The sequence below is a fragment of the Kaistia sp. MMO-174 genome, assembly GCF_037147815.1.
Classification (GTDB): domain Bacteria; phylum Pseudomonadota; class Alphaproteobacteria; order Rhizobiales; family Kaistiaceae; genus Kaistia; species Kaistia nematophila.
This window is the reverse complement of the sequence record NZ_JBBCUO010000001.1, coordinates 1082742-1194638: the sequence shown is the minus strand read 5'-3', so window position 1 is coordinate 1194638 and position 111897 is coordinate 1082742. Positions and strand designations below refer to the sequence as shown.

Annotated in this window: 107 protein-coding genes (2 of these 107 running past the window's edge); 38 read left to right on the top strand and 69 right to left on the bottom strand. The window is 67.6% G+C overall.

Annotation, left to right across the window (positions count from 1 at the left end):
- Both WFK98_RS05390 and WFK98_RS05385 read right to left on the bottom strand, forming a co-directional pair.
- Positions 1-1330, bottom strand: the 5' portion of a protein-coding gene (locus WFK98_RS05390; protein WP_336799510.1) for an alkaline phosphatase. Its footprint begins 425 nt before the window's first position; 1330 of the gene's 1755 nt are visible here — the first part of the coding sequence; it begins with the start codon at positions 1328-1330; its stop codon lies off the left edge, out of view.
- 118 nt (positions 1331-1448) lie between these two features.
- The gene (locus WFK98_RS05385; protein ID WP_336799509.1) at positions 1449-2357 is read right to left on the bottom strand and encodes a LysR family transcriptional regulator; all 909 of its coding nucleotides are present in this window, start codon (positions 2355-2357) and stop codon (positions 1449-1451) included.
- A gap of 93 nt (positions 2358-2450) precedes the next feature.
- Between WFK98_RS05385 and WFK98_RS05380 the strand changes: the two genes are divergently transcribed.
- The 7 genes from WFK98_RS05380 (at position 2451) to WFK98_RS05350 (ending at position 9507) form a co-directional block, all read left to right on the top strand.
- Complete coding sequence (locus tag WFK98_RS05380) at positions 2451-3326, top strand: aldo/keto reductase family oxidoreductase (RefSeq protein ID WP_336799508.1); 876 nt, start codon at positions 2451-2453, stop codon at positions 3324-3326.
- 459 nt (positions 3327-3785) lie between these two features.
- Positions 3786-4247 (top strand): 30S ribosomal protein S6, encoded by a 462-nt coding sequence (gene rpsF, locus WFK98_RS05375; protein ID WP_266339683.1) that lies wholly within the window; start codon positions 3786-3788, stop codon positions 4245-4247.
- Positions 4247-4510 carry a 30S ribosomal protein S18 gene (rpsR, locus tag WFK98_RS05370; protein ID WP_201403427.1) on the top strand — a complete coding sequence of 88 codons (264 nt, stop codon included), beginning with the start codon at positions 4247-4249 and terminating at the stop codon, positions 4508-4510. Before rpsF ends, rpsR begins: the two co-directional genes overlap by 1 nt.
- Before the next feature lie 192 nt (positions 4511-4702).
- Positions 4703-5653, top strand: coding sequence for a hypothetical protein (locus tag WFK98_RS05365; protein ID WP_336799507.1), 951 nt, complete (start codon positions 4703-4705; stop codon positions 5651-5653).
- A 36-nt stretch (positions 5654-5689) separates the two neighbouring features.
- Entirely contained in the window at positions 5690-6250 is a 561-nt protein-coding gene (rplI, locus tag WFK98_RS05360; protein ID WP_266339474.1) for a 50S ribosomal protein L9, read from the top strand.
- A 225-nt stretch (positions 6251-6475) separates the two neighbouring features.
- A complete protein-coding gene (locus WFK98_RS05355; protein ID WP_266339473.1) occupies positions 6476-7738 on the top strand; it encodes an SAM-dependent methyltransferase in 1263 nt (420 codons plus the stop codon).
- 281 nt (positions 7739-8019) lie between these two features.
- Positions 8020-9507, top strand: a complete 1488-nt coding sequence (locus WFK98_RS05350; RefSeq protein WP_266339472.1) for a replicative DNA helicase — start codon at positions 8020-8022, stop codon at positions 9505-9507.
- Between the two features lie 9 nt (positions 9508-9516).
- Here WFK98_RS05350 and WFK98_RS05345 read toward each other — a convergent pair whose 3' ends face one another.
- Positions 9517-9927: a VOC family protein gene (locus WFK98_RS05345; protein ID WP_336799506.1), complete on the bottom strand. Its 411-nt coding sequence runs from the start codon at positions 9925-9927 to the stop codon at positions 9517-9519.
- 131 nt (positions 9928-10058) lie between these two features.
- Between WFK98_RS05345 and alr the strand changes: the two genes are divergently transcribed.
- The 5 genes from alr (at position 10059) to WFK98_RS05320 (ending at position 15805) form a co-directional block, all read left to right on the top strand.
- Complete coding sequence (gene alr, locus WFK98_RS05340) at positions 10059-11189, top strand: alanine racemase (protein WP_336799609.1); 1131 nt, start codon at positions 10059-10061, stop codon at positions 11187-11189.
- Positions 11189-12643, top strand: coding sequence for a DNA repair protein RadA (radA, locus tag WFK98_RS05335; protein WP_266339470.1), 1455 nt, complete (start codon positions 11189-11191; stop codon positions 12641-12643). Before alr ends, radA begins: the two co-directional genes overlap by 1 nt.
- A gap of 56 nt (positions 12644-12699) precedes the next feature.
- Entirely contained in the window at positions 12700-13416 is a 717-nt protein-coding gene (locus WFK98_RS05330; RefSeq protein ID WP_266339469.1) for a CvpA family protein, read from the top strand.
- A gap of 66 nt (positions 13417-13482) precedes the next feature.
- Entirely contained in the window at positions 13483-14949 is a 1467-nt protein-coding gene (purF, locus tag WFK98_RS05325; protein ID WP_266339468.1) for an amidophosphoribosyltransferase, read from the top strand.
- Positions 14950-15067: 118 nt separating this feature from the next.
- Positions 15068-15805 (top strand): SDR family NAD(P)-dependent oxidoreductase, encoded by a 738-nt coding sequence (locus tag WFK98_RS05320; protein WP_336799505.1) that lies wholly within the window; start codon positions 15068-15070, stop codon positions 15803-15805.
- Positions 15806-15986: 181 nt separating this feature from the next.
- Here the strand turns inward: WFK98_RS05320 and WFK98_RS05315 are convergent, their stop codons facing one another.
- The 4 genes from WFK98_RS05315 to panB all read right to left on the bottom strand — a co-directional run bounded on the left by WFK98_RS05315 (position 15987) and on the right by panB (position 20411).
- A complete protein-coding gene (locus WFK98_RS05315; protein ID WP_336799504.1) occupies positions 15987-16991 on the bottom strand; it encodes a hydroxyacid dehydrogenase in 1005 nt (334 codons plus the stop codon).
- Positions 16992-17168: 177 nt separating this feature from the next.
- The gene (gene der, locus WFK98_RS05310; RefSeq protein WP_266339465.1) at positions 17169-18578 is read right to left on the bottom strand and encodes a ribosome biogenesis GTPase Der; all 1410 of its coding nucleotides are present in this window, start codon (positions 18576-18578) and stop codon (positions 17169-17171) included.
- A gap of 126 nt (positions 18579-18704) precedes the next feature.
- Positions 18705-19382: a DUF2659 family protein gene (locus WFK98_RS05305; protein ID WP_266339464.1), complete on the bottom strand. Its 678-nt coding sequence runs from the start codon at positions 19380-19382 to the stop codon at positions 18705-18707.
- A 174-nt stretch (positions 19383-19556) separates the two neighbouring features.
- Positions 19557-20411 (bottom strand): 3-methyl-2-oxobutanoate hydroxymethyltransferase, encoded by an 855-nt coding sequence (gene panB, locus WFK98_RS05300; protein WP_336799503.1) that lies wholly within the window; start codon positions 20409-20411, stop codon positions 19557-19559.
- Between the two features lie 116 nt (positions 20412-20527).
- Here panB and WFK98_RS05295 point away from each other — a divergent pair, with 116 nt between their 5' ends.
- Together WFK98_RS05295 and WFK98_RS05290 are read left to right on the top strand one after the other, a co-directional pair.
- Entirely contained in the window at positions 20528-21136 is a 609-nt protein-coding gene (locus WFK98_RS05295) for a L,D-transpeptidase (RefSeq protein ID WP_336799502.1), read from the top strand.
- A gap of 171 nt (positions 21137-21307) precedes the next feature.
- Positions 21308-21775: a L,D-transpeptidase gene (locus WFK98_RS05290; protein ID WP_266339462.1), complete on the top strand. Its 468-nt coding sequence runs from the start codon at positions 21308-21310 to the stop codon at positions 21773-21775.
- Positions 21776-21863: 88 nt separating this feature from the next.
- Here the strand turns inward: WFK98_RS05290 and WFK98_RS05285 are convergent, their stop codons facing one another.
- From WFK98_RS05285 to WFK98_RS05275, 3 genes are all read right to left on the bottom strand, one after another.
- Positions 21864-22316, bottom strand: coding sequence for a YybH family protein (locus WFK98_RS05285; protein ID WP_266339461.1), 453 nt, complete (start codon positions 22314-22316; stop codon positions 21864-21866).
- Between the two features lie 113 nt (positions 22317-22429).
- On the bottom strand, positions 22430-23569 hold the full coding sequence (locus tag WFK98_RS05280; protein WP_420909640.1) for an alpha-D-ribose 1-methylphosphonate 5-triphosphate diphosphatase: 1140 nt from the start codon (positions 23567-23569) through the stop codon (positions 22430-22432).
- Positions 23566-24261 carry a DUF1045 domain-containing protein gene (locus WFK98_RS05275; RefSeq protein ID WP_266339459.1) on the bottom strand — a complete coding sequence of 232 codons (696 nt, stop codon included), beginning with the start codon at positions 24259-24261 and terminating at the stop codon, positions 23566-23568. The genes WFK98_RS05280 and WFK98_RS05275 overlap by 4 nt, the downstream gene beginning before the upstream one ends.
- A 208-nt stretch (positions 24262-24469) precedes the next feature.
- On the opposite strand from WFK98_RS05275, the gene WFK98_RS05270 reads away from it, so the two are divergent.
- Positions 24470-24799 (top strand): hypothetical protein, encoded by a 330-nt coding sequence (locus tag WFK98_RS05270; RefSeq protein WP_336799501.1) that lies wholly within the window; start codon positions 24470-24472, stop codon positions 24797-24799.
- 48 nt (positions 24800-24847) lie between these two features.
- Here WFK98_RS05270 and recO read toward each other — a convergent pair whose 3' ends face one another.
- Positions 24848-25600 carry a DNA repair protein RecO gene (gene recO, locus WFK98_RS05265; RefSeq protein ID WP_336799500.1) on the bottom strand — a complete coding sequence of 251 codons (753 nt, stop codon included), beginning with the start codon at positions 25598-25600 and terminating at the stop codon, positions 24848-24850.
- Positions 25601-25795: 195 nt separating this feature from the next.
- Here recO and WFK98_RS05260 point away from each other — a divergent pair, with 195 nt between their 5' ends.
- Positions 25796-26962 carry an Mrp/NBP35 family ATP-binding protein gene (locus WFK98_RS05260; RefSeq protein ID WP_336799499.1) on the top strand — a complete coding sequence of 389 codons (1167 nt, stop codon included), beginning with the start codon at positions 25796-25798 and terminating at the stop codon, positions 26960-26962.
- 78 nt (positions 26963-27040) lie between these two features.
- Here WFK98_RS05260 and WFK98_RS05255 read toward each other — a convergent pair whose 3' ends face one another.
- On the bottom strand, positions 27041-27685 hold the full coding sequence (locus WFK98_RS05255; protein WP_266339455.1) for an NAD(P)-dependent oxidoreductase: 645 nt from the start codon (positions 27683-27685) through the stop codon (positions 27041-27043).
- A 172-nt stretch (positions 27686-27857) separates the two neighbouring features.
- On the opposite strand from WFK98_RS05255, the gene WFK98_RS05250 reads away from it, so the two are divergent.
- On the top strand, positions 27858-28313 hold the full coding sequence (locus WFK98_RS05250; RefSeq protein ID WP_442907369.1) for a winged helix-turn-helix transcriptional regulator: 456 nt from the start codon (positions 27858-27860) through the stop codon (positions 28311-28313).
- Positions 28314-28322: 9 nt separating this feature from the next.
- Here the strand turns inward: WFK98_RS05250 and WFK98_RS05245 are convergent, their stop codons facing one another.
- Both WFK98_RS05245 and WFK98_RS05240 read right to left on the bottom strand, forming a co-directional pair.
- Positions 28323-28913, bottom strand: a complete 591-nt coding sequence (locus WFK98_RS05245; protein ID WP_336799498.1) for an NUDIX domain-containing protein — start codon at positions 28911-28913, stop codon at positions 28323-28325.
- Between the two features lie 70 nt (positions 28914-28983).
- Positions 28984-29574, bottom strand: a complete 591-nt coding sequence (locus WFK98_RS05240) for a TetR/AcrR family transcriptional regulator (protein ID WP_336799497.1) — start codon at positions 29572-29574, stop codon at positions 28984-28986.
- Between the two features lie 70 nt (positions 29575-29644).
- On the opposite strand from WFK98_RS05240, the gene WFK98_RS05235 reads away from it, so the two are divergent.
- On the top strand, positions 29645-30079 hold the full coding sequence (locus WFK98_RS05235; protein WP_336799607.1) for a VOC family protein: 435 nt from the start codon (positions 29645-29647) through the stop codon (positions 30077-30079).
- 7 nt (positions 30080-30086) lie between these two features.
- On the opposite strand, the gene WFK98_RS05230 is transcribed toward WFK98_RS05235, so the two are convergent.
- The gene (locus WFK98_RS05230) at positions 30087-30926 is read right to left on the bottom strand and encodes a LysR substrate-binding domain-containing protein (RefSeq protein ID WP_266339679.1); all 840 of its coding nucleotides are present in this window, start codon (positions 30924-30926) and stop codon (positions 30087-30089) included.
- On the opposite strand from WFK98_RS05230, the gene WFK98_RS05225 reads away from it, so the two are divergent.
- Together WFK98_RS05225 and WFK98_RS05220 are read left to right on the top strand one after the other, a co-directional pair.
- Positions 30813-31268, top strand: a complete 456-nt coding sequence (locus WFK98_RS05225; protein ID WP_336799614.1) for a hypothetical protein — start codon at positions 30813-30815, stop codon at positions 31266-31268. The genes WFK98_RS05230 and WFK98_RS05225 overlap by 114 nt on opposite strands.
- 2 nt (positions 31269-31270) lie before the next feature.
- Positions 31271-31480 carry a hypothetical protein gene (locus WFK98_RS05220; protein WP_266339451.1) on the top strand — a complete coding sequence of 70 codons (210 nt, stop codon included), beginning with the start codon at positions 31271-31273 and terminating at the stop codon, positions 31478-31480.
- Between the two features lie 63 nt (positions 31481-31543).
- Here the strand turns inward: WFK98_RS05220 and WFK98_RS05215 are convergent, their stop codons facing one another.
- Both WFK98_RS05215 and WFK98_RS05210 read right to left on the bottom strand, forming a co-directional pair.
- On the bottom strand, positions 31544-33565 hold the full coding sequence (locus WFK98_RS05215; RefSeq protein ID WP_336799496.1) for an aldo/keto reductase: 2022 nt from the start codon (positions 33563-33565) through the stop codon (positions 31544-31546).
- A 257-nt stretch (positions 33566-33822) separates the two neighbouring features.
- Entirely contained in the window at positions 33823-34416 is a 594-nt protein-coding gene (locus WFK98_RS05210; RefSeq protein ID WP_336799495.1) for a nitroreductase family protein, read from the bottom strand.
- Between the two features lie 159 nt (positions 34417-34575).
- On the opposite strand from WFK98_RS05210, the gene WFK98_RS05205 reads away from it, so the two are divergent.
- Positions 34576-35220 carry an SGNH/GDSL hydrolase family protein gene (locus WFK98_RS05205; RefSeq protein ID WP_266339448.1) on the top strand — a complete coding sequence of 215 codons (645 nt, stop codon included), beginning with the start codon at positions 34576-34578 and terminating at the stop codon, positions 35218-35220.
- A gap of 90 nt (positions 35221-35310) precedes the next feature.
- Here WFK98_RS05205 and WFK98_RS05200 read toward each other — a convergent pair whose 3' ends face one another.
- From WFK98_RS05200 to WFK98_RS05190, 3 genes are all read right to left on the bottom strand, one after another.
- Positions 35311-37491 (bottom strand): putative bifunctional diguanylate cyclase/phosphodiesterase, encoded by a 2181-nt coding sequence (locus WFK98_RS05200; protein WP_336799494.1) that lies wholly within the window; start codon positions 37489-37491, stop codon positions 35311-35313.
- A 91-nt stretch (positions 37492-37582) separates the two neighbouring features.
- Positions 37583-38794, bottom strand: coding sequence for a winged helix-turn-helix domain-containing protein (locus tag WFK98_RS05195; protein WP_266339446.1), 1212 nt, complete (start codon positions 38792-38794; stop codon positions 37583-37585).
- A gap of 66 nt (positions 38795-38860) precedes the next feature.
- Complete coding sequence (locus WFK98_RS05190) at positions 38861-41077, bottom strand: bifunctional diguanylate cyclase/phosphodiesterase (RefSeq protein WP_336799493.1); 2217 nt, start codon at positions 41075-41077, stop codon at positions 38861-38863.
- Between the two features lie 410 nt (positions 41078-41487).
- On the opposite strand from WFK98_RS05190, the gene WFK98_RS05185 reads away from it, so the two are divergent.
- From WFK98_RS05185 to WFK98_RS05165, 5 genes are all read left to right on the top strand, one after another.
- On the top strand, positions 41488-42369 hold the full coding sequence (locus tag WFK98_RS05185; protein ID WP_336799492.1) for a hypothetical protein: 882 nt from the start codon (positions 41488-41490) through the stop codon (positions 42367-42369).
- A 31-nt stretch (positions 42370-42400) separates the two neighbouring features.
- The gene (locus WFK98_RS05180) at positions 42401-43582 is read left to right on the top strand and encodes an MFS transporter (protein ID WP_336799491.1); all 1182 of its coding nucleotides are present in this window, start codon (positions 42401-42403) and stop codon (positions 43580-43582) included.
- 110 nt (positions 43583-43692) lie between these two features.
- Positions 43693-44274, top strand: a complete 582-nt coding sequence (locus WFK98_RS05175) for an MFS transporter (protein ID WP_336799490.1) — start codon at positions 43693-43695, stop codon at positions 44272-44274.
- A 246-nt stretch (positions 44275-44520) separates the two neighbouring features.
- A complete protein-coding gene (locus tag WFK98_RS05170) occupies positions 44521-45111 on the top strand; it encodes a hypothetical protein (protein WP_336799489.1) in 591 nt (196 codons plus the stop codon).
- 289 nt (positions 45112-45400) lie between these two features.
- Positions 45401-46168 carry an abortive infection family protein gene (locus WFK98_RS05165; protein ID WP_336799488.1) on the top strand — a complete coding sequence of 256 codons (768 nt, stop codon included), beginning with the start codon at positions 45401-45403 and terminating at the stop codon, positions 46166-46168.
- 167 nt (positions 46169-46335) lie between these two features.
- Here the strand turns inward: WFK98_RS05165 and WFK98_RS05160 are convergent, their stop codons facing one another.
- Both WFK98_RS05160 and putA read right to left on the bottom strand, forming a co-directional pair.
- A complete protein-coding gene (locus WFK98_RS05160; RefSeq protein WP_336799487.1) occupies positions 46336-48303 on the bottom strand; it encodes a potassium transporter Kup in 1968 nt (655 codons plus the stop codon).
- 283 nt (positions 48304-48586) lie between these two features.
- Positions 48587-51682 (bottom strand): bifunctional proline dehydrogenase/L-glutamate gamma-semialdehyde dehydrogenase PutA, encoded by a 3096-nt coding sequence (gene putA, locus WFK98_RS05155; protein ID WP_336799486.1) that lies wholly within the window; start codon positions 51680-51682, stop codon positions 48587-48589.
- Between the two features lie 154 nt (positions 51683-51836).
- Between putA and WFK98_RS05150 the strand changes: the two genes are divergently transcribed.
- Both WFK98_RS05150 and WFK98_RS05145 read left to right on the top strand, forming a co-directional pair.
- Positions 51837-52649 carry an alpha/beta fold hydrolase gene (locus WFK98_RS05150; RefSeq protein WP_336799485.1) on the top strand — a complete coding sequence of 271 codons (813 nt, stop codon included), beginning with the start codon at positions 51837-51839 and terminating at the stop codon, positions 52647-52649.
- A 21-nt stretch (positions 52650-52670) separates the two neighbouring features.
- Positions 52671-53123, top strand: a complete 453-nt coding sequence (locus WFK98_RS05145) for an Lrp/AsnC ligand binding domain-containing protein (RefSeq protein ID WP_201403381.1) — start codon at positions 52671-52673, stop codon at positions 53121-53123.
- Between the two features lie 690 nt (positions 53124-53813).
- Here WFK98_RS05145 and WFK98_RS05140 read toward each other — a convergent pair.
- The 9 genes from WFK98_RS05140 to WFK98_RS05100 all read right to left on the bottom strand — a co-directional run bounded on the left by WFK98_RS05140 (position 53814) and on the right by WFK98_RS05100 (position 63435).
- Complete coding sequence (locus WFK98_RS05140; protein WP_266339437.1) at positions 53814-54758, bottom strand: ABC transporter substrate-binding protein; 945 nt, start codon at positions 54756-54758, stop codon at positions 53814-53816.
- A gap of 58 nt (positions 54759-54816) precedes the next feature.
- Entirely contained in the window at positions 54817-55821 is a 1005-nt protein-coding gene (locus tag WFK98_RS05135) for an ABC transporter permease (protein ID WP_336799484.1), read from the bottom strand.
- Entirely contained in the window at positions 55818-57350 is a 1533-nt protein-coding gene (locus WFK98_RS05130) for a sugar ABC transporter ATP-binding protein (RefSeq protein WP_336799483.1), read from the bottom strand. Before WFK98_RS05130 ends, WFK98_RS05135 begins: the two co-directional genes overlap by 4 nt.
- Positions 57351-57373: 23 nt before the next feature.
- A complete protein-coding gene (locus tag WFK98_RS05125; RefSeq protein ID WP_336799482.1) occupies positions 57374-58552 on the bottom strand; it encodes a Gfo/Idh/MocA family protein in 1179 nt (392 codons plus the stop codon).
- 32 nt (positions 58553-58584) lie between these two features.
- Positions 58585-59640 carry a sugar phosphate isomerase/epimerase family protein gene (locus tag WFK98_RS05120; RefSeq protein WP_336799481.1) on the bottom strand — a complete coding sequence of 352 codons (1056 nt, stop codon included), beginning with the start codon at positions 59638-59640 and terminating at the stop codon, positions 58585-58587.
- Positions 59641-59711: 71 nt separating this feature from the next.
- The gene (locus WFK98_RS05115) at positions 59712-60737 is read right to left on the bottom strand and encodes a LacI family DNA-binding transcriptional regulator (RefSeq protein WP_266339432.1); all 1026 of its coding nucleotides are present in this window, start codon (positions 60735-60737) and stop codon (positions 59712-59714) included.
- 108 nt (positions 60738-60845) lie between these two features.
- Entirely contained in the window at positions 60846-62447 is a 1602-nt protein-coding gene (locus WFK98_RS05110) for a copper resistance CopC/CopD family protein (protein WP_336799480.1), read from the bottom strand.
- A gap of 3 nt (positions 62448-62450) precedes the next feature.
- Positions 62451-62969, bottom strand: a complete 519-nt coding sequence (locus WFK98_RS05105) for a YcnI family copper-binding membrane protein (RefSeq protein ID WP_336799479.1) — start codon at positions 62967-62969, stop codon at positions 62451-62453.
- A 79-nt stretch (positions 62970-63048) separates the two neighbouring features.
- Positions 63049-63435: a hypothetical protein gene (locus WFK98_RS05100; protein WP_336799478.1), complete on the bottom strand. Its 387-nt coding sequence runs from the start codon at positions 63433-63435 to the stop codon at positions 63049-63051.
- A 225-nt stretch (positions 63436-63660) separates the two neighbouring features.
- Between WFK98_RS05100 and pepN the strand changes: the two genes are divergently transcribed.
- Together pepN and WFK98_RS05090 are read left to right on the top strand one after the other, a co-directional pair.
- Entirely contained in the window at positions 63661-66303 is a 2643-nt protein-coding gene (gene pepN / locus WFK98_RS05095) for an aminopeptidase N (RefSeq protein ID WP_336799477.1), read from the top strand.
- Between the two features lie 259 nt (positions 66304-66562).
- Entirely contained in the window at positions 66563-68908 is a 2346-nt protein-coding gene (locus WFK98_RS05090; RefSeq protein WP_420909639.1) for a PAS domain-containing sensor histidine kinase, read from the top strand.
- Positions 68909-68941: 33 nt separating this feature from the next.
- Here WFK98_RS05090 and WFK98_RS05085 read toward each other — a convergent pair whose 3' ends face one another.
- The 19 genes from WFK98_RS05085 to WFK98_RS04995 all read right to left on the bottom strand — a co-directional run bounded on the left by WFK98_RS05085 (position 68942) and on the right by WFK98_RS04995 (position 90946).
- Positions 68942-71932, bottom strand: a complete 2991-nt coding sequence (locus tag WFK98_RS05085; RefSeq protein ID WP_336799476.1) for a bifunctional [glutamine synthetase] adenylyltransferase/[glutamine synthetase]-adenylyl-L-tyrosine phosphorylase — start codon at positions 71930-71932, stop codon at positions 68942-68944.
- Positions 71933-71943: 11 nt separating this feature from the next.
- Positions 71944-73338 carry an ATP-binding protein gene (locus WFK98_RS05080; protein WP_336799475.1) on the bottom strand — a complete coding sequence of 465 codons (1395 nt, stop codon included), beginning with the start codon at positions 73336-73338 and terminating at the stop codon, positions 71944-71946.
- A complete protein-coding gene (locus WFK98_RS05075) occupies positions 73322-74002 on the bottom strand; it encodes a response regulator transcription factor (protein ID WP_266339424.1) in 681 nt (226 codons plus the stop codon). Before WFK98_RS05075 ends, WFK98_RS05080 begins: the two co-directional genes overlap by 17 nt.
- Positions 74003-74149: 147 nt before the next feature.
- Entirely contained in the window at positions 74150-75691 is a 1542-nt protein-coding gene (locus tag WFK98_RS05070) for a Do family serine endopeptidase (RefSeq protein ID WP_266339423.1), read from the bottom strand.
- 229 nt (positions 75692-75920) lie between these two features.
- Positions 75921-76379 (bottom strand): cytochrome c-type biogenesis protein, encoded by a 459-nt coding sequence (locus WFK98_RS05065; RefSeq protein ID WP_266339422.1) that lies wholly within the window; start codon positions 76377-76379, stop codon positions 75921-75923.
- Positions 76380-76383: 4 nt separating this feature from the next.
- Entirely contained in the window at positions 76384-78363 is a 1980-nt protein-coding gene (locus tag WFK98_RS05060; protein WP_336799474.1) for a heme lyase CcmF/NrfE family subunit, read from the bottom strand.
- Positions 78360-78830: a cytochrome c maturation protein CcmE gene (ccmE, locus tag WFK98_RS05055; RefSeq protein ID WP_266339420.1), complete on the bottom strand. Its 471-nt coding sequence runs from the start codon at positions 78828-78830 to the stop codon at positions 78360-78362. The genes WFK98_RS05060 and ccmE overlap by 4 nt, the downstream gene beginning before the upstream one ends.
- A 9-nt stretch (positions 78831-78839) precedes the next feature.
- Positions 78840-79982, bottom strand: coding sequence for a c-type cytochrome biogenesis protein CcmI (gene ccmI, locus WFK98_RS05050; protein WP_336799473.1), 1143 nt, complete (start codon positions 79980-79982; stop codon positions 78840-78842).
- Positions 79983-80070: 88 nt separating this feature from the next.
- The gene (locus tag WFK98_RS05045; RefSeq protein ID WP_266339418.1) at positions 80071-80493 is read right to left on the bottom strand and encodes a hypothetical protein; all 423 of its coding nucleotides are present in this window, start codon (positions 80491-80493) and stop codon (positions 80071-80073) included.
- A gap of 101 nt (positions 80494-80594) precedes the next feature.
- Positions 80595-81956 (bottom strand): ATP-binding protein, encoded by a 1362-nt coding sequence (locus WFK98_RS05040; RefSeq protein WP_336799472.1) that lies wholly within the window; start codon positions 81954-81956, stop codon positions 80595-80597.
- Position 81957: 1 nt separating this feature from the next.
- Positions 81958-82644, bottom strand: coding sequence for a response regulator transcription factor (locus WFK98_RS05035; RefSeq protein ID WP_336799471.1), 687 nt, complete (start codon positions 82642-82644; stop codon positions 81958-81960).
- A gap of 4 nt (positions 82645-82648) precedes the next feature.
- A complete protein-coding gene (locus tag WFK98_RS05030) occupies positions 82649-82966 on the bottom strand; it encodes a PepSY domain-containing protein (RefSeq protein WP_266339415.1) in 318 nt (105 codons plus the stop codon).
- A 65-nt stretch (positions 82967-83031) separates the two neighbouring features.
- The gene (locus tag WFK98_RS05025) at positions 83032-83415 is read right to left on the bottom strand and encodes a hypothetical protein (RefSeq protein WP_336799470.1); all 384 of its coding nucleotides are present in this window, start codon (positions 83413-83415) and stop codon (positions 83032-83034) included.
- Positions 83415-84299 carry a glycoside hydrolase family protein gene (locus WFK98_RS05020; protein ID WP_336799469.1) on the bottom strand — a complete coding sequence of 295 codons (885 nt, stop codon included), beginning with the start codon at positions 84297-84299 and terminating at the stop codon, positions 83415-83417. The genes WFK98_RS05025 and WFK98_RS05020 overlap by 1 nt, the downstream gene beginning before the upstream one ends.
- 189 nt (positions 84300-84488) lie before the next feature.
- On the bottom strand, positions 84489-85841 hold the full coding sequence (locus WFK98_RS05015; protein ID WP_336799468.1) for a hypothetical protein: 1353 nt from the start codon (positions 85839-85841) through the stop codon (positions 84489-84491).
- 5 nt (positions 85842-85846) lie between these two features.
- A complete protein-coding gene (locus tag WFK98_RS05010; RefSeq protein WP_266339411.1) occupies positions 85847-86104 on the bottom strand; it encodes a spike base protein, RCAP_Rcc01079 family in 258 nt (85 codons plus the stop codon).
- Between the two features lie 198 nt (positions 86105-86302).
- Positions 86303-86641: a DUF2793 domain-containing protein gene (locus WFK98_RS05005; protein ID WP_336799467.1), complete on the bottom strand. Its 339-nt coding sequence runs from the start codon at positions 86639-86641 to the stop codon at positions 86303-86305.
- A complete protein-coding gene (locus tag WFK98_RS05000) occupies positions 86634-90503 on the bottom strand; it encodes a baseplate multidomain protein megatron (RefSeq protein WP_336799466.1) in 3870 nt (1289 codons plus the stop codon). Before WFK98_RS05000 ends, WFK98_RS05005 begins: the two co-directional genes overlap by 8 nt.
- Entirely contained in the window at positions 90503-90946 is a 444-nt protein-coding gene (locus tag WFK98_RS04995) for an NlpC/P60 family protein (protein WP_336799465.1), read from the bottom strand. Before WFK98_RS04995 ends, WFK98_RS05000 begins: the two co-directional genes overlap by 1 nt.
- 57 nt (positions 90947-91003) lie before the next feature.
- Here WFK98_RS04995 and WFK98_RS04990 point away from each other — a divergent pair, with 57 nt between their 5' ends.
- Positions 91004-91297 carry a hypothetical protein gene (locus WFK98_RS04990; RefSeq protein WP_336799464.1) on the top strand — a complete coding sequence of 98 codons (294 nt, stop codon included), beginning with the start codon at positions 91004-91006 and terminating at the stop codon, positions 91295-91297.
- On the opposite strand, the gene WFK98_RS04985 is transcribed toward WFK98_RS04990, so the two are convergent.
- From WFK98_RS04985 to WFK98_RS04960, 6 genes are all read right to left on the bottom strand, one after another.
- A complete protein-coding gene (locus tag WFK98_RS04985) occupies positions 91298-92182 on the bottom strand; it encodes a DUF2163 domain-containing protein (protein ID WP_266339406.1) in 885 nt (294 codons plus the stop codon). It lies immediately after the preceding gene.
- Between the two features lie 10 nt (positions 92183-92192).
- Entirely contained in the window at positions 92193-92828 is a 636-nt protein-coding gene (locus WFK98_RS04980) for a phage distal tail protein, Rcc01695 family (protein ID WP_442907368.1), read from the bottom strand.
- A complete protein-coding gene (locus WFK98_RS04975; RefSeq protein WP_336799463.1) occupies positions 92828-93370 on the bottom strand; it encodes a phage tail tape measure protein in 543 nt (180 codons plus the stop codon). Before WFK98_RS04975 ends, WFK98_RS04980 begins: the two co-directional genes overlap by 1 nt.
- Positions 93371-93589: 219 nt before the next feature.
- Complete coding sequence (locus tag WFK98_RS04970; RefSeq protein WP_336799462.1) at positions 93590-93808, bottom strand: rcc01693 family protein; 219 nt, start codon at positions 93806-93808, stop codon at positions 93590-93592.
- A gap of 230 nt (positions 93809-94038) precedes the next feature.
- Complete coding sequence (locus WFK98_RS04965; RefSeq protein WP_266339402.1) at positions 94039-94356, bottom strand: gene transfer agent family protein; 318 nt, start codon at positions 94354-94356, stop codon at positions 94039-94041.
- Positions 94356-94772, bottom strand: coding sequence for a phage major tail protein, TP901-1 family (locus tag WFK98_RS04960; RefSeq protein WP_336799461.1), 417 nt, complete (start codon positions 94770-94772; stop codon positions 94356-94358). Before WFK98_RS04960 ends, WFK98_RS04965 begins: the two co-directional genes overlap by 1 nt.
- Before the next feature lie 56 nt (positions 94773-94828).
- On the opposite strand from WFK98_RS04960, the gene WFK98_RS04955 reads away from it, so the two are divergent.
- Entirely contained in the window at positions 94829-95335 is a 507-nt protein-coding gene (locus tag WFK98_RS04955; RefSeq protein WP_336799460.1) for a GNAT family N-acetyltransferase, read from the top strand.
- Here WFK98_RS04955 and WFK98_RS04950 read toward each other — a convergent pair.
- The 6 genes from WFK98_RS04950 to WFK98_RS04925 all read right to left on the bottom strand — a co-directional run bounded on the left by WFK98_RS04950 (position 95332) and on the right by WFK98_RS04925 (position 99029).
- The gene (locus WFK98_RS04950; protein WP_336799459.1) at positions 95332-95730 is read right to left on the bottom strand and encodes a DUF3168 domain-containing protein; all 399 of its coding nucleotides are present in this window, start codon (positions 95728-95730) and stop codon (positions 95332-95334) included. The two genes, WFK98_RS04955 and WFK98_RS04950, sit on opposite strands and share 4 nt — an antisense overlap.
- Positions 95727-96119 carry a hypothetical protein gene (locus WFK98_RS04945; protein ID WP_266339398.1) on the bottom strand — a complete coding sequence of 131 codons (393 nt, stop codon included), beginning with the start codon at positions 96117-96119 and terminating at the stop codon, positions 95727-95729. The genes WFK98_RS04950 and WFK98_RS04945 overlap by 4 nt, the downstream gene beginning before the upstream one ends.
- Positions 96116-96445 carry a phage head closure protein gene (locus WFK98_RS04940; protein ID WP_336799458.1) on the bottom strand — a complete coding sequence of 110 codons (330 nt, stop codon included), beginning with the start codon at positions 96443-96445 and terminating at the stop codon, positions 96116-96118. Before WFK98_RS04940 ends, WFK98_RS04945 begins: the two co-directional genes overlap by 4 nt.
- Positions 96442-97011, bottom strand: coding sequence for a head-tail connector protein (locus tag WFK98_RS04935; RefSeq protein WP_336799457.1), 570 nt, complete (start codon positions 97009-97011; stop codon positions 96442-96444). Before WFK98_RS04935 ends, WFK98_RS04940 begins: the two co-directional genes overlap by 4 nt.
- 225 nt (positions 97012-97236) lie before the next feature.
- On the bottom strand, positions 97237-98466 hold the full coding sequence (locus tag WFK98_RS04930) for a phage major capsid protein (protein WP_336799456.1): 1230 nt from the start codon (positions 98464-98466) through the stop codon (positions 97237-97239).
- Positions 98463-99029 carry an HK97 family phage prohead protease gene (locus WFK98_RS04925; protein ID WP_266341270.1) on the bottom strand — a complete coding sequence of 189 codons (567 nt, stop codon included), beginning with the start codon at positions 99027-99029 and terminating at the stop codon, positions 98463-98465. The genes WFK98_RS04930 and WFK98_RS04925 overlap by 4 nt, the downstream gene beginning before the upstream one ends.
- A 306-nt stretch (positions 99030-99335) precedes the next feature.
- On the opposite strand from WFK98_RS04925, the gene WFK98_RS04920 reads away from it, so the two are divergent.
- Complete coding sequence (locus WFK98_RS04920) at positions 99336-99773, top strand: hypothetical protein (RefSeq protein WP_336799455.1); 438 nt, start codon at positions 99336-99338, stop codon at positions 99771-99773.
- A gap of 425 nt (positions 99774-100198) precedes the next feature.
- Here the strand turns inward: WFK98_RS04920 and WFK98_RS04915 are convergent, their stop codons facing one another.
- Together WFK98_RS04915 and WFK98_RS04910 are read right to left on the bottom strand one after the other, a co-directional pair.
- Positions 100199-100387: a hypothetical protein gene (locus tag WFK98_RS04915; protein ID WP_266341272.1), complete on the bottom strand. Its 189-nt coding sequence runs from the start codon at positions 100385-100387 to the stop codon at positions 100199-100201.
- Complete coding sequence (locus WFK98_RS04910; protein WP_336799454.1) at positions 100375-101586, bottom strand: phage portal protein; 1212 nt, start codon at positions 101584-101586, stop codon at positions 100375-100377. Before WFK98_RS04910 ends, WFK98_RS04915 begins: the two co-directional genes overlap by 13 nt.
- Before the next feature lie 255 nt (positions 101587-101841).
- On the opposite strand from WFK98_RS04910, the gene WFK98_RS04905 reads away from it, so the two are divergent.
- The gene (locus tag WFK98_RS04905; RefSeq protein ID WP_336799453.1) at positions 101842-103023 is read left to right on the top strand and encodes a GGDEF domain-containing protein; all 1182 of its coding nucleotides are present in this window, start codon (positions 101842-101844) and stop codon (positions 103021-103023) included.
- Between the two features lie 22 nt (positions 103024-103045).
- Here WFK98_RS04905 and WFK98_RS04900 read toward each other — a convergent pair whose 3' ends face one another.
- From WFK98_RS04900 to WFK98_RS04890, 3 genes are all read right to left on the bottom strand, one after another.
- Entirely contained in the window at positions 103046-103831 is a 786-nt protein-coding gene (locus WFK98_RS04900; RefSeq protein WP_266341283.1) for a bestrophin-like domain, read from the bottom strand.
- 166 nt (positions 103832-103997) lie between these two features.
- Positions 103998-105290 carry a DNA-packaging protein gene (locus tag WFK98_RS04895; RefSeq protein ID WP_266341284.1) on the bottom strand — a complete coding sequence of 431 codons (1293 nt, stop codon included), beginning with the start codon at positions 105288-105290 and terminating at the stop codon, positions 103998-104000.
- Positions 105217-105711, bottom strand: a complete 495-nt coding sequence (locus WFK98_RS04890; RefSeq protein WP_336799452.1) for a hypothetical protein — start codon at positions 105709-105711, stop codon at positions 105217-105219. Before WFK98_RS04890 ends, WFK98_RS04895 begins: the two co-directional genes overlap by 74 nt.
- Before the next feature lie 481 nt (positions 105712-106192).
- Between WFK98_RS04890 and WFK98_RS04885 the strand changes: the two genes are divergently transcribed.
- The 3 genes from WFK98_RS04885 to WFK98_RS04875 all read left to right on the top strand — a co-directional run bounded on the left by WFK98_RS04885 (position 106193) and on the right by WFK98_RS04875 (position 109140).
- Positions 106193-106969 carry a bestrophin-like domain gene (locus WFK98_RS04885; RefSeq protein WP_336799451.1) on the top strand — a complete coding sequence of 259 codons (777 nt, stop codon included), beginning with the start codon at positions 106193-106195 and terminating at the stop codon, positions 106967-106969.
- A 183-nt stretch (positions 106970-107152) separates the two neighbouring features.
- Positions 107153-107923 (top strand): SDR family NAD(P)-dependent oxidoreductase, encoded by a 771-nt coding sequence (locus WFK98_RS04880; protein ID WP_336799450.1) that lies wholly within the window; start codon positions 107153-107155, stop codon positions 107921-107923.
- Positions 107924-108114: 191 nt separating this feature from the next.
- Positions 108115-109140, top strand: coding sequence for a nucleotidyltransferase domain-containing protein (locus WFK98_RS04875; RefSeq protein WP_336799449.1), 1026 nt, complete (start codon positions 108115-108117; stop codon positions 109138-109140).
- Here the strand turns inward: WFK98_RS04875 and WFK98_RS04870 are convergent.
- Positions 109130-109987 carry a protein-L-isoaspartate O-methyltransferase family protein gene (locus WFK98_RS04870; protein ID WP_336799448.1) on the bottom strand — a complete coding sequence of 286 codons (858 nt, stop codon included), beginning with the start codon at positions 109985-109987 and terminating at the stop codon, positions 109130-109132. The genes WFK98_RS04875 and WFK98_RS04870 overlap by 11 nt on opposite strands.
- A gap of 289 nt (positions 109988-110276) precedes the next feature.
- Between WFK98_RS04870 and WFK98_RS04865 the strand changes: the two genes are divergently transcribed.
- Positions 110277-111515 (top strand): alpha/beta hydrolase, encoded by a 1239-nt coding sequence (locus tag WFK98_RS04865; protein ID WP_336799447.1) that lies wholly within the window; start codon positions 110277-110279, stop codon positions 111513-111515.
- Between the two features lie 116 nt (positions 111516-111631).
- Here the strand turns inward: WFK98_RS04865 and WFK98_RS04860 are convergent, their stop codons facing one another.
- On the bottom strand, positions 111632-111897 hold the 3' portion of the coding sequence (locus tag WFK98_RS04860; protein WP_336799446.1) for a DUF2322 family protein. Its footprint extends 64 nt past the window's final position; only the last 266 of its 330 coding nucleotides appear in the window; its start codon lies off the right edge, out of view — the gene reads right to left on this strand; the stop codon is at positions 111632-111634.

Here is a 111897-nt window from a genome sequence, read left to right as displayed (position 1 = left end):
TGTCGTCATCGACGGTGCCGATGATCGAGACGCCATGCGTGTGATCGCCGGTGACGACAATCAGCGTGTCCGGATTCTTCTCGGCGAAGGCGCGCGCCACGCCGACCGCCTTGTCGAACTCGATGGTCTCGACGACGGCGCGGTCCCAGTCGAGCGGATGGGACATCTTGTCGATGTTCGCGCCCTCGACCATCAGGAAGAAGCCCTCGGGGTTCTTCGAGAGCTGCGCCAGCGCGGTTTCCGTCATCTCGACGAGGCCGGGCTGGTTCGGGAACTTCGAGACCGTGCCCTTCTTCAGGAACTCGCGGTCGAGCACGGTGTCCATGTTGCCGGTATGGAACAGGCCGAGGATCTTGCCGGTATTGGTGCCGGCCGCCTTCTCGAGCTCGGCCTTGTCGGTGGCGAGCGTGTAGCCGGCATCCTGGAACTGCTTGATGTAGTCCTTGTCGTCCTTGCGCTTGGAGCCGGGGGTCTCCTTGCCGAGGAAGTAGGCGGAGCCGCCGCCGAGCACGACATCCGGCTGGACGTCGAACATCATGCCGGTGATCTCGGCCTTGTCGGCGCGCTTGCGGGTGTGGGCGACGACGGCGGCCGGGGTCGCGTCCTGCAGTTCGGAGGTGGTGACGATGCCGATCGACTTCTTGGTCTGGCGGCGGAGCGCCTCGCCCAGCGTCTCGACCTTCGGGTCGTCCATCGAGGCCGGGGTACGGTCGGCATAGACGCCGAGGGCGTTCACGGCCGTCTTGTGGCCGGTCATGTAGGCCGACATGGTGTTGGCGCTGTCGGTGGCGATGGCTTCGGTCGACGAGGTGCCGATGAAGGCCATGTGGTCGAGGTCGTCCATGTTGAGGCGGCCGTCCGCCTTACCCTCGGTCACGCCCTTGGACATGATCCGCGCAGCGGTGCGGTGCGCGACCGAGAGGCCGTCCCCGAGCAGGAAGATGACGTTCTTGGCCTTGGGCTGGGCGGCGGTGCCGTAAACGTCCCAGGTGACCGACTTGGTCTCGCCGCCGGCCGAGGCCTCGACCGTGTAGGTGCCCGGCGTGGCGAGCACGAGCTTGCGCAGGATGACGGCCGAGCCGAGCTTCTTGTCGTCCTTGCCGAGTTCGGTCTCGGTGAACGTCGCCTCGGCGCCGAAGACCGTCTTGTAGTCCTGGCCGTTGACGGTGATCTTGACGTCCTCGGGCTTGACCGTCTCCTTGAACTCGACCTTGAAGTCGAAGGGCGAGCCGGCGAGAATCGTCGCGCGGTCGAGCGGATAGACGGTCGCGGCCTGGGCCGCGCCGGCGAGCATGGTCGTCGCAGCCAGGGCGAGCAACATCTTGCGCATCGGGTACCTCATGGATTGGGGAGACCGCCAAGGCGGTCGACAATCCGGACCTAAGAGTTGCGCATGACACCCATGTGAAGGCAGCCATAGGAAGGAGCGGACAACATGCGGCCGGCGATCACGGCCGCCAAGGGTTCGCACGGATGAAATCGATGAAGGCACGAAGCGGCGCGGGCACCAGCCGCCGGCCGGGATAATAGAGAAACGGTCCCGAGAAGCGCGGCCACCAGTCCTCCAGCACCGGCTCCAGCGCACCGCTTTCAATATGCGGCCGCAGCCAATCCTCGAACAGATAGACGATGCCCGTTCCCGCGATCGCCGCCTGGACGGCGAGGTCGGTCGCGGATCCCGCCTGGACAACCAGCGGCCCGCCCGTCTCGACCCGGACCGCCTCGCCATCGCGCTCGAACTCCCACAACGGCATGGCGCCGCTCGAGAAGCGAAAGCGCAGGCACGCATGGTCGGCAAGCGCGCGCGGATGGTCCGGGCGGCCATGGCGGTCGAGATAGGACGGCGCGGCGGCGGCTGCGAAGCGCTGCGTGCGCGGCCCGATCGGCACGGCGATCATGTCCTGCTCGAGGCTTTCGTCGTAACGTATGCCGGCGTCGCAGCCGGCGGCGAGAACGTCGACGAAGCTGTCCTCGGCGATGACCTCCAGCCGGATCTCCGGATAGGCGGCGAGAAAGGCGGGCACGATGCTGCCGAGCACCAGCCGCACCGCGCTGATCGGCACGTTCAGGCGCAGCGTTCCGGCGGGCCGGTCGCGAAAGCCGTTGACGACATCGAGCGCCGCCTCGACCTCGGTCAGCGCCGGGCCGAGCCGTTCCAGCAGGCCCCGGCCGGCCTCTGTCAGGACGACACTTCTTGTCGTGCGGTTGAAGAGCCGGACGCCAAGCTGCGCTTCGACCCGGCGCACGGCCTCGCTCATCGCGGAGGCGCTGCCGCCGCCCACCCGCGCCGCCTCGCGAAAGCCCTGCGCCCGCGCCACGGCCACGAAGGCGTTGAGATCCCCGAGATCGATGGTCATTGTTCGAAATTCCGTACAGCTCGTGCCGATTGTACGCGATTATCGCAGAGCCCGGCAGGGTCTATCTCCATGCCACCGCAAAGGAGAAACACCATGACGACAACGACGATCGACACGGCCGGCACCTACAGGCTCGGCGACCGCAGCGTGAAGCGGCTCGGCTATGGCGCGATGCAGCTCGCCGGCCCCGGCGTGTTCGGCCCGCCCAGGGATCATGACGCCGCGATCGCCGTGCTGCGCGAGGCGCTGGCGCAGGGCGTCGACCATATCGACACCTGCGACTATTACGGCCCGCACGTCACCAACCAGCTGATCCGCGAGGCTCTCCACCCCTATCCCGACGATCTCGTGCTGGTGACCAAGATCGGCGCAAGGCGCGGCGCCGACGCGTCGTGGCTGCCGGCCTACGCGCCGGAAGAGCTGACGGCGGCGGTGCATGACAATCTCCGCAATCTCGGCCTCGACGTGCTGGAAGTGGTCAACCTGCGCATCATGTTCGACACGCACGGCCCGGCCGAAGGCTCGATCGAGCCGACGCTGACGGTGCTGGCCGATTTGCAGCGCCAGGGCCTCGTCCGCCATATCGGCCTCAGCAACGTGACGCCGACGCAAATTGCCGAAGGGCGAAAGATCACCGACATCGTCTGCGTGCAGAACCAGTACAATCTGGCGCACCGGGCCGACGACGCGCTGATCGACGACCTCGCCCGCGACGGCATCGCCTATGTGCCCTTCTTCCCGCTCGGCGGCTTCAGCCCGCTGCAATCCGCGACGCTGAACGACGTCGCCACGCGTCTCGGCGCCACGCCGATGCAGGTTGCCCTCGCCTGGCTGCTGCAGCGCTCGCCGAACATCCTGCTCATTCCCGGCACCTCGTCGGTCGGTCACCTCAAGGAAAACCTCGCCGTCGCCGATCTCGTTTTGCCGGACGACGCGCTGGCCGAGCTGAACGGGATTGGCGGGAAGTAGGGCCCTCACCCCACCCCTCTCCCGCTCGCAGGAGAGGGAGTAAGCCCCTCACCCCAACCCTCTCCCGTGCCGGGAGAGGGAGCAAGCCGGTGCCAGTCGGCTCGGCTGTATATTGGAACAAGCGCTGCCCTTGGCCCTCTCCCGCGAGCGGGAGAGGGTTGGGTGAGGGGCTTTCTTTCTACGAGCCAGTGCACCAACTCCTGTCCGGCCGAATAATCCGTCCGGCCCCCACAGGCGGCGATCCAAAGAATCGCGCCACGCCTTGCCTTCTCGGCCATTCCCGTATATGCACCGCCCGTCGTAACGACACCCGGCCGGGGGTTGAACGGAAGGCGGCGCGAGCCGCAGGGATCAGAGATCCCGTCTTCCCGTGTCTCCGCTCTCGAAGTTCGTACCGATCAGCCTTTCTCGAAGGCTTCGGTGAGGCTTGGCGCCGGGAAACGAAAAGGAAGGGCAATCATGCCGCTTTATGAGCACGTATTTCTGTCGCGACAGGACGTGTCCGCACAGCAGGTCGAAGCACTTACCGAGCAGTTCAAGGGCCTCATCGAGGCCAATGGCGGCACGGTCGGCAAGATCGAGCAGTGGGGCCTGAAGTCGGTCGCATTCCGGATTCGCAAGAACCGCAAGGCGCACTACACGCTGATCAACATCGACGCCCCGGCCGCCGCAGTGGCCGAGCTCGAGCGTCAGCAGCGCATGAACGAAGACATCCTCCGCATCCTGACCCTCAAGGTCGAGGAACACGAGGAAGGCCAGTCCGCGATGCTGCAGAAGCGCGATCGTGACGATGGCGACCGTGGCGGCCGCTTCGGCGACCGTGGCGACCGTCCGCGTGGCGGCTTCGGCGGTGGCGCCGGCGGCGGTTTCCGTGGCGAGCGTCGTCCGCGCTCGGAAGATTCTGAAGGAGCGGCTGAATAATGGCTGAGATCGGCACCACCAGCGCGTCCAGCGGCGGCCAGCGCCGTCCGTTCTTCCGTCGCCGCAAGACCTGCCCGTTCTCGGGCCCGAATGCGCCGAAGATCGACTACAAGGACATCCGTCTCCTGCAGCGCTACATCTCCGAGCGCGGCAAGATCGTTCCGTCCCGCATCACGGCCGTTTCGGCCAAGAAGCAGCGCGAGCTCGCCCAGGCGATCAAGCGCGCCCGCTTCCTCGGCCTGATCCCCTACGTGATCAAGTAAGACGCCGGTCGCCGGAGACCCAGGTCTCCAGCGACGCGCGACCCGATTCGCCGGACCGACGCCCGCCGCCGGTCCGGCACCGCCCTTCGGGGCTGACGATTTCAGTGCCTGAATGGCAAGACTTGGTTGGGGTATGGCCGGGCTTCCCGTGACCTGCCTCTAACCGCTCTCGAAGCGGGACAGCGAGATATCATGTCGATGCGGAACATCCTGATTGGCCTTGGAGCCGGCCTTGCGGCAGCGTTGCTGTTCGCCGGGCTCGTCAGCGGGACCGCCCTCGCCCTCCCCCTCTTCATCCTGTCGCCGCTGCCGATCGCCATTGCCGGGCTCGGATTCGGCACGTATTCCGCCGCCGCGGCCGCCGCCGTCGCCTCGGCGATGATCGGCCTCGCCATCGGCCACCTCGCCGGCGGCCTCTATTTCATCCTGTTCGCGGCGCCCGTCGCCTGGGCAGCGCATCTCGTCGGCCTGTCGCGGCCCGACGACGCCGTGCCCGGTGGTCGCCAGTGGTTCCCGCTCGACAACGTGCTCGTCCGCGCCGCCCTCGTCACCGGCGCCGCCGTCGTCGTCACCGGCTTCCTGCTCGGCTACAACCCCGAGGCGCTGATCAGCCAGACGGTGAGCGTACTCAAGGACTGGCTGGCGCAGTCCTCGGCCGATGGCATGGCGCCGACCGAGGCGGAGATCGAGCCGCTCGTCCGCTTCAACATCGCGCTGATGCCGTTCACCTCCGCCAGCCTGACGCTGGGTATCCTCGTGCTTGCCACCTGGCTTGGCGCCCGGATCGCCCGCATGTCGGGCCTGCTCGCGCGCGAATGGACGCCGCTCTGGGCCGTCGTGCTGCCCCAGTCGGCGGCGCTGTTCTTCGGCCTCGCCTTCATCGTCAGCCTGCTGCCGGGCGTCCCCGGCCAGGTCGCGGGCGCCTTCGCGGGCGCCATGGGATTCGCCTTCGCGCTGACCGGCTTCGGCCTGCTGCACGCCATGCTCAACGGCAAGGCGGCGCGGCCGCTGCTGCTCTTCCTCGTCTATGCCGTCAGCTTCGTCTTCCTGCTGCCGCTCGGCATCATGGCCGTGGTCGGACTTGCCGACACCGCCCTCCAATTCCGGGCGCGCCGTTTCGCGGCGCGGTCCGGCATCTCGTAAGTCACGTTTCGAATTCAAGACCAAAGGAGTCACATCATGGACGTCATTCTGCTGGAGCGCGTCGCCAAGCTCGGCCAGATGGGCGAGATCGTTCACGTCAAGGACGGCTACGCCCGCAACTACCTGCTGCCGCAGGGCAAGGCGCTCCGCGCCAACGAAGCCAACAAGAAGCGCTTCGAGGCCGAGAAGGTCTACCTCGAGGCCCGCAACCTCGAGCGCAAGAGCGACGCCGAGAAGGTCGCCGAGGCCCTCAACGGCCAGTCGTTCATCGTCGTCCGCCAGGCCGGCGAGACCGGCCAGCTCTACGGTTCGGTTTCGAGCCGCGACGTGGCCGACCTGGTCAGCGAGGCCGGCTTCTCGGTCGCCCGCAGCCAGGTCGTGCTCGAGGTTCCGATCAAGTCGATCGGCCTGCACAACGTCGTCATCGCCCTGCACCCGGAAGTCGAGGCCACCGTCACCCTGAACGTCGCCCGCAGCGTCGACGAAGCGACTCGCCAGTCGCAGGGTGAAGACCTCTCGACCGTCCAGGACGACTTCGAGCTGGAGCCGCTGCCGGAGGGCGAAGGCTTCGCCGGCGTCGACGACGAAGAGATCTAAGAAGCGCCCTTCACCTGAAGGGAGCCTTATTTTCTGGGAGGGCGCCGCGGTTTCCGCGGCGCCCTTTTTCTTTGGCAGACGCTACGAAATCGGCTTAGCGCGTACCCGCTTGAAATTGCGGCAAAATCAGGGCTACCATCCCTGTGACGGCCGGACGTCACCGACCGCCTTGTCGCAACCTGCCTTGGTAAACCAAGACATTCAGGGAGGGGGCAGCGGATCACAATGAACCGGTTGCTCATCAACTATCTGTCAGGCGTTCTGAAGCGTGGATCGCTTGAAATTATCGATGCCAAGGGAAAGCGTCACCGCTTCGGTGACGGCAGCGGCATACCCGTCCGCGTCCGCTTCACGACAGCGGCGGCCGAACGGGCCGTACTCAGCAATCCCGAGCTGAAGCTCGGCGAGACCTTCATGGATGGCAGCTTCGTCGTCGAGCAGGGCTCGATCTACGACTTCCTCGAAGTAGTGCTGCAGAATGTCGGTAGCGGCGGCCGGTCCTGGTGGATGCGCGCCATCTACCGACTGCGCGTGATGACCCGCCGCCTGCGCCAGTGGAACACGCCATTCCGCTCGCGCCAGAACGTCGCCCATCACTACGATCTCGACGGCAGGCTCTATTCGCTGTTCCTCGACAGCGACCAGCAATATTCCTGCGCCTATTTCGAGACGCCCGACACCAGCCTCGAGGAAGCGCAGATCGCCAAGAAGCGGCATCTCGCGGCCAAGCTGGCGCTCGCACCGGGCCAAAAGATCCTCGACATCGGCTCGGGCTGGGGTGGCCTCGGCCTCTACCTGGCCACTCATGCCGATGTCGACGTCACCGGCGTCACGCTCTCGGAAGAGCAGCACAAGGTGTCGAACGCCCGCGCGGCGGCGCTGAACCTCGCCGACCGGACCCGATTCAAGCTGCAGGACTACCGGGCGCTCAAGACGCAGTTCGACCGCATCATCTCGGTCGGCATGTTCGAGCATGTCGGCGTCGGGCATTTCCAGGAATATTTCGACAAGGCGCGCGAGCTGCTGACCGAGGACGGCGTGATGGTGCTGCACGCGATCGGCCGCTTCGACCTGCCTGGCGAGACCAATTCCTGGATCCAGAAATACATCTTCCCGGGCGGTTACATCCCGGCGCTCTCGGAGGTGTTTCCGGCGATCGAGAAGGCGGGGCTGAAGGTAACCGACGTCGAGATCCTGCGACTGCACTATGCCGAGACGCTGAAGGCCTGGCGCGAACGGTTCCTCGCCCGCCGCGCCGAGGCGGTGGCCCTCTATGACGAGGCGTTCTGCCGGATGTGGGAGTTCTACCTCGCCGCCTCCGAGACCGCCTTCCGCTACCAGGACATGATGATCTTCCAGATCCAGATCGTCCGCGACCAGAACGCCCTGCCGCTCACGCGCGACTATATCTGGCAAGCCGAGGAAGCCCTGCGGCTGCGCGACCATGCCGGACAACGGCCGTCGCTGAAAATCGCCGGCGGCGGCTAGGTCCTTCGGGACCCGCCGGCCCATCCTCACCAGACCCACGCGACCGCCAGCACGTCGAGACATTTCCCCGCTTCCAGAAACGGGGAAATGCCTCGACGGGCGGCGCGAATCGGGCATCCATCACGAAACTGTCACCGAAACGCTTCGCACAAGCGGCAAACGCCGCTTTCGCGGCGGCGTTGGCGTTAGCCTATGGATAACGGGCAATAACCCAGCGAGCATTGGCCTCGCGACCGCTCCTGTCCTTAACTGGGATCAAGGGATCTGAGAGCCAATCGACCATGAACGTTCCAGCGCTTGCCGTGACGCCGCAATCTGCCGAATTCTATCGGCAGCCGCCGCAAAACATCGAGGCCGAGCAGGCGCTCCTGGGCGCCATCCTCGTCAACAACGAGGCGTTCTATCGCGTCTCCGACTTCCTCGAACCGGTTCATTTCTACGAACCGGTGCACCGGCAGGTGTACGAGCTCATCGCGCAAATCATCCGCCAGAACAAGATCGCCAACCCGGTCACGCTGAAGAGCTTCCTGCCGGCCGACCTCGCCATCGGCGAGCTGAACCCGGCGCAGTATCTCGCACGCCTCGCCGCCGAGGCGACGACCATCATCAACGCCGAGGACTATGGCCGCTCGATCTATGATCTGGCGCTTCGTCGCGCGCTGATCGGCATCGGCGAGGACGTCGTCAACATCGCCTTCGACGCCCCGATCGACATGCCACCCAAGGCTCAGATCGAGGATGCCGAACGACGCCTGTTCGCGCTGGCCGAAACCGGCCGCAACGACGGCGGCTTCCAGTCGTTCGAGGACGCGCTCAAAGCCGCCATCGACATGGCCAGCGCCGCTTACCAGCGCGACGGCCATCTCTCCGGCATCTCGACCGGCCTTGACGACCTCGACCGCCAGATGGGCGGCCTGCAGCCGTCCGACTTGATCGTGCTCGCTGGCCGCCCGGCCATGGGCAAGACCTCGCTCGTCACCAACATCGCCTTCAACATCGCCAAGGCCTATCGCGGCGAGGTTCAGCCCGACGGCTCGACCAAGTCGGTCAATGGCGGCATTGTCGGCTTCTTCTCGCTCGAAATGTCGGCAGAACAGCTGGCGACGCGTATCGTCGCCGAACAGTCCGGCGTCTCGTCCTCGCATATCCGCCGCGGCTCGCTCGACGAGCGCCAGTTCGCCAAGGTGGTGGAAGCCTCGCGCGAAATGGCGCGTATCCCGCTCTACATCGACCAGACGGGTGGCATCTCGATCGCGCAGCTGACCGCCCGCGCCCGCCGCCTGAAACGCCAGCGCGGCCTCGACCTGCTGATCATCGACTACCTCCAGCTGCTGCAGGGCTCCGGCAAGGGCCAGGCCAACCGCGTGCAGGAAATCACCGAAATCACCACCGGCCTGAAGGCGCTCGCCAAGGAGCTCGCCGTGCCGGTGATCGCGCTGTCGCAGCTCTCGCGTCAGGTGGAAGCGCGCGAGGACAAGCGGCCGCAGCTCGCGGATCTGCGTGAATCCGGCTCGATCGAGCAGGACGCCGACGTGGTGATGTTCGTCTATCGCGACGAATATTACCTGAAGGGAAAGATGCCGAAGGAAGGCACCGAAGAGTTCTTCAAGTGGCAGGCCGAGATGGAACAGGTCGCCGGCGTCGCCGAAGTCATCATCGGCAAGCAGCGCCACGGCCCGACCGGCACGGTGCCGCTGCAGTTCGAGGCGGAGATCACCCGCTTCTCCAACCTCGCCAAGCGCGACCACCTGCCCGAATCCTACGAGTAGCGCTACGCGTCACGGCTTCTGCTGCAGCAGGTCCCACTTGTTGCCGTAGAGGTCCTCGAACACGGCGACGGTGCCATAGGCCTCGTCCCGTGGCGCTTCGAGGAAGCGGACGCCATGCGCCCGGAAGGCGGCAAAGTCGCGCTGGAAATCGTCCGTATGGAGAAACAGGAACACGCGCCCGCCGGACTGGCTTCCGATGGCGCGCTCCTGCGCCTCGTCGCGCGCCCTGGCGAGCAGGATCCGCGTCTCAGCCGGGGGATTGGTCGCCATCAGCACCCAGCGCTTGCCGTCGCCCAGCGGCGTATCCTCGACGCAGACGAAGCCAAGCCTGTCGCGATACCAGGCGATGGCCTCATCATAGTCGCGCACCACCAGGGCCACGGCTCCGAGGCTGCGCCGCGCCGCGCCCGCCGGCGTCACGATGCGCTACCGCGTTGCGCCAGCATGCAGATTGGCCTTGAGATCGCCGCGAAAATGGCAGAGACCAACGGCTGCAAATTCCTGCTCCATGCTCGCCGCGCTGGCGGCCCCGAATCGCGTACCCTCGCTTGATGGAACAATCGGATCCCACTCCCGTCCAGACGCCGGCCACCACCGGCAACCGGCTGACGATCGATCTCGGCGCGCTCGCCCGCAACTGGCAGGCGCTGGCGGCACAGGCCGGCACGGCGGAGACGGCCGCCGCCGTCAAGGGCAACGCCTACGGCATCGGCGCGGAACCGGCCGCAAGGGCCCTTTCCCGCGCCGGATGCCGCACCTTTTTCGTCGCCCTGCCGGAAGAGGGATTTGAAGTGCGCGCCGTCGCGCCGGAAGCGACCATCTATGTGCTGAACGGTCTCGCGAGCGGCGTCGCCGCCGCCCATGAAGCCGGCAATATCCGCCCGGTGATCGGCTCGCTCGACGAATTGCGGGAGTGGTCCGCCTATCGCGCCGACGGCGGCCAGGGCCACGCCGCGCTGCATGTCGACACCGGCATGAACCGCCTCGGCGTCACCTTCGCCGAAGCGCTGGAGCTCGCGTCCGATCGTGGCCTCACCGAGCGGCTGGGACTGACGCTGGTGATGAGCCATCTCGCCTGCGGCGACACGCCGGCGCATCCGCTCAACGCGCGCCAGCTGGCCACGATGCAGGACGTCCACGCCCTCTTTCCCGGCCTGCCGGTCTCGCTCGCCAATACGGCCGGGATCGCGCTCGGCCGCGACTATCATTTCAATCTGGTCCGCCCCGGCATCGGCCTCTATGGCGGCCCCTATATCGAAGGCGAGCCGCCGCTGGAGACGGTCGTCACCGCCGAGGCCCGCATCATCCAGATCCGCGACGTGCCGGCCGGCGAGACGGTCGGCTATGGCGCGGCGCAGACCATGGCCCGCCCCTGCCGCATCGCCATCCTTTCGACGGGCTATGCCGACGGCTACCACCGCAGCGCCGGCGCCACCGACGGGCATCCGGGCGCCAGCGTGGTCCTGCACGGCCACCGCGCGCCGCTGGTCGGGCGCATCTCGATGGACCTGATGGCGATCGACGTAACCGACATCCCGGCGGCGCGGCGCGGCGACTGGGTCGAGCTGTTCGGCCCGAACATGCCGGTCGCAGAGGTGGCGACAGCCGCCCGCACCATCAGCTACGAACTCCTGACCAGCCTCGGCGGCCGCTATGCCAGGCACTATCGGGGAGCCCTCTGATGGCGCGCGCGAAAATCCAGTTCATCTGCCAGAACTGCGGCGCCGTCAGCCCGCGCTGGCAGGGCCGCTGCGAAGCCTGCGGCGAATGGAACACGATGGTCGAGGAAAGCGCCTCGGGCGGCATCGGCGGCGGCCCCGCCAAGGGCCCGGTCAAGCGCGGCCGCATCGTCGAGCTGCAGGCACTCTCCGGCGGCAGCACGCAGCCCCCGCGCATCGCCTCGGGCATCGCCGAACTCGACCGCGTCACCGGCGGCGGCTTCGTCCGCGGCTCGGCGCTGCTGGTCGGTGGCGATCCCGGGATCGGCAAGTCGACGCTGCTGCTGCAGGCGTCCGCAGCGCTCGCCTCGAAGGGCGAACGGGTCGTCTACATCTCCGGCGAAGAGGCGATCGCGCAGGTGCGGCTCCGGGCCGAGCGCATGGGCGTCGCCCACACGCCGGTGGCGCTCGCGGCCGAAACCAGCGTCGAGGACATCCTCGCCACGCTGCAGGCAGGCCCCGTCCCTGCCCTCGTCATCCTCGACTCGATCCAGACGCTCTGGACCGAAACGGCGGAATCCGCACCGGGCACGGTGACGCAGGTGCGCGCCGCGGCGCAGGCGATGATCCGCTACGCCAAGAATTCCGGCGCGACGCTGGTGCTCGTCGGCCATGTCACCAAGGACGGCCAGATCGCCGGCCCCCGCGTCGTCGAGCACATGGTGGACGCGGTGCTCTATTTCGAGGGCGAAGGCGGCAAGCAGTTCCGCATCCTGCGCGCGGTGAAGAACCGCTTCGGCGCCACCGACGAAATCGGCGTGTTCGAAATGACCGGCAGCGGATTGCGCGAAGTGCCCAATCCGTCTGAGCTTTTCCTCGGCGAGCGCAACGCCGCCTCGCCGGGCGCCGCCGTTTTCGCCGGCATGGAGGGCTCGCGCCCGGTGCTGGTCGAGATACAGGCCCTCGTGGCCCCGTCGCTGCTCGGCACGCCGCGCCGCGCCGTGGTCGGCTGGGACTCCGGCCGCCTCGCCATGGTGATCGCCGTGCTCGAATCGCATTGCGGCGTGAAGCTCGGCTCCAACGACGTCTACCTGGCGGTGGCCGGCGGGCTGAAAATTACGGAGCCGGCTGCGGATCTCGCGGTCGCTTCCGCACTCGTCTCCTCGCTCTCCGGTATTGCCCTGCCGGCGGATTGCGTCTATTTCGGCGAAGTCAGCCTTTCGGGAGCCGTCAGGCCGGTCGGCCACGCTGCGCAGCGCCTGAAAGAGGCGCAAAAGCTTGGTTTCGCCCGGGCTGTCCTGCCGGTCGCATCGATCGACAAGGAAGCCAATCTCGGTCCCGGACTGCAGGGGATCGACCAGTTGGCCGGCCTCGTCGCCATGATCGCGGCCTCGGGGACGCGTCCGCAGCAGCGGGCGGTGCCGGACCCTGCGGCGCGACGGCGGTCGACTGTGGCCGATGAGGCATTGGATTCGTGAGAGCGACGGGCTAAACCGCAACCTTCTGCGGCGCGGGGCAAGGGGTCATCGAAGGAATGCCGGTCACGATTCTCGACGGTGTGGTCTTTGTCGTCATTCTGGTCTCGGCGATGCTCGCCATGGTGCGCGGCTTCGTCCGGGAAGTGCTGTCCGTCGCCTCCTGGGCGCTGGCGGCCGCCGCGGCCTTCTTCTTCTACAAATCGCTGCTGCCCTTCGTGGAGCCTTACATCGCCAACAAGAACGTGGCGATCATCGCGACGGCGGCCGGCATCTTCTTCATCGCCCTGATCGTCGCCAGCTACATCGCGATGAAGATCTCGGATTTCGTCATCGACAGCCGCGTCGGCCTGATCGACCGCATCCTCGGCTTCTTCTTCGGTGTCGCGCGCGGCCTTCTGCTCGTCGTCATCGCCTTCGCCTTCCTGTCCTGGATCCTGTCGGATCGCCAGCCGGCATGGGTTGCGAACGCGCAAAGCGCCCCTATCTTGAAGTCACTCGCGGACAAGCTCGTCGCAGCGCTGCCGGAGGACATCGAAAAGACGATCCAGGATCGTCTGCACGGCAAGGGCGAGGAAAACACCGCGCCGCCGGCGGACGCACCGGCCGACGACGCGCCCGACGCCGCCCCTGCGCAGCCGGACGCGCAGCAGCAGCCGGACGCGCAGCCCGGCAGCAGCTATGGAACGCAGGAACGCAAGGGCCTCGACAACCTGTTCGACAACAATGGCGAGGCACCGGCCGAAGAGCCGGACCAGACCCCAGCGCCGGACTGACCCGGGGACGCACCACTTCCCTGACGCGATCGCCACGGATCGCTCATCAGGTTAAAAGGACCGGATATGGACGATTTTTCGATGCTGCCAGCTTCGGCCGACGACGACCACCTTCGCGAGGAGTGTGGCGTTTTCGGCGTTTTCGGGCATGACGACGCCGCAGCGCTGACCGCGCTCGGCCTGCATGCGCTCCAGCATCGCGGCCAGGAAGCCGCCGGCATCGCCGCCCATGACGGGCGACAGTTCTCGATCGAGCGCCACATGGGCCTCGTGGGCGACAATTTCACCCGCAAAGCAGTGATCGACCGCCTGCCCGGCCGACGCGCCATCGGCCATAACCGCTACGCCACGACCGGCGGCGTCGGCCTGCGCAACGTTCAGCCTATGTATGCCGAGTTCGCCGGCGGCGGCTTCGCCGTCGCGCATAACGGCAACCTCACCAACGCGATGACCCTCAAGCGCGAATTGCAGCGCCGCGGCTCGCTGTTCCAGTCGACGTCCGACACCGAGACGATCATCCACCTGATCGCCACCTCGATCCACGGCCAGCTTCTCGACCGCTTCATCGACGCGATCCGCCGCATCGAGGGCGCCTATTCGCTGGTCGCGCTCTCCGAGAAGAAGATGATGGGCTGCCGCGATCCGCTCGGCGTGCGCCCGCTCGTGCTCGGCAAGCTGGACGACGCCCACATCCTCGCTTCCGAGACCTGCGCGCTCGACATCATCGGCGCCAGCTTCGTGCGCGACATCGCGCCGGGCGAAGTCGTCATCATCACCGACGAGGGCATCGAGAGCTTCTTCCCGTTCGAGCGCCAGCGCTCGCGCTTCTGCATGTTCGAATATGTCTATTTCGCCCGGCCGGATTCCTCGGTCGACGGCCGCGGCGTCTACGAGGTGCGCAAGCGCATCGGCGCCGAACTGGCGCGCGAGAGCGGCGTCGACGCCGACGTCATCGTGCCGGTGCCGGATTCCGGCGTGCCGGCGGCAATCGGCTATGCCGAGGCGGCCGGCATCCCGTTCGATCTCGGCATCATCCGCAACCACTATGTCGGCCGCACCTTCATCGAGCCGACGGACGCCATCCGCCACATGGGCGTCAAGCTCAAGCACAACGCCAATATGGGCGTGATCGCCGGCAAGCGCGTCGTGCTGGTCGACGATTCGATCGTGCGCGGCACCACTTCGATGAAGATCGTGCAGATGGTGCGCGATGCCGGCGCGGCGGAAGTGCATATGCGCATCGCCAGCCCGCCGACGACCGATTCCTGCTTCTACGGCGTCAACACGCCGGAAAAGGCGAAGCTGATCGCCTCGCACATGTCGGTGCAGGAGATCGCCGATTTCATCAAGGCGGACAGCCTGGCCTTCCTATCGATCGACGGGCTTTATCGTGCCGTCGGCGAAGCGCAGCGCGACAATGTCGCGCCGCAGTTCTGCGACGCCTGCTTCACCGGCGACTACCCGACCCGGCTCGCCGATTTCGAAGATCGCGGCAAGGTTCAGCCGCTGACGCGGTTGGCCGAGGCGAGCTGAACGCCCGCATGCCGGCCGCCCCCGCCTTCCTTCCCCTCCCCGTCTCCCCGGAACGGTCGCGCCGCCTGATCGGCGCGCGCCCGGCCGGGCCGAGCGCAGCGCTTGATTGGACGCTTCCGTGACTTCTCCCGACCTCTCCGGCCGCATCGTCGTCGTCACCGGAGCCTCGCGCGGCATCGGCTGGAACGTGGCCCTCGCGGTGGCGGAAGCCGGCGCCCATGTCATCGCCATCGCCCGCACCGTCGGCGCGCTGGAGGAACTCGACGACGAGATCAAGGCCAAGGGCGGCACGGCAACGCTGGTTCCGCTCGACCTGCGCGACCTCGACGCGATCGATCGCCTCGGCCTGTCGATCTACGAGCGCTGGGGCAAGCTCGACGGCCTCGTCGGCAATGCCGGCCAGCTCGGCATCATCACCCCGGTCGCCCATCTCGACCAGAAGATCTGGGACGAGGTGATGACGGTCAATGTCACCGCCAACTACCGCCTGATCCGCTCGCTCGATCCGCTGCTGCGGCAGTCCGACGCCGGCCGCGCCCTGTTCCTGAGCTCGGGCGCCGCCGTGCATTGCGGTCCCTATTGGGGCGTCTATTCGGCCTCGAAGGCGGCGCTGGAAGCGCTGGTTCGCACGTATGCGGCGGAGGTCGATTCGAGCACCGTGCGAGCGAACCTGTTCGATCCAGGCCCGCTGCGCACCCAGATGCGCGCCAAGGCCAAGCCCGGAGAGGATCCCGAGACGCTGAACCACCCGGGCGTCGTCGCCGCCGACATCGCGCGAATGATCGCGCCCGGCTTCACCGACAACGGCACCCGGTTCGAGTTCCTGACCGGCAACGTCACCCGTTTCCTGGGTTAGGGTTTCGCAGGAATCCCCTCACCGCAACCCTCTTCCGCCAGCGGGAGAGGGAGTGCGCTACCCCCGCCTCGCCAACGCGCAAGCCAAAAAGCCCTCGCCCGCTTGCGGGAGAGGGTTGGGTGAGGGTCTTGCTTGCAGACTGCAGGGCGCTCAGGAGCGAGCCGGCCGGCCCGGCAGAATCCTAGAGGATCGAAACGCCCTTCAGCCGCGGCAGCACCGGCCGGTTGACCAGGCGATCCACGAGGATCTCGCGGCGGGTGAACCAGCTCAGGACGTTTTCCGCCCCCATCACCGCGATCCGCTCCATCGTCGCCGCCGTCTCGGCGGCGATATGCGGGGTGATGATCGTGTTGGGTGCGGTCAGCAGCGGGTTGTCGGGCTTGGGCGGTTCGGCCGCCAACGTGTCGAGCGCCGCGCCGCCGAGGCGGCCCGAGACGAGCGCCTCGGCCACGTCGGCCTCGTTCAGCAGCCCGCCGCGCGCGGTATTGACCAGGAGCGCGCCCGGCTTCATGCGCGCGATCGCGTCGCGATTGAAGAAGCCGCGATTGGAGGCGTCCATCGGGCAGTGCAGGCTGACGATGTCGCTCTCGGCCAGAAGCTTTTCCAGCGGCAGGATGGCGAAGCCGCTGGCGGTCGACGGCGTCGCGCCCGGCCGGCCGGAAGCGACGACGCGCATGCCGAGCGCCCGCGCCATCTCGCCGACCTGCCGGCCGATGCGGCCAAGCCCGACAATGCCCAGCGTCTGGCCGCGAAGTTCGGTGGCGATGTAGCGGCCGCGATCCCAAATGCCGGCCTTCAGCCGCGCATCGAGGCGCACGACGTCGCGCCGGATCGCCAGGATCAGAGCGATAGCCATCTCGGCCGTGGCGTCGGCATTGGCGTCGCCGGCCGTCATCACCGGGATGTCGCGCTCGGTCGCGCCGGCGAGGTCCACGCTGTCGACCCCAGCCCCCATCTTGGAGATCATCGCGAGATGCGGCGCCGCATCGAGCACGCCGGCGTCGAGCGGCGGGTTGGCCCGCACGAGGATGGCGTCGAAGCGGCGGGCCGACAGGGTCGCGATCATGCGGGCGCGATCGATCGGCCCGCTCATCGTCTCGATGGTGGCGCCGATCGGCGCCAGGATCCGGCTGGCCGGCTCCAGCAGGTCATCGCCCGTCATCAGGACATGGATGGGCGATGTCATGGCTCTCGTTCCTGTCCAGCGCGACTGTACCTTCACCTCTCCCAGGGGGAGAGGTCGGAGCGAAGCTCCGGCTGAGGGCTTGCGATCTCTCCGGTGAGGCCTGAACCCCTCACCCGTCGGCCTGCGGCCGTCGACCTCTCCCTATGGGAGAGGGGAAAGACTGCGCCCCGCCCGACCCTAGCGCTTCTTCGCCTTGTTCTCGAACGGGTTCTCACCCTTGCGCAGCGTCAGGCGCAGCGGCACGGCGCTGAGCTTGAAGGTGTCGCGGATGCCGTTCAGCAGATAGCGCGTATAGGCGTCCGGCAGCGCCTCGGGGCGCGAGCAGAAGGCGACGAAGGTCGGCGGCCGCGCCTTGGGCTGGGTCATGTAGCGCAGCTTGATGCGGCGGCCGGAGACGGCGGGCGGCGGATGATGCTCGAGCACGCTCGCCAGCCAGCGGTTCAAGGCCGCCGTCGGAATGCGGCGGTTCCAGGTCGCGTAGACCTTGAGCAGCTCGCCCATCAGCTTGTCGATGCCGGAGCCGGTGAGGCCGGAGAGCGGCACCAGCGGCACGCCGCGCACCTGCGGCAGCAGGCGCTCGGCCATTTCGCGCAGCTCCGCCATCTTAGCCTGGCGGTCCTCGACGAGATCCCACTTGTTCAGCGCGATGATCAGCGCACGGCCCTCGCGCGCCACCAGATCGGCGATCTGCAGATCCTGCTTCTCGAAGGGGATGGTGACGTCGAGCGTCAGCACCACCACCTCGGCGAAGCGGATGGCGCGCAGCGTGTCGCCGACGGAAAGCTTCTCCAGCTTGGTCTCGACGCGCGCCTTCTTGCGCATGCCGGCGGTGTCGAAGAGCTTGATGCGGCGGTCGTTCCAGGTCCAGTCGACCGAGATCGAATCGCGCGTGATGCCGGCCTCCGGGCCGACCAGCAGGCGATCCTCGCCGAGCATGGTGTTGATCAGCGTCGACTTGCCGGCATTCGGGCGACCGACGATCGCGACCTTGATCGGCTTGGACAGGTCGAGCGGCGCCTCGATCTCCTCGCCCGTCTCCGGATCGATGGCGAGCGGCGCATCGACCTCGTCCTCGTCGTCGAATTCCTCTTCCTCGCGCTCGAACGGCAGCAGCGCCGCGAACAGGTCGGCCATGCCCTCGCCGTGCTCGGCGGAAAGCGCCACCGGCTCGCCGAGGCCGAGCGAATAGGCCTCCATCACGCCGTTCTCGCCGAGCTTGCCCTCGGCCTTGTTGGCGACGAGCACGACCGGCTTGCCGACGCGGCGCAGCAGCTCGGCGAAGTGCTCGTCGACCGGCGTCACGCCGACGCGGGCGTCGATCAGGAACAGCGAGACATCCGCCTCCTCGATCGCCATCTCGGTCTGGGCACGCATGCGGCCCTCGAGGCTGTCCGGATCGGCGTCTTCGAGACCGGCCGTATCGATGATGGTGAAATGCAGATCGCCGATGCGCGCTTCGCCCGGCCGACGATCGCGCGTCACGCCCGGCGTGTCGTCGACGATCGCGATCTTCGAACCGACGAGGCGGTTGAACAAGGTCGACTTGCCGACATTGGGACGGCCGATGATGGCGACGGTAAAGGTCATGATGGGTATGGCCTCAAATGGCGTCGGGAAGCCGCGGCAACCGCGACTTCCCGAAATACTGCCACGTCGAGGTTCCGGCAACACGCCCCGCGTGGCCCGGAACGATGAAAGCGATAGTGTCGTCGATCAGCTCTTGGCGGCGACCGGCGCGGCGCCGATCTTGGCGCGGATCAGATCGAGCATCAGCTGCGTGCGGCTCTGCATCGACTGCGGCGTTTCCGGATCGTCCGCGATCGACTGGAAGTAGCCGCGGGCCCCCTCGAGGTCGCCGGTGCGCCAGGCCGTCAGGCCGAGCAACTCACGGGCGCTGTGGCGCCAGGGGCCACCGACGACGGCGAGATCGCCGACCCGGCTCTTCATTGCGGCGAGGTCGGCCGTGTCAACCACCAGCAGTGCCGCGCGCAGGCGCGCCATCGCCTTCAGGAGGGCCGGCGTATCCGCCTTGGCGGCGATCGCGTCGAAAGCCTTGACGGCCTCGTCGGTCTTCTTGGTCGCCGCCAGCTCGGAAGCGGCGCGGAAGCTTGCCAGGACGGGATAGCCGCCGGTGCCGCTCGCCGCGATCGCGTCGAGAGCCTTGATGGCCTCGTCATGCTTGTTGTCGTTCGCCAGCTGCAGCGCGGCGACGAAACGGTCGCCCTCGGCGGCGGCCTGCTGCTCGCGCCAGTATTCCCAGCCACGCCAGCCGGCGACCGCCACGACGATCAGAACGGCGGCCAGAAGAACGTAGGGTCCGAAGCGCGCCCAGAGGCGCTTCGCCTGTTCACGGCGCAGGTCCTCTTCGACTTCGTGAAAAATGTCAGTCATGCTCTTCTTTCCGGCTCCGGTCAGCGGCGCGCACCATAACGAAGCGACCTTGCGCTGGCAAATCGATGATTGCGGTTCTGGGCCATGAAAAACGTGGATCCGCCGCGACGTCACGTCGCCGACGGATCCCGGTACGGCAGAGGGCGCATCCCGATCGCCGGGAGGCGCCGGAAATCAGGCCTTCGACGTCGAGCCCGGCTCGGTCGTGGCGGCAGCCTTGACCTTGTAGACATTCTCCGGCGACGGGAAGGTCCGCGCCTTGACCTCGTCGGCATAGGCGGAGATCGCCTCGCCGATCAGGCCGCCGAGATTGCCGAACTTCTTGACGAATTTCGGCACGCGCGGCGACAGGCCGAGCATGTCCTCGAGCACCAGGATCTGACCGTCGCAATCCGGGGACGCGCCAATGCCGATGGTCGGAACCGCGACCGCCCGGGTGATGTCGCGCGCCACCGGCTCGATCACGCCCTCGACGACGATGGCGAAGGCGCCCGCATCGGCGATCGCCTTGGCGTCAGCCATGACGGCCGCGATGCTCGCCTCCGTCTTGCCCTGCACCTTGAAGCCGCCCATCGTGTTGATCGACTGCGGGGTGAGGCCGATATGGCCCATGACGGGAATGCCGCGCTGGGTCAGGAAGCGCACGGTCTCGGCCATATGCACGCCGCCTTCCATCTTCACCGCGCCACAGCCGGTTTCCTTCATGATGCGCGCCGCCGAGCGGAACGCCGCCGCCGGGCTCTCCTCATAGGAGCCGAACGGCATGTCGACGACGACGAGCGCCCGCTTCGAGCCCCGCATCACGGCAAGCCCCTGCAGGATCATCATGTCGAGCGTGACGGGAACCGTGCTCTCCAGGCCGTGCATGACCATGCCGAGCGAATCGCCGACCAGGATGAAGTCGACATACGGGTCCATGATCGTCGCGGTATGCGCGTGATAGGAAGTCAGCGAGACGATCGGCGTGCCACCCTTGCGGCTGCCGATATCGATCGCGGTCAGGCGGCGGGTCTGGGGCTCGACGGACATGGGGGTCTCCTTTGGCGCGGAAGCCGGACGTCTTCTGAAATCAAGCGTTCGATGCTGTCTTCGACCGCCCCGCAGGCCCGGATCCTTCCGTTGGCCTCCGGCGGAGACTTGCTAGCATGGTTCGCCGTGACGTTCGACCGCTGCAGACGCAGAGCTGCCAGTTGCAATTGCAACGGCTGGGTTCTTTACAACAGAATTGCGCCTTCCAGATTAACGGTTGTTCAGGCCTTCAGTACTACCTTGAGGAAATGCAGCTCGTATTGCCCCGGGAGAAGACCTCCATGCGCCGTTGTCTTTCAGCTCTTGGCCTAACCTTTGCGATCGGTATCGCCGGCTTTCTGGGCGCCGCGCCGCAAAGCGCGCGGGCCGATGTCGTCGCTCGGATCAATCTGAGCACCCAGCAGATGGTCGTCTATGTCGACGGTCGCGCGCGCTATGGCTGGGACGTCTCGACCGCCCGCCGGGGCTACGTCACGCCCGTCGGCAGCTATCGTCCGACGCGCATGCACCGCATGTGGTACTCGCGCAAATACGATATGGCGCCCATGCCGAATTCGGTGTTCTTCCGCGGCGGCTATGCCATCCACGGCACCCCGCATGTGCGCTCGCTCGGCCGCCCCGCCTCGCATGGCTGCGTAAGGCTCGCGCCCGAAAACGCCCGCACCCTCTACCAGCTGATCGCCGCGCGCGGCATGAACAACACGCGCGTCGTGATCACACGCTGAGAAAATCGTACGCCCGGCCGCCGCCGCGTGACGAAGGTCACTGACTCCGCGGTTGTGGACAGCTAGAACAACATCAGGAGCGGGCAGACGACTCGGCAGCCCGCCCGACAGCTTCTCCTTGACCCGGCCGGACGCCGACAGTGCGGCGCTGGAACTTTCGGAACCGCCTCCATGATCGCCCGCCTGCTCGCCTCCCTGACCGTCGCCTCGATCGCCCTGGCCGTTGCCCCGGCATCGTCCTCCGCCAATTCGCTCTTTCCGGGCCCCGCCGGCGTGTTCGCCACGGTGAACCTGACGAAGCAGCAGATGGATGTCGTCGTCAATCGCGGCAATGGCGTGAAGGAAACCTATAGCTGGAAGGTCTCGACCGGGCGCAAGGGCTTCGAGACGCCGCCCGGCAAGTTCCGCCCCGACTATCTCGACGAGATGCACCATTCGACGAAGTACGAGAACGCGCCGATGCCCTATTCGGTCTTCTTCAACGATGGCATCGCGGTGCACGCCACCACCGAGACCCGGCATCTCGGCCGCCCGGCCTCGCATGGCTGCGTGCGCCTCGACAAGGCGAATGCCGAAGTCTTCTTCAAGGCCGTCAGCGAGATCGGCATGATGCGCACGGCGATCATCGTCGAGAAATAGGCCGCTCGCGCCGACCGCGACCCAGCCTCAAGACAACAAGGCCGCCGATCCATCTCGGCGGCCTTGTCTATTTGGGCGCGCGCTCGCGTCAGTGCGTCTTCGCCGGCGTCATGAAGGCGTAGGGGCGCGCTTCCATGAGCTTCCAGGCGCCCCCGCTCTTGCGGGCGAGAAGCACGACATGGATTTCGAGCGGCGCCCGGCCGCCGGCCTGCGTGCTCGCGACCTCGTGCAGCGCGTCGATGAAGACGGTGTCGCCGAGCTCGCGAAGCGACTCGATGGTGAAGTGGCTGTGCGCGCCCTTCAGGATCGACGCCATGTCCGACGCCAGGACCCTCTGGACACCGGAATGACCCGTGCCGCGCAGGCCGGTCGGGCTGATGACGGTGGCGTCCTCGGTAAACAGCCTGATCGCCTCTGCGGCGTCGCCGCGGTCCATGCAGGACGCGATCTCGTCGAAGAGCGGCTGCAATTCGTCGGCGAGCTTGCGGCTCATCGGGCTCATCGCAGCGTGCGGATGCGGGGTATGCTGTTGCGTAGCCATGACGGCTCCTCCAACTGTCGGATCCGGATGATCCGGGCTGGAGCATAGACCCGCGCACCGCGGCCGGAACGCACGTCTGCGCGATAACCGGCGACGGTCCGATCCGAGCCGCCTCAGGCGACGCGCTGGCCGTGCCGCCAGACGCTGCGCACGACCGGCACGCCTTCGCCCGCCCGCACGCGGACGATATCGGCGCGAAGCCCAGGCCGGATCGCGCCTCGATCGGTCAGCCCGACCGCCTCGGCCGGCGCGCGGGTCACGAGCCGCACCGCCTCCGGCAGCCGGATCGACGGCACGATCTCCGGCAGCGAGAACACCGCGATCATCAGGCTGAACGGCACATAGTCCGACGACAGGATGTCGAGATGGCCGGCCTCGGCCAGCGCTGCGGCCGAGACATTGCCGGAATGCGAGCCGCCGCGAACCAGGTTCGGCGCGCCCATCAGCACGCGGATATCGGCCGCCTGCGATGCGGCTGCCGCCTCGACCGTGGTCGGGAACTCGGCGATCGAGACACCGTCCGATGCGGCCTCGTCGACATGGGCCACCGTCGCGTCGTCGTGGCTCGCGACCGCGATGCGGCGCGGATGGCAGAGATCGACGATCTCGCGGCGATGGCGGGCCGAGAACTCCTCGGCCTGGGCGATGCGCTTGGACGCGAACGCCTCATAGGCGGCGTCGGACATGCCCATCTTGCCCTGGTAGAAGGCGCGATAGCTGTCGAGGCTGGCGAACTGGCGCTGGCCGGGCGAATGATCCATCAGCGAGACCAGCCGCACGGGCAGCACGTCGAGGAAGCCGGCCAGGCCATCGAGCACGTCGGGCGCCGAGACCTCGCAGCGCAGATGCAGGAGATGGTCGACGCGCAGTCGGTCCTCGCGCTTCGCCGTCTCGATGGCGTCCGCGAGGTTCTGCATCTCGGCCGTCGAGGTGCGCGCATCCTCGTCCATACCGACCCGCAACGCGTCGAACACGGTGGTGATGCCGGCGCCTGCGACCTGCGCGTCATGCGCCTGCACCGCCGCGATCGGGTTCCAGCGTACGCCGGGACGCGGCGCATAGTGGCCTTCGAGATGGTCGGTGTGCAGCTCGACAAAGCCCGGCACCAGATAGTCGCCCTCGACATCGTCGCCGAGACGGGTCGGGCCGGTGTCGAAATCGGCGATCAGCCCGTCGCGCAGGACAAGGCTGCCCTCGACGATCTCGTCTTCCAGAACGATGCGGGCATTGGCAAAGACCTGTTCGCGCATCAGGCCGCGCTCCCCGAAAGCAGCGCGACATGCCGCACCAGGAACGGCGAGCCCCGCTCCGGCTCGATGAACAGGCCAAGCCGGTCGAGCGCGAAGGGCGCACCGTCAAATCCAGCGAAATGCTTCTTCAGTTCGGTCTCCATCGCCTCGGCGTCGTCCTTCGGAACACGCCCCGTGAGCGACATATGGAACCGGAAGGCGTCGAATACATAGGGATAGCCCCAGCGGATCAGGTTCGTCTCCTCGTCCAGCGTCAGGCCGGCGACGCGACGGCGGGCGATGTCGGCCTCCGAAAGCGGCGCGCGGAAGGGCTCGAACTCGGCGACGATCCGCCCGGCGAGGTCATCGAGCTCCGGCACGCGCTCGTTCGGCACGAGGGCGAAGAAGCGCCCGAGGCGGCGAATGACCAGTTCCGGCACGGTGATGGCGGCGGACTGCGCGGCGAAGGCGTCGAGCGTCGCGATCAGGTCCGCCTCGCTCTGTCCGTCGGCCAGGGTGAAGGGCGCCTTCAGCGTGGCGTGGAAGCCATAGCGCGCCGGATCCGCCAGATAGGCCTCGATCGTGCCGTCCGAGAAGCCGTTGACCGGCGGCAGCGGATGGTCCTCGCCGGTGAACGCATCGCGACCGAGCCAGCGGACGGCGGCACGCGCGAGGGGATGATCGGCGGAAGGCGTGGCGTAGATGGCGTATCGCAAGGATCGTCTCGACAGTTGGGGCCGAATCGCGGACCGGCAGTGTAGCGCAAGCCGTATGGCGGAACGGAGACATTGCCGCTCCGGCGAGCCGATCACAAAAACGCGCCGACTGCCGCTTTCCTTGCAATGACACGTTGCATTTCACGGTTCGACAACGATATCCCGTCTAGATGAAGACTGCAGTCATTCGTTCGAATGAGGATCCAAGATGAGCCTGTCCAAATCCGCCCTCGGTCTTGCCGCCCTCGCCTTCCTGGCCGGCTCGGCGGTGCTTTCGGCTTCGTCGCCTGCCTCGGCCGGCAACACCAATCACGGCCCGACCAGCATCCTTGATCCCAATTCCGGCCCGCTGGCCGACTGGGAAGTGTTCGGCTTCGACCTTTCCAGCATCCCGGACGATCCGGCTTCGCTCGCCGCCTTCCGCGCCTCGCTCGACCCGTGGACGCAGCGGGGCATCACCAATCGCTGCCGCTACGACATCGGCATCCACCCCTTCCGCTATTCGCCGAAAGTCCGCGACTTCTGCTGGGCGCGCTGAGGCGCGCCTGAACGGCGGAGCGACCGGCTCAGCTACGGTCCACGCCGCTCAGATGGCCTGCGCCATCGCCAGCCGGTCGATCTGGACCAGGAATTCCGTCCGCGCTGTCGGTTCGCGCAGGCCGCGCGGGCCATAGACACGTCGTGACAGGAAGTGGCCAGTCAGGCGGAAAGCGTCGCGGAGCTCTTCCGGGCCGCCATTGCTTGGCCCGCCGGTCATGAAGGGCGCGAGGCGCAGCAGTCGGTCCTCGTAGCCGACCGCGCCGGCCCGGCTGACGGCCCGCCCGGTCTTCGGCGAAACATACTGCAGATCGTCCCGCGCGCCCGTCGCGGCGCAGGCGGAAAGATCGAGCCCGTAGCCGAGTTCCTCCAGCAGGGCGAGCTCGAAGCGAGCGATGAAGGCGCCGAATTCATAGAGCGCCGGCCGGTCCGCGCCAGCGAACGCATCGAGCGCCGCCTCGACCGCGCCATGCAGGGCCGGATGCGGCTCTCGCTCGGCCAGGAGACGCAGATGGCCGGTGAGCGTCTGCAGGGCGAAGATCGCGCCGGGATCGGCGATCAGCCGCGCCGCGCGGCTCACCAGCGGCTCCACCGTGAAGATGCCGAGATGCTCGTCGAGCCGCGCCCGCCAGACGACCTGCACGGTATTGCCCGGCTGCAGCACCGGGGCGAGCCGGCGCGAGCGGCCGCCACGGACGAGGCCGAGATGACGACCGCGCTCCGCCGTCATCAGTTCGAGGACGACGCTCGTCTCGCCCTGCTGCCGGACGCCCAATACCAGGCCCTGATCAGTCCATTCCATGCGGCCATTCTAGTCGAAGGGAGGGGCCGGCGAAATCCGCCTTGCTCGCGAGATGGAAGGCGGCAACAAGGATCCGGCATCCGGGCCGCGCCCCGGCATCAGCCGCGCCCCGATGCCGCCCCATCGCGCTTGATCCCGCCCGGGACGACGCTAATGTCCCCCATTCCATTCCAACCACAGGGAAGACCGCCAGACATGACCGCTCTCGACCAAAATGCGATTCTGGAGCGCCTGCGCTCCGTCGAGGGCCCGGACGGCAAGGGCGACATCGTCAGCCTCGGCCTAGTCTCGGACATCCTGATCCATGGCGGCAAGGTGATGTTCTCGATCACCGTCGACGCGGCGCGCGCCAATGCGCTGGAGCCGCTGCGCGAAAAGGCGGCCGCCGCCGTGCGCGGCCTCGACGGCGTCGAGAGCGCGCTCGTGATCCTGACGGCGGAGCGCCGGGGCAACAGCCTCGCCACCAATACCCCGCCGCCGCGCCCCGCCCCTTCCGCCTCGTCCCCGGCCGCTCATCCGCCGCGCCCGGCGCCGGCGCGGCCCTCCGCCTCCGGCAAGCCCGGCATCCCCGGCGTGACCGCCATTATCGCGGTGGCATCCGGCAAGGGCGGCGTCGGCAAGTCGACCACCGCCGTCAACATCGCGCTCGGTCTTGCCGCCAACGGCCTCAAGGTCGGACTGCTCGACGCCGACATCTATGGGCCGTCCGTGCCGCGCCTGCTCGGCCTCTCCGGCCGGCCCGAGGCGATCGAGGGCCGTACGCTGAAGCCGATGGAGGCCTATGGCATCAAGGCGATGTCGATGGGCTTCCTGGTGGAAGAAGAGACGCCGATGATCTGGCGCGGGCCGATGGTGATGTCGGCGATCACGCAGATGCTGCGCGAGGTCGCCTGGGCGCCGCTCGACATCCTCGTCGTCGACATGCCGCCCGGCACGGGCGACGCGCAGCTCACCATGGCGCAGCAGGTGCCGCTCGCCGGCGCCGTCATCGTCTCGACGCCGCAGGACCTGGCGCTGATCGACGCGCGCAAGGGCCTCGCCATGTTCAAGAAGGTGGACGTGCCGCTGCTCGGCATCGTCGAGAACATGAGTTACTTCATCGCCCCCGACACCGGCGCCCGCTACGACATCTTCGGCCATGGCGGCGCCAAGCGGGAGGCGGAGCGCCTCGGAGTGCCGTTCCTCGGCGAGGTGCCGCTGGAGATGGTGATCCGCGAGACGTCGGACAGCGGCAAGCCGGTGACGGCGACAGCGCCGGACGGCCCGCATGCGCGCGTCTACAAGGACATCGCCGCCAAGATCTGGGCGACGGTCTCCGGCGGCACGGGCGCCAGGCCGGCGCCGCGGATCGTCATCGAATAAGAGGCGGCGAGCCTCTACGGCTTGCGGAACAAGAACGCCGCCCGGAGCCATCCGGGCGGCGTTTCGATTCGAAGGCGATCAGACGCCGACGGTGAAGCGCTTGTGCTTGTGGCGGCGCTGCTCGGCCTCGTCGATGATGGCGACGGCGAGATCGTTGATCGAGATATGCGCCGTGCCGGTCGCCGGATCGACGACGGGATTGTCGGCGCCGAGGCGGTAATGGCCGGTGCGCGGCGTGTCGTGCTCGAGGAAGGCGGCCGGCGACAGGAAGGTCCAGTCGAGCTCCTTCTCCTTGCGGATCTCGTTCAGCCCGTCGCGCGCGGCGCGGGCGCCCGCCTTCCAGGCATCGGGGAATTCCGGCAGGTCGACCGCCTGCACGCCCGGCGCTACCTCGAGGCTGCCAGCGCCGCCGACGACGAGCAGCGGCAGGCCCGCCTTCCTGGCGCCGGCGACGATCGCCGACGCGCCCTTCAGGTACTCGTCATAGATATTCGGATTGGTCCAGCCGGGATTATAGGCGCTGACGACATAGTCATAGCCTTCGACCAGCCTGGCAACGCTGTCGGCGTCGAGGACATCGCCGGCGATCCGGGTCAGTCCCGCCGCGTCGGCCAGCTTTTCCGGATGGCGGGCAATCGCGCCGACCGTGTGGCCGCGCGCCAGCGCCTCCGCCACGACATGCGCGCCGACAAAGCCCGTGGCGCCGATGACTGCGATCTTCATTTCGAACCTCTTGCTCCAGGCGGCGCGATCCCGCGCGCCCTCATTGCATTCCTTCACCGCCCAGGCGGTTACCAATCATAACTAGGCGCTTGACTTGCATGCGGGAAGGACGCATCTCCGGCGCACCAGAGCACAGCGAGGGAACCGCCTCGCCGGTGGAAGGAGCAAATTCATGGAAGAAGTGGCGGAAAGGCTCGATTCGGAGGCGATCGACCAGCCCGTCTCCGCGGCGATTGTCGCGCCGCTGATGAACGGACCGTTCGCCGGGACGGTGGTGCTTCCGGCCGAGCAGTGCCCGGTTCGCGACGTGCTGGACCGGCTCGGCGATGCCTGGAGCTTCCTGGTCGTGCTCCGCCTGACGGCGGGGCCGCATCGCTTCAACGCGCTCCGGCGGGCGGTCGACGGCATTTCGCAGCGGATGCTGACCGTGACGCTGCGCAGCCTCGAACGCGACGGCCTCGTCAGCCGCCAGGTATTCCCGACGACGCCGCCGCAGGTCGAATATGCCCTGACGGAGATGGGATGGTCACTGGCGGAGCCGATGCGCGTGCTGACGCAATGGGCCTCATCCAACCACGACCGGATCAAGGCGGCGCGCGGCGCTTATGACGCGGAGCGCGACGCCTAGGCTCCGTATTCAGCGCGGCAGCAGGCCCTTCAGCGCGACATGCTGGAGCAGCAGGATGGTCTTGGCGTCGCAGATGCGGCCGTCGTCGATCATGGCGAGCGCCTCGGCGAAGGGCAGTTCCAGAACCTCGATGTCCTCGCCCTCATTCTCGTGGCCGCCGCCTTCGCCGGTGCGGTCGCGCGGCGAATAGCGGGCGACGAACAGATGCAGCTGTTCGACGACGCTGCCCGGCGACATGAAGGGAATCATGACGCGCTGCGGCGCCTCGAGGGTGACGCCGAGTTCCTCCTCGGCTTCCTTCTTAATGCAGGTGAAGGGGTCGTCGGCGTCGAGCAGCCCGGCACAGGCTTCGATCAGCGGCTCCTGGTGGCCGCGCACCCAGGCCGGATAGCGGAACTGGCGAATGAGCAGCACCGTGTCGCGATCGGGGTCGTAGGGCAGCACGGCGGCGCCGTCGCCGCGATCATAGGTCTCGCGCGTCTGCGTCTGCCAGCTTCCGTCCGAGCGGCGATAGTCGAAGATGTTCTTGTAGAGCCTGCCCCAGCTGTCCGAGAGCAGGATGCGCTCGCGCTCGCGAACCCGGTCATTCCAGTCCGTCATCCGGTTTTCCTTGCCATTCCGACTGTGCCGCCGCCGTGCGAGGCGTCCGCGGCATGCTTCGATGTCGAGCCTAGTTCAGCACGAGACGCCTTATCAAAGCTGAAATCGCCGCGCGGTAGTCGGCCGGGTCGGCCCCGGAATCGATCGCCAGTGCCGCGCGGTCGAACGCGGCTGACAGGAGGTCGGTGAGCGCGGCGAGCGGCAGGCCGGCATCGCGCCCGGCTTGCGACAGGGCGGCGGTAAGCCCCTCGCCGAGCGTCCGAGCCGCATTCGACTCGTCCAGCGCCCGGACCTCGGCCATGCCCAGCACGGCAGGCGCCTCGATCAGCAGCAGCCGCGTCCGCCCCGGTTCGCGCATGGCGTCGAGATAGGCGACGCCGCCGGCGACCAGCGCCTCCAGCGGCGGCAGCGTATCCGGCGCCCTGCCCTCGATGGCGCGGGCGACCTCGCGCGCCTCCTCCGTCACCACTGCCCGGAACAGATCGCACTTGTCCTCAAAGTGGTGATAGAGCGCGCCGCGCGTGATTCCGGCCGCCGCCACGATCTCCGGCGTCGACGTCCCGGCATAACCTTTTGAGATGAACAGCGCCCGCGCGGCGGCGAGCAGAGCGGCACGCGTCTTCTCGGTGCGGTCCTGGTTGGTACGGGCGGTCGATTGCATACATACAGCCTGTATGTTAATTGAGGAGATACATGCAGACTGTATGTCAATCGAGAGAGAGCGCAAGACCATGCGGATCACGAGCTTCTACCCCGTGCTGATGACCGGGGACGTGGCAGGAACGGCGGCGTTCTACCGCGCGCATTTCGGCTTCGTCGCGGCGTTCGAAAGCGACTGGTATGTCCATCTCCAGGCCGCGACGGATCCGGCGGTCAATCTCGCCATCCTCGACGGCGCGCATGCGACCATCCCCGAAGCCGGGCGTGGCGCCACGGCCGGCGGCCTGCTGCTCAATTTCGAAGTCGAGGATGTCGATGCCGCGCATGACCGGCTGATGGCTGCGGGCCTGCCGATGCTGCTGCCGCTGCGCGACGAGCCGTTCGGGCAGAGGCATTTCATCACGAGCGACCCGAACGGCGTGCTGATCGACGTCATCACGCCGATCCCGCCGGATGCCGATTTCGCCAAGCTCTATGCGGCCGACGCGCTGCCGGGGTCGACCTGACGCGGCTCTATGGCGAATTCGCCATCTGGTCGAGGAGCCAGGCGCGGAAGAGGCGAACCTTGCGGCTGCGCGCCTTCGCCTCGGTGGTCACGAACCAATAGGCGAGATCCGTCTTCGCCTCTTGCTCGAAGGGCCGGATCAGGCGGCCGGCGGCCAGCGCGTCGGCAACCACCATCTGCCAGGCGAGCATGACGCCCTGCCCGGCCAGCGCCGCTTCCAGCGCCAGCACCGGATCGGTATAGGACGGCCCCGTCAGCTTGACCGGCGCCTCGCCGGTGGCGAGGAACCAGGCGTCCCAATCCACCATCGTCCCCTCGTCGGCGATAACAGGCACGCTGGCGAGATCGGCCGGCCGGCGGAGCTGATCGCGCCAGGCCGGCGCGCAGACCGGAAAGAAGGGTTGCGGCGTCAGCGGCTCGGCCGCCACACCCGGCCAGGCGCCGCGCCCAAGCCGGATCGCGCAATCGACGTCGCTGCGGGCGAGATCGATGACGTCCGTGGTGGCGACGAAGCGGATCTCGATGTCGGGATGATCGCGCGTGAAGCGGCCCAGCCGCTGCACCAGCCAGCGCGCCGCGAAGGTCGGCGCCGTGGTGATGGTCAGCATACCGCGCTGGTCGGCATCGATCAGCGCCAGAGCCTCGGCGATCGAGCGGAAGCCCGCCTGCAACGCCGGCAGAGCCGCGTCGAGCGCGGGCGTCGACACCAGCCCTCGCGGCGTCCGCTCGAAAAGGTGAACGCCCAGCCGCGCCTCGGCGCGCTTAATATGCTGACTGATGGCGCCCGGCGTGACGCCCAATTCCGCCGCCGCAGCGGCCAGATTCCCGCTTCGCGCGACGAATTCTATAGCCCTGAGGGCATTGAGCGGAACTTTGAAAGCTTCGGTCATATAGATTTTCTAAAGTGTGACCGAGATCATGTCGATACCGCCGCGATCGGTTTAGGACCATGTTGCCTCAGCGTCAGCCGAGGAAACGAAACCATGACGATCTATGGACTCTATCGCGCCGCCCTCGATTGGGCGGTCGAGCCAGTGGCCGTCGCTCACAATGTGAACGCACTCTGGCAGTTGACTGTCCGCGAACTGGCCGATCTGCCGATCGGTCCCGAAGCGGTCGATGCGCTGCCGGCGTTCGATCCAGAACCAACAGTCGCTGCGCCATGCGCTGCGGCTGGGAGAGGAGCCTAGAAATGACTTCGCAACAGCAAGCTACCTGGCGGGAACAAGACGTTCGCGCCAGCGAGCCGAGCGTCCGCGAGGAAAACCTGCAGCGCCACTACAAGGCGCTGAATCCTTGTCTTGCCGCCGCCGTCCTGCACGCCCGTCCCGCCGACAAGCGGCCGTCGCCCCAGATGGCGATGTCGCAATCGGGCGGTGGCCGCGACGCGGAAATGGAATAACCGCGCCGCCGGCTCTCGGGCATAGGGCCCTCACCTCCTGCGGGAGATGAGGGCGCGCCGGGATTAGCCCCGGTCCAGCCAGGTCACCTGCTCCGGCGTCAGCTGAATGTCCAGCGCGGAGAGGCTGTCTTCCAGTTCGGCCAGCGTGCGCGGGCCGATCAGCGGCACCACCGGGAAGGGCTGCGCCAGCACATAGGCGAGGGCGATGTGGATCGGCTCGCGGCCGAGCTTCCCGGCCAGTTCGATGGCCCGGTCGCGGCGCTCGAAGTTCTTTTCCGAATACCACACGCGGACGATTTCCTCGTCGTCGCGCTTGCCGCGGCCGGCGCGGTCGGTGAAGAAGCCGCGTCCCTGGCTCGACCAGGCGAAGTTCGGAATCTGGCGCTGATTGAGCCAGGCCTTCCACTCGTCATCCGATGCCGCGACGCAGCCGGCCCAGATCGGATCGAGCATTTCCGCCAGCGAGAAGTTGTTGGAAAGCGCACCCGGCTTCTGCTTGCCGGTCTTCTCGGCATAGGCGATCGCCGCATCCATGCGCTCGCGCGTCCAGTTGGAGCCGCCGAACGGCCCGCGGATGCGACCTGCCTTCACCTCGGCATCCATGGCGTCGACGAATTCCGAAACGGGAACGTCGGGATTGTCGCGATGCATGAAATAGATGTCGACATGGTCGGTCTTGAGCCGGTCGATCGTCTCGGTCAGCTGCTTGCCGATGACGTCCGGATAGACGAGCGGCGAATGCGCGCCCTTGCCGATGACGACGGATTCATTGCGGACGCCGCGCGAGGTCAACCAGTCGCCGAGGATCTTCTCGGTCTTGCCGCCGGCATAGATATAGGCGGTGTCGAACAGGTTGCCGCCCGCCTCGTGGAAGGCGTCGAGCAGCACCGAGGCGCTGGCGAAATCCGGGAAGAACTCGAAGCCGAGCGCCGCGACAGAGGTCGGCTGGCTGACGCCCGGAAGCTGGCGCTTCGGGATCGACTTCGGCCCACGCGCAAGCTTGGCGCCCTTGATGGTCGTGGTCTTGCGCGACGCCTTCTCGATGTCGAAGACGAGGCCAACGGAAGCGCGCCACTTGTCGAGCGTGCGGAGATTGCCGAGCGTGTCGGCCCAGCTCATGCCGGGCGAGGCAAGCTGCTGTTCGCCGGCGCGGATCGCTTCGCCCGCCGCGTCCACCTCGAACGAATAGAGCCAGCCGGATTCGGCCACCTCGACCAGCTCGACGCTGCCATCGGCGCGAACGATGCGGATCTCGCCGGTGCCGCCCTGCTTGCCGCCGGCAAACCAGAAATCGGCGACCTCGATGCGGCCCTTGGTGCCGAGGATGCGCAGCACATTGTCCTGCGCCAGCGACACGCTGCACGAGACTTCGGCGATGATGTCGTTCGGGAAGGTCAGGAGCGCCGCCGCCCATTCATCGACGCCGGACTGGCCGAGATGCGCCGAACCCTGCACCTGGACCGGATCGAGGAACGGCTTGCCGGCAGCCGCGCCGGCGATCAGGCGGGTCATTGAGACCGGATAGCAGCCGACATCGAGGATGCCGCCGCCGGCGAGGTCGTTGGCGTAGAGCCGGTGCTCGGGATCGAATTTCGGCATGGCGAAGCCGAAGCTCGACTTGATGGCGCGCACCTCGCCGATCGTCCCGCTGGCGACGAGATCATAGAGACGCTTCGTCTGCGGATGGACGCGGTACATGAAGGCTTCGCCCGCGAAGGTGCCGGCCTTCCTGTGGGCGTGGAAGATCGCCTCGGCCTCATAGGCCGTCAGGCCGAGCGGCTTCTCGACCAGAACATGCTTGCCGGCCTCGGCCGCCTTGATCGCCCATTCGGCATGACCGGGATGCGGCGTCGCGATGTAGACGGCCTCGACATCGGCGTCGTCGAGCAGCGCCTGGTAGCCGTCATGGATGCGCGCGCCGGGAAAATCCTCGGCGAGGCCGGCCTTGCCGGGATTGCGCGAGCCGATCGCGACCAGCTTGCCGGTCTTCGAATGCGTCAGGCCGTCGCGAAACGCCTTGGCGATGCCGCCGGGTCCGATGATGCCCCAGCGGACGGGATTGGGCGAAGTCTGGCTCGTGGCCATGGGGGATTCCTCTTCCTGCGAAGTCTGGTGTCTGCGAGTCGAAGATCTGCGCGCGGCGGCGGCCGCCCGCACTAGGCGCGGGAAGAGAATTCAAGTCTATCGATCATCAGGCAGTTCCTCCCGGCGGACGTGCCGGCCCGCCCGGAGGATCGGAGCGGCCTCCCCCGCTTTCCCCCCATCCCCGGACGGCCGGATTTCACGGCCTTTGCAACCCAATTAGTTCGGGACTCATCAATTCTGTCAATGAGCCGCCGGCCCTATTCCCGGCTTTCGGACGGCCATTTGCCGTGAAAGGCGAAGTCCCGGACGGGGAGCCTTTCGCGGCCGCCGAGTTCGCGCAGGCGGTCGCGCTCGGGCAGCATGTCGGGATCGCCGGGGAAGCCGATGCCGATGCCAGTGCAGGGCTCGAACCCCTCCGGGACATTGGCGGCGGCGATCACCTTGTCGCTGTCGAAGCCACCGAACGGATGCACGGCGAGGCCGTTCGCCGTCGCCTGCAGCAGCAGATAACCGAGCGCGATGCCGGTGTCGTGGCGGTTGTGCCAGAGAGGGCGGCCGCTGTCGGAATGCAGCTTGGCGACGGCATAGGCGAGCACCGAGACGCGCCGGACCCAGGGCTGGTTGCCCTCGGCCGCGCAATCGACCAGCGCGTCGAAGAAGGGCTCGCCGCGGAAGGCATAGACGAAGCGCCAGGGCTGGGTATTGCTGGAGGAAGGCGCCCAGCGCGCCGCCTCGAACAGCGGCTTCAGGTCGGCCTCGGTCAGCGTCTCCTCGGGATCGAAGGCGCGCGGGCTCCAGCGCTCCGCGATCACGGGCAGGATCGGCACGGCGGTATCGGCAGGCTTCCGCATTCTCGGCATTCTCCATCGAGCGGCGCACCGGCTGGGTGCGCCCGGACGCAATGGTAAAGCTCCCTTCTGTTCAGGAAAGCCCCCGGCTTGAGAAATACGGGACATGATGTTTGATCGATCCCGTGAAGGCGAAGCAGATTCGCCCGGGAGGAGCATTCGATGAAGACCGTTCTCGCCTATGGCGATTCCAACACCTGGGGCGCCGCGACCGTGCCCCGTCCCGACGATCGCTATGCCCGCGACGAGCGGTGGCCGGGCGTCGCCCAGGCGGAGCTCGGATCCGGCTGGCATGTTATCGAAGAGGGCCTGCCCGGCCGCTCGACCGTTCATTCCGACCCGATCGAGGGCGAGTACATGAACGGCAAGACCTATCTCCTGCCCTGCCTCAGGAGCCATCGGCCGCTCGATGTCGTCGTCATCATGCTCGGCACCAACGACCTCAAGGCGCGCTTCAACGTTCCGGCCGAGGATATCGCCAAGGGCGTCGGCGAACTGATCAAGGTGGTGAAGCAGGCCGAGGCCGGCAACGATGCCGGCGTGCCGAAGATCCTCGTCGTCGCACCGCCGCCGATGCTCGACCACACGGGAGAGAAGCCGGAATACACGCCGATGCTGGAAGGCGGCTACGCCAAGTCGCAGAAGTTCGCGACGCTCTATGCGGCGATCGCCAGGGAGCACGGCGCCGCGTTCCTCGACGCCGGCCAGCACATCCGCTCCAGCGCCTTCGACGGCATCCATTTCGACCCGGCCGACCAGATTGCGCTCGGCAAGGCCATTGCAGCCGTCGTCAAGACGCTCGCCTGAAAGGCGTGACCGGATTCGACAGGGCGCTTCCAGCCGGTGACGGCGCGAGGCGCCCTATACGGGCGGATGGACTTGGCGCGGGCCGATCGCTCAGGCCGTCCGCAGGACCTCGTCCGTATCCGACCCGTTGTTGCAATCATCCAAAAGTTCGGTGATGTGCGCCGCCGACATCGGCCGCGCAAAGGCGAAGCCCTGCAGATAGGCGCAGCCCGCCTGGCGCATGATTTCGCCGTCCGCCTCGGTCTCGATCCCCTCCGCCGTGACCTCGAGATTGAGCGCGCGGCCGAGTGCGACGGTCGCCTCGCAGAGGCGGCGCGTCTCGAGGTCGATCGAAACGCCGTGCACCAGCGAGCGATCGATCTTCAGCTTGTCGAACGAGAAGCGGCGCAGATAGCCGATCGACGAATAGCCCTTGCCGAAATCGTCGAGGGCGACGCTGACGCCGAGGATGCGCAGCGAGGCGACGATATGCTGGGCGCGGTCGGGGAAGGTGACGAGATGTGTCTCGGTCATCTCCACCTCCAGCCGCGCGGGCGGCAGGCCGGTCTCGGCGAGGATGGCGGCCAGGTTCCGGTCAAAGCCCGGATTGCGGAACTGCACCGGCGAGACATTGATCGACAGGCGGATATCCGGCCAGCGCAGCGCATCGCGGCAGGCGTTGCGCAGCACCCAGTTGCCGACCGCGTCCATCAGGCCGTTTTCCTCGGCGACGGAGATGAAGAGATCCGGCGGAATGAACCCGTCCTGCGGGTGCTTCCAGCGCAGCAGCGCCTCGACCAGCGCCGGGCGCATCGTCTGCGCATCGAAGATCGGTTGATAGACGACATGCAGCGCGTCGGTTTCGACGGCCTCGCGCAACTCGTTCGCCAGCCGCTTCCGGTCGATCTTCTCGGCGTCGATCGAGCGGTCATAAAGCGAGACGCGGCTGCGGCCGAGTTCCTTCGCCTGGTACATGGCGACGTCGGCGCGACGGAGCAGTTCATCGGCCGTCACCGCCTCGTCCTCGACTACGGCGATGCCGACGCTGGTGCCGATGACGATGACGCGATCGTCGATGATGATCGGGCTGGCGAGATAGCGGACAAGCAGGCTGCCGATCTCTTCCGCCGAGGCGACGGAATCGCGATTGTCGAGCACCAGCGCGAACTCGTCGCCGCCGACGCGCGCGAGCAGGCCCCGCCGGCTGCAGATCGATTCGAAGCCGCGCGCTACGTGCTGCAGCAGCCGATCGCCGATCTCGTGGCCGTAGGAATCATTGACCTCCTTGAAACCGTCGAGATCCAGGAACAGCACCGCCAGCGGCTGCGCCGGATATCGCCGGGAGGCCACGCCCAGCGCGCGGGTGAGCGCCGCGCGATTGGGCAGGCCGGTCAGGCTGTCATGATTGGCGTCATAGACCGCCTGGCGCTCGCGCCGGCGGACGGCAACCAGATTCGCGTAGCCGATGCCGAGCAGGAACAGGATGGTGAGGCCGATCACGCCCAGCGTCAGATAGGCCATCGGCGCCACGCGCGAGAAGGCCTCGCCACCATGGCTGCGCCGCGCCCAGGTCAGCGCGCCGATCGCCCTGCCGGTCGGGTCGACGAGGCGGACGCCATGGTCGACCTTGTCCGGATCGAAGCGGAGCGCCATGCCGTCGATGACGAAGTCCTGCGCCATCTGCCGGATCGTCAGATCGTCGAGAACGCGCGCGAGGACGAGCATGCGCGGACGGCCGACCGGCTTCGCCACGGCCGAGGACGACGGGAACACCGAACCGACCGCGACCACCGCGACGGCGCCGGAGCGGTCGCGCATCAGCCCGACGGTGGCGTCGAAGGCGTGATAGTTTCCGGCAAGCCCCGCCACCAGCGCCTGCAGCGGCGAACCGAACTCCTCCAGCGCGCCGCGCGGCGCCACGCCGCCGCGTCGGAACGAGAAGACCGCCTGGCCCTTTTCGTCGAGCAGGTAGGCGGCGTCGAAGAACACGCCCGAGCGGGTGCCGTCCTTGTAGTTGCTGATCGCGAAATCCTGATCGACCTGACCGTAGAGCTTCGCCGCCGCATCATCCCAGACGGCATAGTCGCCATGGGTGTCGCGCAGCCGCCGCTGCAGGGAATGCAGCGAGGCGCTGACGGAGCGCTCGATCGCCGCATCGTCGATCCGGTCCACCTCTCCCGCCATCTCGTTCAGCGTGAAGAGCATGAACATGATCGAGCCCGCCAGCACCAGCAGCACTGGCACGGCGACGCGGAACGCGAAGCGGAATGTGGATCCCTTGAAGAAACTCATGACACGGCTAACGAAACGCCCTTCGCAACACGAACCGGCACGCAGGCTCCGGACTACAACTCATTCCTGCGATACGCAACGGAATCACAACCTAGGTGGAATAACCTTTCAGGATAACAGCCAGCGGCGCACCGGACTCCACGTCGACATCCGCAAGGCCGAGCCAGGTCGCCAGATGGCGTAGCTCCGCCGCGAGCGCTTCCAGCATGGCGTCCGGCCGCCGCAGCCCCTCCTCGGCAAAGACGCCGAGGACACGCAGGCGGCCGGCGGCGCGATCCGCCTTGAGATCGACCCGCGCCTCCAGACGGCCGCGATGCAGGAACGGCATGACGAAATAGCCGAAGGTGCGCTTCGGCTCCGGCGTGTAGAATTCCAGGCGATAATGAAAATCGAAGATCCGCTCGGTGCGTGGGCGATGCCAGACGAGCGGATCGAAGGGCGACAGCAGCGCCGTCGGCGTCGCGCGCGCCGGAATCTCCGCGTCGGCCGCGAGATACGCGGCCTGCTGCCAGCCATCGACCCGGACCGGAACGAGCGCGCCCTCCTCGACCAGCTCGCGCAGCGCGGTGCGCGTCTCGGCGTTGGGCAGGCGGAAATAATCGCGGATGTCGACCTCGGTCGCCACGCCGTGCGCCCGTGCGCCGGCCAGCGTCAAGGCGCGGATGGCGTCGGGTTCGTCGGGCGTCGCCGCGGCGCCGATCTCGCTCGGGATGACGCGCTCGGGCAGGTCATAGACCCGTTCGAAGCCGCGGCGCTGTCCGGTCGTGACCTCGCCGGCCCAGAACAGATATTCGAGCGCGGTCTTGCCCTTGTGCCAGCCCCACCAGGGCCCGCTGCGGGTGCCGGGATCATCAAGCTCGCTCGCCGCCAGCGGGCCGCGTCGGCCGATCTCGTCAACGACGGCGCGGACATAGTCGCGATTCTCGATCGCGAACTTGGCGATGCCGGAATAGATGCCGATGCCGGCGGCGGCGCGGCGCATGCGCCAGCGCATCCAGGGATGCAGGTCCAGCGGAAGCAGCGACGCCTCATGCGCCCAATACTCGAACATCGCCCGCTTCCTGCCGCCGGCGAAGGCGCGGGCATCGAGCGCGGCGCGGTCGTAGGCGCCGATGCGGCTATAGGTCGGCAGGTAGTGCGAGCGGACCAGCACGTTGACGGAATCGAGCTGCAGCAGCCCCATGCGGCGGATCGCCGGCGCGATCTGGCGCCAGGATGAAAGCTCGGCATTCCGGCGTCCGCCGAAGCCCTGCGCGGCCAGCGCGATTCGGCGCGCCTCCTCCGCCGTCAGAACGTCCCTCACCTGCTTCCCCCCAGCCGATTCTCCCGTTTATTGCAAAGCCCGGCCGCCGAAGCCAGATGGCGGCGGTCAGGACTGGATCGTCAGCACCGGCCGGCTCGGCTCATAGCCGCCCAGATCCAGCTCCGGCAGGATGCGGCGGCTCTCGCCGAGCTCGGCCAGGAGGGCGGTGATGCCAGCCGCCGGCATCGGCTTCGCCAGGTAGTAGCCCTGGACGAATTCGCATTGCAGCAGGCGGAGAAGCTGCAACTGCTCGACCGTCTCGATGCCCTCGGCGACGACGGCGATGTCCATGGCGTCGCCGAGCGCGATCATCGACTGGATCAGCGCGTTGGCGGTCGGGTTGCTGCCGAGTTCCGAGATGAACGACTTGTCGATCTTCAGCCAGTCGAACGGGAACTGGCGCAGATAGCCGATCGAGGAGAAGCCGGTGCCGAAATCATCGAGCGAAAGGCCGAAGCCCATCGACTTCAGGCGGGCCAGCTTGCGCTTGGCGATGGTCGGATTGCGGACCAGCAGGCCTTCGGTGAGCTCCAGCTTGAAGCGGTTCGGCACCACGTCGTGCCGGCGGGCGATGGCGCCGAGATCGTTGGCGAAGCTCGGATCGCGCAGCTGCGCCGGCGAGACGTTGATCGACATCTTCAGGCCCGGCCAGTCGACCATGTCCTGGCAGGCGCGCTGGAACACGAACTTGCCGATGTCGTGGATCGCGCCGGTCTCCTCGGCGACCGGGATGAAGTCGACCGGCGAGACGCGACCGAACTCCTTCGAGTCCCAGCGGACCAGCGCCTCGACCGAAACGATGGCGAGATCGCTGGCGCGGACGATCGGCTGGTAGACGACCGACAGCTCGTTGGCCTCGATCGCGCCGCGCAGCGCCATGCCGAGCCGCTTGCGATGCAGCGCGCCGGTTTCGAGACCCGGATGATAGGGCACGGCGTCGCGCTCGGCGGCGTTCTTCGCCTGGTACATGGCAAGGTCGGCACGGCGCAGCAGTTCGGCCGGCGTCACGTCGCCGCCATCGGAGATCGCGTAGCCGACGGCCGCCGTCACCTGGAACTGGAACCCGCCGACCGTGAAGGACTGGTCGAGCGCATGCACCATGGCCGAGGCGACGCCGGCGACGGCGCCGAGCGCGGCACGCCCGGTCAGAGCCACGGCGAATTCGTCGCCACCGACGCGGGCAAAGCGGGCGTCCGGCGGCAGGATCATCGACAGGCGGTCGGCCAGCATGCCCACCAGCTCGTCGCCGCCCTGGTGACCGATCGAGTCGTTCACCGACTTGAAGCCGTTGATGTCGAGATAGATGATCGCGGCCTCGCCCTTGGCGCAGGCCTCCTCAAAGGAGGCGCTGGCGCTCAATTCGTTGAAGCCGAAGCGGTTGGTGAGGCCGGTGAGGCTGTCGGTACGCGCCGCCTCGACGGCCTGCCGCTCGCTCAGGGCCTGCGACAGCGCCAGCCGGCGGGCCCGGAGAACGGTCCACATCGCGATCAGGCAGAAGACGAGCAGGCCGCCGGCGATCGGCGCCACGACGTTGCGCAGCACGGCGAAGCCGGGCGTCGGCGGCGTCCAGACGAAGGCGCCGATGATGTTGCCATCAAAATCGCGGATCGGCGGGAAGCCGTCCTCGACCGCGGCGGACGCATTGGCCGAGTGGTCGATCTCGAGGTCGTCGATCAGGAACTGGCGGCCAAGGTCGAACAGGCGCTGATGGTTCAGGTAGATGCCCTGGACCAGGAAGGGCAAGGTCGCGGGGTCCACCTCGGAAGCGCGCGAGACCGGCGCGATGCGGGCAACCGCGATCAGCATGATGTCGTCGCCGACGCGGAAATAGGCGGGCCGGGCGGCCTCGTTCACCACCGGCATGCCCTCGGCGAGCTTGGCGATCTTGGCGCGGATTTCCGGCGAGAAGATCTCGCGCGGCGTGCCACGGTGATCATCGATCGACCAGGCGTAGGGGATCTCCCCCTTCGGATCGATGATGACGAGGATGTCGGAGATCTGGGTGTCACGGATGCCGGAACCGAAGTTCTCGTCCACCCACTTCTCGTCGCCGGCCATGTAGGCGTTGTAGCCGGCCTCCCACCAGGCATAGTCGTTGGCGAACGCCTTGACGTTGTCCTCCATGGCGACGATGCCGCCGGTCACCATCGTGCCGGTGTTCTCCTGGGCCTGCTTGTTCTGCTTCTCGGCCATCCACCAGACGGCGACCGTGACCGTCAGAATCGTGACGAGGATACCTGCCACGAGGTTCAGCGTGATGCGCCCGGCGATGGGATGAGACATTGCGGAATCGACCCTGTTCATTCAGCCGGGACCATTGCACCCAACATTTTAGAGACGCTTAAACGGATTGATTCGGTTTTTAATCAATCCTCGAAAGGTTGCTGCGTCGGCCTGATCTTCAGCGATAGCAACAGGGCCGCGCAAAACCGAAGACCCCAGAGAATACCTGGACTTTCCCTCTCCAAAGCGGCCATTCGATGGCGCTGCCGGGACCGTCGTGTTGCTCGTCTACGGACCGTAAACTATGGTTTTGATATCGCTAAATCACTCGCTCCAATTCGCAATGATGCGGACTGGGCTGAGTGATTTTTCGTGCGTAGGAGCATGACATGCGTCGGGGGACAGATCTGCCGGCTTCGACGGACGAGGCGGCGCCGGCCGCTTGTCCGTTTCACCAGCAGAGGGGGATTGTGCCGACAGAGGCATTCGACCGATGGCTGGACACGGACCTGCGCTGTTCGGCGGGCAAGCGGGAATTCCAGCTCGGCCGCTATACCGTCGCGCATGTCCGCAACGGCTACCAGTTCCTGGAAGCGCTCGAGACTTTCCGCGAGGGCGTCGATGCCCACAGCAAGACCGGCTACATGGCCATCGTTCCGAGCGAGCCGGGCGATTTCACCGATTCGGTCGGCGAGCTCCGGCGGCTCGGCGAGATCATGGTCGAGGCGGGCTTTGCCGACAGCGCGGGCGCGCTGATCAACAGCCAGACCATCGCGATTCCCTTCGAGATCAAATGCCCCGTCACCGGGCAGATGACCATCTACGAGTTCTTCCCGGTCGCCTTCTGCCGCCATGCGGCCGTCGTCGCGGATCCGCTCTACGACCCGTCGCTGAGCACGCCCTTCCTGGCGATCAACACGACGTCGGACGCCTTCGCCTTCGGCATGCTGGTCAAGGATCTCTGCCAGCGCCACTTCCATTGCGAGCCCTATGAGGTGAAGGACCGCGCCGATTTCGAGCGCCTCCTGCACAAATGCGCCAACGCCTGGCAGAACATGTCGGCGAACACCATCCAGGGCTACAACAAGATCGCCGCCAATCCCGAGCGCGCCGTCCACCTGTCGCCCGACCGTCAGGGCTGGATCGCCCCGCACAACGATCCGGTCTTCGCCGAGATGACGAAGGAGCCGCACAGCCACGAAATGCCGGTGATCTACGCGCAGCGGCTGTGCGAGAAGTGGACCGCGGCCCTGTTCGACGGCGCGACCTATACGCCCGGCCGCGACGGCCAGTCCGGCGGATGGTCGGTCTCGTTCGCCGAGCTCGGCCTCACCGACCCCTCCACGCCCTGACCGCGACGGCCGACGACCCGAGGACATCACCATGCGGTTCTGGCGCGTCGCCGGCATCCTGTTCCTGATCGGCGCCGAGGCGCTTCTCTATGGCTACAGCTATCCGTTCTTCTCGCTGGCGCTGGAAAAGCGCGAGCTGGCGAACTGGCTGATCGGCCTCAACGCCTCGCTCGCCGGCGTCGGCATCCTGTTCTTCGGCCATTTCCTGCCGCAGGCGATCGACCGGCTCGGCATCGGCAGGCTGATCGGTCTGTTCTTCTTCATCCCGTTCCTCGCCTTCGGCGCGATCCTGCTGTTCGACCATGTCTTCGTCTGGTTCGCCGCCCGCTTCGTGATGGGAACCTGCTTCTCGGCGCTATGGACGACAACCGAGATCTGGCTGAACGGCGAGGTCGACGACCGCAACCGCGGCCGCATCATCGCCGGCTCGGGCACGCTCTATGCCATCTGCCAGTTCCTCGGCCCGCTCGCCCTGGGACTGACCGGCGTCGAGGGCTCGCTGCCGCTGGTCGCCGCCATGGTGCCGCTCGCCCTTGGCGCCATCCTCTCCGTCTCGATCCCCGCCCGTCCGCTGCCGCCGCACGAGGCGGCGGACGAGGCCGCCTTCGAAGGCGTCGGCAACCTCCGCGTCGCCATCACGCTTGCCGGCACCATCCTGCTCGTCGCCTTCATTTCGGGGATCGGCGAGACGGCGATGCAGAGCCTGCTGCCGCTCTATGGCACGGCGCACGGCCTGTCCGACGCCGCCGCCTCGGGCCTCGTCGCAACCTTCGCGCTCGGCGAGGCGGTGCTGGTGATCGGGCTTGGCCTGCTCGCCGACCGCTACGGCCGGCGCGCGGTGCTGATCGGCGCCACGCTGGTCGCGATCGTCTCCACCGCCACCCTGCCCTTCGCGATGGGCCACGATCTGCTGCTGCAACCCGCCCTGTTCCTGGCGGGCGGCACCATCGCCGGCGTCTACACGCTCGGCATCGTGCTGATCGGCCAGGATTTTCGCGGCCAGCGCCTGGCCATCGTCTCGACCGGGTTCGGCATGTCCTATTCGGCGGGCTCGGTGATCGGCGCGACGCCGATCGGCTACCTGATCGACCTGTTCGGCGTCGAGGCGCTGCCGGTGGCCGTCGCCGCCGGCTTCATCGCCCTCCTCGTCTTCCTGATGCGCCCGGCCAGGGCAGCGGCCGGATCCAGCGACCCGTTCGCGGCGGGCAAGTAGCGCCGGGCCGGCGACTCCGGCTCCTTGTTGGGTCGCGGTTTCGTCGCGCGAACCCATGTCCAATTCGTTCGAAAACGCTCCAGCCCGAGAAGGAGAGCGGCGACGTCCCTATGCTCCGGATGGCGCTCGCCTTCGCCGGCAACCGGATCGCCGCCACCTTCCTGACCGGCATCGGCGAAACGGCGATGCAGAGCCTGCTGCCGCTCTATGGCCTGGCGCATGGCCTGAACGAGGCCGGCGCCTCGCGTCTCGTCGCGGTGTTCAGCCTCGGCGAGGCCGTGCTGATCGTGGCGCTCGGCTGGTTCGCCGACCGGCACGGCCGCCGGCTGACGCTGATCGGCACGGCCGGCCTCGCCGTCATCAGCACCCTCGCCTTCCCCTTTGTCATGGGCAACACGTTCCTGCTCGAACCCGTGGTCTTCATCGCCGGCGGCACGGTATCCGGCCTCTATACGCTCGGCATCGTGCTGATCGGCCAGGATTTTCGCGGCCAGCGCCTGGCAGTGGTCTCGACCGGCTTCGCCATGGCCTATTCGGCCGGCTCGGTGATCGGCTCGACGCCGATCGGTTTCCTGATCGACCTGTTCGGCCCCGAGGCCCTGCCCGTCACGGTGGCGGTCGGCTTTGTCGCGCTGCTAATCTTTTTGGTGAGGCCGAGGCAGAAGAAGGCGGCGGAAGCGTTGGTGGAGTGACGACTAGATCGGGCCTATGACACCCTCATGCAACGGCTGCAGCAAATCCCGCGTAAGCACAAAGTTCGCTCACGACCCCATTTCAAACGTTGCAGTGCAAAAACTGTGTATCTAGTGCGGCCATTCTGCCGATAAGTTGCGCTTCATATGTGGACCCCGGCGCACCAAATCTATACGTTTCATACCGTTTCAATCTACGCGCTAGAAAGCGACCATAATATAGACTCACTGAGGCAGCATGCTAAAATGACAAACACGCTTGATGAGCTCTTTGAAGACGAAGCGACCATTGCAGATCAGAAGCAGTCTGCCTTTGGCGAGTGGCTAAATACCGAAATGTCGGCCAAAGGAATTAGAATCCAGGATTTGGTCGCACGGACGGGTATTACCTACACTGGCATCTGGAATATTGTTAAGGGAAATACTGCATCACCTAAGAAGGAAACACGAGATAGGCTAGCCGCTGCATTGAACGAAGCTATTCCAGAAGCCATCCAGACAGAAATCGCCGAGCAGTCGATGCCGATCGCTGGCTACGACTGGGTAGACTTTACACCCAGTGATCTAGAGACGGTTCCAGAGCAAAGCGGCGTTTACGTATTCTATGACGTTACCGACCGCCCCGTATACGTTGGCAAGTCAAGCAAGAACGTTAGAACTCGAGTGAAGGATCATAAGACACGATTTTGGTTTCAGGCACCGCTGGTCGTGCGCGGCGCATTCTTGGCCATTCCTGACCCTGACATGTGCCTGAAAATAGAGACCGTTCTTATCAAATTCTTGGGGAAGCATGCTCTGCTCAATTCTAAAGGCGTCATCAGAGATCTAGACGAATAGTTGATCCGACCACTAAATATTGGACGCCTCGGCCAGCCGCAACGACTGGAATGATCTTCCGCTATACACCTTTGCTATCTTAAGCGGCCTGTCATCTTCCGACCCCGTGCCAGACATTCCCGACTCAGTACACCGCGTCGCCAGCTCGCCAACAAAAGGGCCGCCCTCGATAGCAGTGGCGGCCTTGTTGTCCGTAGCCAATTCGGCCTTGTTCGTAGCTCGTCACCAACTCAATCTAGGTGAGGCGAGTCTGGAGGAGAAATCATGCTCGGTTCGGTGTATTGAAATCATGGATGTCGAGGACCTTCCGGAGAGCATCATCGAGCGAGTGACGATGATGGAGGGCATACTGATTGACTCTGCGACAGGCGGATCTGCAGACAATCGCGTCTATGAATACCTGCGCCGGGATTTCATGGCCGATGATACCTTGAAGATGTTGCTTCCGTCATTTGTCCGAACCTACCGCAACCTGAGCGCGTTCTGGCCATTCATCAAAAGTCAGGCCGGCTCGTATGCCGAGTGTCGACAAATCATCAGCAGCGCGTTCACGCCGATCATCGAGCACCTTGAAGGGGCGAACCGGGCACCAATTGACGCCGTCGCAGGTGAAGCATTGGCGTCCTTTGACGCCGATGGCGTACATGCGGTGTGGGCCAAGGCCTTGTCTCGCCGGGCCGCCGATCCAGAAGGTGCAATAACGGTCGCGCGCACTCTGCTTGAAACCGTCTGCAAGCGAGTGCTGGACGAATGCGGGATACGGTACGGCTATAAGGACGACCTGCCTAAACTGTATGGCTTGGCGGCTCGCGAACTCAACATGGCGCCGGACCAGCACATTGAGGAGCCGATCAGGATGATACTCGGCGGTGCAATGAACTTGGTCAATGGCATCGGCACACTGCGCAACAGGTTCTCAGACGCGCATGCCCCCGGCGGCAAGATTCCCGTTAGACCCTCGGCCCGCCACGCGGCACTAGCAGTCAACATGGCGGGCGCCATGGCCACCTTCATGGTCGAAACGTACGTACAGCAACTAGGGAAGGAAGGCGCATAGACCCGCTTTGGAAACCGGCCGATGGCAGTTGAAGATCAGCCCGTTCTCTTCCCCAATGTCAGACCTTCGAATTGCTGCCAGCCGGTCGCAAAAAGGCCGCCCGAGATAGCTCGTGGCGGCCTTCTTGTTCGTAGCCATCCGGCGTCCGCACGACGCCCTAGCAGAGATCAGATCGACATCTGGGTGCCGATCTCGACGACGCGGCCGGTGGGAATATGGAAATATTCCGTCGCGTCGCTGGCGTTGATGGCGAGCTTGATGAACAGCTTGTCCTGGATGCGCGAGAACAGGTGGTGGCTCGCCGGCTTGATCGAGCGGCGCGAAAGGAAGAACGACGTCGACATGATGTCGTATTTCCAGCCCTGCTTGCGGCAGAGGCTGAGCGCCTTCGGCACGTTCGGCGTCTCCATGTAGCCGAAGCTCATGAAGATGCGCGTGAAGCTGTCGTTGATCGGCTCGATGCGGATGCGGTCGGCATCCTCGATGCGCGGCGTGTTGCTGGTGACGACGGTCAGCAGCACGTTCTTCTGATGCAGCACGCGATAGTGCTTCAGGCTGTGCAGCAGCGAGGACGGCGCCGTCTCGGGATCCGAGGTCAGGAACACCGCCGTGCCGGGAACGCGGACGACGCTGCTCTTCTCGAGGTTCTTCACCAGTTCGCTCAGGGGCACGTCGTTGCGGCGGCTCTTGTCGAACAGGATGCGCGTGCCGCGCACCCAGCAGCGCATGATGAACATGATCGTGAAGGCGAACAGGATCGGCAGCCAGCCGCCTTCGGTGATCTTCAGCAGGTTGGCGCCGAAGAAGACGAGGTCGATGACCAGGAACGGCGCGATCAGCAGCGCCGATACCCAGAGCGGCCAGCGCCAGAAGCGCCAGATGACGATGAAGGCGAGGCAGGCGGTGATGACCATTTCGGCCGTGACCGAGATGCCGTAGGCGGTGGCGAGCTTGCTCGACGAACCGAACATGACGACCAGCACCAGCACGGCGATCATCAGCAGCGTGTTGACCTGCGGCATGTAGATCTGGCCGACATGGGTTTCCGAGGTGTGCTCGATCTCCATGCGCGGCAGCAGCTTCAGCTGGATCGCCTGGCGCGTCATCGAGAAGGCGCCGGTGATGACCGCCTGCGAGGCGATGACGGTCGCCATGGTCGCGAGCAGCACGACCGGCAGCAGCGCCCATTCCGGAAACAGCAGGTAGAACGGGTTCTGGATCGCTGCCGGATTGGCGAGCACCAGCGCGCCCTGCCCCAGATAGTTGGCGGTCAGGGCCGGGAAGACGAAGGCGAGCCAGGCGGCCTGGATCGGCCGGCGGCCGAAATGGCCGAGATCGGCATAGAGCGCCTCGGCGCCGGTCACCGACAGAAAGGCGGCGCCGATGACGAGAAGGCTGGTGTGGCCATGCGTCGTGACATAGCGGACGGCGTGATAGGGGTTCAGCGCGGCGAAGATGCCGGGATCGTCGGCGATGTGCAGGAAGCCGCCGATGGTCATGACGATGAACCAGACGGCGGTGATCGGCCCGAACCAGGCGGCGACCTTGGCGGTGCCGTAGCGCTGGACCAGAAACAGCGCCGCGATGATGGCGATCGTGATTGGCAGCACGTAATTGTCGAAGGCGGGCGTCACCAAGGTGAGGCCCTCGACGGCGGAGAGCACCGAGATCGCCGGCGTGATCACCGCGTCGCCGTAGAACAGCGCCGCGCCGGCCACGCCGAGCACGAAGACGATGGGCGCCGACTTGCCCATGGTGCGGCTCGCCAGCGCCATCAGCGAAAGCGTGCCGCCCTCGCCATTGTTGTCGGCGCGCAGCAAAATAACGACATATTTGAGCGTGACGATGATCGTCAGCGTCCAGATGATCAAGGAAATGACGCTGATCACATCCTCGCGGATGAGCTCGCCATGCGCCTTCTGGGCCGCGTGCAGCGCTTCGCGAAGGGCGTAGATGACACTGGTGCCGATGTCGCCATAGACAACGCCGACGGAGCCGAGCGCGAGCGTGAACAGGCCAGCATGAGCTACCGGGCCGCCGACGCCGTTTTCGTCGGAGGCCGATCCGGTCGGCGCATCGCTGGCCAGGCCCGGAGTTGGGGTTCCGGTTCCGGAACCCTGCGCATTCAGAGTCATGAACTGGTCATCTCGTTCACCGCACGTACCGGCGGCCGCGCGTGCTTATAGCAGATGACGTACGGCATACAACGCGCCCCACGAATTCAAAGGAATCCCCTGCGTCATCGGGATCCTATCATCTTTTCGCCCCCGCGCCGCCTGGAAGAAACGGGGAAGGCGCGCGACCGTTCCCCTCCGCCCGCTCGCGGGCCGGATTTTCTCCCATGCCGGTTCGGCCCGTCGAAGACGACGGGCCAAATCCCTGCACGGCCGAGCGAATTCGCCGGGGCGCCGCGCTGCCTCAGCTGTCGCCCATCGCCATCAGCGAGGCGTTGCCGCCGGCGGCTGCGGTGTTGACGGAGACGACCTGCTCCTCGGCGAAACGGAGCAGGTAATTGGGGCCGCCGGCCTTCGGGCCGGTGCCGGATAGGCCGGAGCCGCCGAAGGGCTGCGTGCCGACCACGGCGCCGATGACGTTGCGGTTCACGTAGACATTGCCGACGGCGAGCTTCTCGACGATGGCGTCGACCGTCTCGTCGATGCGGCTGTGGATGCCGAGCGTCAGGCCGTAGCCGGTGGCCTGGACCTGCTCGATCACCTTGTCGAGCTCCTTCGCCTTCCAGCGCGCGACATGCAGGATCGGCCCGAACACCTCGCGGTCGAGCGTCCTGGCGTCCTTGAGCTCGACGATGGTGGGGGCGACATAGGTGCCGGCATTCGGCACCCTGCCCTCGAAGCGGATCCTCTCGCTCTTCTTCATCGCCGCGACATGGCGGTCGAGATTGGCCTTCGCCTCGGCGTCGATCACCGGGCCGAGGTCGACCGAAGGCTGGCGCGGGTCGCCGACCGTGAGTTCGGCGGCGGCGCCCTCGATCATCTCCAGCATCCGGTCGGCGACATCCTCCTGCAGGTAGAGGATGCGCAGCGCCGAGCAGCGCTGGCCGGCCGAGCGGAAGGCCGAGGCGATGACGTCGTCGGTCACCTGCTCCGGCAGGGCGGTCGCGTCGACGATCATGGCGTTCAGGCCGCCCGTCTCGGCGATCAGCGGCACGATCGGCCCCTTCTTCGCGGCGAGCGCCCGGTTGATCGACCAGGCAGTCTCGGTCGAGCCGGTGAAGGCGACGCCGGCGGTTAACGGATGGCTAACAAGCGCGGCGCCGACGCGGCCGTCGCCGGTCGCGAGCTGGCAGGCGGCGACGGGGACGCCCGCCTCATGCAGCAGCCGGATGGCCTCGAAGGCAATGATCGGCGTCTGCTCGGCCGGCTTGGCGATGACGGTGTTGCCGGCGGCGAGCGCCGCCGTCACCTGGCCCAGGAAGATCGCGAGCGGGAAATTCCACGGCGAGATGGCGACGAAGACGCCACGGCCGCGATAGCTGAGCTCGTTGCGCTCGCCGGTCGGCCCCGGCATCCGGATCGGCTCGGCGAAGTGCCGGCGCGCCTCTGCGGCGTAGTAGTGGCAGAAATCCGTCGCTTCGCGCACTTCGGAGAGCCCGTCCGGCAGGGTCTTGCCGGCCTCGCGGGAAAGCAGGCTCATCAGCCTGTCGCGGTTCGCCTCCAGCAGATCCGCCATCTTCTCCAGGATCCTGGCGCGATCCTCGGCCGGCGTCGCCGACCAGCTCCGGAATGCCGCCTGCCCCGCCTGCAGGACGGCATCGACCGTCCCGACGGGGAGATCCGCGACCGAACCCACCACGGTGCGGCCGTCGACCGGGCTCAGCACCGGCGCCGGCTTCGCCTCGCCGATCGCGACCGCGACGATCGGCTTCGCCGCCAGCGCCGTGCCGTCTTCCGCTCTCAGCCCGTCGAGCAGCGCCGAAAGCGTCGCCGCATGGCCGAATTCCACCCCGGCCGAGTTCCTGCGGCTCGCGCCATAGAGGTCGGCGGGCATGGGCAGGTTGCGGTTGCGGGCGCGGGCGCCGCCCTCCAGCGTCGTGTCGGGCCGCGCCAGCAGGCCGGCGATCGGCACGGACCGATCGCCGACCACCGCCACGAACGACGAGTTCGCGCCATTCTCCAGCAGGCGGCGCACCAGATAGGCGAGCAGGTCGCGGTGACCGCCGACCGGCGCGTAGATGCGGGTCGAGACGGTCGGCACGCTCTCGTGCACCGCCTTGTGCAGCGCCTCGCCCATGCCGTGCAGCCGCTGCAACTCGAAGCCGGTCGCCTCGCCGGCCATCTCCAGGATGGTGGCGACGGTCAGCGCATTGTGGGTGGCGAATTGCGGGAAGATGCGTGGCCTGAGATCGAGCAGCTTCCGCGCGCAGAACAGGTAGTTCTGGTCGGTCGCGGCCTTGCGGGTGAACACCGGGTAGTCGTCGAGCCCGCGCTCCTGCGCCCGCTTGACCTCGGTGTCCCAATAGGCGCCCTTGACCAGGCGCACCATCATCTTGCGGTCCAGCTTTTGCGCCAGTTCGCCGATCCAGTCGATCACCGCGGCCGCGCGCTTCTGATAGGCCTGGATGGCGAGCCCGAAGCCGTCCCAGCCGGCAAGCGACGGATGGGCGAACGCCGCCGCGATGACGTCGAGCGACAGCTCCAGCCGGTCCGCCTCCTCGGCATCGACGGTGAAATTCAGGTCATAGCCCTTCGCCTGCGCCGCCAGCTTGACCAGTTGCGGCACAAGTTCCGCCAGGACGCGGTCCCGGTTGACGGCCTCGTAGCGGGGATGCAGCGCGGAAAGCTTGACCGAGATGCCGGGACGATCCGGCAGCGCCTTCTTGCCCGCCGCCTTGCCGATGGCGTCGATCGCCATCGCGTAGCTCGCGAAATAGCGCTCCGCGTCCTCCGCCGTGCGGGCGCCCTCGCCCAGCATGTCGTAGGAATAGCGGAAGCCCTGCTTCTCCAGCGTCTTCGCCCGCTTCAGCCCGTCCTGGATGGTCTGGCCGAGCACGAAGTGATAGCCGAGGAAGCGCATCGCCTGACGGGTCGCGGTGCGGACGGTCGGCGTGCCGACGCGCTTGACCAGGCCGGCGATGATGCCGTCGGCGCTGTCCGTCGGCGTCACGATGCGCGCCGACAACCCCAGCGCCCAGGTCGAGGCGGAGACGAACCAGCCTTCGGCCTTGCCGCTATGCTCGCTCCAGTCGGCGCCGCCGAGCTTGTCCTCGATCAGGCGGTCCTGCGTCGCCGCGTCCGGCACGCGCAGAAGCGCTTCGGCCAGCACCATCAGCGCCAGCCCCTCGCGGGTCGAAAGCCCGAACTCGCGCAGGAAGTCCTCGATGCCGCCGACCGCGCCGGACTGGCCGCGGATCGCTTCGATGAAGGCCGTGGCGCGGCGGTCGATGCGCGCCTCGGCGCTCGCGTCCAGCATGGCGCCGCGGATCGCATGACGGATCAACGCGGCGTCATCGCCGGCAAAGGGGGCGCGGAAAGGTTCGAAGGCGGCGGTCGGCATGGAGAACTCCGGATTGCGAAGTCCGCAGGATATCGCCAACCGAAACGCTGCTTTCGGGTTTGATGGAGGCCATTTCCGTGACTCTCGCGGCCGATTGGCAATTTTCCGGGATATTCACTAGTCTCTCTGTTCATCTCATCGGGGAGGCTTTTCCGTGCCGTTTCGCGACGACGAACTGGTGCAATTTGCGGCGGACGGCACCTCGCCTTTGCCGGTCACCGACGCGACCTGGATCGTCGAGAACGAAGGCGCGCGGATCTGGTGCGCAAGCTATGGCGAAGGCGCGCCGGTGATCCTGCTGCATGGCGGCCTCGGCCACAGCGGCAACTGGAACCATCAGGTTCCGGCCCTGGTCGACGCCGGCTACCGCGCCATCGTGGTCGACAGCCGCGGCCACGGCCGCAGCACGCGCGACGGCCAGCAGCCCTATTCCTATGATCTGATGGCATCGGACGTGCTGGTGGTGATGGACCGGCTCGGTGTGACGAAGGCGGCGATCATCGGCTGGAGCGACGGCGCCTGCACCGGACTGGTGCTGGCGCGCCGCCATCCCGAGCGGGTCGCCGGCGTGTTCTTCTTCGCCTGCAACATGGATTCGAGCGGCACCAAGCCCTTCGTGGGCACGCCGGTGATCGACCGCTGCTTCAGCCGGCATGTCGCCGACTATGCCGCGCTTTCCGCGACGCCGGACGATTTCAAAGCCTTCTCCGGCGCCGTCGGCCTGATGCAGCAGACCCAGCCCGAATATGGCGCCGACGACCTCGCCGCGATCGACACGCCGGTTACGGTTTGCCAGAGCGCCGAGGACGAGTTCATCCGGATCGAGCACGCGGAATATCTGGCGCAGACGCTGCCGGAGGGCCGCCTGAAGATTCTCGAAGGCGTCACCCATTTCGCGCCGCTGCAGCGGCCTGCCCTCTTCAACGAAGCCATCGCCGATTTCCTGGCGACGCTGCCTTCGCGCTGACGATCACGAGACCCGACATCCATGGACCGCATCGACCGCGCCATCCTGAAGGCTCTGCAGGCGGATGGCCGCATCACCACGCTGGAGCTCGCCGCCAAGGTCAACCTGTCGCCGACCGCGACGGCGGACCGCGTCAAGCGACTGACGCGCGAAGGCTATATCGAGGGCTATCACGCCCGGCTTTCGGCGGAAAAGCTGGATCTCGGCCTGCTGGTCTTCGTCGAGGTCAAGCTTGACCGGACGACGCCGGACGTCTTCGACCATTTCGCCACCGCGGTCCGGCGGGCTTCGGAGGTGATGGAGTGCCACATGGTGGCCGGCGGCTTCGACTACCTGATCAAGGCACGGGTCAGCGACATGAACGCCTATCGCGCTTTCCTCTCCGATAGCCTGCTGTCACTGCCGGGCGTCCGCGAGACGCACACCTACGCGGTGATGGAAGAGGTCAAGAACACGGACCTGCTGCCGCTGTAGGCTATTGTCGGCAAGAAGGTCGTGCCAGGCTCCGATGTCCAACATCCTGAGGAGCCTTGCCCAGGCAAGGCGTCTCGAAGGACGCACGACATCCGGGCCGCCGACTCTTTTGGCATGCACGCCGTGCGTGCTTCGAGACGGCCCTCCGGGCCTCCTCAGCATGTTGGGGCGTTGGTGCGCTCGCAAAGCGGAGTGCGAGCCTGCGATTTCACGGCTGCATGGATCCCTGCTTTCGCAGGGATGACGGCGAGGTTGGGAGTCTGGGCAGTGTCCAACCGGCGAGGCCTAAGCGGACGGAGTGATACCGCCGAAGTGGTAGATCGAGCAGGGTGCAAGCCGGTGTGCTTGGAATGCACGACATGGAAATGGCGACGGCGGGCGGTAGGGACGCTCAACAACCTCGGTCGTCATCCCTGCGGACGCAGGGATCCATCCATCCGCGCCGCGTCGTAAGCCGAGTGAGGTTCTGGCCGCCGCTGAAATACATCTCGCTTCGCAGACGACAGCGCAGTTGGGGCGTCCAATATGGGCGACTTCAGCGCCTGCGCAAACAAAAAGCCCTCCCCCGCAGGGCGGGAGAGGGTCGGATTAGTGGCTCGCTTGACCAGATCGAGAGACGCACCGCCGCTCGAAAAGCTCCCCACCCCAGCCCTCTCCCGCAAGCGGGAGAGGGAGAAACGTCGAGCCGACTTAGAACGGCGAGTCGGGGTAGTAGAAGTCCTTGGCGTTGTCCTTGGTCACCAGCGTGGCATCGAGGATGTAGCTGCCGCGGACCGGCAGGTGGTCGTAGAGACCGGCGGCCGTCAGGTCCATCGCGACGGCGACCATCGCCGGCGGATAGAGGATGTCGACCGGAATCATCTTGTCGCCATCCATGACCTTCTTGATCATGTCCTTCATGCCGGCGCCGGCGACGACGAACTGGATGTCGGTGCGCTTGGCCTGGTTGATGGCCTCGAGCACGCCGACGGCCATGTCGTCGTCCTGCGTCCAGACGGCGTCGATCTGCGGGTACTTCGACAGGTAGTCCTGCATGACCTTGAAGGCGTCGTCGCGGCTCCAGTTGCCGAACTGGCGATCGAGAACCTTGATGTCGCTGCCGGCGATACCCTCGTCGAAGCCCTTGTTGCGCTCTTCGTCGATGACGATCGGCAGGCCGCGGATGACGACGACGTTACCCTTGCCGTTCAGTTTTTCCTTGATGTACTCGCCGGCGACGCGGCCGAGAGCCGGGTTGTTGCCGGCGACGTAGAGATCGGCGACCGAGTTGTCGGTGAGCGCGCGGTCGACGACCGTGATGAACACGCCCTTCTGCTTGACCTGACGGATCGGGTCCGTCAGCTCGTCCGAATTGTGCGGCAGAGTAACAAGCGCGTCGATGCCCTGGGTCGTCAGATCCTCCAGCGCGTTCGCCTGCGAGGCGCCGTCAGGCGAGGTCTTCACGATGACCTTCAGGCCCGGATAGCGCTGCTCGAGGCGCTTGGCCTGCTCCTGGGCGTGGTAAACGACGCCGCCGGTCCAGCCATGGTCGGCGGCCGGAATCGACACGGCGATCGTCTTGGTTTCCTGCGCCTGGGCGATGCCGGCGGCGAGCATCAGGCCCGCTGCGACGGATCCGAATAGAAGCTTCCGCATTTCTCTCTCCCTTTTTTGTTCAGTTATCGCGGGGAGGCCTTGCGCCTCCCCCTGCCCCTCACCGCCGCCGGACCAGGGAACGCTGGACCAGCATCGCAATGATGATGATCGCGCCCTGAACGGCTCCGATGAGGTATTCGCTGACGAAGTTGGACAGCACCATGATGTTGCCGACCACTTCGAGAATGAGCGCGCCGCAGATGGTGCCCCAGATGCGGCCGACGCCGCCCTTGAGCGCCGTGCCGCCGATGACGACGGCGGTGATCGCCTGGAGCTCCCAGAGCAGGCCCGTCGTCGGCGTGGCGGCGCCGAGGCGCGGCACGTAGACGAGCACGGCGATGGCGACGCAGACGCCCTGGATGACATAGGTGAGCGTGCGCACGCGATTGACCGGAATGCCGGAATAGCGCGCGACATCCTCGTTGGAGCCGACGGCGATGACATGGCGGCCGAAGGCGGTACGGTAAAGCAGGAAGGCGCCGATCAGCGCTACCGCTATGATTACCAGCACGGGGATCGGCACGCCGAGGACGTTGCCGAAATAGACCGGCCGGTAGGCGGCGCGCAGGTCCGGCGCCTTCATGGCGATCGAGCCGCCCTCGGCGAGATAGATCGTCAGCGCGCGGAAGATGCCCATCGTGCCCAGCGTCACGATGAAGGGCTCGATCCGGCCCGCCGTGGTGATGACGCCGTTGGCGAGGCCGCAGAGCGCGCCGATGCCGAGCGCCAGCAGCATGGCGACAGCCAGCATCGGCAGGCTGCCCGCCACGACGCCGGTGTTCATGAACAGGATCATGACGCCGGCGACGAAGGCCGACATCGAGCCGACCGAGAGGTCGAGCCCGCCGGCCGAGATGACGAAGGTGGCGCCGACCGCGATGATCGCGATGAAGGCGCTGCGCGTCAGCACGTTCAGCAGGTTGTCGAGGCCGAGGAAGTTGGGGTTCACCAGCGCGCCGAGCACCAGCAGCACGGCGAGCGCCACGAAGGGCGCCACGGCGCGCAGATCGATGTCGCCGAACGAGCGGCGGGCGGCGGTCTTGTTGGCCGTCGTATCGGTCATGCGTGTTCCGCCGTGACGGCGGCCTCCCTCGATGTGACGCCTGTCGCCAGGACGACGATCTCGTCTTCTGTCATGTGTTCGCCGGTCACCTCGCCGACGATCCGCCCGTTACGCATGACCAAGATGCGGTCGCAGACGCCGATCACCTCCTGCATCTCGGACGAGATGACGATGACCGATTTGCCGCTCTGCGCCAGCTCGGCGATGAACTTGTAGATCTGCTCCTTGGTGCCAATGTCGATGCCGCGCGTCGGCTCGTCGATGATGACGATTTTCGGGTCGAGCAGCATCATCTTGGCGAGCAGCAGCTTCTGCTGGTTGCCGCCGGAAAGCTGGCCGGCGAGCAGTTCCTTGTCGCGGGTGCGGATGTCGAACTCGGCGATGGCGTCGTCGAGCGCCTGCGCTTCCTTGCGGCGGTCGATCAGCATGCCGCGCAGGAACTGGCCAAGGGCCGCGAGCGTCAGATTGATGCCGAGCTTCTGGGCGAGCAGCAGGCCTTTGCCCTTCCTGTCCTCGCTCAGATAGACGATGCCGGCCCGCATGCTGTCGCGCACCGTGACAAACTGGACCGGCTTCCCATCCAGCTTCATCCGGCCATGCGCGGGCCGCAGCCCGACGACGCCCTCCAGCAATTCGGTCCGCCCAGCGCCGACCAGGCCGGCAAAGCCGAGGATCTCGCCGCGCTTCAGCTTGAACGAAGCGCCCTGCGCATAGCCGGGCACGTCCAGCGCCTCCACCTCGAGGGCATAGTCCTCCGCCTTGGTGGCGACGCGGTCGGGATAAAGCTTGGCGACGTCGCGGCCGACCATCAGCCGCGCCATGTCGACGGGCTCAAGCCCCTCGGCCGAACGGGTCGTGATCAGCTTGCCATCGCGCAGCACCGTCACCCGGTCCGCGATCTCCTTCACCTCCGGCAGGCGGTGCGAGATGAAGAGGACGGCAGCGCCCTTCTTCTTGATGTCGAGAATGACGCGCAGCAGCGCTTCGGTCTCGGTCAGCGTAAGGGATGCCGTCGGCTCGTCGAAGATGACGACCCGATGCGGCACCAGCAATGCGCGGGCGATCTGCACAAGCTGGCGCTGGGCAATCGAGAGCCGGCCGACCGTGATGGTCGGGTCGATGTCGACGCCGAGCGCGCGTACGGCTTCCGCCGCGCCCTTGTTCATCGCCTTGTCGTCGACCGAGAGGCCCTTCCGGATCTCGCGGCCGAGATAGATGTTCTGCGCAACGGTCAGGTCGGGTGCGAGCAGGATCTCCTGGTGCACCAGCACGATGCCGCGCGCTTCCGCGTCGACGGGGCCGGCCAGCACGGCCGGCGTCCCGTCGAGCTTCAGCTCTCCCCTCGTCGGCGCCAGATGGCCGGCGAGGATCTTCATCAACGTGGATTTTCCCGCGCCGTTCTCGCCGATGATGGCGTGCACTTCGCCGGGTTCGAGGGCGAGGTTGATATCCCCCAGCACCTCGACCGGTCCGAACGACTTCGAGATCTCCACCGCCTCGAGGAGAGGCGGCCTTGCTGTCGTCACCATCTCTCCTCCCCAGGTGATGGTTGTCAGCCGACCTTGGTCCAGACGTTACCCGCTGCGGAAGAAGCCACGGCCGCCTGGATGAACTGCATGCCGACAAGGCCATCCTGCACCGTCGGGTAGTTTACCGCCGGATCGACCGGGCTGCCGTCGCGCGCGGCATGAATGGCGCGGGCCGCTTCGGTATAGATGTTGGCGAAGCCTTCCAGGTAGCCTTCCGGATGACCGCCGGGCACGCGGCTGACGCGGGTTCCTTCCGCCCAGGCGCCGGCGCCGTTGCGGGTCAGGAGCTGCTTCGGCTCGCCGAAGCGGGTGAACCAGAGATAGTTCGGGTCCGCCTGCGTCCATTCCAGGCCGCCCTTGGTGCCGTAGACGCGCAGCTTCAGGCCGTTCTCGTTGCCGACCGCGACCTGGCTCGCCCAGAGCATGCCCTTGGCGCCGCCCTTCCACTTCAGCAGGATCTGCACGTCGTCATCGACCTTGCGGCCCTCGACGAAGGTGGAAAGCTGGGCCAGCAGCTCGTCGAGCTCGAGGCCGGAGACGTAGCAGGCGAGATTGTAGGCGTGGGTGCCGATGTCGCCGATGCAGCCGCCGGCGCCGGTACGGGCGGGATCGGTGCGCCATTCGGCCTGCTTGTTGGAGCCGGTCGCCTCGGCGCGCTCGGTCAGCCAGTCCTGCGGATATTCGGCCTGCACCAGGCGGATCTCGCCGAGCTCGCCGGCGGCGACCATGGCGCGCGCCTGGCGGATCATCGGATAGCCGGTGTAGTTGTGCGTCAGGGCGAAGATCTTGCCCGACGACTGCACCAGATCCACCAGTTCCTTCGCCTCGTCGACCGTCAGCGTCATCGGCTTGTCGCAGATGACGTGGATGCCGGCCTTCAGGAACGCCTTGGCGGCGGGCGCGTGCATGTGGTTCGGCGTGACGATCGAGACGACCTCGATGCCGTCCGGACGGGCTGCTTCCGCCTTGGCCATTTCCTCGAACGAGGTGTAGGCGCGATCGTCGGCGATGCCGAGATCCTTGGCCGACGCCTTGGCGCGGGCCGGATCCGACGACAGCGCGCCGGCGACGAGCTCATACTGGTCGTCGATGCGCGCGGCGATGCGGTGAACCGCGCCGATGAACGCGCCCTGACCGCCGCCGACCATGCCGAGGCGGATGCGACGGCTGGTGGCTTCTTCCTTGCTGGCTCCGATTGCCATGATGTTTTCCGATCCTTGCTGCGTTGCCGGGTTCAGGCGATGCCGAGAATGCGGCGGTTGGCCGCCTCGTCGGTGCCGGAACCGGCGAAATCGTCGAAGGCGTGTTCGGTGACGCGGATGATGTGGTGCTTGATGAACTCCGCACCTTCGCGCGCGCCGTCCTCCGGATGCTTCAGCGCGCATTCCCATTCGAGAACGGCCCAGCTGTCATAGTCATAGGCCGTCAGCTTCGAGAAGATCGAGCCGAAATCGACCTGGCCGTCGCCGAGCGAACGGAAGCGGCCGGCGCGGTTCACCCAGCTCTGGAAGCCGCCATAGACGCCCTGGCGGCCGGTCGGGTTGAACTCGGCGTCCTTCACGTGGAAGGCCTTGATGCGCTCGTGGTAGATGTCGATGTAGTCGAGATAGTCGAGCTGCTGCAGCACGAAGTGCGAGGGATCGTAGAGCAGGTTCGCGCGCGGATGGTTCTTCACCTCATCGAGGAACATCTCGAAGGTGATGCCGTCATGCAGATCCTCGCTCGGATGGATCTCGTAGGCGACGTCGACGCCATTCTCCTCGAAGACATCGAGGATCGGGGTCCAGCGCTTGCCGAGCTCGGCGAAGGCTTCCTCGACCAGGCCGGCCGGGCGCTGCGGGAACGGATAGAGGAACGGCCAGGCGAGCGCGCCCGAGAAGGTCGGATGCGCCTTGACGCCGAGATTCCTCGAGGCCTTCGCACAACGCTTCAGATGGTCGACGGCCCATTCCTGGCGCGCCTTCGGGTTGCCGCGGACGGCCGGAACGGCGAAACCGTCCATCAGTTCGTCATAGACGGGGTGCACGGCGACCAGCTGGCCGATGATGTGGGAGGCGAGCTCGGTGATCGCGAGGCCGTGCTTGGCGGCGGTGCCGGCCAGCTCGTCGCAGTAATCCTTCGATTCCGACGCCTTGTTGAGATCGATCAGGCGGCTGTCCCAGGTCGGGATCTGAACGCCCTTGTAGCCGAGGGAGGCTGCCCAGCCGCAGATCGCGTCGAACGAGTTGAACGGCGCCGCGTCGCCGGCGAACTGCGCCAGGAAGATGGCCGGCCCCTTGATCGTCTTCATCGAAAACCTCCTTCGGATATTTCGTCCCGGGCTGGCGCCCGTCGTCGGTTGAAAACTGGAGCAAGCGCCCGCTAGGGAACGTTGTCCCGGATGAAAATGTCGATCTTGATGCGCTCCTGGCCGGGGACGATCTCCATCCCCTCGCGCATCGCCAGAAGGATGCGGGCCGCGCTGCGCGCCATATGGCCCGGATCCTGATTGATGATCGCATCGATCGAGCCGCGGATCAGGTTGCGGCGGTTGATGGCGGTCAGCTCATGAGCGACGAAGACGATGTCACGCGTGTGACCGGTCTTCTCCAGCGCCGTCACGACGCCGGGCGTGCCGGCGCCGACATTGTAGATGCCGACCAGGTCCTCGTGCTCGGCCAGAAGGGCCTCGGCGACGCGACGGACGCGGTCGTCCTCGTCGCGCCCTTCGCGCACCGGCAGCACTTCCAGATCCGGATATTCGCGCGCCACCACCTGCTCGAAGCCGTATTGGCGCTCGATGTGGTCGCGCAGCGCCAGCGAACCGGCGATCAGCCCGACCTTGCCGCTGCGATGGCCGAGGAAACGGCCGAGCAGGCTGGCGGCGGTGCGGCCGGCAGCGGAATTGTCGATGCCGACGAAATGGGCGCGGCGCGTGCCCGGCAGGTCGGAGACCAGCGTGACGACGGCGATGCCGCGATCAGCGATGGTGTTGATCGCCTCGGCGACGGCGGGATGATCGAGGGCGACAACGGCGACGCCGTCGATCTCGGCCGGCAGCGCCTCCAGCGCATTGGCCAGCGCCTCGCCGTCGAAGACGTCGACGAGCGTGATGTTGAGAAGCACGCGCTCATGCACGTAGCGCTCGGCGGTGGCGCGGAACTCGGTCTCGAGCACCCGCATGAACTCGTTCGAGCCGATCGGAAGGATGATTTCGAAGCGATAATCACGGCCGCGCGCCAGGCGCGACGCCATCCGATCCGGCTGATAGTTCAGCCGATCGACAGCCGCCTGCACCTTTTCGACAGTTCGCGCGTGGACGCCGGCTCTCCCGTTCAGCACACGATCCACCGTCGCGAGACTGACGCCAGCCTCCCGGGCGACGTCCTGAAGCGTCGTCTTGCCCACGAGGTACTCCTCCCTGGTGATGAAATATCATCAGGAAATGAGGTAGGCAACTCAGGGCTGGCCAAAGCGGCGTCCGCGCCGGCCTTGTGCACCGGCGCGGTGGGGATATCACGGCGCGGGAAGCGTGATTTCGCCTTGCAGTTGCGCCTTTTCGAAATCGCTGACGAGGAGATCGAGCCGGATCGTCCAGGTCCCGCCCGCGGCCAGGCCCGGCATCGTCGCCTGCCATCGACCGTCCGCGCCCGGCGTCGCCGCCACCCGAATCGGCTCCATGCCGCCGCCGGCCGGGGCCAGCGCCAGCGTCACCTCGAGCGGCCGGAACGGCACGCCGTCGCCATCGAGCGGCTCGACCTCGACGGTAGCGTCCCGCTGGCGATGCGGCGTCACCACCACCTCGGCCATCGCCTTCTCGCCATGCAGGTGCACCTCGATCGCCGGCAAGGCGACGTCGAGCGCGCGCGGCGGCGGCGTGAAGCGCCAGAGCGCGGCGAGGCCGAAGATCGCCAGGACCAACGCGATCTCGGCGACGATCGATCCGACGAGGCGGCGTGTCGCGCGCCCGTCGCCACGCAGCACCGGCGCCGTCAGCGCGAAGCGGTTGTGCGCGGCGATCGCCAGCACCAACGCCACGGCCGCCAGCTTGGCGGCAAGCACCCGGCCATAGCCGGTCGTCCACAGCGCATCGACGGACCCGAGCTGGACGACGGCGATCGCCGCGCCCGAGGCGAACAGGAGGGCGAAGACGGCCGGCGCCGCGACCGAGAAGCGGGCGAGCGCGGCGCGGCCGCCGCCGGCAGCGAGCGCCACCGCTAGCGGCAGGAGCGCCCCGGCCCAGGCCGCGATCGCCGAGGCGTGCAGGAACACCAGCGGCCGCATCAGCAGTTGCGGATCCGCGGCAGCGGCATGGCCGGTCGCGGCCAGGGCAAGGCCGGGCCCGAGCATGGCGAGCGCCGCCAGGCTTCGCCGGACAGGCCGCCGCGAAACGAACAACGCTGCCAGCGCGAGAGCGCAGCCGAGCATGGCGAGGATCGTTGTGCGGCCGAAGCTGGTGGAGAGACCCGCCTGCCAGACCGAGGCGGAGGCGAGCCCGGTCGCCGGCAGACCCAGCGCATCCAGCCCCTGCGCACAGAGCCCGACCAGTGCCGTCGCCATGCCGATCCCAAGCAGCGCGACAAGGCCCCGTCGCAGGCTGCCCGGCGGAAGCGGGCCGATCATGGCGAAGGCGCGGAAAAAGACGCCGCCGATGCCGAGGAACAGGCCGGCATAGAGCCCGAGCCGCGCCAGCCACAACCCCGCCGCGACGACGGGATCGCGGTCGGCCGCATAGGCCGCATTCGCCGCGCTGCTCGCGGCGCCGACCGAGAACACCAGCGTACCGCCGACCGGATGGCCGTCCTCGGAGACGACGCGCCAGGAAAGCACATGCGTACCGCGCGCGAGGTCCGCTGGCAGCGGCGCGGTCACGCGGCTTCCGGCGGCAGCGGCGCCCGCCAGGTCGGCCGGCTTTCCGTCCGGCCCGAGCAGGCGGAAGACGAGCGGCGCCACCGGCTCGCTGAACGTCAGCGTCGTGGCGGACGGCGCCTTGTCGAGGACGGCGCCGGTCGCCGGCTCACTCGAGACGAGCGCCGCATGCGCCGAGGCTCCCCGCGGCGCAACCAGCGCCGCGAGGATGATCAGGGCGAGGCACAGAAACAGGCCGCGCAGGGACATGCCTCACCCCTTGGGCGAAAGGGACACGGCCGGCGCGGGCTGCTCGTAGTCGTCGGCCGACTTGCCCGCCGCCGGGATCTCGATCCAGCGCTCGCTGCCCTTCTCGCATTCCTGGACGACAGGGAAATAGAGCGGGCCGGCCGGCAGGTCCGGCGTCAGGTAGGTGCGGAAGGCGAACTCGTCATAGAAATCGTCCGGCAGGCTGCCGCCCGACCAGACGATTTCCTTGACACCCTCGGAGACCTTGGCGCCCCAGAGGTCGTAGGTCCTGGCATAGGTTCCCTTGACCGTCTCGACCGTCCAGCCGGGCTTCGGCTGCGGCTTGACGTTGATGACGCCCTCCGGGATCTGCACGCGCAGCTTGACGGTGGGCGAGCCGGCGCAGCCATGGCCGACCTGCAGAACGGCCTTGTAGGTGGAGCCGAGCTTGGCGTCGGACTGGGCGAGCGTGACATGGGCGGAGGCGGCCGAAGCCGAGACGAGCAGGACGCCGAACGCGCCCGCGAACAGAAGCTTGGTCATGGAAATACCTGAAATCGCAAGGGAAAGCCGACGCTCATCGCGCCGGACGCAGGACGTCCCTCTCGGGCCGTCGGCGAGATCAGGCGAGCGGCGGTCCGCGCGCATCCGGCAGATAGACCAGCATCGCGCCGGCATCGACGCGCGGACGCTGGATGGCGAGCCGGACCGGTGCATGGGCCGCCGGGGCAGCAAGCTGGAACGTCGCGCCCGGACCAAACGCCTTGGCGGCATGGGCGAGAATGCAGAGATCGCAGGCGGCGGTCGTCGTGCCCTTGGCCGGATCGGCGGCAGGATCCGCCGCGTCGCTGCCGGGCATGCAGAGGATCGTCAGGCCGGTCCTGTCGCCGAGCGCGAGACGGGCCTCGGCGGTGGTGTGCAGCGGCATCAGCAGCGTCAGGACGAGCAGGGACAGAACGCCGAGCGCGCTCCCCACCTCCGCCGCAATCTGCCGCCACGAATTCCGCATGCCACCGCCCCATCAGGCCCGGTGCCTGAACAGCGCCCCAATAGCTACAGGGTCTCGCGACATGCGGCCAGTGCGGCGCTTTGGCTTTGGACGGGCGACGGGGAAAAAGGTTCCGGAGTTCCGGGGATTTCCGGCTTTGCCATAGCGACCTCCGGCCGAAGCCCCTATCTTGGAGGTCGCTCAATCTGCCGGCGTCGAGCCGGTCGCCGACGGGAGTAATGTTCCATGAAGACCGAAGCCGCGCCCTTCCGGCTCGAGGACTATCGCGCTCCCGCCTTCACCATCGATACGGTCGAGCTGGACTTCCAACTGGCCCCATCGGCGACCCGCGTCACCGCCAGGCTCGCCATCCGCCCGAACACGGACGAAGCCCGGAGCGGCCGGCTCGAACTCGCCGGCGACGAGATCACGCTGAAGGGCCTGAAGCTCGACGGCGCGCCGCTCGCGCAGGGCCGCTACACGGCAACGCCGAGCCTGCTGACGCTGCATGACGCGCCGAACGGGCCCTTCACGCTGGAGATCGAGACCGAGGTCGATCCGGCCGCCAACACCAAGCTGATGGGGCTCTACCGGACCACGGGAACCTATTGCACCCAGTGCGAAGCCGAGGGCTTCCGCCGCATCACCTATTTCCTCGACCGCCCGGACGTGCTCGCCGTCTACACGACGCGGCTGGAGGCGGCGAAAGCCGACGCGCCGATCCTGCTCGCCAACGGCAATCCGGGCGAAAGCGGCGACATCGCCGGCACGGACCGTCACTTCGCGATCTGGCACGACCCCTTCCCCAAGCCGTCCTACCTGTTCGCCATGGTCGCCGGCGACCTCGGCGTGATCACCGACCGCTTCACCACCCAGTCCGGCCGCGACGTCGAACTGCGCATCTATTGCGAGCATGGCAAGGAAGCGCGCTGCACCTATGCGATGGACGCGCTGAAGCGCTCGATGAAGTGGGACGAGGAGGTGTTCGGGCTCGAATACGACCTCGACATCTTCGTCATCGTCGCCGTGTCGGATTTCAACATGGGCGCGATGGAGAACAAGGGCCTCAACGTCTTCAACGACAAATACGTCCTGGCCGACCCGGATACCGCCACCGACGCCGACTATGCGAATGTCGAAGGCGTCATCGCGCACGAGTATTTCCACAACTGGACCGGCAACCGCATCACCTGCCGCGACTGGTTCCAGCTCTGCCTGAAGGAGGGCCTGACGGTCTTCCGCGACCAGGAATTCTCGTCCGACATGCGCTCGCGCGCGGTCAAGCGGATCGCCGACGTGCGCACGCTGCAGGCGCGCCAGTTTCCCGAGGACGGCGGCCCGCTCGCCCATCCGGTCCGCCCGGAAATCTATCATGAAATCAGCAACTTCTATACGCCAACGGTGTATGAGAAGGGCGCCGAGGTGGTGCGGATGCTGAAGAGCGTGCTCGGTCCCGACGGCTTTCGGAAGGGCATGGACCTCTATGTCCGGCGCCATGACGGCGACGCCGCGACGATCGAGGACTTCCTGGCCAGCTTCGCCGACGCCACCGGCACCGATCTCGGCCAGTTCAAGCTCTGGTATTCGCAGGCCGGCACGCCGCAGGTCTCCGCGCATGGCAGCTATGACGAGGCCGCCCGCTCCTACAGGCTGACGCTTACCCAGAGCACGCCGGCAACGCCCGGCCAGAGCCGCAAGCAGCCGATGCACATGCCGATCCGCTTTGGCCTGATCGGCCCGAACGGCGAGGACATGGCGTTCGACGCCGTCCGCGGCGGCCGCGTCGAGGGCGACATCATCCACCTGACCGAGGCCAGCCAGACGCTGGTGTTCGAGGGCGTCGGCGCCCGGCCGGTGCCGTCGCTGCTGCGCGGCTTCTCGGCGCCCGTCCGCCTCGCCATCGACATCTCCGCGTCCGACCTGCTGTTCCAGGTCCGCACCGACGCCGATCCGTTCAATCGCTGGCAGGCGGCGCAGACGCTCGCCATGCGCAACCTCGTGGCGGGCACGCACGAGCAGATCGCGGGCCGCACGCCGAAGGCGGAGCCCGCGCTGATCGACGCGCTCGGCAGCGTCCTCGACAACGAAGCGCTGGAGCCGGCCTTCCGCGCCCAGGTTCTGCAACTGCCGAGCGAGGCCGACATTGCCCGCGAACTGGGCGAGGACGTCGATCCGGACGCGATCGCGACGGCGCGGCGGGAGTTGCGACTGGCGATCTCGACCGGCCTCGGCGACCGGCTGGCACGCCACTACGAGGCCCTTTCCGGCGACGGCTCCTTCCATCCCGATGCGGCGAGCGCCGGCAGGCGCGCGCTACGCAACACGCTGCTCGACCTGCTGCTCGCAAGGCGCACGCCGGCGGCGACCGCGGCGGCGCTGCGCCACTTCGAGACCGCCGACAACATGACGGACCGTCTCGCCGCGCTCGCCGCGATGACGCAGGCCGCCCTGCCCGAACGGCGCGCCGCCCTCGACGCCTTCCATGCCCGCTACGCCGACGACGCGCTCGTGCTCGACAAGTGGCTGGCCCTGGAGGCGACGGCGCCGGCCGCCGAGACGCTCGACCGCGTCAAGGCGCTGCTCAAGCACCCGTCCTACTCGCCCAACAACCCCAACCGCGTGCGCGCCCTCGTCGGCAGCTTCGCCGGCGCCAACCAGACGCAGTTCAACCGCAAGGACGGCGCCGGCTACGATTTCCTGGCCGATTTCGCGCTCGACCTCGACAAACGCAACCCGCAGACGACGGCGCGCCTCCTGGTCAGCTTCCGGTCGTGGCGGGCGCTGGAGCCAGTGCGCCGGGCCCGCGCCGAGGCGGCGCTGCGCCGGATCGCCGCGGCCGAAAACCTCTCCCCGGACACGCTCGACATCGTCACGCGGACGCTTGCCTGAGCGTCCGCAAGGGTATTTTCAGCCTGCCTTCACAGGCCTGCGAGCCCGGCTTCCCGGGCTCGCCCCGCCGCCCGACTCAGCCCTCGAAATTATGCTTAACGAATCCCTAATCCGGTCTGGACAATGTGATTCGGGTCGATTCAAATGGGAGTGATTCGGGGCGTGGGACTGGCCCGATGATAGCCGATATCAGGGGGCTGAGATGGCGCGGGCAGAGACAGCCAGTGCGTCTGCGAGCGAGCGCATGCCTATTGCCGGGATGTTGTTTCGACGCAAGCAGATGATCAAGGGGCACGCTCGGCTACTGGCCAAGCCGGCCTACGAAAAGCTCGTCTCGGCCGAGCCGATCCTGCGTCGCTGCATTCCCGTGCTGATCATCCTCTTCCTGCTGATCGTCGCCCTCGCGCGCTTCATCCAGCTCTATGACCTCCGGATGGAGCGCGAGAACCAGGCGCGCGACATGATGGGCATGGTCGCATCCTATCTCGCCCAGTCGCTCGACCAGGCCGAGCCAACGCTGCCGACCGACCGCTACCAGATGGCGGTGCAGAACGCGCTCGACAATTTCGTGCCCCAGAGCGCCGCCAATGCCGGCGAGCGGGTCTACGTCGCCGACTCCACCGGCCGCGTGATCGCCACGGCGCCCCGCTCCACCTCGGAGGAAGGCCGCAGCTTCACCGAGATCGTCGGCGGCGCCCAGCCGCTGGTGATCTTCGGCGAGCGCGCCGGCGTGCTCAAGGTCAGCCTCGACGGCGACCAGGCCGCCTTCGCGACGCTCCGCCATCTGAACGGCCGGCTCGGCTTCGTCGCCGTCGCCACGCCGCTGCCCGCGATCTACCGCGACTGGCGCGCCGACGTGTCGCTCAATGTTTCCGTCTTCGTCGGCACCAGCGCCATCCTGCTGGTGATCCTCTACGGCTACTTCTCGCAGTCGGCCCGCGCCCAGGAAGCGGACGAGATCTACCAGGAGACCTATGACCGCTTCGACACGGCGCTGCGCCGCGGCCGCTGCGGCCTGTGGGACTGGGACGTCGCCCGCGGCCGCCTGTTCTGGTCGAAATCGATGTTTGAGCTGGTGGGTCTCGCGCCCCGCGACACGCTGCTCGGCTTCGGCGAGGTCAATGAGCTGGTGCATCCCGACGACGGCGACCTGATGAACCTCGTCGAGGCGCTTTACGAGGCGAACGAGACGACGGTCGACCGCATGTTCCGCATGCGCAAGGCCGATGGCAGCTATGTCTGGCTCCGCATCCGCGTCGAGCTGGTCGACGCCGACGGCACCGAGCCGCACCTGATCGGCATTGCCGTCGACGTGACCGAGCAGATGCGCCTCGCCGAGAGCTCGCGCACCGCCGACATCCGCCTGCGCGACGCCATCGAGACGATCTCCGAGGCCTTCGTGCTCTGGGACACCCAGAACCGCCTCGTCATGTGCAACTCGAAGTACCAGCAGCTGCACGGCATTCCGGATTCAGCGCTCGAGCCCGGCACGCCCTACGCGAAGGTGATCGCCGCCGGCCGCCAGCCGGTCGTGCAGGCGCAGATCCCGAGCGAGGGTAGCGCCGAGGAAGGCGCCCGCTCCTTCGAGGCGCAGCTGAACGACGGCCGCTGGCTGCAGATCAGCGAACGCCGCACCAAGGATGGCGGCTTCGTGTCGGTCGGCACCGACATCACCACCATCAAGCGCCACGAGGAAAAGCTGATCGACGGCGAGCGCCGCCTGATGGCGACCATCGCCGATCTCCGCCAGTCGCGCCAGAAGCTGGAGCAGCAGGCGCAGGAGATGGTGGAGCTCGCCGAGAAATATTCGGAGCAGAAGGACCGCGCCGAGGCCGCCAACCGCACCAAGTCGGAATTCCTCGCCAATATCAGCCACGAGCTGCGCACGCCGCTCAACGCCATCATTGGCTTCTCGGAGATCATGCAGTCCGGCCTGTTCGGCCCGCTCGGCTCGCCCAAATACGGCGAGTACTGCCAGGACATCAACGCGAGCGGCAATTTCCTGCTCAACGTCATCAACGACGTGCTCGACATGGCGCGCATCGAGGCCGGGCGGATGACGCTCGACATGCACCCGCTGCGGCTGGACGAGATCGTCGACGAGGCGACCCGCGTGATGTCGCCGGAGGCCTCGGCCCGCAAGGTCACCATCGCCGCCGACCTCGAAGACGCGCTCGACCTCACCGCCGACCGCCGCGCGGTGAAGCAGATGGTGCTGAACCTGCTATCGAACGCCGTGAAGTTCACGCCGGAAAACGGCCATGTCGCCGTCCGCGCCCGCAAGATCGGCAACGCCGTGACCCTGACCATTGAGGACAACGGCATCGGCATTCCGAAGGAAGCGCTGAAGAAGCTCGGCCAGCCCTTCGAACAGGTGCAGAACCAGTTCACCAAGAGCCACAAGGGCTCCGGCCTCGGCCTCGCCATCACCCGCTCGCTGGCCGAACTTCATGGTGGCGCGATGCGCATCCGCAGCCATGAGGGCAAGGGCACGATCGTGTCGATCCGCCTGCCGCTGCAGCGGACCGCCCAGCTGGAGCCACCGACGGGCGCTTCCGCCGGCGTCGCCCTCCGCCTCGGCGCCTCCGCCGAACCATCCCGCTGACGCCGCCGAGCTGCCCGCAGGGACGCGCGGCAGCTAGGCCTTCTTGCTCTTTCGCACCTTGCCGATGATCCGTTCGAACGAGGCGCGGACATCCTTCTGCGTTGCCTGCACATGGGCGTCGAGCGTGGTGAAGTCTGGGAGTTCCCCCGCCCGTGATAGCAGGTCCAGCAAGCCGCGCGGCGCCTCGCTCGCCCGGAACGGCCCATCGACGCAGAGCCGGAGGATCAGCACCAGCCGCTGGTAGAGCCGCAGAGCCGGCAGCAGGATCTCCGCCTCGGTCGCCGGCAGGATGCCCGCGCGCGAGGCCGCGGCCAGCACCGTCTCCGTCTCGACATCGAGGATCGCGGGATGGGCGGCGCCGTGCACGAGTTGCAGGTACTGCGCGATGAATTCGATATCGACCTGGCCACCCGGCACCTGCTTCAGGTCCCACGGACCCTCGGCGGTCTTTTCCTCCTCGAGCAGCTGACGCATTTCCAGGACGTCGCGCTCGACCTTCCTGGCGTCATGTGGCGACGACAGGATGGCGCGGATGTTCTCGACGGCCTCGGCGATCAGCGATGCGTCGCCATGTACCGGCCGCGCCCGCGTCAGCGCCATATGTTCCCAGGTCCACGCTTCCTTGGTCTGGTACTCGACGAAGGAGCGGATGTGGGTGGCGAGAGGGCCGGAATTGCCGGACGGGCGCAGGCGGAAATCGACCTCGTAGAGCGAGCCCTCCGCCGTGGGCGCCGACAGCGCCGCGATCAGGCGCTGGGTCAGGCGGGCATAGTACTGGCTGCCGGTGAGCGGGCGGGCACCGTCGGAGCCGGTTTCCGACTCGGCGAAATCATAGAGCAGGATCAGATCGAGGTCGGAGGACGCGGTCATCTCGCGACCGCCAAACTTGCCCATCGCAAGCAGCGCGATGCGGCTGCCGGCGATGCGGCCATGCTGCGCCTCCAGCGCCGCCTTGACGTGATCGAGCAGAGTCGACACCAGCAGGTCGGCGAGGTCAGAATAGGCGATGCTGGCGGCGCGCGTGCTGACCGAACCAGCGATGACGCGGACGCCGATCAGGAAGCCCTGCTCCTTGCCGAAGATGCGCGCGCGGTCGAGCACGTCCTCCAGCGACGCCGCCTCGGCCAGCATGTCCTTCAGCCGCGCCGTCAGCGTCGCCTTGTCCGGCAGACGGCCGAAGAAGGCGGGATCCAGCACGGCGTCGAGCACATGCGGACGCGCCGTGACGATCTCGGCGAGCCGGGGCGCCGTGCCCATGATGGTGGCGAGCAGGTTCAGGAGGCCGGGATTGGAGCCGAGCAGCGCGAAAAGCTGCACGCCGGCCGGCAGACGGGCGAGGAAGCGGTCGAAGGCGTTAAAGGCCGCATCGGCATTGTCGGTCGTGGCGAAGGCCTCGAGCAGCGCCGGCGTGATCTCCGTCAGCCGCTCGCGCGCGGCGGCGGAGCGCATCGCCGCATAGCGGCCGAAATGCCAGCCGCGGATGGTGCGGCTCACCTCGCGCGGATTGTGATAGCCAAGGCTCGCCAGCGTCGCGACCGTTTCCGGGTCCTCGTCGTCGCCGGTGAAGACCAGGCTGCCCATCGCCGAGGACAGCGGCGGCGCCGCCTCGAACAGCTGGATATAGTGATCGCGCACGGTCTCCAGCGTTTCCACCAGCGCCTTGGAGAACGCCTTCACCGTCTTGAAGCCCATCAGCCGGGAGACGACGTCGAGCCCCTCCTCGCTCTCCGGCAGCGTGTGCGTCTGCTCGTCGGCGATCATCTGCAGGCGATGCTCGATGGCGCGCAGGAAGCGGTAGCAGCGCGCGAGGTCGTCGGCCGCCTCGTCGGCGATCCAGCCCTTGGCGCGGAGTATCTCCAGCATGTCGAGCGTGCGGCGGCCGCGCAGTTCGCGGTCGCGTCCGCCCGCGATCAGCTGCTGGGTCTGGACGAAGAACTCGATCTCGCGGATGCCGCCGCGGCCGAGCTTGATGTTGTGGCCGGCGACCGCCACCGACTCATGGCCACGGTGATCGTGGATCTGGCGCTTGATCGAATGGATGTCGGCGATGGCGGCGAAATCAAGATATTTGCGCCAGATGAACGGGGCCAGCTCCGCCAGGAACTGGTCGCCGCCCTCGATGTCGCCGGCGAAGGGCCGCGCCTTGATCATGGCGGCGCGTTCCCAGTTCTGGCCGCTTGCCTCGTAATAGAGGAAGGCGGCGCTGGTCGAGATCGCGACCTGGGTCGAGCCCGGATCCGGCCGCAGGCGCAGGTCGGTGCGGAAGACGTAGCCGTCGCTGGTGCGCTCCTGCAGGATCTTCACCAGCCGGCGCGTCATCTTCACGAACAGCGCGCCGATCTCGTCGGGGTCGGCGACCACGGCCCGCTCGCGGTCGAACAGCACGATCAGGTCGATATCGCTCGAATAGTTGAGCTCGCGCGCGCCGCACTTGCCCATGCCGATCAGGATCCAGCCCGATCCGCGCGACGGCTCGTCCGGATGAAGCAGGGTCAGCTTGCCCGCAGCGTGCGCATCGGCCAGTAGGAAATCCGTCGTGGCGCCGACCGCGGCTTCGGCAAAGGAGGTCAGCGCGCCGGTAACGCGCTCGACCGGCCAGAGCCCGCCGAGATCGGCGAGACCGACCAGAAGCGCCACTTCGGCGCGCGCCTGACGCAGCCGCGTCATCAGCGCCGCCTCGTCGGTGTCGCGCCAGGATGCGGCGACCTCGGCCATCAAGCGGGGAAAATGCTCGTCCGGATTGCCGGCGAGGATCGCGACCAGGCGCGGCAGATCGTAGAGGGCCGTCTCGCGCAGGAAGGGCGAGGCGTCGAATACGGCGGCCAGGAACGAGCCGAGCTTCTTGTCGGCCTGCAGCAATTCGGAAAAGGCGGGACCGACGCCGGCCTCCTTGGCCGCGGCCTGCAGGTCCTGCAGGATCTCGCGCGCCCGCGCCGCCTTGGGAGGACGGATATCGGCCTGGATGGAGGCGGCAAGCGATGATCCGGCCGAGCCGGCCGTCGACCGCGAAGTATTGGCTTCCATCATCCGGTCCTTCAGTTCTCGGCCGGGAAACGCAACGTCACGACAAGCCCCGGTCCGGCATCGCCCAGGGCGACCGTACCATGGTGTAGCTTCACGACGGCGTCGACAAGGCTGAGCCCGAGGCCGCTCCCCGGCTGTGAACGACTCTTTTCAAGGCGGACGAAGCGTTGCAGCACGCGCACCCGCTCGGCCTCCGGAATTCCTGGGCCATTGTCGGCGACCGAGACGACGATCTCGTTCTCGACCTGCCGCGCCGTCACCGCCACCGTCGGAGCCTCCACGACGGGTTCGCCGCTCGCGACATACTTGATCGCGTTGTCGAGCAGGTTGGCGAGAGCCTGGCTGATCAGTTCGCGGCTGCCGCTCAACGGCAGCGGCCCCTCGGCGGAAAGGGTGAGCGTGACCCCGGCCTCCTCCGCGACCGGCTCGTAGAACTCCACGACGTCGGCGGCGATCTGCGCCAAATCGAGCGGCCCGAGCGCTCCGTCCGGCGAGCCGGCCTCGACACGCGCGATCATCAGCAGCGCGTTGAAGGTGCGGATGAGCTGGTCGGATTCCTCGATCGTCGCCTCGAGCGCGGTGCGATAGGCCTCGACGTCCGCCGGCCCGGCCAGCGTCGTCTCGACCCGCGTGCGCAGGCGCGTCAGCGGCGTCTTCAGGTCATGAGCGATGTTGTCGGAGACGTCCTTCAGACCATGCAGCAGATGCATGATCCGATCGAGCATGGCATTCAGGTTTTCCGCCAGGCGGTCGAACTCGTCGCCGGCGGGCGTGATCTCCAGCCGGCCGGAAAGATCGCCCGCCATGATCTGGCGGCTCGTGGCGGTGACGGAATCGATCCGCTTCAGCACCCGCCGGCTGACGAAGAACCAGGAGACGAGCGCCAGGCAGATCAGCAGCACGACGGCGCTGATCATCGCCTTGCCGATCAGGTCGCGGATCCGTTCGATCTCGCTGATGTCGCGGCCGACCAGCATGCGGAAGCCGTTCGGCAGCGGAAGCACCTGCACCATGGCGATATGGTGGGTCGTCTCGCCTTCGAGGCGCTTGTAGGGAACCGTGACCGGGTCGAGGCCGCTCAGCTTCAGCAGCGCCGGCGGAACCTCGGTGACGTTGCCGGCGACGACGCGTCCCTGCGAGTCGGTGACGACATAGAGGCTGGCGCCGGGAACGCGACTGCGCTGCTCGATGGCGGCGACGATGCCCGTCAGGCCACTTCGCAGGCCCTCATCGGCCAGGATGCCGATCTCGGCCTCGATGGTGTCGCGGACCTGCTGGGTCAAGAAGCGGTCGGTCTCGCGCGTGATCCAGCCGACGAAGGCGATGGCGAAAACCGAGAAGACCACGAAATAGATCGCGGACAGCTTGAACGCGGTGGTGCGGACGACCTTACCGAACGCTGTCACGTACCATGTATCCCGCGCCCCGGACCGTATGCAGCAGCGGTTCCGAGAAGCCCTTGTCGATCTTGGAGCGCAGCCTGGAGATATGGACGTCGATGACGTTGGTCTGCGGATCGAAGTGATAATCCCAGACATTTTCCAGCAGCATGGTGCGGGTGACGACCTGGCCGGCGTGCTTCATGAGATATTCGAGCAGGCGGAATTCGCGCGGCTGTAGCGGGATGTTGATGTCGCCGCGCCGGACCAGATGGCTGAGGCGGTCGAGTTCGAGCTCGCCGACCTTCAGGACGGTCTCCGCCTCCCCGGGCTTGCGGCGGCGCGCCAGCACCTCGATCCGGGCCAGCAATTCGGCGAAGGCATAGGGCTTGGCGAGATAGTCGTCGCCGCCGGCGCGCAGGCCGGTGACGCGGTCGTCGACCTGGCCGAGCGCCGAGAGGATCAGCACCGGCGTGTCGTTGCCCTTGCGCCGGGTCTCCTCGACCAGCGTCAGGCCGTCCTTCTTGGGCAGCATGCGGTCGACCACGATGACGTCGTATTTGTTGGCATCGAGAAGGAACGCCCCCTCCTCGCCATCGGCCGCGTGGTCCGGCACATGACCGACCTCGCGCAACGCCTTCAAGAGGTAGCTGGCCGTCTCTCGATCATCTTCGACAAGCAGGATTCGCATGGCTTTACGTTAGACGCTTTTTGCAACCAGGGGCAGAACGCCGTCATCACAAAAAAGAGGCAGGCGGGATAACTCCCGCCTGCCAAAGCCCAGAGGAAACGCTGAGGGGCTCACACAGCGTCCCCTCGGGCTTTCAAGGCAGGTGCCTCAGGCCTTCCCGAAGGGAAGAGCCACGAAGCGAGTCTGGTCGCCAGACTTCACCCGCATCAGCACGGCCTTCATGCCCTGCTTCTTGGCATCGACGACTTCGCGCTCGACGTCGCCGGGACGCGTGACCTCACTGCCGCCGACGGCGAGGATGAGATCGCCCGTCTGGATGCCCTGCTCGGCCGCCGCGCCGTTCGGATCGACGTCGGAAACCACCACGCCCTTGCCGTCCGGCGCCGAGGACAGCGAGAGGCCGAGATCCGCAACCGAGGCGGCCTTGTCGGCAGCCGGCTTGGCGCTCGCCATCTTCTCGGAGCCGGGGAGCTTGCCGAGCTTGACGCTGACGTCCTCGGCCTTGCCGCCGCGCCAGATGCCGAGCTTGACCGTCGTGTCCGGCGAGTAGCCGGCGATGATCTGGGCCAGGTTGCGGGCGTCCTCGACGGTCTTGCCGTCGACGGTCAGGATCGCGTCACCCGACTTGATGCCGGCGGTCAGCGCGGGGCTGTCCTCCTGCGGCTCGCTGACGAGCGCGCCCTTGGCTTCCTTCAGGTTGAGGCTGTCGGCGATCTCCTTGGTGATCGGCTGGATCTGGACGCCGAGCCAGCCGCGGACGACCTCGCCGTGGTCCTTCAAGTCCTTGATCACGCGCTCGGCGGTCGCGGCCGGAATGTCGAAGGCGATGCCGACGCTGCCGCCCGACGGCGAGTAGATGGCGGTGTTGATGCCGATCACTTCGCCGTTCAGGTTGAAGGTCGGGCCACCGGAGTTGCCCTTGTTCACGGACGCGTCGATCTGGATGAAATCGTCGTAGGGGCCGGCGCCGATCTCGCGGCCGAGAGCCGAGACGATGCCCGCCGTCACCGTGCCGCCGAGACCGAAGGGATTGCCGACCGCGACGACCCAGTCGCCGACACGGGAATGACCCTTGGCGAAATCGACATAGGTGAACTTCTGGGCGTCATCGACCTTGAGCAGCGCGAGATCGGTCTTCTCGTCGGTGCCGATCAGGCGAGCCGTGAACTCCTTGCCGTCCGAGTTGGTGACGGTGAAGTCGGTGGCGCCGTCGACGACGTGGTTGTTGGTGACGACGTAGCCATCTTCAGAGATGAAGAAGCCCGAGCCGAGGGCAACCGCCTGGCGCGGCTTCGGACGCTGCATGCGCGGGGACTGGCCCTGCGGGCCGCGCTGGTCCTGGAACTGACGGAAGAAGCGCTCCATCGGCGAGCCGGGCGGGAACTGGTCCGGGCTCGGGAAGCCGAAGCTGTCGGGACCGCCGGCGGAAGCGTCATCGGCCTCGGTGGTGGTCGACTTCACGCGAACGCTGACGACGGCGGGCTTCACCTTGTCGACGAGGTCGGCAAAGCTCGGCAGCTGCGCCGACGGCTGCACGCGGACGGCGTCGGCATAGGCTGGCGTGTGCGAGCTCACCACGGCCTGTCCCGCGATTCCGCCAACGATCAGCGCGGCGAGTGCGGTTCCAAGCAGGGCGCGGCTGCGGAAGCGGGTCTGGGGGGACTTCGGAGCGGAATTCTGGTCGGTCATGATGGTCTCCGTCTCGTATCTGGGAAGCAGCGTTTCTGGGGGGCGCTGCTCATACGTCCGAAGATGCATCGGCCAACCTTACAGCCGTCTGTCATCATCATGAAAGGTTCGTAATGTTGGGAAATGGCTCGACGGCGCGGCTGGCGAGCCAAAAGCCGGATAAAAATACCGATTTCAATTCAATCGGTTAGCCGTCACATCCGCACACTGACGGAGGAACGGGTCGCCGTTATTCCTCGCGCGCCAGCAGCGCCTCGATGCGCGCCTGTTCATCTGGCGTCAGTTCGGTCGCGGTCGTCGCGCGGCGCCGGCGGAACAGCCCGAAAGCGAGCGCGCCGCCCACCACGAGCAGCGCCGGCGGCGCGCCCCACAGCACGATCGTGTGCCAGGTCAGGCGCGGTCGCAGCAGCACATACTCGCCATAGCGATCGACAAGGAAGGCCTTCACCGCCTCGTCGCTGTCGCCCGCCTGCAGGCGTTCGCGCACGAGCACGCGCAGATCATGCGCGATGGTCGCGTCCGAATCATCGATCGACTGGCTCTGGCAGACAAGACAGCGCAGTTCCGCCGACAGCGCGCGAGCGCGCGCCTCGAGCGCCGGATCCTGCAGGATCTCGCCCGGCTGCACGGCGGCGAAAGCGGGAAGCGCCGCCACGATCAGTCCGAGCGTCAGCATCAGGCGTCGCATGGCGCTACTCCGCCGGCACAGGGACGGAGCGGCGGGCCGGCTTGGGCGCGCCGACACGCAGACGCCGGTCGGAGAGCGACAGCACGCCGCCCGCCGTCATGACCAGCGCACCGAGCCAGATCAGCGCGACCAGCGTCTTCCAGTAGACCCGGACCACGGTCGCCCCATCCGCCGACACGTCGCCGAGCGAGACATAGAGCTGCGAGAAGCCGAACGTCTTGATGGCGGCTTCGGTGGTCGGCATGTTCTGCACCGTGTAGAGGCGCTTCTCCGGCTCCATCGTCGCGACCACGTTGCCACCCTGGCGAACCGTGAAGCGGACGCCGGTGCCGGTATAGGTGCCCCCGCTGAGCGGCACGAAGCCATCCATGGTGAGAACGCGCGAGCCGATCGTCACCGTCTCGCCGGGCTTCAGCGTGACGATCGTCTCGGTGTTCCAGGCGGTCGACGCGATGATTCCGAGCACCGTGACGCCGATGCCGAAATGGGCCACCATCGTGCCCCAGGCCGAGCGCGGCAGGCCGGCGCCGCGCCGCCAGCTCTCGGCCAGCGAAACGCGGCCGAGCTTGGTGCGGAAGCCTATCTCCGACAGTGCGCCGACCATCAGCCAGACGGCGAGCGCGACGCCGAACAGCGCCAGCGCCGACGGCGTCCCCATCAGCGCCAGCCCGATCACCACCACCGCCATCGCGGCACCGAAGGCGAAGAGCAGGCGCTGGCCGGCGGCAACGATGTCGCCGCGCTTCCAGGCGAGGAACGGACCAAACGGCACGGCGATCAGAAGCGGCACCATCATCGGGCCGAAGGTCATGTCGAAGAACGGGGCGCCAACCGAGATCTTCTCGCCGGTCAGCGCTTCCAGCGCGAGCGGATAGAGCGTGCCAACGAGGACGGTCGCGCAGGCCGCCGTCAGGAGCAGGTTGTTGAGAACGAGCGCGCCCTCGCGGCTGATCGGGGCGAACAGGCCGCCCTGGCCGAGCGAGCCGGCGCGGGTCGCGAACAGGGAAAACGCACCGCCGATGAAGACGCAGAGGATGCAGAGGATGAAGATGCCGCGCGTCGGATCGGTCGCGAAGGCATGCACCGAGGTCAGCACGCCCGAGCGCACCAGGAAGGTGCCTAGCAGCGACAGCGAGAAGGTCAGGATGGCGAGCAGGATCGTCCAGATCTTCAGCGCCTCGCGCTTCTCCATGACGATGGCCGAATGGAGCAGCGCCGTCGCGGCGAGCCAGGGCATGAAGCTGGCATTCTCGACCGGGTCCCAGAACCACCAGCCGCCCCAGCCGAGCTCGTAGTAGGCCCAGTAGGAGCCCATCGCGATGCCGAGCGTCAGGAAGCACCAGGCCGTCAGCGTCCAGGGTCGGACCCAGCGCGCCCAGGCGGCGTCGATGCGGCCATCGATCAGCGCGGCGATGGCGAAGGCAAACGAGATCGAGCAGCCGACATAGCCGAGATAGAGCAGCGGCGGGTGGATCGCGAGGCCGACATCCTGCAGCAGCGGATTGAGGTCGCGCCCCTCGAGCGGCGCCGGATCGAGCCGCAGGAAGGGGTTGGAGGCGATCAGGATGAAGAGCAGGAAGGCGGCGCTGATCCAGGACTGCACCGAGAGCACGAGCGCCTTCAGCTTCAGCGGCAGGTTCTCGCTGAACATCGCCACGAGCGCGCCGAACAGCACCAGGATCAGAACCCAGAGCAGCATCGAGCCTTCGTGGTTTCCCCAGACGCCGGAGATCTTGTAGAGCAGCGGCTTCAGCGTATGCGAGTTCTCGACCACGTTCTGGACCGAGAAATCGGAAACGACATAGGCGTAGGTCAGCACCGCGAAGCTCAGCGCGACGAAAAGGAACTGCGCCACCGCCGTGGTCGAGGCGACCGACATCAGCCTGACGTCTCCGCGCAGCGCGCCCCAGAACGGCAGCGTGCCGCCGGCCAGCGCCAGCGCCAGCGCCAGGACGAGCGCGTAGTGGCCGATCTCGACGATCATCGCTGCACCGCCTGCGGCGCGGGGCCGTTGCCTTCCTCGGGGCGCCATTCGCCGCTCTTCTTCAGAGCCTCCACGACTTCCTTCGGCATGTAGGTCTCGTCATGCTTGGCGAGCACGGTATCGGCCTCGAAAAGGCCGTTGGCGTCGACCTTGCCCTCGGCCACCACGCCCTGCCCCTCGCGGAACAGATCCGGTAGGATGCCGACAAAGCGCGCCGGCACGCTGGCCTTGCCGTCGGTCACGGCGAAACGGACGACGCCGTCCGCTTCCTTCACGACCGAGCCCTGCTCGACGAGGCCGCCAAGACGCACCCTCTGCTCCGGCGCCGGCGGCTTGGCCAGCACGTCCGAGGGCGAGGTGAAGAAGGTGATGCCGTCCGACAGCGCGAACAGGACGAGCCCGACGGCGCTCGCCAGCACGACGCCGGCAAGGCTGATAAGGGTCAGGCGGCGCTGCTTACGCGTCATGTCGAACGATCATTCCTTGCCAATGCCAATATCATGCGCCGCCTGCTCGACGACGGCGAGAAGATCCGGCCGCTCCTTCAGCTTGGCACGAGCCCGCGCGAGCGCCGCCTTGGCTTCGTCCGGCTTGCCGAGCACCATATAGGCACGGAACAGGCGCTCCCAACCGGTGGTGTCGAGCGGGTCGGCATCGAGCTTGCCGGCGAGGCCGGCGACCATGCCCTCGATCATCTGCTGGCGTTCGGCCGGGCTCTGGTCGGCGGCGGCAGCGACATCGGCAGCCGTCGGGCCGGGCGCGACCGGCGAAACGGGAGCGGCCGGCGTGACGGTCGCGGTCGGCTGGAACTGCGCCAGCTCGGCCTTTGCCGCCGCGAGCCAGGGCGCATCGGCCGGCGCCGAGGCGATCAGCGCGTTCCAGGCGGCGACGGCGTCGTCCTTGCGGCCAGCCTGGCCGAGCGACATCGCGACGAAGAAGCGCGAGCGGACATCGGCGGGATCGAACTTGAGCGCCCGGTCGAACGCGGCGCGCGCATCCTCGGTGACGACATTGCCGCTCGCCCGCGTCAGCGCCTCGCCATAGAGCGATTCCCGGTCGGCGGTGGAGCCGAGCAGGCGCTTGGCGTTGCCGAGCGCGCGCACGGCATCGTCGAAGCGACCGAGCCGCATATAGATCGGTGCCAGCACTTCCCAGCCGCGACCGTCCTCGGGATTGGCGGCGAGATGCGCCTCGACCTTGCCGATCAGGTCGTCGACGCTGCCTTCCGCGGCAGGCTGCGCCTGATGGCCGGCGGCCGGACGATCGGCCAGCTGCGGCGCGCCGACATAGAGATAGGTGCCGATCGCCACGACCGGGATGGCGACCAGCGCAACCAGCCGCTCGATGCGGTAGGCGGGACGGGGCGCCGCCGCGTCGGCCGCCGCGCCAGGCTCGCTGTTGAGCAACCGGCGTGAAATCTCGATGCGGGCGGCATCCGCCTCGGCGTCGCCGATCAGCCCGCGCTCACGATCGCGCGCCAGCTCATCGAGCTGATCGCGATAGATCGAACGGGCGGCGCCGGCATGGGCGGAGACGACACGGGGAGGCCTGCCCAGCGGAATGAGCACGGCAAGCGAAGCGGCGGCCGTCAAAACGGCCATGGCGATCCAGAGAAGCATGTGTCTGTTCCTGGACGCGTTCTAGCCTTTAAGCCGCGCCCGCGCACGCCGCATTCTGTCGCGGAGGGAAACCGAGCGTTTCAGGCGGTCAGTCGACCGGACGCCAGGCGCCGTCTTCCTGACGGCAAGCCGTGCCGCGCGCCGCCTGCGGCTCGCCGCCGGCCCAGATCTTGTGGGTATAGTCGCGGCAATCCGAGGCGTTGACGCGATAGCGCGGGCCCGGAACCACCTCGCCGCGAAACCCCTCGCGGTCGCTGCTCCAGTCGACGGGAGAGCCCGGACGGCCATATTCGAGCGCCTGGTATTCGGCCTGCTCGGCACGCTGGCGCTCGCTATCGTTGAGGCCGCGGCCGATCGACTGTCCGGCGACGCCCCCGACCAGCGCGCCCGAAGGCGGCGCGGCGACCCGTCCACCAGCAGCGCCCGTCGTTCCGCCACCGGTGCCGGTGCTGACACAGCCGGCCAGGGTCGTCGCAACCAGCGCCAAGACAAGCCATGAACCCAGCCGCATGATCAACCACCCCGTTTGTCCGCTCGATCCGGGCGGACGCCCCCAAACCGCAATTTCGCAGATCCGACATCAGCATGGCGGAAATGCGATTCCAAACCAACTCACGCCGCCGGCAGCCGAAGTTCCGCCCGCAATCCACCGAAGGCCGAGCGGTCCATCTCGAAGGCCCCGCCATAGAGCGATGCGAGATCGGTGACGATCGATAGGCCGAGGCCGGAGCCCGGCTTGCTTTCGTCGAGGCGCCGGCCGCGCCGCGTCGCCTCCTGCATCTGCTCGGCGGTCAGGCCCGGCCCGTCATCGTCGACACGAATGACCAGCGAGCCGTCCATCTCGCCCGTCGCCGGAAGACAGACGACCTCGACGGCGACCCTGGCCGACGCCCATTTGCAGGCGTTGTCGACGAGATTGCCGACCATCTCCTCGAGATCCTGCTGCTCGCCGCGGAAGCGCGCCGTCTCGGGCGCATGCAGGTCGATCGTCAGGCCGCGATCCTCGTGGATGCGGCGCATGGCGCGCACGAGACGCGCCAGCACGGGCTCGACCTCCGTCACCGCGCCGATCACCTGCGACCGCGCGGCGATGCGGGCACGATCGAGATGATGGTTGATCTGCATCCGCATGATCTCGGCCTGCTCGCCCACCTTCGAGGCGAGCTTGCCGTGGTCGGACCGCGCCTCGTTGGTGATGACGCTGAGCGGCGTCTTCAGAGCATGCGCCAGATTGCCGACATGGGTGCGCGCGCGCTCGATGATCTGCTGGTTAGAGGCCATCAGCGCGTTGAGCTCCTTGGCGAGCGGCTCGATCTCGGCCGGGAACGGGCCGTCGAGGCTCTGCTCCTTGCCACTTCTGAGCGCCGCCAGGCCGCGCCGCACCTGGTCGAGCGGCCGGAGGCCCCAGCGGATCTGGAACGCCGTCGAGGCGACGAGGCCGATGCCGAAGACGGCGAGCGTCAGCGCCACGCTGGTGCGGAAATCCGTGATCTCCCCCTGCATCTCGGACGCATTGCCGGCGACCAGCACGTCGTAGCGATGATCGACGTCGAAGGTGATCGTCCGCTGCAGCACGCGCAATTGCTGCTTGTCGGGGCCCGTCATCGTCGCCTGCTCGACGCCGTCGACGGAGCTTCGCGATGTGGCGTTGGCGATGTCGAGCGTGTCGGTGGAGAGCGAGCGCGAGGCGAGCAGGACTGGGCCGTTCACCTGGCGGATCTGCCAGTACCAGCCGGAATAGATCAGCTCGAAGCGCTGCTCGCCGAGATTGCCGGGGTCGCCGAGCTGCCCGGGCGCCTGGGTGGCGAGATTGCCGACCAGCGTCTTCAGATAGACGGAAAGCCGCTCGTCAAAGGCGCGCTCGACCGTGTCGCGATAGAGCGAGGTCAGAATCACGCCGGCGACGACCAGCGCGATCGCGCTCCAGAGCGACGCGCCGGCGATCAGCCGAAACGCGAGCGAGTTGACGCGCATGTCAGTCGGCGCCGCCGGCGGACGCCGTTCCCGGCGTGACGACCCGGTAACCGAGCCCGCGCACCGTCTCGATCAGGTCGCTCGAGACCTTCTTGCGCAGGCGGCCGACGAACACCTCGATCGTGTTGGAATCGCGGTCGAAGTCCTGATCGTAGAGATGCTCGATCAGTTCGGTGCGCGAGACGACACGGTCGCGATGGTGCATCAGATATTCGAGCACCTTGTACTCATGCGAGGTCAGCTTGACCGGGTTGCCGTCAACGGTGACGCGGCCGGATTTCGTATCGATGCGCACCGGGCCGCATTCGATCTCGTTGGTGGCGTGTCCGGCGGCGCGGCGCACCAGCGCGCGGATGCGGGCCAGCACCTCCTCGATATGGAAAGGCTTGGCGACATAATCGTCGGCGCCGGCGTCGATGCCCTGCACCTTGTCGCTCCAGCGGTCGCGCGCGGTAAGGATCAGCACCGGCATGTTGCGGCCGGCACGCCGCCAGGCTTCCAGCACGCTGATGCCGTCCATGCGCGGCAGGCCTATGTCGAGCACGACCGCATCATAGGGCTCGGTATCGCCGAGAAAATGGCCATCCTCGCCATCTCCGGCCGAATCGACGACATAGCCCGCCGCCTTCAAGGCTTCGGTGAGCTGGCGATTGAGGTCCGGATCGTCTTCGACGACGAGAATTCGCATTCCACTAGCGTCCCATGATCGAGCCGCTGCGCGCATCGACGCGCACGCGCTTCACCTCGCCGCCACCGCCAAGCACATTGACGATATAGACAAGGCGGTTGCCGGCCCTGCAGAGCTGCGCCGAAACCACTTCGCCGCCATCGCCCGCCAGCGAGCCACGGATTTCGCTCAAAGATATGGCATCGCCCTTCTGCACCGCCTGGCGGGCCTCGCCCTGCGACAGGCAGGAATCGCCATAGGCCGCCGTCGGACCGTATCCGGGCGATCCGAACCAGACGAACATGGCAGCCAGAAAGAGGATTGCGATGACGTTCTTCGACATGCCCCCGTCCTAAGCGCCCTCATATGAACACGACCTGAATGCCGGCAACTTTCGCGCGAACCCTATCACTTTCCGCCGAGGGGCGCGCGGGCTCTCCACCGGCCGTAGAGCGTCAACCCGGCGCCGGCCAGCGTGCCGATCGCCACCGCGACCTGGCCGAGCGTGGCCTGGTCCTCGGACGAGATCGAATGGCCGAGCAGGAGCCCCAGGATCGGCGCCAGGGCGGCGATGATCGCCCCCCAGGTGACGCGCGAAACGTACCATGGCTCGGCGTTCGCCGCATGGATCACCGCCGGGTCGGCGACGATCTCCTCGACGATGGCCTTGCTGATGCGCGGCGCAATTTCCGGCGTCAGCGGATTGTCGGCGCGGCCGGCCATGCGGGTGACGGCCCCCTCGAGCGCACCGAGGACGATATCGACGGGATTGAGGCTGGGCAGGCGGGTCATCAGGACCTCCAGATCCGGATCCGGGAACGGATTTCATCGCGATAGCGCCAGCCGGTGAAGACGAGCGCGGCGATGGCGACGAGCGCCACCGCGACCACGAGTGCCGCGGGCGGCAAGGCGAGCGCGGCCGGATCTGCAGGCAGCGCGCCGGCCGTGCCACCGGTTGCCAGCGCCCCGCCGGCCGAAGTCGCGACCAGCGCCCTGCGCGCCGCGGCCAGGCGGGCGATCTGCGCGCGCGTCGCCGTGCCGACGATGCCGTCTACGGTCAGGTTCGGATGCGACGCCTGGAAGGCACGGACGGCCCTCTCCGTCGCGGCGCCAAACACGCCGTCCGCCGGGCCGTCGAAGAGGCCGGCGCGGATCATCTCCGCCTGCAGGACACGGACGTCGTCGCCGGTGTCGCCGGCCCGCAGCGCCGCGAACGCCACTTCCGGCACGATGCGGCGCCCGTCCAGGATCAGGTCCGCCTCGCGGGCACGGCGGCGCGTCAATCCCGCGACCACCCGGCCGCCGGCTTTGTTCCAGGCCTCGATGCCGGTTCGCGCCGCGCTCCGGTCGCCCGCGCGCCAGGCCTTCACCCAGGAAGCCCTGGCGATCGCGCCGGTGTTGAAGTGAAACGACACAGCGCCGTCGAAGGCATGGGCCGGCGCCCCGGGCATCGCCGCCGCGACGGCCGGCTCGTAGCGCCGCTTCAGCGCGGCTACGAGCAGCCGTCGGCTCTCGGCCTTCGTGATCATCATGCCGGCCCGCGGCGTCACCACGCCGGATGCCGCCGTCAGGCCGACACCGATGGTCCAGACGCCCGCCACGTCTCGATAGGCGCGCAGCACCTCGCCCTCTTCGGCAACGAGCTGTTCGAGCCCCGCCGGACTGATTTCGGCCATGCCGGATCCCCGCTCCAGGTCGATGAAAAAATCTTCGCGGAAAGGTGGAATTGCGGGGAACCGGCGCTACTCGGCGACGTTGACGAGTCGAGATGCCAAGGCACCTCAGTGCCGGCCAAAAGCCGGAAAGAGCCCGCCGCTTCGCCCCCCCAAGCGGCGGGCTCTCTATTTTCCCCGCGACTGCTTCATTCAATAGGTCGAGATCGTCGCTCCGGGCGCGGTGACCTGCGCCTGCCCCGCCCCGGCGCGATGCCGCCGCAGGCGAATGGTGGAGCTGTCGCCGGCGACCAGCGACCGCGACGAGCCGGAGGATCGTGTCCGCTCCAGCCAGAAAGTCGTCGTCTCCTGCGTGTTGAAATCGACGGCCTCGACCGTGCCGCCGCGCGGGCCGTCGCCGAGGCTGTCGCGCGCCTCGGTGCCGAGGCACCAGAGCCGGGACGCGGCGTTGGAAACGACATTGGCGCCGAAATTGTCGTGGTAGAGCCCGCCGACATCGATGCCGACCAGACCGTCATGGCTGGTCAGGCCATTGTTGGACTGGCTGTCGTAGCGGCCATTGCCATGGGCGCGGCAATCGATCGTCACATGATGCAGCGCCGGCGTACCGCCGAAGCTCCAGTGGAAGTTGAAGCCGTCCTTGGCGTTCGACGCCGCCACGCAGCGGACGAGAAGCGCCAGCCCGCTGGTGTCGAGGATGCGGAAGCCGTCATAGAGATGGCTGGGGCCGCCGGCATAGCGGGCCGAGCATTCGACGAAGACAAGCGCCCGCTCGGCCGCTCCGTAGATGAAGACGCCGCCATTGGCGCCGCCCTGGAAATCGAAGCCTTCGAGATAGATGGACTTGGCCGTGCCATCGAGCACGAAGGCGTCGACGACGAGCAGCACGCGGGTATTGGCGTTGGTCGGCGCGGCGCCATCGGCACGGTGGACATAGAGCGTGCCGCCGGCCTGCGCCCAGGATCCTGCCGTCGCGTTGCAGGCCGCGGCATCGGCGACCCGGACCAGTTCCGCCGGATCGCCGAACGAATTGGCATCGGCAAGATCCAGCACGACGGTGACGTTGGAGCGCGCGATCGCGTAGCAATTGCCATAGGTGCCGTCCGGCGCGCCGGACCAGCCGAGATCACCGCCGGCCCAGCAGGTCACGCGGCCGCCGACGGAGCGATAGGCCGCCGGCTGGGTCGGGATCACCATCGGGCCAGCATTGGTGAAGCTGTTGGCGCGCGGATAGACGCCCGCCTTCACCGCCACGTTGAACGGCACGCCGCCGGCATTGCCGAGCTGGGTGGCGACAAAGATCGACTTCAGCGCCGCGCCCCAGCTGGTGCCGGGACTGCTGTCATTGCCGGTGGCGATGTCGACGAAATAGCTCGGGCCGGCGAACGCCGCCGCCGCATGGGCCTCCGGCTGGATATCGGTGAGAAAACGGCCGCCGCGCCGGCGGAGGCGAAGCGGATGTTCGTCGAAGGGAAAGCCGAGGCCGGAGGGCGGCGCCACCCGCCGCCCGGCGTTCGCCCCCGTAGCCAGACCGAGACCGGGCATCCGCATCAGATCCACCCGACCAGGGTCGCGGTCGTGCCGGTCGCCAGCACCCGCACGGCGCGGATCGGCAACACGTCGCCGGCATAGCGGCCATAGGTAACGTCGGTGCCGGCCTCGTCGCGCAGCACGGCGTCGCCATCGGTCTGGAAGACGAGCGCGCGCGGACGAACAGCGAGATCGACGCTGTCGGAAGGCGAGATGGCGAAATGACGCGTCGCCGGCCCCGAAAGGCCCGACGCCGCCCCGGCAAAGGGATCGCTCATGATGGTCTCCACGGTTTGGGAATTTTGCGCGCACGGCAGGGGCGCGCTGCCTCACGAAGGGCCCTCACCCCAACCCTCTCCCGTGAACGGGAGAGGGAGAAGCAAGGGCGGTCTCCGGCCTGAAGCCCTCGCCCGCTTGCGGGAGAGGGTTGGGTGAGGGTCTTGCTTCCTGGATAAGGCTGGTTAGTGAGACCGCCGTCACACGCTCGTCCAGCCCGCCGCCTTCAACACGAGCAGCGTCTCGCTCGCCTTGTCAAAAACGATCCAGCCGATCTCGGGTGTCGCGAACCACCAGGCGCCATCGGCATAAACGGCGAGGTCGCCGCCCTGCCCGGCCCAGTCGCCGGTCGGGCTCAGCCCGAGCAGATGGCGCTCGCCCTCGACCGGCGCGCCCGGCGGCGTCACCGCATCCACGGCTTCGACCGCGAGTTGGACCAGCCCGTCGAGACGGCGCAGCGCCTCGTTGTAGGTGACGTGCTTCTGCGCCTGCGACGGCGCGAGATAGGGCAGCGCAAGATGCGCGGTCTGCTCAGCCATGGACGACAATCTCCGTTGCGATGCCCGGCCCCGCCGTGGCGCTCAGCTGGCGGACGCGGACGGTGAAGGCAGCATCCGGCGCGCTCAGCGCCGCCGCGAGGTCTCCAGCAGAGAGCCCCAGCGCCGGAACCGGCGTGTCGAAGCTCGCCCGAAGCGTCGCGCCCTCGAGGAGGTCGACCCGGTAGGCTTCCGCCGCCTCGCCGAGCGGCACTTCGACGACGTCCCAGCTATCGCCGCCGGTCCGCGTCTGTCTGATCCAGGTGAGCGCGACATCGCCCGCCGCATCGCGGCGCCCGCGGAGATGAACCGGCGCGAAGGGAAGCAGCCAGCGACCGGCGACGGTGAAGTCCTGCGTCGTGAAGCGATCCGGGTCGTAGGCGATCGCCAGCGGCCCGACGCGCAGGGCGCGGGTCAGGCCGAGTTCCGCCGGCGCAAGGTCGAGCAGGCGTGTCGCCACATCGATCAGGACGAAGCGCGCGCCGCCTGCATGACCGCGTGCGGCCAGATCCGACGTGCCGCCCTGCCCGCGCAGCAGGCCGGAGACGCGCCATTGGCCGTCGCCGACAAGCTCGGCGGCGCGGAACTGGATGACTTCAAAGCCGTCCGCCGCGTTGCCGATCGCAGCCAGGTTGCGGCCGTTCAGCACCGCCTCGTCCGGCAGGGCGGCCAGCGCCCCGACCGGCATGGCGACATCAAGCGTCGTGGCAAGGTCCCAGCGACCGACCGGCCCCGGCGGCACGGCGGCGGCGATGGAGCCTAGCGTCGCGGCCTGCGGCGCGATCTGTCGCAGCGGGAAGCCGGCCGCCTCGGACCCGATCGAAATGCCGAATGGCCCCGGCCAGGGATCGGCAAAAACGGCGATGCGCGCCGCGACCGCCTCGGTGCCGGTCAGGGACGGCAGATCCAGCACGACGACGTCCGGCGGGCCGGGATCGGCCGACCATTCCGGCGTGCCGCCGGTGAGGCTTCCTGCCGGCACCGGCGCGCCGAACGGATCGACGGTCCGCCCCTCGATCCGCCGCGCCAGCCCGTCCTCGACCTTCGTGACGCGAAAGCTCGTCGGGCCGTCGGGCCGGAGCAGCGTGACGACATCGGCCGGCTCGATGGCGAGGCGGCGATCGGTCAGCGCCAGCGACACGGTCTCGCGGCCATCCCAGATTTCCTGCAGCCGCTGATCGGCCAAGGCGACGGCGAGCGCATCGTCGGTGACGATGCCAGTCGTAAGCGTCGCCTGCCGATGCCCCGCCGCCTCCAGCCGGCGCGAGGCGACGACGCGGTCGCGATAATCGCTCGCGCCGTCGATGAAGCCGAAGGCAAGCTCGGCCGGCAGTTCGGTTTCCTGAGCACGGCGGATGACGAGAAGCGGCTGCTCGCCCTCCTCGACCAGGTCGGCAGGCGTCAGCGCCAGCCGTGGCAGACCGCGCCGGACGAAACGAACGACGTCGCCCGCTTCCGCCGCCTCGAAGCCGAGCGCCTCGGCAAGGCCCTGAAGCGCCTGCCGCGCCGAGCCGAGACGCGCGATGACGAAGCCATCGACCGAGCCATCGAGATCGCCGATCCGGTAGGGCTCGAAGCCGTAGTCCTGGAGGATGCGCTCGACCAGGCGAATGGTGGTCAGGTTGCCGAGCCGCCCGTTCAGCCAATGCCCGGTCTCCCAGTTGCCTCCATCCGACCAGACATCGGTCAATTGCGGAAAGGCCGGAAAAGGCCGCGCGTCCCAGGACCAGACATAGCTGCGCGCGGGATCCACCATCCGGCCGAGGTAGACGTCGGAGGCGGGATTGTTCGTCGCGACGAAATCGGGCGAGGCCGGATCCCAGTAGCCGAGCACGGCGGTCAGGAACCGCTCCTGCATCAGCGGGTCGCGGCTGCCATTGGAGAAATGCGGCAGTCGTGCGCCGCCCACTTTGGGATCGGGAAAGATATTCGGCTCGTTGGCGCCCTTGTCGATCGCGGCGCAGCCGATCTCGGTGAACCAGATCGGCTTCGATTTCGGCGTCCACGCGGTCGCCGTCGACGCCTCGACGCCGCCCGGCCGGTCGAAATGCTGGTTCGACCACCAGTTCACGAGATCCTTGTAGCGGAACACCCAGGGCTTGCCAGCGCCGCCATCGCTGATCGGCGAGCGGACCTGCGCCAGCCGGTCGGCGTCGCTGGCATAGTACCAGTCAAAGCCCTCGCCGCCGGCGATGTTGGCGCGGAGATAGTCGACGTCGCGGCCGCTCTCGCTTTCCGCCGCGTCGAGATGGTCGTAGCCGTCGCGCCAGTCGGAGAGTGGCACATAGCTGTCGATGCCGATGGCGTCGATGGCATCATCGGCCCAGAGCGGATCAAGATGGAAATGCACGTCACCCGAACCATCGGCCGGCTGGTGACCGAAATACTCGCTCCAGTCGGCGGCATAGGTAATCTTCGCCGTCGGCAGGATGACCCGTACGTCGGCGGCAAGCGCCCGCAGCGCCGCCACAAACGGATAGGTCGAGGCGTCGGAGCGGAGCGTCGTCAGGCCGCGGAGTTCGGAACCAACGAGAAAGGCATCGACGCCGCCGGCTGCCTTGCAGAGGTTTGCGGCGTGCAGGACCATGCGCCGATAGGTCCATTCATCGGGGCCGGAATAGTGCACCGCTCCGCCCGAGACGGAGAAATCCGTCCGCGCCGCCGTCCCGACGAAACTCGCGATCTCGGTCGCCGCCGCCGCGGTCTGGTCCGGCGTGCCGACCCTACCCGGCGCGATCGAGGCGGTGATCTCGCCGCGCCAGGGATAGGCCGGCTGGATCGCATCCCACCAGGGATGCGGCAGCTCGTTCTCGGCCGGAATATCCATCATCAGGAAGGGATAGAAAGTGACGGCGATGCCGCGCGCCTTCAGGTCGCGGATGGCGCGGATCACGCTCGCGTCGGACGGCGTGCCGCCGAAGGCCGGACGGTCGTCGATCCGGCTCACCGCCCGCGCCGCGCTCCGGTTCAGCCCGGCGACGCGCCAGGTGGTCGGGCTGGTGATCGTCAAATGATCCTCGACGCGGGGCGAGACGGTGCAATGGCCGGCACGCAGGTCGTCGCCGAACCAGGAGACGGCGAGCGCCGCTCGCCCGAGATTGGGGCAAAGCGACTGCAATTCGTCGATCGAGGCTTCCCAGTCGGTCCGCGCGCCATCGACATGGCGGTTTATCGTGACGCGGCGGCCGGGGCCGCGTGACGTGTAGACAGGCAGCGGATCATAGGCGAATTCCGATGCGCCGGGGATGATGACGACGGCGCGGATCTCGTCCTCGACGCCGCCGACCGGTCGGAAGACCTCGAAGGCGAGCTGCGGCAGGCGGTTTCCAAAATCGCCGACCGGCATCCGCTCGAACACCACCATCGCCGTGCCGCGATAGGCGGGCGCGCCGATTGCGCCCTGCTTGGCTTCGATCAGGCTGTCGGCCGCCTGGGTCTCGCCGCCGAGATAGACGCGGTGGTGCAGATCGGCGAGGTCGATCAGCTCGCCATCGGCCCAGACGCGACCGATGCGCGAGATCGGCCCCTCGCAGATCCCGACGGCGAAGTTCGCGTAATAGGAGTAGGTGGTGATGGTCGGGCCGGCCTTGCCGCCTTCCTCGTGCTTCACCTCCTGGAACCGCGTCGCCCAGATCACCTGCCCGGCCAGCCGCGCGCGGCCATAGACGCGAGCGATCGGCGTGCCCTCCTCCGAGCGCTGCACCGAGAGATCGGAGAGGCGCGGCCCCTCGATGTTCTGGCCGAAGAGCGTCTGGTCGATCGCGTAGCCGGCCATGGCGCCGACGGCGCCGCCAAGGATCGCGCCGACGGGGCCGAACAGGCCGCCGATCGCGGCGCCGGCCGCCTGCAGGACGAGGGTCGCCATCAGTCGGTCACTCCGGGAAACGAGAAAGCAAAGGCGGCGCGACGGCGCCACCAGGGCGACAGCGCGGCGGTGGCGACGGCGGCGCCGTCCTGCGCGTGCAGGAAGCGATCCGGCGCGATCAGGATCGCCGCATGCTTGGCCGGCAGGTTTTCGCGCCATCGGAACAGCAGCAGGTCGCCCGTCATCGCCGCCTCGGGCGGGACAGATGCCATGTGGCGGCCGGCAGCCTCTGCAAACCGGTCGCCGCCCCGCGCCTCGGCCCAGTCGGCCGTATAAGCCGGCATTTCTCCCGGCTCGTCGCCATAGAGCTCGCGCCAGACGCCGCGCAGGAGGCCGAGGCAATCGCAGCCGACGCCCCGAAGCGACGCCCGGTGCCGATAGGGCGTGCCGAGCCAGGCCATCGCCACGTCGACGATCGCCTGGCGGGTGACCGGGTTTGTCATTTCGATCGCCTTCCGAATCTGCGACGGTCCGCCGGCTTCATCGAGACAAGGCCCGCCATGCCCAGGCACACCGAGAACATGCGCGCCCTGCGCGAAATCCTGACCGGACTGACGCGCGAGACGGCGTGGCCGCAGAAGAACGAGGTCAGCCGCAACATCGACATCGCCATGTCGCATGTCGCCTGGACGCCGGCCGTCGGCGCCACCGCGACCGATGCGGCCGCGCGCTGCTTCGAAGTCCTGCAGATCGTCAGCCGCGCCTCGTCCGGCGCGGAAAAGCGCGCCGTTGCCATCCGCGACGGCCTCGCAGCCATCGACGAACTGGAGCGCGTGCTCGACGCCTCGGCCTAGCTACAGCCGCCCGCCATTGTTGCGGTTGCCCTGGCGGGCATAGCCGAGCGCGAAGTCATTCCCCGGCATGTGCGGAAAGCCGCGAAAGTTCAGGCGATTGCCAAACTTGTCGCGGCAGGTGCCGAAGCGCTTGTCACAGCCGGCCGTGACGATGAACGCATCGCCGGGCGCGATCGCGCCGGTCATCGCGTTCCAGAGCTCGATCGTCGGCGCGCCGACGACGTCGCGCTGCGCCTTCACCACGGCGCGGCGGCCCGAATTGGCGCCGCTGGTCCAGGTCAGCGTGCCGCGTTCGAACCATCCGCTCGCGAAAGCCTCCAGCCCCGAGACGGTGAACCGCCTTCCATCCATCGCGGCGACGACCGTTCCCTCGCCGCGAAAGGCGGGAAGGTCGAGATCGACCTTGCATCTCTCATCGCCGAGATCGGCATCACAGGCCGCGCGAAAGACCCGCCCCTGCGGCTCGTCCAGCCCGGCGGCAAGACCGCGGATTTCGACGCGGAACGCACCATCCTCGCGCAGCACCTCGCCGATATGGCCGACGCGCAGCAGCAGCCTCTCCTCCGGCGCCGACCAGTTGACGAGAAACGTCTCGATCCTGGCGTGGTCGAAGGCGCCGGCGGCGAGCTCAACCTCCGACAGCCGGTCGGAGACCAGCGCGCCGGCGACCTCCATGCCGCCCGTCACCATGCCGGTCTCGGCGCTCGCCTCGCTTGCGGAAAGCCCGGTCGCCGCCTCGAAGGTGACGCCGTCGAAGACGAGGTCGCGGTCGTGATCGGTGAAGCCGAGCACGACGCCGTCCTTTCGCTGCAGCCGCCAGGCATGGCAGGTCGTCGAGGCCTCACCGGCCAGATGCGCTGCGAGGCCGTCCGGGATCGTCCTCATGTCGCGTGCCTCATGGCCGGATCTCCACGATCGGGATCGAGGGGATCTCGCCGGCCTCGAAGGCGGCGAGGTTGATGACGAGCTGATCGGCATCGAAGCGCACCGGCACGTCGAAGCGGAAGCCGGCCGTGACGATCCCGCCCTCGGCCGGCGCCTCGCCGAGCGTGACGAGGCCGGTCGCCGGATCGACGACGAAATCCTCGGTCGAAACGCCATCGATGGCGATGCGCACGCTGCCCGCGACCGGCTTGGCGATCGCCCGTTCATAGGGCGCATGCAGCACGCCATAGGTCTTCTTGAGCGCAAACACGACTGTCTCGCCATCCCCGACGCCGAGCGCCTGGTCAGTCGGCGCCGGTTCCGTTCCCGGCGGCGCGGAAGCGTCGTCCGCCCGGTCGCGCCAGCGGAAGCCGAACAGTTTTCCGCGACGCTCCTCGAAGAAGGCGATCACCTGATGCAGGTCGGCGAGCGACCGCACGCCATAGCCGGCGTCGTAGCGACGACGCGATTCCGCCCAGCGCGCATTGCGCCGCTCGCTTCCCGAGCCGAGCGTCACCACCTCGGTGCGCCGCTCCGGCCCGCCGGAAGAGCCGAAGGCAATGTTGGTCGGAAAGCGGATCTCGTGAAAGGCAGGGATCAGCGGCATCAAAGCCCCCTTCTGCCGCGCCCGACGGCGCGGGCGAGCGTCGCGGCGACATGCGCCTCGGATTTGCGGAAGCTCTGCGCGTCCGGCGTCTGGATGGCGATGTTGACGGTGACCGGCGCCCCGCCGCCGGAAACGCCGAGGCGGCCATCCGGCCCGCGCGAAAGCGGCATGATCGCCTCCGCCCCGGCCTCGCCCATCAGGCCGAGCCCGCCCGACAGGGGAAAATAGGTCGGGCTGGCGACGACGCCGCCCTTGGCGAACGGCTTTACCCCGCCGAGCGAGCCGACGAGGCCGGAGAGAAGCCCGCCAATACCGCTCTCGATCGGCTTCAGCGCGGCATTCAGCGCCATCGTCGAGAGGCGCAACGCCAGCCCCTTCAGGATGTCGTCGAATTCCTTGCCGCCGACGACCGCGTCGCGAAACGCGCGGCTGATGGCGCCGGAAAAGCCATCCGCCTGCCTGGCGAGCCCGTCGAGGGAAGCGGTGAAGGCGGAGGTGTCGGCCGTAATGCGGACGGAAAGTTCGTCGATCGGCGTGGTCATGCTGTTTCCCCTTCTGGAGCCGCCCCCCGGGCAGCCTTGACTTCTCAGTCCCGCATCCATGCCACCGCTCATCATCCTGAAGTGCTTCGCGCCAGCGAAGCCTCGAAGGATGGTCCGGCGGAACTCAGGAATCGCCCGCCGGGCTGCAGCAAGCGCTTCTCTGGACCGTCCTTCGAGGCCCGGCTGCGCCGGGCCTCAGGGTGATGCGCCAGGGGGCGATCAGGGTTCTGATTGAGCCTTGTCCGGAAACCGCCGCGCCAGGTCGTCAAACGCGGCGCGGTCCATCGGCGCGCTGGTCCCGCCGGTCAGGCCCTCGATCGCGGCGGCGAGTTCGCGCGGCGTCAGCGACCAGAATTCGCGACTTGAGAGCTTCAGCACCCCGAAACCGATCGCCATCGCCTCGCGCCAGGGGAAGGGTTGCGGTTCAGAAGCAAGCAAGGCCCTCACCCCAGCCCTCTCCCGGTTGCCGGGAGAGGGGGTGGACCGAGACTCGGACGACGGGGCAGACCGAGCCTCTGGCGACAGGTCCGAGGCCAGCCCGTCCGACGCCCCCACTCCGCACGAACGCCGCTGAGGTCGAGGAAGCGCTTCATCCGCCCCCTCGCCCGCTTGCGGGAGAGGGCTGGGGTGAGGGCCTTTCTTGTCTACTTCGTCGCGACCACCCGGACTCACCCGCCGCCCCCGCCAAAGGTCGCGCCGAGCAGTTCGGAGACGATGGCCGCGAACCCCGCCGCGCCATGCGGCGTCCGCATCGCCGCGACCTGGTGGTCGTCGATCACGGCGCCGGCGCCACGGAGCCCCGCGCCGAGAATGCGGATCGCGTCGCGGGCCGAAAGCCGTCCCTCGCCGAAGCGCGCGGCCAGTGCCGAAAGGTCCTCGGCACCGAAGGCCGATTCCAGTTCCGCCAGCGCGCCGAGCGTCAGGCAGAGCACATGCGGCCGGCCGTCGAGCTCGGCCTCGATCTCACCGCGATGCCGGTTCGCCATCACGAAGCCGCCGCGAAGGTGACCGGGCCGGCCGATTCCAGCGCGAGTTCATAGGTGACGGCGCCGTCATGCTCGCCGCCATAATCGAGCGCGGTGAGCTGGAAAGGCCCTTCGAGCGTGCCGAAATCCGGCACGATCAGCTGGAAATCGCGGATCGCGCCATCGAAGAACAGGGTGCGGATGGCGGCGTCCGTCGCGGCATCGCGGAAAATGCCGGAGCCGGAGACGCTGGCGCGGCGCACGCCGGCGCCGGCCAAGAGTTCGCGCCAGCGGCCGGCCGAATCCGTATCGGTGATGTCGACCGTCTCGGCGTTCAGCGCGAAGCGCCGCGTCCGCATCCCGGCCACGGTGGAAAAATCGCCGGATCCGGTGGTGTCGATCTTCAGGAGCAGGTCCTTGCCCTTCTGCGCCGTCATCCTCTATCCCCTTTTCATCCGCCAAACCTGTTTCGCCCGCATGGAGCCGGCCGCCGATGCCCGAAATCGAAGTCGTCCGCGCCACGGAAAGCGACATCCCGTTCATCGTCGCGACCGAGCGGCGGCCGGGCTTCGAGAGCCTCGTCGGCCGCTGGGAAGCGGCGCAGCACGCCGAGGCGATGACCGAGCCGCGCTATGCCTATTTTCTCGCCCGCGCCCTGCATGACGGCGGCGAACCGCAACCGCTCGGCTTCGCGCTGCTGCGCGACTGGAACGGGCCCGAGCGCTCGACGCTGCTGAAGCGCATCGCCGTCGCCGAGCCGGGCCGGGGCAATGGCACGGCGCTGCTCCACGGGCTGATCGATCGCGTCTTCGGCGAGACGCAGGCGCACCGGCTGTCGCTCGGCCTGTTCCCGCATAATCTGCGCGCCCGGCGCGCCTATGAATCCGCCGGTTTCCAGGCCGAAGGCATCTCGCGCGGCAGCGCCTTTGTCGGCGGCGAGCATCACGACGAACTGGTGATGGCGATCCTCCGGCCCGACTGGCTGGCGCGGAAAACCTAATCCTCGACCAGCGCGGCGACGCGCACCACGCCATGCTCGGTGATGCCATCGGAATCGAGGCGGACCTCTGCATAGATGACGCGGATCAACACCAGCGCGTGGCCCGCGAGCCCGCGTTCCGCATCGTGCAGCAGCCGCATCAGATGGCCGATGATCGTCCAGGCCTCGCGCTTGCCGATCGCCCGCGACCAGACATGCAGGTCGAGACGGATATCGCCGCCGGCCTCGTCACCGCTCGACCAGTCGGCCTGCCCGGAGGCGCCCAGCGTCACCGAGGGAAAGGCGAGGCCACGCGGCGCACCGTCATGGATGCGGTCCGCCACCAGAGCCACGAGGTCGGCATCGGCCAAAAGACAGGCGACGAGCGCCTTCTGCAAGTCGAGCGCGGCCGTCATCGCGACCTCCTCTTGAGACGGCTCAAGGCCGGGGCGATGACGGGATCGGCCGCCGCATCGAGCGCGCCGAATTCTCGGGCGAACAGGTTCGAGCCTGTGATTGCGACGTCGAGTGAGTGCCCAAAGCGAGCGCTCACCTCACCTCTCCCTTGGGGAGAGGTCGACGGCGAAGCCGGCGGGTGAGGGGTTGCGATCTCGTCGGAGAAGACTGCCCCCCTCACCCGGCCCTGCGGGCCGACCTCTCCCTCAGCGAGAGGTGAAAGGTCGGCTTCCTCCAACGCCACCCGCAGCCGCTCAGCATTGCGCTGCAACGCCTCGGAAACAGCGGGATCGACGGCCTTCCTGAGCGCGGCCGCCAGAGCCTGTCCTGTCAGGGCGCGCGCGTTCATGGCCGTTCCTCCACCGCTTCGAGCACAAGGAGACGCCGCGTTTCGTCCGGGTCGCGCCAGGACGCGATCATGAGGGTCCGTCCGCGATGCATGACCCGCATGCCGCCCTCGACATCGCCGCGAAAGCGAAGGGTGATCCGGTGCGTGACGCGGGTCGCGAGCCGGTCGGCGGCGTTGCGCTCGCCGGCCTCGACCGGCTCGATCCGCGCCCAGAGCGTCGCGACTTCCTGCCAGTCGACGGTTGCGCCGCCGGCACCATCGCCGCTGCGCACAGGTCGTTCCAGCGTGACGCGGTGCGACAGTCGGCCGGGGTCGAGGCCGGTCACAGCGCGCGCACCCGATGGGGCGCGATCAGCGCCTCGAAGCCGAGCGGCGCGACGTCGCCGGCGCGGTCGAAGCCCACCGCGCCGCGATGCTCGTACCAGTGCGCCACCAGCATCAGGATCGCCTGCCGGAGCGCCGCCGGCACGGAGAGGCTGGAGACACCATAGCCGGCGGTGACGTCGATCTCGATGCCATTGTCATAGAGCGCCGCCTGCGGCCGGAGTTTTGCGACGATGCGCGGCGGCAGGCGGGCGGCATCGACGCGATAGTCGTCGGGATCGAGGACATGCGCGGCGCCGACGATGTCGTAGAGCGTGATGCTCTCGACCGAGATCAGAGGCGCGATGGGAAGCTCGATCGCCCGGCCGGACGGCCATTCGTCGAGATAGAGGCGCCAGCCCTGGGCGATCAGCTTGCGCCGCGTCTCACTCTCGACATGGGTGCGCGCCGCCAGGATCGCCGCCTGCAGCAGGCTGTCCTCCGCCGTGCCGTCGACGCGCAGATGCGCCTTCACGTCGGCCAGCGACACGGGCTCGGTCGCCGGCGCGGAAATCAGCGCTGCGGTCATGATCGCTCCTTGCGATGGGAAACTGCTCCGATGGGTCGGAGCGGCGCCCGCGAAAACGGGACGCCGCTTCGGGCCGGCTCCGGCGGGAGGGGACCGGGGCCGGCTGTTGGGTATGCAAAGGCCCTCACCCCGGCCCTCTGCCGCCTCGCGGGAGAGGGAGAAGCGGAGCTCCGCCCTTGCCCTCTCCCGCGCGCGGGAGAGGGTTGGGTGAGGGTCTTTCCTGACCTAGCTCGTGCCGAACTTCAGCAGCTTGATCGCGTCAAAATCCTGGACGCCGCCGCCGACGCGCTTGGTCGTGTAGAAGAGTACGTAGGGCTTGGCGGAATAGGGATCGCGCAGCACGCGGACGCCGAGGCGGTCGACGACGAGATAGCCGCGGCGAAAATCGCCGAATGCGAGCGACAGCGAATTGGCGGCGATGTCGGGCATGTCCTCGGCCTCCGTCACCGGGAAGCCCATCAGCGACGCCTCGCCCCCCGCCACCGCCGCCGGCTGCCAGAGATAGTGGCCGTCGGCGTCCTTCAGCTTGCGGACCGTCGCCTGGGTGCGGCGGTTGAGCACGAAGCGGGCATTGGCGCGGTAGCCTGCCTTCAGCGTGTAGATCAGGTCGACCAGCACGTCGGAGGGATTGCTGGAGGGGAGCGCCGCGGAGGTTCCGGTCACGACATAGCCGAGCTTGCCCCAACTCCAGCTCGCCTCGGCGGCCGTGGTGTAGGCCAGGAAGCCCTTCGGCTTGTTGGTGCCGTCGCCGGAAACGAAGGCGGTGCCTTCCTGAGCCGCGAAGGCGCTCTCCACCTCGGCGGCGATCCAGTCGTCGATGTTGACGGCGCTGTCGTCGAGCAGCGCGGCGGTTGCCGCCGGCATGGCGTAGAGCTCCATCGCCGGGAAGTCGAGCGCGGCGATGGTGGGCGACGTGGTCTGCGAGCGGCTATCCGTCTCGCCGGCCCATCCGACCGCCGGACCAGCCGTCATGAAGGGCTTGCGATAGGTGCCGCTCGATACCTGGCGGACGTCGGCGATGGCGCGGATCGGCGAGATCGCGGCAAGTCGTTTGCCGATCTCCGTCTCCGTCTCGACCGGCACGAGATAGCCGCCATCGGCATTGGTGCCGGCCGAAAGCGCCTTCTGCTCCAGCCGGCGGAAGCCTTCCACGTCGCCGCCGCGCACATAGCTTTCGAAGGCCTGCTTGTGCTCGGACGGCCGCGCCGTGCCACGCTCGGCCGAAAGCGGCGGCCGGCGGCCCTTCAGCGTCAGTTCGTCCAGCGCCTTGTTGATGCGGTCGAGCTTGTCGGTGGTGACGACATCGGCCGAAAGCTTGGTCTCGATCTCGGCGAGCCGCTCGTCATTGGTGTCCTTGAACGCCTCGAAGGCGCGCATGAAATCGTCGAAGGCGGCGGAAACGTCGCCGCTCTCGGCGGCCTTCGCTTCGGGGGCGGCAGGGGAAATCTCGGTCATCGCGTCGTCCTTGTCAGGTTGGGGGAAAGGCGGGCCGGATGGAGGGTGCGGGCGGCCCGGCGCATCCGCGCGGCGAGGCCGGTGGTCTTGACGCTCGAGACGCGGGCGTCGGGCTGCATCGGGAAGGTGACGACCGAAATCTCCCAGAGGTCGATTTCGACCAGCCGGCGAACGCCGGCCGTGCGATCAGCGCGGGCCTTCACGGTCTTGAAGCCGATCGAGAGGCCATCGAGCGCGCCGGCCCGCATCAGGCTCGCCACCTCGCGGCCGCGCGCCACGTCGGCCATCAGCCGGCCCCGCACGAAAAGGCCGCGCGGGTCCTCGCGGATCTCCATCCAGACGCCGATCGGCTCGGCCGGATCGTGCTGGTAGAGCATGCGGATGCCGGCCGCGCCGCGTTTGGCGATCGAGCCGCGAAAGGCGCCCGGCAGCACGAGGTCGCCGGAGAGATCGGCCGTGCCGAACAGGCTGGCATAGCCGGAAAACACGCCTTCGCCGTCGACGCCGGAGAGGTCGGCGGCGGCGAATTTCGTTTCGAGCGCGGGCGCGGTGGAAAGGGTCATGCGGTCTCCTTCGCGGAAAGTTCCGCGTGGAAGGGGGAGTCGGATCAAAGGGGTGTGGTGGACGGCTGAGGCGTTGATTCAGGCAGCAGGCTCACGCCCGCCATCATCCCGGGCGAAGACCCGGGATATTCAGCCGAGGCCTTGGACATCGCGAATTCATCAGGACGCCGACAAACCCAGCTGCATGGATCCTCGCCTTCGCGAGGATGACGCCGGTGCATGGACCGGCGGACGTACCGGGGTCGTGCATTGCGGGGGAGCCGAACGGGCTTGCCACCGTGCCGGCGGCCGAGCTTTCATTTCATCATGCCCGACTCGCTTCATGCCATCGCCGCGTCCGTGCGCACCTTCCTGGAACCGGCCTGGCGACACTGGCAGCCGGGCGCCAAGCCGCCGTCGAAAAACACCTGCGGGCGCAGCAGCCTGTTTCTCGAACGCGTATTGCGCCACGAGGGCTACGAGGCCCGCTGGACCAACGGCATTCCCCGCCTCGCCGAGGATGCGCCCGATCTCGGCCCGTTCGGCTTCTTCGACGGTACGCGCTGGGAAAGCCATGCCTGGATCGAGTGCGACGGCTTCATCGTCGACGTCACCGCCGACCAGTTCGGCGCGCCGCCCGTCCTCGTCACGCCGGCGACCGACCCGCGCTATGGCGCGCGGACGCTGGATACCGCGAGCCCGGAGGCGGTCGCCGCCCGGCAACGGACGGTCGACGAACTCTGGCGGGGCTGGGGGACGCGCTAGCTTCGCGCCAGAAGCCTTTCGAGCGCGCCGGCGAAATCGCGAAACACCTTGCGGTGGTCCGGCGCGAGGCGCTGCAGGATGCGGTTCAGCATCTGGGTCATTCACGTTCTCCAGTCGGCTCGTGACGCGAGCCCCACACTCACCGCTTTGATGGACGCTCCGCGCTTGCGCCAAGCTCGCCTCATCCTCGCGAAAGCGAGGATCCATTCATCCGAATGCCTCGGGAGGTTCGAGCCGTCCCGAGCCTGCAGTCTCCGCGAACCCGGCTGCATGGATCCTCGCCTTCGCGAGGATGACGCCGGTGGGTGTCGGGACGGGCTGAGCCCAGTAGGGAACGCTCCCCACCCTGGCTCATAGCGCTGCCCTCACCCCGGGACTCGCCCGCTGGACGGAAAAGGGAGAAAAACCATCGCCACACGAATCCCTTACCGCCGGTCGTTGAAGAAGCGTGTCAGCCTCGCGATCTCGGCGACGAAGTCGTTGAAGCGGCGGTTCGAGCTGGCGAGTTCCTTCAGCGCCCAGACGAGCAGGCCGCTGGCGCCCGACGCCCAGAGGAACAGCGCCAGATGCGCGAGGTCGCCGCGACTGGCAAAGGCGCGGGTCAGTTCGTCCACCCCTCGTCTCCTTCCTGCCCGCCCTCGCCTGGCTGAGTCGCGCCATAGCCGACCGCCTGGCGCTTCTCGTCGCGGGAGAGGAAATCCGCCGCGCCGACCCGGCTCCAGAGCGCATTGCGTTCGTCGGAAAGCGCGGAAATCGCGTCGGTGTCGAAGCCGAGCCGAATGGCGCCCGGAAAATGCGGCGCCAACCAGGCGGTCAGCGCGTCGGCGGTGCGGCCGACAAGCGGCAGCACCGTCTGGCGCCAGAACACCCGGTTGGCCTCGGCATAATTGGCAAAGGTGTTGTCGCCGGGGATTCCGAGCAGCATGGGCGGCACGCCGAAGGCGAGCGCGATCTCGCGCGCCGCGCCGTTCTTCGCCTCGATGAAATCCATGTCGTGCGGGGTCAGCGCCATCGAGGTCCAGTCAAGCCCGCCTTCGAGCAGAAGCGGCCGGCCGGCATTGACCGCGCCGGTATAGTTCGCCTCCAGCTCGCGCTTCAGCCGCTCGAACTGGTCCTGGCTGAGATTGGCGCCGCCCTCGCCGCGATAGACCAGCGCGCCGGAAGGCCGCGCCGCATTGTCGAGCAGCGCCTTGTTCCAGGCCCCGGCCGCATTGTGCAGATCGAGCGCGGTCGCCGCAGCCTCCAGCGGGGCGAAGCCGTAGTGATCGTCGAGTGGATGATAGAGGCGAAGATGCAGGATCGGCGACTGGCCATGCTCGACCGGAAATCGGACCGCGCGGCCGGCGACGGAATACTCATAGGCCTCGGGCCAGCCATCCGGCCCCGGCACCACCTTCACCCGGTCCGGCCGTAACGCGTGCAGTTCGGCCGGCTCGCCGCCGAGCTGGACCAGTTCGGCATAGGCGTTGCCGGCGACGAGCCAGTTCCCATAGAGCGTCTCCAGCCAGGCGGTGCCCGACTGGCGTGGGTTGGGTCGCGAAAGCAGCCCCAGCAGCGGATGGTCCGGCCGTTCGGCCTCGCCCTCATAGGCGAGCCACGGCACCGAGGCCGCCGCCTCCGCGATCATCGACACGGCGCGATAGACGATGGCGTTCTTCATGAAGCCTTCGCGGGCGAGGCTGGCGAGATCGCGCGGCGTCCAGGCCGGGCGCCCCTGCCCCTGCAGCGCGATCAGCGGTCCGGCCCTCGAGGCCTTCGTCGCGGGCGCGGCAACGGTTCCGCCGAACAGGCGGGAGAAGAGATTCGCTTTCATCGCGTCTCCGATCGAAAGAAGGCCAGAAAGCCCGCCTTCGGGTCTTGGTTGCATCGAATAGGCATGCACAACCAGCGGAATCATCGTCCCGATGGCCGGAATCGATCGAAGCGCCTGCGGCTTTCGCTTGCATTCCGAACCGTCAACTGAACTATGGGCGCAGTTTTGGAGGCGAAGTCCGAGGCGAGATCCCGCCCTGACGTCGCCCAGAACTTTCCGGCCCCCTTAGCATCTCGGCTGAAAGAGGACTCACCGGTGCTCGACTTCGCCTCGCTCCTCGTCGCCATCGGCTTTGCCACGGCCTTCCTGGCGGCGATCCTGCTCGCGGCCTGGAAGACGACGCGCCGGGACGGCTTCCTGTTTTCCTGCGCCGTCGGCACGCTGCTGGTCGCCGTCAGCGTCGGCTTTTCGACGGTCGACAGCATTGATCCCTCCTGGTGGGCGCAGGGCCTGGGCCTCGGCCTGCTGCTGGCCGGCGAGGCGAGCCTCTATGGCAGCGCGGCGCAGTTCCGGCTCGGCACATCGCCCGGTCCGCGCATTATCCTCGCCACCGTGCTTTCGGTCGTGCCGGTCCTGCTATCGCTTTTCGCCGGCTATAACGGCCTCGCCTATTCCGTCAGCTATGCCGGATCGGCGGCCCTGCTGCTGCTGGTCGCCCACCAGTTCTGGCTGGCGCGGGCGGAGGCGCCGATGACCGCGACCGGCATCGCCGCCCTCTATTTCCTGGTCGGCCTGTCGTTCCTGCCGCGCGCGGTCCTGGTGCTGACGCGCGACGGCCTGATCACGGCGGGCCCGCCGCGCAACTGGGCGCAGGACCTCTCTCTGATACTGATCATCGGCGCGATCCCGGCGCTCGGCGCCATGACGATGGCGCTGAGCCAGATCCGGACCGCCCACGCGCACCGGCGCGAGGCGCTGACGGATTCGCTCACCGGACTGATGAACCGCCGCGCCCTGTTCGACACGCACGACGTCTCGATACCGCCCTACTGCGTCGCAATCCTCTTCGACATCGACGAATTCAAGGCGATCAACGACACCCATGGCCATGCCATGGGCGACCGCGTCATCGCCCTTTTCGCCAAGGCGCTGAAGCTCGACCTGCCGGCCGACGCCTCGGCGGCGCGGATCGGCGGCGAGGAGTTCGCTCTGATCCTCAGGGACATCGGCGTGGACGAAGCGCTCCGCCTTGCCGATGCCGTGCGCCGGCGCTTCATCGATCTCGCAGCGAGCGAGGTGGGCCTTCCCTGCACCGCGAGCGCCGGCCTCGCCGCGAGCGGGCCGCTCGGCATGCGGACGGATCGCATCCTCGCCGACGCCGACCGAGCGCTCTATGAGGCGAAACGAGCGGGCCGCAACCGGGTCATGGTCGGTCGGCCGTCGCAACTGCCGGCGCAAGCCTCCGCTCCGACCGACATGGGCAACATCGGCGGCTGACTTCGCGGCTGCGCACGGCCGCTCACGGGCCGCTGAAGGCGATGCTGGCGTTCTTCTGGTTGGTGAACAGCAGCGACGGATCGAGCGCCTCGAGCCCGTCATAGGGGTTGGCGTGGATCGCCAGGATCCACAGGCTCATCGACGCCGTGATCGCATAGATCGCCAGCGCCCGCCGGCCGGCGCGGGTTCTGTCGGCGTGGGTCGCGGCAATGGTGACGGCCGTCAGCACCGTCAGGAACATGACGAGATACCATTTGTAGTAATCGATCGAGGTGTTGCCGACCGCGAGGCGAAGGTTGCGGGCGTCCTGCAGGTCGTTGAAATCGGTCATCACCTGCGAGACGAGCGAGGCCGGCGCATTGCCCCGCGCCAGGGTCGCCACTTCGCCGCGCAGATCATGCAGGATGGTCTCGACCTGATCGTCCGGCGTCTCGTTCTTGTCCTGCAGCCATTCCTTGCTCGCGACCTGCTGGCGATAGGCGATGATGCCCGCCGCCAGCTTCGAGGAGTCGAGGATGTCCGACTCGGCGCTGCGCAGCAGGCGGGCGATGGCCGAGCGCTCCATGCTAGTCGCCTGGTCGGCGCGCGAATTCACCGCCCAGATGTCGGCAGCGATGAAGCCGAGCGACAGCGCCCAGGCCGTCGCGATCGTGCCGAGGAACGCGGATTGCGGAATGGAGCCGACATCGCGGATGGCGTGTCCCGAGAGAAAATGGAGCGCCACGCGGCCGATGCCGTAGAAGGCGAGACCGAACGCCGTGAACAAAACGAACAGCATCGGCACCGAGAGATGCGTGGCGAACTCCATCGATTGACCCCATCCATCTGACATCGTCGTAAAAGCTCCACCGACCTTCCGATGGAATCCATCCGCTCGACCGATGCTTCGGCGGATTCGCCGCGCAAGACAACCGCGCATGCGGCCAGAAGATCCACAGGGCGCCGAACAATCGTGTCCGGCGCGGTCGCGACGGTCACATCGTGCGGATCCTCGGCTCGCCCGGCGCGCGCAGCATCAGCGCCGTCAGCGCCCAGACCAGCGCGTCGAGCCTGTCCGGTGAACGGCCGTTGGCGAGGCCCTCCGGCCCGAAATCGGCCATCTCGTCCTCCAGCGCCGGAAAGGTCCCGGCATGGCGCACCCTGCCCTGCGCATAGAGTGCCGCCACCGGCTCGGCCCGCAGATATTTTCCACGCGTCGCCCGGACGGAGGTGACCGGCACGGCCGGATCGACCTCGTTGATCACGCTCGCCACCATGTCGCCGCCCTGGTTGACCTCGGCGACGAGCAGGTCCGCGTCGAGCGCCCGGTAGAGTCCGACCGCGACGGCGGCCCAGGCGGCCGGCTTCACCTCGGCCAGGCTGCGGTCGGCCAGCACATAGGCGGTGCCGTCCACGGCCAGCCCGCAGGCGACGATGCCGCAGGCGTCGGCCCCCTTGCGCCGCGAGGCCGGCGGATCGACCGCGACGGCGATGCGCATCAGCTCCGGCGCCTTCTCCACCCGCGCCCGCTCGATCGCCTCGCGGCTCCAGAGCGCGTCGGCGCGATCCTCGATCCATTCGCCGTCGATTTCCTGCCGGCCGAGCCGCGTGCCGCGATAGCGCCCGACGACGCGCTCCAGGAAGCCGGGCGCCAGATTGGCGAGGTTGGCGCCCGTGCCGGCGCGGGTGGTCACCGTGCGCTCGGCGGCGAGCAGCCGCTTCAGCAGCGGGATCGGGCGCGGCGTCGTGGTGACGAGCTGGCGCGGCATGTCGCCGAGCCGGAGGCCGAATTGCAGCATGTCCCAGCACGCCTCTGGATAGCGCCACTTGCCCAGTTCGTCCGCCCAGGCCGCCTCGAATTGCGGCCCGCGGAGGCTTTCCGGGTCCTCCGACGAGAAGCAAAGCGCCACCGCGCCATTCGGCCATTCGAGCCGGCGGCGCGAGGGCTGCCAGTTCGGTCGCTCATGGCGACGATGGACGGAAAGCAGCCCCGAAACACCCTCAATCATCACGTCGCGGACATCGGCCAGCGTCTCGCCGATCAGCGCGATCCGGCCGACCGGACTTTCCGCGAAGCCGGATCTGCCACCGGCCAGTCCCCGGATCCATTCGGCTCCGGCGCGGGTCTTGCCAGCGCCGCGCCCGCCGATCATCAGCCAGGTCAGCCAGTCGCCACCGGGCGGATACTGGTCATCACGGGCCCAGAAATCCCAGTCATGCTGGAAGGCCTCGATCTCCTCCGGCCGCAAATCCGCCAGCAGGCGCGCCGGCCGCCTCCCCCGCCGCATCGAGCTGTTCCAGGCGCGCCTGAAGCCGCGCGCGGAGGGCGTCGATGTCGACGGGAGCAGCGCCTGCGTCATCCTCCGTCCCCTCCCGCAATTTCGCCAGCGTCTCGAGCGTGCGCGCCAGCACCGAAAGCGTGCGCGCATCCTTCTCCTCGACGCCGCCCTCGCCACTCGCAAAGCGAAGTTCGAGCTCGGCGACCTGCTTCTCGAAGGTGCGATAGAGCCGCGCCACCAGCTTCTCCGAGGCCGCCTCGTCCGGCAGCGGCGGCGCCTCGCCCGGCCTGAGCCAGCCCTGCCGCTCCGCTCGCTTCGCCACCGCGACGTGGCTGACGCCATGCTGCGCGGCGATGTCCCGCAGCGGCAGCGCCGACGTTTCATAGGCGACGCGAACCGCCGCCCACTGGTCGAGGGTAAGCTCGGGCATCTCATGGCTCCCAGCTCGAGGGCGGCGTGTGTTCAAACGAGTCGCGACGACGAGCGTGGGGAGAAACCTCTCGGATCTCACCGCCAGGCACCAGCGCCCGCCCCAACCTCCGCCGTCATCCCTGCGAAAGCAGGGATCCATGCAGCCGTGCATAGGCGTCAGGCCAACCCGGCAAAGATGGATCCCGGGTCAAGCCCGGGATGACGGCGAGCGCGTGAGAAACAGGGAAGCCAAAACCCGAGGCGGTCAGAAGCGACACGATCTCACCGATCCGGCGCCGCCATCCCCTGAACGCAACTCTTCGACCATGCCTGAACCCTACCGGAGCAGCGTCACGGTGTCAAGGATTATTTTCCTATGGCGATGCGACAAGGCTCAACGTCTCCCCGGCCGCACGTCCTGCTCCGGAGCTTCGGAAGCGCTTTCGCGGGAAATGGGCGACTGCTAGGCTGTCTGGGGAGAAGGTCTGGGGGAGGCATGCTTGCCGGCTGTTTTCGGGCTGTCCTATGAGCTGACGGTAGCGCTCCTGACGTTCGCCTGCCTCTGCGCAGCGTCGCTCGGCACCCTCCACGCCTATCCCCGCCTGCCGGCGCACTACCGCGACGACGAAACGCTGCAGACGGTGCGCCTCGTCGCCAACATCTTCGGCATGCTGAGCTCGCTCGTGCTCGGCTTGATGGTCTCCTCGGCCAACAGCAATTTCGAAGATGCCGACAAGGCGGTTCACGCCTATGCGACCGAAATCATCCTTTTGGATCACTCGCTGCGCGGGCTCGGCCAGGACGGGGCCGGGCTACGGACCGAACTCTCCGACTACGTCGCGACGATCGTCGGCTCGCGCGAAATCGAGCGGGCCGCCCTGCCGACGGAGAACCGGACGGCCGAGACCACGCTCCGCGACATCCGCGCCGGCCTCATCGCGCTGCCGCCAGGGGATCCGGCGTGGACCGAGGATCGCGACCAGGCCAAGGCGCATGTCGACACGCTGCTGCGCACGCGCTGGGGTCTGATCGAGCGCAAGGAAGCAACGATCCCCTTTCCGCTACTCGTCTCGCTCGTGCTCTGGCTGAGCATGACGATGGCAAGCCTCGGCTATCGCGCGCCGCGAAACTGGGCCGTCCGGACCATTTTCGTCGTCGCATCGCTGCTGCTTTCGGGCGCGATCCTGCTGATCCTCGACCTGGCCAATCCCTTCGACGGCCCGATCCAGGCGTCATCGGCGCCGTTCGTCCGCGCCCTCGCCGAGCTGAAGCTCTAGGCCAGCGCCGCCCCATTTCCGCTTCTCCGTCGCCGCTGGTGTGTGGTCTATAAGCGGACAACGATCGCCCGAACCATCGGGCGGCACGGGACTGCAACTCTTTGTCTGGTCGCGTTTTCTTCACGCGAACCGGCATCCACTTCGCTCGAAAACGCTTTAGGAAAATCCCTGGGAGGGGAACTCATGACCGACCTGCCGAGCTTCGACCTTACCGGCCGCACGGCCCTCGTCACCGGCGCCGCGCGCGGCCTCGGCCGCGCCACCGCGCTGGCGCTCGCCGCCGCCGGCGCCGATATCGCGCTCGGACTGCGCGACGCAAAGGCCGATGCCGGGCTGGTCGCGGAGATCGAGGCGATGGGCCGCCGCGCCGTGCCGCTGCAGATGGACGTGCTCGACCTGAAGCAGGCCTATGCCGCCGTCGATGCGGCGATCGCCGCCCTCGGCCATATCGACATCCTGGTCAACAATGCCGGCGGCGGCACCATTGGCCCGGTCGAGGATTTCACCGAGGAGGACTTCGATTTCACCGTCAACTTGACCGTCCGGTCGACCTTCTTCCTGTCGCAATATGTCGGCCGCCACATGATCGAGCGGAAGAGCGGCGCGATCATCAACATGGGCTCGCAGGCCGGCGCCATCGCGCTCCCGGGCGAGGCGATCTACTGCCTCAGCAAGGCGGCCGTCAGCCACATGACCAAGTGCTTCGCGGTCGAGTGGGGCAAGCACAATGTCCGCGTCAATTGCGTGGCGCCGACCTTCATCCGCACCGACGGCACCGCCGAGATGCTGTCCGATCCCGAATTCCACGCCGACGTGCTCGACCGCATCGCCGCGCTGCACCGGATCGGCGAGCCGAAGGAAGTCTCCGGCGTCGTCCTCTTCCTCGCCTCCGACGCCGCCTCGATGGTCACCGGCCAGACCATCCTCGTCGATGGCGGCTGGACGGCACGGTAACGCGCCGCCCCCCCGATCTGACGCCCTGCCTCGACAACCGCCGATTCCAACAGTTTCGTGACTTTCACATCGCAACTGTTGGAATCCGGGCGGGATCGTGGTTCAATCGTTTCCAACACCTCGGTCCGATTTCGATCCAAACTGTTGGAAGCATGCGATTTCAACAACTTGATAACGACCAGCGTCGGGAAATGGTCAATTCCCGACAGCGTTTCGAGGGCTTCCGGGCAGCGCAGAAGCGCGCCGACGGCTATCGCGGCTCCATGGTCTTCTCCGAGACAGCCGGCACGGACTATCTGCTGCGCAGCTATTACGATCCGAAGACGGGGCTCCGGCGGCAGAAGTCGCTGGGCCGGCGCAGCGCCGAGACCGAGGCGATCAAGGCTGCCTTCGATGCCGGCCGCGACGAGGCCGAGGCGGATCTCGCTGCCGCCCGCGCCGCGATCGAGCGGCAGGCCGCCATCAACCGTGCCCTCGGCCTTGGCCGGGTGCCGGATCCGGGCGCCCGCATCCTGCGCGCCCTCGACGCGGCCGGCGTGCTCGGCCATGGCCTGCGGGTGGTCGGGACCAATGCGCTCTTCGCCTATGAAGCGGCGGCCGGTATCCGCTTCCCCGTCGAGGTGACGACGACGGAAGACATCGACATCCTGTTCGATGCCCGCGCCCGCCTCGCCTTTTCGGTCGAGGAGGACCAGGATGGCCGCAGCCTGCTGGCGCTGCTTCGCAAGGTGGATCGTTCGTTCGCCCGCACCAGCGCGGCATTTCGCGCCCGCAACCGCGACGGCTATCTGGTCGACCTGATCCGGCCGATGCGCGAGCCGCCCTGGAAGACGGAGCCCGCCTCGCTGGCCGAGCATGGCGGCGCGCCGGACGCGGACGACCTCGCCGCCGTGAGCGTGGAAGGGCTCAACTGGCAGGAGAACGCCCCGCCCTTCGAGGCCATGGCGATCGACCAGCGCGGCTATCCGACCCGGATCGTCGCCAGCGACCCACGCGCCTTCGCGGTCCACAAGCTCTGGCTGTCGGCGCGGCTGGATCGCGCCGCCGAACAGCGGGCCCGCGACCTGGCGCAGGCGCGCGCCGTCGGCCAGCTTGTGGCGAGCCATATGCCCCATCTTCCCTTCGATCCCAAGGCGCTGAAGAACTTTCCGCGTCCGCTGGTCGAGGCGGCGATGACGCTGTTCGTCGCGGAGCCGGAAGCGGGTTTTAGCTGGTAGCGTCCGGCTCCAGCCGCGACAGGCACCAGCCTTCGCCATGCAGCCAGCAGGTCTGGTCCTCGTCGTGGCGGTCGCGGCGGAGCGAGCGGACGGCGGCGCCGCGATCGCGCATCAGCGCCCCGGCGAGCGGATGGTCGAACCGTCCGTCGCGCGCGCCGACGAAGGGAATGAAGGCGGCGCTGCTCAGGAACTCGGCCGCATATCCGTCGGTGGCGCGGCGCGTGACCAGGAGCATGCCGCCCGGACCATAGGTCGACGTCATCGGAAACAGGAGCTGGCCGCCCGGCTTCAGCGCGTCGAGCCAGAGCGCGAGCGGATGGGTGGCGCCGGCGCTGGCGACGATGCAATCCGCGTCCGGCAGGGCCATGTGGGCGCCGTCGCCCTCGACGACGCGCGCCTGCGGCCAGGGCTGCAGCGCGATGCGCGCCCGCTCCGCCAGCCCCGGCTCGATCTCGACGGCCAGGATCGTCGCCTCCGGCCCGGCGAGTTCGGCCAGGATCGCCGTGTAGTAGCCGGTGCCGCAGCCGAGATGGACGATCGACGCGCCGGGCGGAATCGCCAGCCGGTCGAACACCAGCGCCCAGAGGCTGGGCTGGCCGTTGTTGATGCCGCGCTCGCGGTCGAGCGTCACCAGCACGTCCTGATAGAGCGCCGCCGGATCGCGGATCGTCCCCGACCAGAAGTCGACCAGCTCGGCCGGATCCTTGATCCGCCAGGGCGGCGGGCCGACGAAGCGCTCGCGCGGCACGCGGGCAAAGGCCGCGACCAACGGCTCCGAGCGCAGGCTCGCCCGGTTGCGCAGTTCCTCGGCATAGGCCCGCCTGGCGGCTGCGATGCGGTCCGTCATGGCTCTGCTCCGATTGCCCATCGTCGCGCCAACGTCGTTTCCAGTCAAAGGCCGGCGCAAAGCCCGCCGTTCGCGGGGCCAGGCCGCCGCGAACGGCGCCGGATGGCCAGCAAAGCCGCGCAGCCGCCTCGTATTGCCCGCGAGGCTCCAATGTCTCGCGGGCGATGGCGAACGCTGTGCCCGGCTTCGACACCCAATATTTACGCGCCAACGCTATGCCGATGCCGCGGCTTGGCGCAGATGCCGGGGCAGCCGCGAGACCGGACAGACATCCGGGAAATGGAACATCATGACGAAAGCCGTTCGCACTCTGGCGCTCTGCGCCGTGCTCCTCGCCATCCCGCCCGTCGCCAGCGCCGCGCCGCAGGAAGCAACGTCCGCCGCCGCGAGCGATGCCGGCGCGATCGCCGTGCCGTCCGGCGTCAGCTATGAGCTGCTCGGGCGCTGGGATACCGACCGGCTGAACCAGATCCTTACGACCGATTTCCCGAAATTCGCCGGCATCGACGTCACCTACACGCCGGCGCGCAACGCGGTGAAGCTCTACCGCGTCACCTATCCCTCCGTCGTGCCCGAGCGCGGCAACAAGCCGATCGTCGCCACCGGCCTGCTGGCGATCCCCGATACCGACGCGAAATCGTTCCCGATCCTCTCCTACCAGCATGGCACCGTCTATGGCCGGCAGGAGGTCCCCTCCTTCCCCGAGCAGTCGACCGAGACGCAGCTCATGCTCGCGCAGTTCGCCGGCCAGGGCTATGTCGTGATGGGCGCCGACTATTTCGGCATGGGCGCTTCCAAGGAGCCGGAAGGCTACATGGTCAAGGCCAGCCACCAGCAGGCCTGCCACGACATGATCCGCTCCGGCCGCGGGGTGCTCGACAGCATGGGCATCACCAGCGACAAGCTCTTCCTCGGCGGTTGGTCGCAGGGCGGCTTCGTCACCATGGCCTGCCTGGAGAAGCTCGAAAGCGCCGGCGTCGCCGTCGATGCCGCCGCCACGGCCAGCGCCCCGATCGATGGCTTCGCGCTGATGAACGGCTTCCTCAACTTCCCGCGCGAGATCGACGCGAGCTGGGTCAACAGCCTCTTCGTCCTTTCGGCTTTCTCCTATGAAAACTATTATGGCGTGCCGGGCCTGGCGCGCTCGGTGTTCAACGACGCGTATTATGACGCGGCGCGCCGCGTCTATGAGCGCCAGCCCTTCGAGGCGTCGGAAATTCCGACCGACCTGCACAAGCTTATCCGCGCCGACTATTTCGACCCGCAATTCTTCGCAGGCTCCGCCTATGGCCGGATCTTCCGCGAGACGCAGGCCTATCGCTGGGTGATCCAGACGCCGGTGCGCAACTACTATGGCGAGGCGGACGAGGTGATCCCGCCCGGCATCGGCAAGATGGCGATGACCTACCAGCAGGCGATGGGCGCGGGAAACACCAAGGTCGAGGCGATCTCCACCGGTCCCACCACCCATCGCGGCACCTACGCCAGGGCGGCCGCCCAGTGGAAGACCTGGTTCGACGGCAAGTAGCGGGTCCGCGGCTCACGAGGCCGGCGGTGCGATCCGGCCATCAGACTGGCCGGATCCTTCGCCAGGGGAAGGCAAGGCAGCACCCGAAATCCGTGCTGCCATGCTTCCATCCCGCATCAGGCGGCGACGAGCGTGATAGCAAGCGGGGCGGCCCCGCCAAGGATCTCCAGCAGGCGGTCGATATTGGGATGGGCGCCCGGCCGGCTCCTGGCATCGGCCGTATGTTCGGCGAAAACCTCGAGCCCGTGGGCTGCCGCCTCGGCATGGAGCGCGCCGAAGCTCTGCTGGAGGTATTGATAGACGGCCAGCGAACCCTGCTTGCCCGGCAGGTTTTCGATGGTCGCCACGATCCCCCCCGCCGGATCGACGAGATCGATGCGGG

What these genes read in the sequence shown, in the direction of transcription:
- WFK98_RS05385 (WP_336799509.1), bottom strand. Translation starts at nt 2,357, where the DNA reads ATGACCATCGATCTCGGGGATCTCAACGCCTTCGTGGCCGTGGCGCGG.
- WFK98_RS05380 (WP_336799508.1), top strand. Translation starts at nt 2,451, where the DNA reads ATGACGACAACGACGATCGACACGGCCGGCACCTACAGGCTCGGCGAC.
- rpsF (WP_266339683.1), top strand. Translation starts at nt 3,786, where the DNA reads ATGCCGCTTTATGAGCACGTATTTCTGTCGCGACAGGACGTGTCCGCA.
- rpsR (WP_201403427.1), top strand. Translation starts at nt 4,247, where the DNA reads ATGGCTGAGATCGGCACCACCAGCGCGTCCAGCGGCGGCCAGCGCCGT.
- WFK98_RS05365 (WP_336799507.1), top strand. Translation starts at nt 4,703, where the DNA reads ATGTCGATGCGGAACATCCTGATTGGCCTTGGAGCCGGCCTTGCGGCA.
- rplI (WP_266339474.1), top strand. Translation starts at nt 5,690, where the DNA reads ATGGACGTCATTCTGCTGGAGCGCGTCGCCAAGCTCGGCCAGATGGGC.
- WFK98_RS05355 (WP_266339473.1), top strand. Translation starts at nt 6,476, where the DNA reads ATGAACCGGTTGCTCATCAACTATCTGTCAGGCGTTCTGAAGCGTGGA.
- WFK98_RS05350 (WP_266339472.1), top strand. Translation starts at nt 8,020, where the DNA reads ATGAACGTTCCAGCGCTTGCCGTGACGCCGCAATCTGCCGAATTCTAT.
- alr (WP_336799609.1), top strand. Translation starts at nt 10,059, where the DNA reads ATGGAACAATCGGATCCCACTCCCGTCCAGACGCCGGCCACCACCGGC.
- radA (WP_266339470.1), top strand. Translation starts at nt 11,189, where the DNA reads ATGGCGCGCGCGAAAATCCAGTTCATCTGCCAGAACTGCGGCGCCGTC.
- WFK98_RS05330 (WP_266339469.1), top strand. Translation starts at nt 12,700, where the DNA reads ATGCCGGTCACGATTCTCGACGGTGTGGTCTTTGTCGTCATTCTGGTC.
- purF (WP_266339468.1), top strand. Translation starts at nt 13,483, where the DNA reads ATGGACGATTTTTCGATGCTGCCAGCTTCGGCCGACGACGACCACCTT.
- WFK98_RS05315 (WP_336799504.1), bottom strand. Translation starts at nt 16,991, where the DNA reads ATGACATCGCCCATCCATGTCCTGATGACGGGCGATGACCTGCTGGAG.
- der (WP_266339465.1), bottom strand. Translation starts at nt 18,578, where the DNA reads ATGACCTTTACCGTCGCCATCATCGGCCGTCCCAATGTCGGCAAGTCG.
- WFK98_RS05305 (WP_266339464.1), bottom strand. Translation starts at nt 19,382, where the DNA reads ATGACTGACATTTTTCACGAAGTCGAAGAGGACCTGCGCCGTGAACAG.
- panB (WP_336799503.1), bottom strand. Translation starts at nt 20,411, where the DNA reads ATGTCCGTCGAGCCCCAGACCCGCCGCCTGACCGCGATCGATATCGGC.
- WFK98_RS05295 (WP_336799502.1), top strand. Translation starts at nt 20,528, where the DNA reads ATGGTTCGCCGTGACGTTCGACCGCTGCAGACGCAGAGCTGCCAGTTG.
- WFK98_RS05290 (WP_266339462.1), top strand. Translation starts at nt 21,308, where the DNA reads ATGATCGCCCGCCTGCTCGCCTCCCTGACCGTCGCCTCGATCGCCCTG.
- WFK98_RS05285 (WP_266339461.1), bottom strand. Translation starts at nt 22,316, where the DNA reads ATGGCTACGCAACAGCATACCCCGCATCCGCACGCTGCGATGAGCCCG.
- WFK98_RS05270 (WP_336799501.1), top strand. Translation starts at nt 24,470, where the DNA reads ATGAGCCTGTCCAAATCCGCCCTCGGTCTTGCCGCCCTCGCCTTCCTG.
- recO (WP_336799500.1), bottom strand. Translation starts at nt 25,600, where the DNA reads ATGGAATGGACTGATCAGGGCCTGGTATTGGGCGTCCGGCAGCAGGGC.
- WFK98_RS05260 (WP_336799499.1), top strand. Translation starts at nt 25,796, where the DNA reads ATGACCGCTCTCGACCAAAATGCGATTCTGGAGCGCCTGCGCTCCGTC.
- WFK98_RS05255 (WP_266339455.1), bottom strand. Translation starts at nt 27,685, where the DNA reads ATGAAGATCGCAGTCATCGGCGCCACGGGCTTTGTCGGCGCGCATGTC.
- WFK98_RS05250 (WP_442907369.1), top strand. Translation starts at nt 27,858, where the DNA reads ATGGAAGAAGTGGCGGAAAGGCTCGATTCGGAGGCGATCGACCAGCCC.
- WFK98_RS05245 (WP_336799498.1), bottom strand. Translation starts at nt 28,913, where the DNA reads ATGACGGACTGGAATGACCGGGTTCGCGAGCGCGAGCGCATCCTGCTC.
- WFK98_RS05240 (WP_336799497.1), bottom strand. Translation starts at nt 29,574, where the DNA reads ATGCAATCGACCGCCCGTACCAACCAGGACCGCACCGAGAAGACGCGT.
- WFK98_RS05235 (WP_336799607.1), top strand. Translation starts at nt 29,645, where the DNA reads ATGCGGATCACGAGCTTCTACCCCGTGCTGATGACCGGGGACGTGGCA.
- WFK98_RS05220 (WP_266339451.1), top strand. Translation starts at nt 31,271, where the DNA reads ATGACTTCGCAACAGCAAGCTACCTGGCGGGAACAAGACGTTCGCGCC.
- WFK98_RS05215 (WP_336799496.1), bottom strand. Translation starts at nt 33,565, where the DNA reads ATGGCCACGAGCCAGACTTCGCCCAATCCCGTCCGCTGGGGCATCATC.
- WFK98_RS05210 (WP_336799495.1), bottom strand. Translation starts at nt 34,416, where the DNA reads ATGCGGAAGCCTGCCGATACCGCCGTGCCGATCCTGCCCGTGATCGCG.
- WFK98_RS05205 (WP_266339448.1), top strand. Translation starts at nt 34,576, where the DNA reads ATGAAGACCGTTCTCGCCTATGGCGATTCCAACACCTGGGGCGCCGCG.
- WFK98_RS05200 (WP_336799494.1), bottom strand. Translation starts at nt 37,491, where the DNA reads ATGAGTTTCTTCAAGGGATCCACATTCCGCTTCGCGTTCCGCGTCGCC.
- WFK98_RS05190 (WP_336799493.1), bottom strand. Translation starts at nt 41,077, where the DNA reads ATGTCTCATCCCATCGCCGGGCGCATCACGCTGAACCTCGTGGCAGGT.
- WFK98_RS05180 (WP_336799491.1), top strand. Translation starts at nt 42,401, where the DNA reads ATGCGGTTCTGGCGCGTCGCCGGCATCCTGTTCCTGATCGGCGCCGAG.
- WFK98_RS05175 (WP_336799490.1), top strand. Translation starts at nt 43,693, where the DNA reads ATGCTCCGGATGGCGCTCGCCTTCGCCGGCAACCGGATCGCCGCCACC.
- WFK98_RS05170 (WP_336799489.1), top strand. Translation starts at nt 44,521, where the DNA reads ATGACAAACACGCTTGATGAGCTCTTTGAAGACGAAGCGACCATTGCA.
- WFK98_RS05165 (WP_336799488.1), top strand. Translation starts at nt 45,401, where the DNA reads ATGGATGTCGAGGACCTTCCGGAGAGCATCATCGAGCGAGTGACGATG.
- WFK98_RS05160 (WP_336799487.1), bottom strand. Translation starts at nt 48,303, where the DNA reads ATGACTCTGAATGCGCAGGGTTCCGGAACCGGAACCCCAACTCCGGGC.
- putA (WP_336799486.1), bottom strand. Translation starts at nt 51,682, where the DNA reads ATGCCGACCGCCGCCTTCGAACCTTTCCGCGCCCCCTTTGCCGGCGAT.
- WFK98_RS05145 (WP_201403381.1), top strand. Translation starts at nt 52,671, where the DNA reads ATGGACCGCATCGACCGCGCCATCCTGAAGGCTCTGCAGGCGGATGGC.
- WFK98_RS05140 (WP_266339437.1), bottom strand. Translation starts at nt 54,758, where the DNA reads ATGCGGAAGCTTCTATTCGGATCCGTCGCAGCGGGCCTGATGCTCGCC.
- WFK98_RS05135 (WP_336799484.1), bottom strand. Translation starts at nt 55,821, where the DNA reads ATGACCGATACGACGGCCAACAAGACCGCCGCCCGCCGCTCGTTCGGC.
- WFK98_RS05130 (WP_336799483.1), bottom strand. Translation starts at nt 57,350, where the DNA reads ATGGTGACGACAGCAAGGCCGCCTCTCCTCGAGGCGGTGGAGATCTCG.
- WFK98_RS05125 (WP_336799482.1), bottom strand. Translation starts at nt 58,552, where the DNA reads ATGGCAATCGGAGCCAGCAAGGAAGAAGCCACCAGCCGTCGCATCCGC.
- WFK98_RS05120 (WP_336799481.1), bottom strand. Translation starts at nt 59,640, where the DNA reads ATGAAGACGATCAAGGGGCCGGCCATCTTCCTGGCGCAGTTCGCCGGC.
- WFK98_RS05110 (WP_336799480.1), bottom strand. Translation starts at nt 62,447, where the DNA reads ATGTCCCTGCGCGGCCTGTTTCTGTGCCTCGCCCTGATCATCCTCGCG.
- WFK98_RS05105 (WP_336799479.1), bottom strand. Translation starts at nt 62,969, where the DNA reads ATGACCAAGCTTCTGTTCGCGGGCGCGTTCGGCGTCCTGCTCGTCTCG.
- WFK98_RS05100 (WP_336799478.1), bottom strand. Translation starts at nt 63,435, where the DNA reads ATGCGGAATTCGTGGCGGCAGATTGCGGCGGAGGTGGGGAGCGCGCTC.
- pepN (WP_336799477.1), top strand. Translation starts at nt 63,661, where the DNA reads ATGAAGACCGAAGCCGCGCCCTTCCGGCTCGAGGACTATCGCGCTCCC.
- WFK98_RS05090 (WP_420909639.1), top strand. Translation starts at nt 66,563, where the DNA reads ATGTTGTTTCGACGCAAGCAGATGATCAAGGGGCACGCTCGGCTACTG.
- WFK98_RS05085 (WP_336799476.1), bottom strand. Translation starts at nt 71,932, where the DNA reads ATGGAAGCCAATACTTCGCGGTCGACGGCCGGCTCGGCCGGATCATCG.
- WFK98_RS05075 (WP_266339424.1), bottom strand. Translation starts at nt 74,002, where the DNA reads ATGCGAATCCTGCTTGTCGAAGATGATCGAGAGACGGCCAGCTACCTC.
- WFK98_RS05070 (WP_266339423.1), bottom strand. Translation starts at nt 75,691, where the DNA reads ATGACCGACCAGAATTCCGCTCCGAAGTCCCCCCAGACCCGCTTCCGC.
- WFK98_RS05065 (WP_266339422.1), bottom strand. Translation starts at nt 76,379, where the DNA reads ATGCGACGCCTGATGCTGACGCTCGGACTGATCGTGGCGGCGCTTCCC.
- WFK98_RS05060 (WP_336799474.1), bottom strand. Translation starts at nt 78,363, where the DNA reads ATGATCGTCGAGATCGGCCACTACGCGCTCGTCCTGGCGCTGGCGCTG.
- ccmE (WP_266339420.1), bottom strand. Translation starts at nt 78,830, where the DNA reads ATGACGCGTAAGCAGCGCCGCCTGACCCTTATCAGCCTTGCCGGCGTC.
- ccmI (WP_336799473.1), bottom strand. Translation starts at nt 79,982, where the DNA reads ATGCTTCTCTGGATCGCCATGGCCGTTTTGACGGCCGCCGCTTCGCTT.
- WFK98_RS05045 (WP_266339418.1), bottom strand. Translation starts at nt 80,493, where the DNA reads ATGCGGCTGGGTTCATGGCTTGTCTTGGCGCTGGTTGCGACGACCCTG.
- WFK98_RS05040 (WP_336799472.1), bottom strand. Translation starts at nt 81,956, where the DNA reads ATGCGCGTCAACTCGCTCGCGTTTCGGCTGATCGCCGGCGCGTCGCTC.
- WFK98_RS05035 (WP_336799471.1), bottom strand. Translation starts at nt 82,644, where the DNA reads ATGCGAATTCTCGTCGTCGAAGACGATCCGGACCTCAATCGCCAGCTC.
- WFK98_RS05030 (WP_266339415.1), bottom strand. Translation starts at nt 82,966, where the DNA reads ATGTCGAAGAACGTCATCGCAATCCTCTTTCTGGCTGCCATGTTCGTC.
- WFK98_RS05025 (WP_336799470.1), bottom strand. Translation starts at nt 83,415, where the DNA reads ATGACCCGCCTGCCCAGCCTCAATCCCGTCGATATCGTCCTCGGTGCG.
- WFK98_RS05020 (WP_336799469.1), bottom strand. Translation starts at nt 84,299, where the DNA reads ATGGCCGAAATCAGTCCGGCGGGGCTCGAACAGCTCGTTGCCGAAGAG.
- WFK98_RS05015 (WP_336799468.1), bottom strand. Translation starts at nt 85,841, where the DNA reads ATGCCCGGTCTCGGTCTGGCTACGGGGGCGAACGCCGGGCGGCGGGTG.
- WFK98_RS05010 (WP_266339411.1), bottom strand. Translation starts at nt 86,104, where the DNA reads ATGAGCGATCCCTTTGCCGGGGCGGCGTCGGGCCTTTCGGGGCCGGCG.
- WFK98_RS05005 (WP_336799467.1), bottom strand. Translation starts at nt 86,641, where the DNA reads ATGGCTGAGCAGACCGCGCATCTTGCGCTGCCCTATCTCGCGCCGTCG.
- WFK98_RS05000 (WP_336799466.1), bottom strand. Translation starts at nt 90,503, where the DNA reads ATGGCGACCCTCGTCCTGCAGGCGGCCGGCGCCGCGATCGGCGGCCTG.
- WFK98_RS04995 (WP_336799465.1), bottom strand. Translation starts at nt 90,946, where the DNA reads ATGACAAACCCGGTCACCCGCCAGGCGATCGTCGACGTGGCGATGGCC.
- WFK98_RS04990 (WP_336799464.1), top strand. Translation starts at nt 91,004, where the DNA reads ATGCCCAGGCACACCGAGAACATGCGCGCCCTGCGCGAAATCCTGACC.
- WFK98_RS04985 (WP_266339406.1), bottom strand. Translation starts at nt 92,182, where the DNA reads ATGAGGACGATCCCGGACGGCCTCGCAGCGCATCTGGCCGGTGAGGCC.
- WFK98_RS04980 (WP_442907368.1), bottom strand. Translation starts at nt 92,828, where the DNA reads ATGCCGCTGATCCCTGCCTTTCACGAGATCCGCTTTCCGACCAACATT.
- WFK98_RS04975 (WP_336799463.1), bottom strand. Translation starts at nt 93,370, where the DNA reads ATGACCACGCCGATCGACGAACTTTCCGTCCGCATTACGGCCGACACC.
- WFK98_RS04965 (WP_266339402.1), bottom strand. Translation starts at nt 94,356, where the DNA reads ATGGCGAACCGGCATCGCGGTGAGATCGAGGCCGAGCTCGACGGCCGG.
- WFK98_RS04960 (WP_336799461.1), bottom strand. Translation starts at nt 94,772, where the DNA reads ATGACGGCGCAGAAGGGCAAGGACCTGCTCCTGAAGATCGACACCACC.
- WFK98_RS04955 (WP_336799460.1), top strand. Translation starts at nt 94,829, where the DNA reads ATGCCCGAAATCGAAGTCGTCCGCGCCACGGAAAGCGACATCCCGTTC.
- WFK98_RS04950 (WP_336799459.1), bottom strand. Translation starts at nt 95,730, where the DNA reads ATGACGGCCGCGCTCGACTTGCAGAAGGCGCTCGTCGCCTGTCTTTTG.
- WFK98_RS04945 (WP_266339398.1), bottom strand. Translation starts at nt 96,119, where the DNA reads ATGAACGCGCGCGCCCTGACAGGACAGGCTCTGGCGGCCGCGCTCAGG.
- WFK98_RS04935 (WP_336799457.1), bottom strand. Translation starts at nt 97,011, where the DNA reads ATGACCGCAGCGCTGATTTCCGCGCCGGCGACCGAGCCCGTGTCGCTG.
- WFK98_RS04930 (WP_336799456.1), bottom strand. Translation starts at nt 98,466, where the DNA reads ATGACCGAGATTTCCCCTGCCGCCCCCGAAGCGAAGGCCGCCGAGAGC.
- WFK98_RS04925 (WP_266341270.1), bottom strand. Translation starts at nt 99,029, where the DNA reads ATGACCCTTTCCACCGCGCCCGCGCTCGAAACGAAATTCGCCGCCGCC.
- WFK98_RS04920 (WP_336799455.1), top strand. Translation starts at nt 99,336, where the DNA reads ATGCCCGACTCGCTTCATGCCATCGCCGCGTCCGTGCGCACCTTCCTG.
- WFK98_RS04910 (WP_336799454.1), bottom strand. Translation starts at nt 101,586, where the DNA reads ATGAAAGCGAATCTCTTCTCCCGCCTGTTCGGCGGAACCGTTGCCGCG.
- WFK98_RS04900 (WP_266341283.1), bottom strand. Translation starts at nt 103,831, where the DNA reads ATGGAGTTCGCCACGCATCTCTCGGTGCCGATGCTGTTCGTTTTGTTC.
- WFK98_RS04895 (WP_266341284.1), bottom strand. Translation starts at nt 105,290, where the DNA reads ATGCGGCGGGGGAGGCGGCCGGCGCGCCTGCTGGCGGATTTGCGGCCG.
- WFK98_RS04890 (WP_336799452.1), bottom strand. Translation starts at nt 105,711, where the DNA reads ATGCCCGAGCTTACCCTCGACCAGTGGGCGGCGGTTCGCGTCGCCTAT.
- WFK98_RS04880 (WP_336799450.1), top strand. Translation starts at nt 107,153, where the DNA reads ATGACCGACCTGCCGAGCTTCGACCTTACCGGCCGCACGGCCCTCGTC.
- WFK98_RS04875 (WP_336799449.1), top strand. Translation starts at nt 108,115, where the DNA reads ATGGTCAATTCCCGACAGCGTTTCGAGGGCTTCCGGGCAGCGCAGAAG.
- WFK98_RS04870 (WP_336799448.1), bottom strand. Translation starts at nt 109,987, where the DNA reads ATGACGGACCGCATCGCAGCCGCCAGGCGGGCCTATGCCGAGGAACTG.
- WFK98_RS04865 (WP_336799447.1), top strand. Translation starts at nt 110,277, where the DNA reads ATGACGAAAGCCGTTCGCACTCTGGCGCTCTGCGCCGTGCTCCTCGCC.